At 71.0% G+C, this 113,484-nt stretch carries 104 protein-coding genes, 1 pseudogene and 2 riboswitches (2 of these 107 only partly in view); of the genes and pseudogenes, 51 read left to right on the forward strand and 54 right to left on the reverse strand.

Annotated elements, in window-relative coordinates; all coding sequences use genetic code 11:
• The 3 genes in view from SH922_RS10135 to rsmH are tightly spaced (at most 52 nt apart) and all read right to left on the reverse strand, a layout consistent with a single transcriptional unit that may run on beyond the window.
• On the reverse strand, nt 1-1,436 hold the 5' portion of the coding sequence (locus SH922_RS10135) for a peptidoglycan D,D-transpeptidase FtsI family protein (RefSeq protein ID WP_393057099.1). 565 nt of this gene lie to the left of the window's left edge; only the first 1,436 of its 2,001 coding nucleotides appear in the window; its start codon is at nt 1,434-1,436; its stop codon lies off the left edge, out of view.
• 4 nt (nt 1,437-1,440) lie between these two features.
• The gene (locus SH922_RS10140; RefSeq protein WP_393057101.1) at nt 1,441-2,013 is read right to left on the reverse strand and encodes a septum formation initiator; all 573 of its coding nucleotides are present in this window, start codon (nt 2,011-2,013) and stop codon (nt 1,441-1,443) included.
• A 52-nt stretch (nt 2,014-2,065) separates the two neighbouring features.
• A complete protein-coding gene (rsmH, locus tag SH922_RS10145) occupies nt 2,066-3,031 on the reverse strand; it encodes a 16S rRNA (cytosine(1402)-N(4))-methyltransferase RsmH (RefSeq protein ID WP_393057103.1) in 966 nt (321 codons plus the stop codon).
• Between the two features lie 380 nt (nt 3,032-3,411).
• Here rsmH and SH922_RS10150 point away from each other — a divergent pair, with 380 nt between their 5' ends.
• From SH922_RS10150 to SH922_RS10165, 4 genes are all read left to right on the forward strand, one after another.
• A complete protein-coding gene (locus SH922_RS10150; protein WP_393057105.1) occupies nt 3,412-3,975 on the forward strand; it encodes a beta-class carbonic anhydrase in 564 nt (187 codons plus the stop codon).
• A gap of 319 nt (nt 3,976-4,294) precedes the next feature.
• Nucleotides 4,295-5,344, forward strand: coding sequence for an AAA family ATPase (locus SH922_RS10155; RefSeq protein ID WP_393057107.1), 1,050 nt, complete (start codon nt 4,295-4,297; stop codon nt 5,342-5,344).
• A complete protein-coding gene (locus tag SH922_RS10160; RefSeq protein ID WP_393057109.1) occupies nt 5,344-6,726 on the forward strand; it encodes a DUF58 domain-containing protein in 1,383 nt (460 codons plus the stop codon). Before SH922_RS10155 ends, SH922_RS10160 begins: the two co-directional genes overlap by 1 nt.
• Before the next feature lie 10 nt (nt 6,727-6,736).
• Nucleotides 6,737-9,148, forward strand: coding sequence for a DUF3488 and DUF4129 domain-containing transglutaminase family protein (locus tag SH922_RS10165; RefSeq protein ID WP_393057111.1), 2,412 nt, complete (start codon nt 6,737-6,739; stop codon nt 9,146-9,148).
• Nucleotides 9,149-9,476: 328 nt separating this feature from the next.
• On the opposite strand, the gene SH922_RS10170 is transcribed toward SH922_RS10165, so the two are convergent.
• From SH922_RS10170 to SH922_RS10180, 3 genes are all read right to left on the reverse strand, one after another.
• The gene (locus SH922_RS10170; protein WP_350998553.1) at nt 9,477-9,875 is read right to left on the reverse strand and encodes a DUF3040 domain-containing protein; all 399 of its coding nucleotides are present in this window, start codon (nt 9,873-9,875) and stop codon (nt 9,477-9,479) included.
• 285 nt (nt 9,876-10,160) lie between these two features.
• Complete coding sequence (locus tag SH922_RS10175; RefSeq protein WP_393057114.1) at nt 10,161-10,919, reverse strand: class I SAM-dependent methyltransferase; 759 nt, start codon at nt 10,917-10,919, stop codon at nt 10,161-10,163.
• Between the two features lie 100 nt (nt 10,920-11,019).
• On the reverse strand, nt 11,020-11,547 hold the full coding sequence (locus tag SH922_RS10180; RefSeq protein ID WP_362555161.1) for an SAV_6107 family HEPN domain-containing protein: 528 nt from the start codon (nt 11,545-11,547) through the stop codon (nt 11,020-11,022).
• Nucleotides 11,548-11,725: 178 nt separating this feature from the next.
• Here SH922_RS10180 and SH922_RS10185 point away from each other — a divergent pair, with 178 nt between their 5' ends.
• From SH922_RS10185 to SH922_RS10205, 5 genes are all read left to right on the forward strand, one after another.
• On the forward strand, nt 11,726-12,526 hold the full coding sequence (locus SH922_RS10185; protein ID WP_393063516.1) for an ATP-binding cassette domain-containing protein: 801 nt from the start codon (nt 11,726-11,728) through the stop codon (nt 12,524-12,526).
• Entirely contained in the window at nt 12,498-14,585 is a 2,088-nt protein-coding gene (locus SH922_RS10190; protein ID WP_393057117.1) for a YhgE/Pip family protein, read from the forward strand. Before SH922_RS10185 ends, SH922_RS10190 begins: the two co-directional genes overlap by 29 nt.
• 29 nt (nt 14,586-14,614) lie before the next feature.
• The gene (locus SH922_RS10195) at nt 14,615-15,226 is read left to right on the forward strand and encodes a TetR/AcrR family transcriptional regulator (RefSeq protein WP_393057119.1); all 612 of its coding nucleotides are present in this window, start codon (nt 14,615-14,617) and stop codon (nt 15,224-15,226) included.
• A 360-nt stretch (nt 15,227-15,586) separates the two neighbouring features.
• Nucleotides 15,587-16,204, forward strand: a complete 618-nt coding sequence (locus SH922_RS10200) for a DUF4126 domain-containing protein (RefSeq protein ID WP_393057121.1) — start codon at nt 15,587-15,589, stop codon at nt 16,202-16,204.
• A gap of 51 nt (nt 16,205-16,255) precedes the next feature.
• On the forward strand, nt 16,256-17,773 hold the full coding sequence (locus SH922_RS10205; protein WP_393057123.1) for a phytoene desaturase family protein: 1,518 nt from the start codon (nt 16,256-16,258) through the stop codon (nt 17,771-17,773).
• A 70-nt stretch (nt 17,774-17,843) separates the two neighbouring features.
• Here the strand turns inward: SH922_RS10205 and SH922_RS10210 are convergent, their stop codons facing one another.
• The 5 genes from SH922_RS10210 to SH922_RS10230 form a co-directional block, all read right to left on the reverse strand.
• Nucleotides 17,844-18,767 (reverse strand): hypothetical protein, encoded by a 924-nt coding sequence (locus tag SH922_RS10210; protein ID WP_393057125.1) that lies wholly within the window; start codon nt 18,765-18,767, stop codon nt 17,844-17,846.
• Nucleotides 18,768-18,817: 50 nt separating this feature from the next.
• On the reverse strand, nt 18,818-19,735 hold the full coding sequence (metF, locus tag SH922_RS10215; RefSeq protein WP_393057127.1) for a methylenetetrahydrofolate reductase [NAD(P)H]: 918 nt from the start codon (nt 19,733-19,735) through the stop codon (nt 18,818-18,820).
• Between the two features lie 123 nt (nt 19,736-19,858).
• A complete protein-coding gene (thiE, locus tag SH922_RS10220; protein ID WP_393057129.1) occupies nt 19,859-20,512 on the reverse strand; it encodes a thiamine phosphate synthase in 654 nt (217 codons plus the stop codon).
• 98 nt (nt 20,513-20,610) lie between these two features.
• A complete protein-coding gene (locus SH922_RS10225; RefSeq protein ID WP_393057131.1) occupies nt 20,611-20,976 on the reverse strand; it encodes an Rv2175c family DNA-binding protein in 366 nt (121 codons plus the stop codon).
• A 69-nt stretch (nt 20,977-21,045) separates the two neighbouring features.
• On the reverse strand, nt 21,046-22,227 hold the full coding sequence (locus SH922_RS10230) for an NAD(P)/FAD-dependent oxidoreductase (RefSeq protein ID WP_393063517.1): 1,182 nt from the start codon (nt 22,225-22,227) through the stop codon (nt 21,046-21,048).
• Nucleotides 22,228-22,438: 211 nt separating this feature from the next.
• Nucleotides 22,439-22,551: riboswitch (TPP riboswitch) on the forward strand.
• On the opposite strand from SH922_RS10230, the gene thiO reads away from it, so the two are divergent.
• The 6 genes from thiO to SH922_RS10260 all read left to right on the forward strand — a co-directional run bounded on the left by thiO (nt 22,549) and on the right by SH922_RS10260 (nt 28,349).
• On the forward strand, nt 22,549-23,730 hold the full coding sequence (gene thiO, locus SH922_RS10235) for a glycine oxidase ThiO (protein WP_393057133.1): 1,182 nt from the start codon (nt 22,549-22,551) through the stop codon (nt 23,728-23,730). Its footprint overlaps the riboswitch before it by 3 nt.
• Entirely contained in the window at nt 23,727-23,957 is a 231-nt protein-coding gene (thiS, locus tag SH922_RS10240) for a sulfur carrier protein ThiS (protein WP_393057135.1), read from the forward strand. Before thiO ends, thiS begins: the two co-directional genes overlap by 4 nt.
• Before the next feature lie 2 nt (nt 23,958-23,959).
• Nucleotides 23,960-24,754, forward strand: coding sequence for a thiazole synthase (locus SH922_RS10245; RefSeq protein ID WP_393057137.1), 795 nt, complete (start codon nt 23,960-23,962; stop codon nt 24,752-24,754).
• 183 nt (nt 24,755-24,937) lie between these two features.
• Nucleotides 24,938-26,857, forward strand: a complete 1,920-nt coding sequence (pknB, locus tag SH922_RS10250) for a Stk1 family PASTA domain-containing Ser/Thr kinase (protein WP_393057139.1) — start codon at nt 24,938-24,940, stop codon at nt 26,855-26,857.
• 6 nt (nt 26,858-26,863) lie between these two features.
• On the forward strand, nt 26,864-27,721 hold the full coding sequence (locus SH922_RS10255) for a deoxyribonuclease IV (RefSeq protein ID WP_393057141.1): 858 nt from the start codon (nt 26,864-26,866) through the stop codon (nt 27,719-27,721).
• An 88-nt stretch (nt 27,722-27,809) separates the two neighbouring features.
• Nucleotides 27,810-28,349: a DUF4396 domain-containing protein gene (locus SH922_RS10260; RefSeq protein WP_393057143.1), complete on the forward strand. Its 540-nt coding sequence runs from the start codon at nt 27,810-27,812 to the stop codon at nt 28,347-28,349.
• A gap of 30 nt (nt 28,350-28,379) precedes the next feature.
• On the opposite strand, the gene SH922_RS10265 is transcribed toward SH922_RS10260, so the two are convergent.
• Nucleotides 28,380-29,012 (reverse strand): sulfite oxidase-like oxidoreductase, encoded by a 633-nt coding sequence (locus tag SH922_RS10265; protein WP_393057145.1) that lies wholly within the window; start codon nt 29,010-29,012, stop codon nt 28,380-28,382.
• 154 nt (nt 29,013-29,166) lie between these two features.
• On the opposite strand from SH922_RS10265, the gene bfr reads away from it, so the two are divergent.
• Nucleotides 29,167-29,646, forward strand: a complete 480-nt coding sequence (bfr, locus tag SH922_RS10270; protein ID WP_136328351.1) for a bacterioferritin — start codon at nt 29,167-29,169, stop codon at nt 29,644-29,646.
• A gap of 34 nt (nt 29,647-29,680) precedes the next feature.
• Here the strand turns inward: bfr and SH922_RS10275 are convergent, their stop codons facing one another.
• Nucleotides 29,681-29,986: a bacterioferritin-associated ferredoxin gene (locus SH922_RS10275; protein ID WP_393057148.1), complete on the reverse strand. Its 306-nt coding sequence runs from the start codon at nt 29,984-29,986 to the stop codon at nt 29,681-29,683.
• 169 nt (nt 29,987-30,155) lie between these two features.
• The gene (locus tag SH922_RS10280) at nt 30,156-31,502 is read right to left on the reverse strand and encodes a class II 3-deoxy-7-phosphoheptulonate synthase (RefSeq protein ID WP_393057150.1); all 1,347 of its coding nucleotides are present in this window, start codon (nt 31,500-31,502) and stop codon (nt 30,156-30,158) included.
• Between the two features lie 166 nt (nt 31,503-31,668).
• Here SH922_RS10280 and SH922_RS10285 point away from each other — a divergent pair, with 166 nt between their 5' ends.
• The gene (locus SH922_RS10285) at nt 31,669-31,725 is read left to right on the forward strand and encodes a trp operon leader peptide (protein WP_073735655.1); all 57 of its coding nucleotides are present in this window, start codon (nt 31,669-31,671) and stop codon (nt 31,723-31,725) included.
• Nucleotides 31,726-31,824: 99 nt separating this feature from the next.
• Complete coding sequence (locus SH922_RS10290) at nt 31,825-33,717, forward strand: anthranilate synthase family protein (protein WP_393057152.1); 1,893 nt, start codon at nt 31,825-31,827, stop codon at nt 33,715-33,717.
• Between the two features lie 24 nt (nt 33,718-33,741).
• Here SH922_RS10290 and SH922_RS10295 read toward each other — a convergent pair whose 3' ends face one another.
• The 5 genes from SH922_RS10295 to SH922_RS10315 all read right to left on the reverse strand — a co-directional run bounded on the left by SH922_RS10295 (nt 33,742) and on the right by SH922_RS10315 (nt 38,711).
• Nucleotides 33,742-34,743, reverse strand: a complete 1,002-nt coding sequence (locus tag SH922_RS10295; protein WP_393057154.1) for a 2-hydroxyacid dehydrogenase — start codon at nt 34,741-34,743, stop codon at nt 33,742-33,744.
• 122 nt (nt 34,744-34,865) lie between these two features.
• A complete protein-coding gene (locus SH922_RS10300) occupies nt 34,866-35,894 on the reverse strand; it encodes a 6-phosphofructokinase (RefSeq protein ID WP_393057156.1) in 1,029 nt (342 codons plus the stop codon).
• A gap of 111 nt (nt 35,895-36,005) precedes the next feature.
• Nucleotides 36,006-36,701 carry a response regulator gene (locus tag SH922_RS10305; protein WP_393057158.1) on the reverse strand — a complete coding sequence of 232 codons (696 nt, stop codon included), beginning with the start codon at nt 36,699-36,701 and terminating at the stop codon, nt 36,006-36,008.
• Nucleotides 36,698-37,921, reverse strand: a complete 1,224-nt coding sequence (gene macS / locus SH922_RS10310; RefSeq protein WP_393057160.1) for a MacS family sensor histidine kinase — start codon at nt 37,919-37,921, stop codon at nt 36,698-36,700. Before macS ends, SH922_RS10305 begins: the two co-directional genes overlap by 4 nt.
• Nucleotides 37,922-37,961: 40 nt before the next feature.
• Entirely contained in the window at nt 37,962-38,711 is a 750-nt protein-coding gene (locus SH922_RS10315) for a lysophospholipid acyltransferase family protein (protein WP_393063518.1), read from the reverse strand.
• A gap of 212 nt (nt 38,712-38,923) precedes the next feature.
• On the opposite strand from SH922_RS10315, the gene SH922_RS10320 reads away from it, so the two are divergent.
• Nucleotides 38,924-39,703 (forward strand): alpha/beta hydrolase, encoded by a 780-nt coding sequence (locus SH922_RS10320; RefSeq protein WP_393057162.1) that lies wholly within the window; start codon nt 38,924-38,926, stop codon nt 39,701-39,703.
• Entirely contained in the window at nt 39,696-40,367 is a 672-nt protein-coding gene (locus SH922_RS10325) for a hypothetical protein (protein ID WP_393057164.1), read from the forward strand. The genes SH922_RS10320 and SH922_RS10325 overlap by 8 nt, the downstream gene beginning before the upstream one ends.
• A gap of 12 nt (nt 40,368-40,379) precedes the next feature.
• Here the strand turns inward: SH922_RS10325 and SH922_RS10330 are convergent, their stop codons facing one another.
• The 6 genes from SH922_RS10330 to SH922_RS10355 all read right to left on the reverse strand — a co-directional run bounded on the left by SH922_RS10330 (nt 40,380) and on the right by SH922_RS10355 (nt 45,359).
• Nucleotides 40,380-41,138, reverse strand: a complete 759-nt coding sequence (locus SH922_RS10330; RefSeq protein WP_393057166.1) for an endonuclease/exonuclease/phosphatase family protein — start codon at nt 41,136-41,138, stop codon at nt 40,380-40,382.
• A gap of 77 nt (nt 41,139-41,215) precedes the next feature.
• Nucleotides 41,216-42,157, reverse strand: coding sequence for an ROK family glucokinase (locus SH922_RS10335; RefSeq protein WP_356323761.1), 942 nt, complete (start codon nt 42,155-42,157; stop codon nt 41,216-41,218).
• 73 nt (nt 42,158-42,230) lie between these two features.
• Nucleotides 42,231-42,689 (reverse strand): DUF5304 domain-containing protein, encoded by a 459-nt coding sequence (locus SH922_RS10340; RefSeq protein ID WP_393057169.1) that lies wholly within the window; start codon nt 42,687-42,689, stop codon nt 42,231-42,233.
• An 83-nt stretch (nt 42,690-42,772) separates the two neighbouring features.
• Nucleotides 42,773-43,987, reverse strand: coding sequence for an ArsA family ATPase (locus SH922_RS10345; RefSeq protein ID WP_393057171.1), 1,215 nt, complete (start codon nt 43,985-43,987; stop codon nt 42,773-42,775).
• A gap of 4 nt (nt 43,988-43,991) precedes the next feature.
• On the reverse strand, nt 43,992-44,441 hold the full coding sequence (locus tag SH922_RS10350) for an SRPBCC family protein (RefSeq protein WP_148017697.1): 450 nt from the start codon (nt 44,439-44,441) through the stop codon (nt 43,992-43,994).
• 111 nt (nt 44,442-44,552) lie between these two features.
• Nucleotides 44,553-45,359 carry a metallophosphoesterase gene (locus SH922_RS10355; RefSeq protein ID WP_393057174.1) on the reverse strand — a complete coding sequence of 269 codons (807 nt, stop codon included), beginning with the start codon at nt 45,357-45,359 and terminating at the stop codon, nt 44,553-44,555.
• 280 nt (nt 45,360-45,639) lie between these two features.
• On the opposite strand from SH922_RS10355, the gene SH922_RS10360 reads away from it, so the two are divergent.
• Nucleotides 45,640-47,436, forward strand: a complete 1,797-nt coding sequence (locus SH922_RS10360) for an AMP-dependent synthetase/ligase (RefSeq protein ID WP_393057176.1) — start codon at nt 45,640-45,642, stop codon at nt 47,434-47,436.
• A 55-nt stretch (nt 47,437-47,491) separates the two neighbouring features.
• On the opposite strand, the gene SH922_RS10365 is transcribed toward SH922_RS10360, so the two are convergent.
• Nucleotides 47,492-48,634, reverse strand: coding sequence for a glycosyltransferase family 4 protein (locus SH922_RS10365; protein ID WP_393057178.1), 1,143 nt, complete (start codon nt 48,632-48,634; stop codon nt 47,492-47,494).
• A gap of 134 nt (nt 48,635-48,768) precedes the next feature.
• Between SH922_RS10365 and SH922_RS10370 the strand changes: the two genes are divergently transcribed.
• The gene (locus tag SH922_RS10370) at nt 48,769-50,058 is read left to right on the forward strand and encodes a glycosyltransferase 87 family protein (protein WP_393057180.1); all 1,290 of its coding nucleotides are present in this window, start codon (nt 48,769-48,771) and stop codon (nt 50,056-50,058) included.
• Here the strand turns inward: SH922_RS10370 and SH922_RS10375 are convergent.
• The 5 genes from SH922_RS10375 to SH922_RS10395 form a co-directional block, all read right to left on the reverse strand.
• Nucleotides 50,015-51,268, reverse strand: coding sequence for a hypothetical protein (locus tag SH922_RS10375; RefSeq protein ID WP_393057182.1), 1,254 nt, complete (start codon nt 51,266-51,268; stop codon nt 50,015-50,017). The two genes, SH922_RS10370 and SH922_RS10375, sit on opposite strands and share 44 nt — an antisense overlap.
• A 29-nt stretch (nt 51,269-51,297) precedes the next feature.
• Entirely contained in the window at nt 51,298-52,317 is a 1,020-nt protein-coding gene (locus tag SH922_RS10380; RefSeq protein WP_393057184.1) for an NlpC/P60 family protein, read from the reverse strand.
• 237 nt (nt 52,318-52,554) lie between these two features.
• Entirely contained in the window at nt 52,555-53,580 is a 1,026-nt protein-coding gene (locus SH922_RS10385; RefSeq protein WP_393057186.1) for an NlpC/P60 family protein, read from the reverse strand.
• Nucleotides 53,581-53,866: 286 nt separating this feature from the next.
• The gene (locus tag SH922_RS10390) at nt 53,867-55,231 is read right to left on the reverse strand and encodes an NYN domain-containing protein (protein ID WP_393057188.1); all 1,365 of its coding nucleotides are present in this window, start codon (nt 55,229-55,231) and stop codon (nt 53,867-53,869) included.
• 34 nt (nt 55,232-55,265) lie between these two features.
• Nucleotides 55,266-55,508, reverse strand: coding sequence for a hypothetical protein (locus SH922_RS10395; protein WP_014156692.1), 243 nt, complete (start codon nt 55,506-55,508; stop codon nt 55,266-55,268).
• 160 nt (nt 55,509-55,668) lie between these two features.
• Here SH922_RS10395 and SH922_RS10400 point away from each other — a divergent pair, with 160 nt between their 5' ends.
• Together SH922_RS10400 and SH922_RS10405 are read left to right on the forward strand one after the other, a co-directional pair.
• On the forward strand, nt 55,669-56,418 hold the full coding sequence (locus SH922_RS10400) for a rhomboid family intramembrane serine protease (protein ID WP_393057190.1): 750 nt from the start codon (nt 55,669-55,671) through the stop codon (nt 56,416-56,418).
• A complete protein-coding gene (locus SH922_RS10405; RefSeq protein WP_136328375.1) occupies nt 56,415-56,696 on the forward strand; it encodes an Lrp/AsnC family transcriptional regulator in 282 nt (93 codons plus the stop codon). Before SH922_RS10400 ends, SH922_RS10405 begins: the two co-directional genes overlap by 4 nt.
• Before the next feature lie 125 nt (nt 56,697-56,821).
• Here SH922_RS10405 and SH922_RS10410 read toward each other — a convergent pair whose 3' ends face one another.
• From SH922_RS10410 to SH922_RS10435, 6 genes are all read right to left on the reverse strand, one after another.
• Complete coding sequence (locus SH922_RS10410) at nt 56,822-58,201, reverse strand: aminotransferase class V-fold PLP-dependent enzyme (protein WP_393057193.1); 1,380 nt, start codon at nt 58,199-58,201, stop codon at nt 56,822-56,824.
• A gap of 174 nt (nt 58,202-58,375) precedes the next feature.
• Nucleotides 58,376-58,493: riboswitch (SAM riboswitch) on the reverse strand.
• 90 nt (nt 58,494-58,583) lie between these two features.
• Nucleotides 58,584-59,648, reverse strand: a complete 1,065-nt coding sequence (gene trpD, locus SH922_RS10415; RefSeq protein WP_393057195.1) for an anthranilate phosphoribosyltransferase — start codon at nt 59,646-59,648, stop codon at nt 58,584-58,586.
• A 122-nt stretch (nt 59,649-59,770) separates the two neighbouring features.
• Nucleotides 59,771-61,396, reverse strand: coding sequence for a cytochrome bc complex cytochrome b subunit (locus SH922_RS10420; RefSeq protein WP_393057197.1), 1,626 nt, complete (start codon nt 61,394-61,396; stop codon nt 59,771-59,773).
• Complete coding sequence (locus SH922_RS10425) at nt 61,393-62,445, reverse strand: Rieske 2Fe-2S domain-containing protein (RefSeq protein WP_393057200.1); 1,053 nt, start codon at nt 62,443-62,445, stop codon at nt 61,393-61,395. Before SH922_RS10425 ends, SH922_RS10420 begins: the two co-directional genes overlap by 4 nt.
• Nucleotides 62,442-63,251 (reverse strand): c-type cytochrome, encoded by an 810-nt coding sequence (locus SH922_RS10430; RefSeq protein ID WP_393057202.1) that lies wholly within the window; start codon nt 63,249-63,251, stop codon nt 62,442-62,444. Before SH922_RS10430 ends, SH922_RS10425 begins: the two co-directional genes overlap by 4 nt.
• 58 nt (nt 63,252-63,309) lie before the next feature.
• A complete protein-coding gene (locus SH922_RS10435) occupies nt 63,310-63,930 on the reverse strand; it encodes a heme-copper oxidase subunit III (RefSeq protein ID WP_385287837.1) in 621 nt (206 codons plus the stop codon).
• A 202-nt stretch (nt 63,931-64,132) separates the two neighbouring features.
• Here SH922_RS10435 and SH922_RS10440 point away from each other — a divergent pair, with 202 nt between their 5' ends.
• Complete coding sequence (locus SH922_RS10440) at nt 64,133-64,534, forward strand: hypothetical protein (protein WP_326735763.1); 402 nt, start codon at nt 64,133-64,135, stop codon at nt 64,532-64,534.
• Nucleotides 64,535-64,581: 47 nt separating this feature from the next.
• Here the strand turns inward: SH922_RS10440 and SH922_RS10445 are convergent, their stop codons facing one another.
• The 4 genes from SH922_RS10445 to coxB all read right to left on the reverse strand — a co-directional run bounded on the left by SH922_RS10445 (nt 64,582) and on the right by coxB (nt 69,057).
• Nucleotides 64,582-65,838, reverse strand: coding sequence for an Ig-like domain-containing protein (locus SH922_RS10445; protein WP_393057205.1), 1,257 nt, complete (start codon nt 65,836-65,838; stop codon nt 64,582-64,584).
• A gap of 122 nt (nt 65,839-65,960) precedes the next feature.
• Nucleotides 65,961-66,359, reverse strand: coding sequence for a cytochrome c oxidase subunit 4 (locus SH922_RS10450; protein WP_326735765.1), 399 nt, complete (start codon nt 66,357-66,359; stop codon nt 65,961-65,963).
• A complete protein-coding gene (ctaD, locus tag SH922_RS10455) occupies nt 66,356-68,092 on the reverse strand; it encodes a cytochrome c oxidase subunit I (RefSeq protein WP_362555765.1) in 1,737 nt (578 codons plus the stop codon). Before ctaD ends, SH922_RS10450 begins: the two co-directional genes overlap by 4 nt.
• A complete protein-coding gene (gene coxB, locus SH922_RS10460) occupies nt 68,089-69,057 on the reverse strand; it encodes a cytochrome c oxidase subunit II (RefSeq protein ID WP_393057208.1) in 969 nt (322 codons plus the stop codon). Before coxB ends, ctaD begins: the two co-directional genes overlap by 4 nt.
• 270 nt (nt 69,058-69,327) lie before the next feature.
• Between coxB and SH922_RS10465 the strand changes: the two genes are divergently transcribed.
• Entirely contained in the window at nt 69,328-70,710 is a 1,383-nt protein-coding gene (locus tag SH922_RS10465) for a cysteine desulfurase/sulfurtransferase TusA family protein (protein WP_393057210.1), read from the forward strand.
• Nucleotides 70,711-70,720: 10 nt separating this feature from the next.
• Here SH922_RS10465 and SH922_RS10470 read toward each other — a convergent pair whose 3' ends face one another.
• Nucleotides 70,721-71,695, reverse strand: coding sequence for a carbohydrate kinase family protein (locus tag SH922_RS10470; protein ID WP_393057212.1), 975 nt, complete (start codon nt 71,693-71,695; stop codon nt 70,721-70,723).
• Between the two features lie 156 nt (nt 71,696-71,851).
• Here SH922_RS10470 and SH922_RS10475 point away from each other — a divergent pair, with 156 nt between their 5' ends.
• Complete coding sequence (locus SH922_RS10475; RefSeq protein WP_393057214.1) at nt 71,852-72,049, forward strand: hypothetical protein; 198 nt, start codon at nt 71,852-71,854, stop codon at nt 72,047-72,049.
• A 133-nt stretch (nt 72,050-72,182) separates the two neighbouring features.
• On the forward strand, nt 72,183-73,655 hold the full coding sequence (locus tag SH922_RS10480; protein ID WP_393057216.1) for a hypothetical protein: 1,473 nt from the start codon (nt 72,183-72,185) through the stop codon (nt 73,653-73,655).
• 96 nt (nt 73,656-73,751) lie between these two features.
• On the opposite strand, the gene SH922_RS10485 is transcribed toward SH922_RS10480, so the two are convergent.
• The gene (locus SH922_RS10485; protein ID WP_030970782.1) at nt 73,752-74,108 is read right to left on the reverse strand and encodes an iron-sulfur cluster assembly accessory protein; all 357 of its coding nucleotides are present in this window, start codon (nt 74,106-74,108) and stop codon (nt 73,752-73,754) included.
• 224 nt (nt 74,109-74,332) lie between these two features.
• Here SH922_RS10485 and nadA point away from each other — a divergent pair, with 224 nt between their 5' ends.
• Complete coding sequence (gene nadA / locus SH922_RS10490) at nt 74,333-75,529, forward strand: quinolinate synthase NadA (RefSeq protein ID WP_393057219.1); 1,197 nt, start codon at nt 74,333-74,335, stop codon at nt 75,527-75,529.
• Nucleotides 75,530-75,594: 65 nt separating this feature from the next.
• Here nadA and SH922_RS10495 read toward each other — a convergent pair whose 3' ends face one another.
• The 5 genes from SH922_RS10495 to SH922_RS10515 form a co-directional block, all read right to left on the reverse strand.
• Nucleotides 75,595-78,750: an efflux RND transporter permease subunit gene (locus tag SH922_RS10495; protein WP_393057221.1), complete on the reverse strand. Its 3,156-nt coding sequence runs from the start codon at nt 78,748-78,750 to the stop codon at nt 75,595-75,597.
• A gap of 322 nt (nt 78,751-79,072) precedes the next feature.
• On the reverse strand, nt 79,073-79,768 hold the full coding sequence (locus SH922_RS10500; protein WP_393057223.1) for a response regulator: 696 nt from the start codon (nt 79,766-79,768) through the stop codon (nt 79,073-79,075).
• A complete protein-coding gene (locus tag SH922_RS10505) occupies nt 79,765-81,036 on the reverse strand; it encodes a sensor histidine kinase (RefSeq protein WP_393057225.1) in 1,272 nt (423 codons plus the stop codon). Before SH922_RS10505 ends, SH922_RS10500 begins: the two co-directional genes overlap by 4 nt.
• Before the next feature lie 161 nt (nt 81,037-81,197).
• Nucleotides 81,198-81,476 (reverse strand): hypothetical protein, encoded by a 279-nt coding sequence (locus SH922_RS10510; protein ID WP_393057227.1) that lies wholly within the window; start codon nt 81,474-81,476, stop codon nt 81,198-81,200.
• Between the two features lie 9 nt (nt 81,477-81,485).
• Nucleotides 81,486-82,265 (reverse strand): PspA/IM30 family protein, encoded by a 780-nt coding sequence (locus SH922_RS10515; RefSeq protein ID WP_330826684.1) that lies wholly within the window; start codon nt 82,263-82,265, stop codon nt 81,486-81,488.
• A 317-nt stretch (nt 82,266-82,582) separates the two neighbouring features.
• On the opposite strand from SH922_RS10515, the gene SH922_RS10520 reads away from it, so the two are divergent.
• The 3 genes from SH922_RS10520 (at nt 82,583) to SH922_RS10530 (ending at nt 85,190) form a co-directional block, all read left to right on the forward strand.
• Entirely contained in the window at nt 82,583-83,182 is a 600-nt protein-coding gene (locus SH922_RS10520) for a DUF3043 domain-containing protein (protein WP_393057230.1), read from the forward strand.
• An 83-nt stretch (nt 83,183-83,265) separates the two neighbouring features.
• Complete coding sequence (locus tag SH922_RS10525; protein WP_393057232.1) at nt 83,266-84,024, forward strand: class I SAM-dependent methyltransferase; 759 nt, start codon at nt 83,266-83,268, stop codon at nt 84,022-84,024.
• 74 nt (nt 84,025-84,098) lie between these two features.
• Nucleotides 84,099-85,190, forward strand: coding sequence for a S1C family serine protease (locus SH922_RS10530; protein ID WP_393057234.1), 1,092 nt, complete (start codon nt 84,099-84,101; stop codon nt 85,188-85,190).
• Between the two features lie 63 nt (nt 85,191-85,253).
• Here the strand turns inward: SH922_RS10530 and SH922_RS10535 are convergent, their stop codons facing one another.
• The gene (locus SH922_RS10535) at nt 85,254-85,463 is read right to left on the reverse strand and encodes a hypothetical protein (RefSeq protein WP_356323161.1); all 210 of its coding nucleotides are present in this window, start codon (nt 85,461-85,463) and stop codon (nt 85,254-85,256) included.
• A 127-nt stretch (nt 85,464-85,590) separates the two neighbouring features.
• Between SH922_RS10535 and SH922_RS10540 the strand changes: the two genes are divergently transcribed.
• The 5 genes and pseudogenes from SH922_RS10540 to SH922_RS10560 all read left to right on the forward strand — a co-directional run.
• Nucleotides 85,591-86,793, forward strand: coding sequence for a bifunctional adenosylcobinamide kinase/adenosylcobinamide-phosphate guanylyltransferase (locus SH922_RS10540; RefSeq protein WP_393057237.1), 1,203 nt, complete (start codon nt 85,591-85,593; stop codon nt 86,791-86,793).
• A 60-nt stretch (nt 86,794-86,853) separates the two neighbouring features.
• Nucleotides 86,854-87,693, forward strand: a complete 840-nt coding sequence (locus tag SH922_RS10545; RefSeq protein WP_393057239.1) for a class I SAM-dependent methyltransferase — start codon at nt 86,854-86,856, stop codon at nt 87,691-87,693.
• Between the two features lie 95 nt (nt 87,694-87,788).
• Nucleotides 87,789-88,904 carry a nicotinate-nucleotide--dimethylbenzimidazole phosphoribosyltransferase gene (gene cobT / locus SH922_RS10550; protein WP_393057241.1) on the forward strand — a complete coding sequence of 372 codons (1,116 nt, stop codon included), beginning with the start codon at nt 87,789-87,791 and terminating at the stop codon, nt 88,902-88,904.
• 94 nt (nt 88,905-88,998) lie between these two features.
• The gene (locus tag SH922_RS10555) at nt 88,999-90,804 is read left to right on the forward strand and encodes a phosphatidylglycerol lysyltransferase domain-containing protein (protein WP_393057243.1); all 1,806 of its coding nucleotides are present in this window, start codon (nt 88,999-89,001) and stop codon (nt 90,802-90,804) included.
• Nucleotides 90,801-91,526, forward strand: a pseudogene (locus tag SH922_RS10560) (hypothetical protein); the annotation flags it as partial. The gene SH922_RS10555 and the pseudogene SH922_RS10560, both read left to right, overlap by 4 nt.
• Here the strand turns inward: SH922_RS10560 and SH922_RS10565 are convergent.
• Nucleotides 91,472-92,233: a hypothetical protein gene (locus SH922_RS10565; protein ID WP_393057245.1), complete on the reverse strand. Its 762-nt coding sequence runs from the start codon at nt 92,231-92,233 to the stop codon at nt 91,472-91,474. The pseudogene SH922_RS10560 and the gene SH922_RS10565 overlap by 55 nt on opposite strands.
• Before the next feature lie 88 nt (nt 92,234-92,321).
• Here SH922_RS10565 and SH922_RS10570 point away from each other — a divergent pair, with 88 nt between their 5' ends.
• Nucleotides 92,322-93,101, forward strand: coding sequence for an adenosylcobinamide-GDP ribazoletransferase (locus tag SH922_RS10570; protein WP_393057247.1), 780 nt, complete (start codon nt 92,322-92,324; stop codon nt 93,099-93,101).
• 19 nt (nt 93,102-93,120) lie between these two features.
• Here the strand turns inward: SH922_RS10570 and SH922_RS10575 are convergent, their stop codons facing one another.
• On the reverse strand, nt 93,121-93,978 hold the full coding sequence (locus SH922_RS10575) for an endo alpha-1,4 polygalactosaminidase (protein ID WP_393057249.1): 858 nt from the start codon (nt 93,976-93,978) through the stop codon (nt 93,121-93,123).
• Between the two features lie 242 nt (nt 93,979-94,220).
• Here SH922_RS10575 and SH922_RS10580 point away from each other — a divergent pair, with 242 nt between their 5' ends.
• The 7 genes from SH922_RS10580 (at nt 94,221) to SH922_RS10610 (ending at nt 104,750) form a co-directional block, all read left to right on the forward strand.
• Nucleotides 94,221-95,774 carry a leucyl aminopeptidase gene (locus tag SH922_RS10580; protein WP_393057251.1) on the forward strand — a complete coding sequence of 518 codons (1,554 nt, stop codon included), beginning with the start codon at nt 94,221-94,223 and terminating at the stop codon, nt 95,772-95,774.
• Between the two features lie 329 nt (nt 95,775-96,103).
• Entirely contained in the window at nt 96,104-97,492 is a 1,389-nt protein-coding gene (gene lpdA / locus SH922_RS10585) for a dihydrolipoyl dehydrogenase (protein ID WP_393057253.1), read from the forward strand.
• A gap of 61 nt (nt 97,493-97,553) precedes the next feature.
• Nucleotides 97,554-99,338, forward strand: coding sequence for a 2-oxoglutarate dehydrogenase, E2 component, dihydrolipoamide succinyltransferase (sucB, locus tag SH922_RS10590; RefSeq protein WP_393057255.1), 1,785 nt, complete (start codon nt 97,554-97,556; stop codon nt 99,336-99,338).
• A gap of 147 nt (nt 99,339-99,485) precedes the next feature.
• Nucleotides 99,486-100,109 (forward strand): GntR family transcriptional regulator, encoded by a 624-nt coding sequence (locus SH922_RS10595; protein WP_148017657.1) that lies wholly within the window; start codon nt 99,486-99,488, stop codon nt 100,107-100,109.
• 268 nt (nt 100,110-100,377) lie between these two features.
• Entirely contained in the window at nt 100,378-103,047 is a 2,670-nt protein-coding gene (aceE, locus tag SH922_RS10600; RefSeq protein WP_393057258.1) for a pyruvate dehydrogenase (acetyl-transferring), homodimeric type, read from the forward strand.
• A gap of 143 nt (nt 103,048-103,190) precedes the next feature.
• Nucleotides 103,191-104,168, forward strand: a complete 978-nt coding sequence (locus SH922_RS10605; RefSeq protein WP_393057260.1) for a helix-turn-helix transcriptional regulator — start codon at nt 103,191-103,193, stop codon at nt 104,166-104,168.
• Nucleotides 104,169-104,228: 60 nt separating this feature from the next.
• Nucleotides 104,229-104,750 carry a DUF4240 domain-containing protein gene (locus SH922_RS10610; protein ID WP_393057262.1) on the forward strand — a complete coding sequence of 174 codons (522 nt, stop codon included), beginning with the start codon at nt 104,229-104,231 and terminating at the stop codon, nt 104,748-104,750.
• A gap of 16 nt (nt 104,751-104,766) precedes the next feature.
• Here SH922_RS10610 and SH922_RS10615 read toward each other — a convergent pair whose 3' ends face one another.
• Complete coding sequence (locus SH922_RS10615) at nt 104,767-105,294, reverse strand: GNAT family N-acetyltransferase (protein WP_393057264.1); 528 nt, start codon at nt 105,292-105,294, stop codon at nt 104,767-104,769.
• Between the two features lie 55 nt (nt 105,295-105,349).
• Here SH922_RS10615 and SH922_RS10620 point away from each other — a divergent pair, with 55 nt between their 5' ends.
• Nucleotides 105,350-106,249 (forward strand): TIGR01777 family oxidoreductase, encoded by a 900-nt coding sequence (locus SH922_RS10620; RefSeq protein ID WP_393057266.1) that lies wholly within the window; start codon nt 105,350-105,352, stop codon nt 106,247-106,249.
• A 191-nt stretch (nt 106,250-106,440) separates the two neighbouring features.
• Entirely contained in the window at nt 106,441-107,790 is a 1,350-nt protein-coding gene (locus SH922_RS10625; protein WP_393057268.1) for an NAD(P)/FAD-dependent oxidoreductase, read from the forward strand.
• Between the two features lie 39 nt (nt 107,791-107,829).
• On the opposite strand, the gene SH922_RS10630 is transcribed toward SH922_RS10625, so the two are convergent.
• Nucleotides 107,830-109,515, reverse strand: coding sequence for a regulator (locus tag SH922_RS10630; protein ID WP_393057270.1), 1,686 nt, complete (start codon nt 109,513-109,515; stop codon nt 107,830-107,832).
• 318 nt (nt 109,516-109,833) lie between these two features.
• Between SH922_RS10630 and lipB the strand changes: the two genes are divergently transcribed.
• The 4 genes from lipB (at nt 109,834) to SH922_RS10650 (ending at nt 113,053) form a co-directional block, all read left to right on the forward strand.
• Nucleotides 109,834-110,655, forward strand: coding sequence for a lipoyl(octanoyl) transferase LipB (gene lipB, locus SH922_RS10635; RefSeq protein WP_393057272.1), 822 nt, complete (start codon nt 109,834-109,836; stop codon nt 110,653-110,655).
• A gap of 132 nt (nt 110,656-110,787) precedes the next feature.
• Nucleotides 110,788-111,753 (forward strand): lipoyl synthase, encoded by a 966-nt coding sequence (gene lipA / locus SH922_RS10640; protein ID WP_393057274.1) that lies wholly within the window; start codon nt 110,788-110,790, stop codon nt 111,751-111,753.
• Nucleotides 111,754-112,122: 369 nt separating this feature from the next.
• Nucleotides 112,123-112,323, forward strand: coding sequence for a hypothetical protein (locus SH922_RS10645; RefSeq protein WP_136330099.1), 201 nt, complete (start codon nt 112,123-112,125; stop codon nt 112,321-112,323).
• Between the two features lie 19 nt (nt 112,324-112,342).
• Complete coding sequence (locus SH922_RS10650; protein WP_393057277.1) at nt 112,343-113,053, forward strand: DUF4191 domain-containing protein; 711 nt, start codon at nt 112,343-112,345, stop codon at nt 113,051-113,053.
• 115 nt (nt 113,054-113,168) lie between these two features.
• Here SH922_RS10650 and SH922_RS10655 read toward each other — a convergent pair whose 3' ends face one another.
• Nucleotides 113,169-113,484: the 3' portion of an RDD family protein gene (locus SH922_RS10655; protein WP_393057279.1), read on the reverse strand. The gene runs 152 nt beyond the window's last position; the window shows 316 of its 468 coding nt (coding positions 153-468); its start codon lies beyond the right edge, outside the window; the stop codon is at nt 113,169-113,171.

The following is a 113,484-nucleotide window of genomic DNA, read 5'->3' on the forward strand; positions in this document are numbered from 1 at the left end:
TGCGGCTTGGCGAGGATGCCTGCGGTCTCACCCGGGTAGCCGAGTCCGGTCGGTGAGCCGATGCCGAACTTGCGCAGATAGGAGTAGAGCACCTTGTTGGACTCGGCCTGGGTCTTCCCCAGTTGTCCGGTGGCCAGGATGGTGCCGATGTTGCTGGACTTGGCGAGTACGCCGTTGAGCGTGAGGTACCAGGTGGGGTGGTCGATGTCGTCCTTGAAGAGCCGGTCGCCCCGGTGCAGCCGGTTGGGAACGGTGACGTGGGTACCGGGAGTGGCGACGCCCTCCTCCAGTACGGCGGCCATGGACATGACCTTGCTGGTCGAGCCGGGCTCGTACACGTCCTGCAGGGCCGCGTTGCCCAGTGATGCGGCGTCGGCCTGCGAGAGGTCGTTCGGGTCGAAGCCCGGCGCGTTGGCCATGGCGAGGACCTCGCCGGTGCGGGTGTTCTGCACGACGACGTAGCCACGGTCGGCCTTGGACTTCTTCACCTGGTCGGAGATGGCCTTCTGGGCCGCCCACTGGATGTCACGGTCGATGGTCAGCTCGATGTCGGATCCGGCGACGGCAGGGACCTCCTTGGTGCCCGCGGTGGGCACCCGGCGGCCGCCGGACTGGGCGTACTTGATCGTGCCGTCCTCGCCCGCGAGCTCCTTGTCCAGCTGCGATTCGAGGCCGCCGGCACCCTTGCCCTCGGCGTTGACGTAACCCAGTATCCCGGCGGCGAGGCCGCCGTTGGGGTAGACGCGCTTGGTGGTCGACTCCTGGAAGACACCGGCCAGCACATTGGCCCCGGAGCCGCCGGCCGCCTTGTCCTTCGCGGCCTTCTCGGCGAAGACGGACTTGAGGTCCTTGATCTGTGTCCAGACCTGCGGGGTCTGCCTGCGGGCCAGCACCGTGTACCGGCTCTTGGGCTTGGACAGCTTCTTCGTCAGTTCGGCCGCGTCGACGCCGAGGATGGGCGCGAGCAGCGCGGCGGCCTGCTGGGGCGCGTCGGGTGCCTTGCTGTCGGCCGGCGTGAACATCTTGGGGTCGGCGGTGATGTCGTACGCGTCGACGCTGGTGGCCAGCGCGATGCCGCCCCGGTCGGTGATCTCGCCGCGCTCGGCGGCGACGGTGTAGCTGAGGTAGCGGTTCTGCTCGGCCTTGGCGGCGTACGCGTTGGCGTCCACGGCCTGCACCTGGAGGAGCCGGACCACGAACGCGATCATGACGAGAGTCAGGGCCAGGCTGACCAGCCGCAGCCGCGGCCGCGGGCTGCCGAGGCGCAGCGGGCGGCCGGAGCGGCTGCGCGGGGTCCGTCCGCGCGGCGCGGCGGACGGGGGCCGTCGTCGCGGCTCGGGGCGGGCGGCGGGCCGGGGGCGGCCGGCGCGGCCCGCCGCGTTACGCGGGCGCGCGGGGCCGGGTACCCGGCGGCGCGGTGGTTCCTGGGAGGGCACTGCGTCACCTGCCGGGGCTCGTGGGGGACGGTTCTGCCGGGGTACGCGCGTTCGCGGAGGCGTTCGGCTTCGCCGGGGCGGCGCCGGTCGCGGATGTGCCGGGCTTGGCCGCGGCGGTGGGCGAAGGGGTGGAGCGGGGCGAGGCCGACGTGGCCGCGGGCGGCGGCTCGGGGACGTCGGGCTTCTTCGGCGCCGCGGTGGTCGGCGGGGCGCCGGCGGCCGAGGGTACGCCGCGGACCTTGCCGTTCGGGCCGAGGAAGGCGGGGCTGCCGCCGGGGACCATGCCCAGTTCTCGTGCGCGCCGGGCCAGGGCGTCGGGTTCGGAGGCGCTGTCGACGTCGCGCTGGAGGGCCTGCTGATCGTCGGTGAGGTCGGTGGTGCGCTTCTTCAGTTCGCTCAGCCGGAACGATCCTTCGTTGAGCGCGGAGTTCAGCAGCAGCAGGGTGATCAGGCCGCCGCCCAGGAGCAGGACGACCAGCAGGACGAAGGGGGTCCGGGCCGCGTTGCTCGGCCCTGACGGCATCAGCCGGCTGAGCCGCGCGGCGCGCCCTTTCAGCTGGCCGGCCGGTTTGCTCACCGCGCCACTCCGTCCCCGGGCCGGGTCCGCGATGTCTCCGGGCGCCCGCCGCTCATCGCTCCTCCTCGCGGATCCGCTGGGCTCCGCGCAGCCGGGCGGGGGCGGCGCGCCGGTTCTCGGCGACCTCCTCCTCGGTGGGCAGCTCGGCGCCGCGGGTCAGCAGCTTGAGCCGCGGCTGGTAGCGCTCGGGGACGACCGGGAGTCCGGGCGGCGCGGTGTTGGCGGCACCCGCCGCGAACACCTGCTTGACCAGGCGGTCCTCCAGCGAGTGGTAGGACAGGACGGCGATGCGCCCGCCGACGGCGAGGCTCTGCACCGCGGCCGGGATCGCCCGCTCCAGCACGGTGAGCTCGCCGTTGACCTCGATGCGCAGCGCCTGGAAGGTGCGCTTGGCGGGGTTGCCGCCGGTGCGCTTGGCGGCTTGCGGCAGCGAGTCACGGATGAGCTCGACGAGCCGGGCGCTGTTGGTGAAGGGCTCCTTCTCCCGTTCGCGCACGACGGCGGAGACGATCCGCTTGGCCTGCTTCTCCTCGCCGTACGCGCGCAGGATCCTGACCAGCTCGCCCGGCGGGTAGGTGTTGAGCACCTCGGCCGCGCCGATGCCGGTCGTCTGGTCCATGCGCATGTCGAGCGGGGCGTCCTGGGCGTACGCGAATCCGCGGTCGGCCTCGTCCAGTTGCATGGAGGAGACGCCGAGGTCGAACAGAACACCCTGGACCTTGGGGACGCCGAGCCGGGCGAGCACCTCGGGCAGTTCGTCGTAGACGGCGTGCACCAGTGTGGCGCGGTCGCCGTACGGGGCGAGCCGCTCGCCGGAGAGCCGCAGCGCCTCCTTGTCCCGGTCCAGCGCGATCAGCCGGGCGGTGGGGAAGGCGGCGAGCAGGGCCTCACTGTGTCCGCCCAGGCCCAGGGTGCAGTCGACGACCACGGGTGGCTGCGGGCTCGGTGCCTCCAGAGCCGGGGCCAACAGGTCCAGGCACCGCTGGAGCATCACCGGGACGTGTCGGGTCTGGCTCATGCGCCCTCTCAGGCTCAGGTCCCGGGGCGCTGCACGTACGGCCTGGTCCCCGCCCGCTCGCGAAGGGGAGGTCCGCCGGCGCCGGGGAAGGGGCGTCAGCCGACCGGCGAGCGGGAGAGGGCCGGGCCGTACGTACGCCGCGCACACGGGGAATACATCGGAATGTGCAGGGTGTCGGTAACTTCCCGTCACTTTAGTCCACCCTGCCATTCGATCGATTCCCGATCAATCAACCTGACAGCGCGTCGGCCCTCGCTTTGTTCACCCGACCGGGTGACCGAGTGTGAGGCTTGTGGGGTACCTCACAACAAGCGTCGTTGACGTTCTTTGTCCGCTTCGACACCACGCCGGTGCGGCCGGTGCGGGCTAACGTCTTGTTCATGTCGACTTCTGCGCACTCCCCTGCCGAGCCCTCCGCTCCCGTCGCGGGCCAGGCCCGCACCGGCGGCACCGTGACCGACCACCTGGTCGAGGCGAACGTTCAGTACGCCTCCGAGTTCAGCGATCCCGGAATGGACGCGAAGCCGGTGCTGCGCGTCGCCGTGGTCGCCTGCATGGACGCCCGGCTCGACCTGCACAAGGCGCTCGGCCTGGCACTCGGCGACTGCCACACGATCCGCAACGCGGGCGGCGTGGTCACCGACGACGTGATCCGCTCGCTGTCGATCAGCCAGCGGGCCCTCGGCACGCGCAGCGTGATACTGATCCACCACACGAACTGCGGCATGGAGTCGATCACCGAGGAGTTCCGCCAGGAACTGGAGATGGAGGTCGGCCAGCGGCCGGCCTGGGCGGTGGAGGCCTACAGCGACGCGGACCAGGACGTACGGCAGTCGATGCAGCGGGTCCGCACCTCGCCGTTCCTGCTCCACACCGACGACGTGCGCGGTTTCGTCTTCGACGTGACCACCGGTCTGCTGCGCGAGATCATTCCGGCTTCCTGACAACTGACGGCCTGCTCCGCCGCCCCTCGCGCACCAGACCGTAAGGGCCGAGGTCCTTCCGGTTTCCTGGTACGAGGGGGCCGGACGGGCGTCTTCGGTAGCGAAAATCCCACTCAACCCGACATATCGTCCCCAGTTATCCACAGGCGAGTGACACGAAGCGGTAACGGCAACAAGAATACGGGTGTGACACCCCGTCGGACCTCGTCCGACGCGGTGTCCGTGTTTCGGGGTGGGCCGGGCCGCACAAGGGCACCGGTCCGTGACTGGGGAATCCCGCTGCTCCTGGTGAGCGTGGGGCAGGGCCGAGGAGGGCCGGGTGACGACCTATGACGATCGAGCGAGCCTCACAGATCTGACCACCACAGTGGAGCGGGTGCGCAGGTCGGTGGAAGGTGTGATCGAGGGCAAACCCGAGGTCGTACGCCTTTCGCTGACCGTGCTGCTCGCGGAGGGCCATCTCCTGATCGAGGACGTGCCCGGAGTGGGCAAGACCATGCTGGCCAAGGCGCTGGCCCGGTCCATCGACTGCTCGGTGCGGCGCATCCAGTTCACACCGGATCTGCTGCCCTCGGACATCACCGGTGTGTCCATCTTCGATCAGCAGCGCCGCGACTTCGAGTTCAAACCGGGCGCGATCTTCGCTCAGATCGTGATCGGCGACGAGATCAACCGCGCCTCGCCCAAGACCCAGTCCGCGCTCCTGGAGTCCATGGAGGAGCGTCAGGTCACCATCGACGGCCACACCTACGAGCTGCCCGACCCCTTCATGGTCGTCGCCACGCAGAACCCGGTGGAGATGGAGGGCACGTATCCCCTGCCCGAGGCCCAGCGCGACCGGTTCATGGCCAGGGTGTCGATCGGCTATCCCAGCGCCGAGGCCGAGCTCCAGATGCTCGACGTGCACGGCGGCGTCTCGCCGCTCGACGACCTCCAGCCGGTGGCGCACGCCCACGACATCGTCAAGCTGATCGAAGCGGTGCGCACGGTCCACGTCGCCGAGGCCGTCCGGCGGTACGCGGTGCAGCTCGTCGGGGCCACCCGCAGTCACCCCGATCTCAGGCTCGGCGCCTCACCGCGCGCCACCCTGCACCTGCTGCGTGCCGCCAAGGCCTCCGCCGCGTTGAGCGGCCGCGACTACTGCCTGCCGGACGATGTGCAGGCCCTGGCCGCCGCAGTGCTCGCCCACCGTCTGCTGCCCACGGCACAGGCCCAGCTGAACCGCCGCACCGCCGAACAGGTGGTGCTGGAGATCCTTCAGCAGACCCCCGTGCCCACGGCGTCGGGCGGGGCGGCCGTCCCGGCGCCCCAGCACGAGCCGGGCACTGGGTACGGCGGCCGGCAGCAGCCCGGCGCACGGCGGCTCTGATGGCCGCCGGGGGGCCGACCGCGATGGACGACAGCGACGACAAGGGCGGTCTGCGGGCCGCCCTGGGCGGTCTGACCACGCGCGGCCGGTCCTTCCTGGCGGCCGGTGTCGCCGCCGCGGTCTGCGCCTACGTGCTGGGCCAGGGGGATCTGCTGCGGGTCGGCCTGCTGCTCGCCGTGCTGCCGCTGGTCTGCGTGACGGTGCTCTTCCGGACCCGCTACCGGGTCGCCGGCACCCGTCGGCTCTCGCCGTCCCGGGTACCCGCGGGCACCGAGGCGCGGGTACATCTGCGGATGGACAACGTCTCGCGGCTGCCCACCGGTCTGCTCATGCTCCAGGACCGGGTGCCGTACGTGCTCGGGCCGCGGCCCCGGTTCGTCCTGGACCGGGTGGAGGCGGGCGGCCGGCGCGAGGTGTCCTACCGGGTGCGGTCGGACCTGCGCGGGCGCTACCCGCTCGGGCCGCTGCAGCTGCGGCTGAGTGATCCGTTCGGAATGTGCGAGCTGACGCGTTCGTTCAGCGCGTACGACACGCTCGTCGTCATCCCGCGGACCGAGCCGCTGCCTCCCGTGCGGCTGGCGGGCGAGGCCACCGGCTACGGCGAGGGGCGGCAGCGCTCGCTCGCCCTGGCGGGCGAGGACGACGTCATCCCGCGCGGCTACCGGCACGGCGACGATCTGCGCCGCGTCCACTGGCGCTCCACCGCTCGCTACGGCGAGCTGATGGTGCGTCGCGAGGAGCAGCCGCAGCGGGCCAGGTGCACAGTGCTCCTGGACACGCGGCAGATCGCCTACCAGGGGACGGGGCCCGACTCGGCGTTCGAGTGGGCGGTTTCCGGCGCCGCGTCCGCGCTGGTGCACATGCTGGAGCGGGGCTTCGCGGTCCGGCTGCTGACGGACGACGGCATGGCGGTGCCGGGCGAGGGTGAGAACGGCTTCACCGCCACCCAGGACTCGGCGGAATCGGCCGGACTGATGATGGACGCCCTCGCCGTGGTCGACCACTCCGACGAGGACGGCCTCTCCCGCGCGTACGACGTACTGCGCGGTGGCAACGAGGGCCTGCTGATCGCCTTCCTCGGTGAGCTGGACGAGGAACAGGCTGCGGTGGCGGCACGGATGCGGCAGCGCAGTGGCGGGGCCGTCGCGTTCGTCCTGGACAGCGCCGCCTGGGTGCACGGCGAGTCGTCCGCCTCCGATGCGGCCTGTGAGCAGCGGCTCCGGCTGCTGCGCGAATCGGGGTGGACGGCGGTGCCGGTCCGGCCCGGCATGGATCTCACCCGGCTCTGGGTGCAGGTGAGCCATCACGGTTCGCTCACCCAGTCCGCCGCGGTGGGCGGCACAACGGGCGGTACGACGGGTTTCTCCGGTGGTTGGTCATGAGGGGACAGTCATGAGCGGTCGTGGTCGGCTGGCGCTGTGCGCCTTTGCGGCGACGCTGATGGCGGCTTGCTCGATGCTGCCGCTGGTCGACCCGGCCACCTGGATCCTGCAGGCCTCGTTCCTGCTGGCCGTCCAGTGCGGCGTGGGTGCGCTCGGCCGGCGGGTGCCGCTGCCGCGGCTGCTGACCGTCGCCGTGCAGGCGATCGTCATGGTGGTGCTGCTGACCGTGGCGTTCGCCCGGGAGGAGGCGCTGGCGGGCTTCGTGCCCGGCCCGCAGTCCATACAGGGGCTCGCGGATCTGCTGACGGCGGGTGCGGACGACGTCGGGCGGTACGCGATCCCGGCACCGAGCACAGCGGGCATCCGGCTGATGCTGGTGGGCGGCGTACTGCTGATCGGGCTCGCGGTGGACGCGCTTGCGGTCACGTTCCGCAGCGCCGCACCGGCCGGGCTGCCCCTGCTGGCCCTCTACTCCGTCGCCGCAGGTCTCTCCAACGGCAGCGCGGACTGGCTCTGGTTCCTGCTGGCAGCCTGCGGCTATCTGCTCCTCCTGCTGGCCGAGGGACGTGACCGGCTTTCCCAGTGGGGGCGGGTCTTCGCCGGGGCGGCCAAACCCCGGGGCGGTCCTTCCTCCGGCATCGGCGCCTCGGGCAACGGGGCGCTCGCCCCGGTGCGCACCGGGCGGCGCATCGGAGCGCTCGCACTGGGAATCGCGCTGGTCGTGCCCGCGGCCCTGCCCGCGCTCGACGGCGGACTGCTGGGCGGCACGGGGGGCGGCAACGGCAAGGGGCGCGGTGGCGGCACCATCTCCGCGGTGAACCCGCTCGTCTCGCTGCAGAACAACCTCAACCAGCCGGAGAACCGGGAGGTGATGTCGTACCGCACCAACGCCACGAGTACGCAGGACTTCTACCTCCGCATCCTGGCCCTGGACCAGTTCAACGGAAACGAGTGGCGGGCCTCCACCCGCCGGCTGAAGGACGTACCGAAGCGGCTCCCGAACCCGGCGGGTCTGTCGCCGGACGTCGCCGTGACGGAGATCAGCACGAACATCTCCGCGTCCCGTTCGTACCAGCAGACCTACCTGCCGCTCCCCTACCCGGCGACCGAGGTGAGGGTGGGCGGGCGCTGGCGCTACGAGCCCGAGGGACGCACCCTCGTCGGGGACGACGGGGAGACCACCGGCGGTGCGCAGTACGAGGTCTCCAGCCTGGTCGTGCAGCCGACCGCCCGCCAGCTCGCGGGCGCGGGCACGGTCCCGGCAGCCCTGCGCCGCGAGTACACCCAGGTGCCCGACTCGCTGCCCGAGATGGTCAGGAAAACGGCCGCCGAGGTGACGGCGGGGTCCACCAACGCATACGAGCAGGCGGTGAAGCTGCAGAACTACTTCGCCTCGGAGGGCGGCTTCACGTACGACACCTCGGTGAACTCGGGTACCGGCAGCGCGGCGATCGGCCGCTTCCTGAGGGACAGACGGGGCTTTTGCGTCCACTTCTCGTTCACCATGGCCGCGATGGCACGGACGCTGGGGATCCCGGCCCGGGTCGCCGTGGGCTTCACGCCCGGTACCGCACAGTCGGACGGTTCGGTGTCGGTCGGTCTGCGCGACGCGCATGCCTGGCCGGAGCTGTATTTCGAGGGCGTCGGGTGGACCCGCTTCGAGCCGACGCCGACGCGCGGTTCCACGCCGTCGTACACCGTGCCGGACACTCCCTCCGGTGACGCCGACGATCCGGCCCGGCCCGAGGCGGATGACTCGGCAGCGGCGCCGGTCACACCGTCCGCCTCGGACAGCTGCCCGGCGCAGGAGCGCCGACAGGCCGCGTGCGGCAGTTCGGCGCTCCCGGGGGCTGTGACGCCCACGGACACGGGGACGCCCGCGGGCACCGTGCTCGGACTGGTCCTGGTGGCCCTGCTCGTCCTGCTGCTCCCGTTGCTGCCCATGTTCTGGCGCATCCGGGTCCGGGCCCGGCGGCTGGGCTCCTCCACCGGGCGCACCCCGGCGGACGCGACCACGAGAACGCTGGCGGCCTGGCAGGAGATCACCGACACCGCGTGGGACCACGGCATCGAACCGGACGAGTCCCAGACCCCGCGCAAGGCCGCGGCCCGGGTGGTACGGATGGGCCGGCTGGACACGGAGGCGGCCGCGGCGGTGCACCGGGTGGCGGGCGCGGTGGAGCAGGTCCTCTACGCGCCGGCTCCGCGGCCGGGGTCGGGGCTCGCGGAGGATGCGCAGGCGGTACGGGCGGGCCTGCGGGACTCCGCCGACCGGTTCACCCGGTTCCGCGCGGTCGTGGCACCGCGATCGGCCGTACGGGTGGTGTGGGAGGTCTCGGAGCGTCGGGCGGCCCTGACCGGCCGGTGGCGGGCACCGCAGCGACCGGCGTGGTTGCGGCGCCCGTCCCGCCAGCAGGGCTGACGCCTCGCCGCCCCGGGCCGGCCCTCGGCCCGGCCCGGGGCACCACTCATAGCCCTCGGCAGCGCCCGGGCACTCAGGCCATAGCCACCCCGGCGCCCCCGGGCCGGCCGCATGACACCCCCGCACCGACCGACGGGCCCGGGCAGGCTCGGGGCCGGGCAGGCCGACTCAGGCCGGGCAGGCTCAGGGCTGCGCAGGCTCAGGGCTGCGCAGGCCGACGCAGGGCTACGCAGGCCGGGCAGACGCAGGCGCACCTCTGTCCACGCGCACGCATGAGGGGCGGTCGCAGAAATGCGACCGCCCCTCACCCATAAGTGTTTCTGAGCGCTTACTGGCCCTGTTCATCGCGGCGGCGCTGCCACCGTTGTTCGATCCGGTTCATCACGGACCGGCGCTGTTTGGGCTGTCGGCGTTCGCCCGCACCACCCGCGCGGACTGCCTGTTGCTCGCCCGGCTTCGGCGCTTTGCGCCAACCGGTGACCGCGAGCACCGCGCAGCCCAGCATGACGAGGAATCCCACCACGCTGATCCAGATCTGCTGGGCGACCATTCCGGCCATGAGGAGCGCGATTCCCACCAGGAAGCCAGCAACTGCCTGGTAGACCCGTCGCCGGGTGTATGTACGCAGCCCACTTCCCTCGAGCGCTGTCGCGAACTTGGGATCTTCGGCGTACAGCGCTCGCTCCATTTGCTCGAGCATTCGCTGCTCGTGCTCCGAGAGCGGCACGGAGTCCTCCTCGTCGTCGGCCGCGGGGGGCGGCCGGTATGCGGCCCTTCCAGGATAGGCAGGGAATCGCCCCCGTGAAACCCGCCCTCATTGCCAATCAGCCAGTCCGGGCCGCCACGACGGCTCAGCTGCTGAGGCGTTGATTCCCCAACCTCCGATCCGTCATGCCGGATGGTGTCCCCCGATCATACGGGGCCAATGCCCTGATCGGGGCTGCTGGGGCGTACTCCGTCTGCAGCTGCGTTGCTGATCAGCCGCGCTGCCGTCGCAACCCGGCCGGTGGCTTCAGGCCCGCCTGGTGCCCAGGACGTGCAACTGGGTCGCCACCGAGTGGAACGCCGGCAGCTCGGCGGCCGCGGTCTCCAGCTTGAGCAGGGCCTCCATCGCTCCGGGCTCGGTGTCCACCAGGACTCCCGGCACCAGGTCCGCGAAGACGCGGACGCCGTGGACCGCGCCGACCTCGACATCCGCACCCTCGACCAGCTCGATGAGCTGCTCCGCCGTGTACCGCCGCGGCACCGGGTCACCCTCGCCCCAGCGGCCGGCCGGGTCGTCGAGCGCGTGCCGGGCCTCGGTGAAGTGACCGGCGAGGGCCCGGGCCAGGACCGCGCCGCCGAGCCCGGCGGCGAGCAGGCTGAGCGCGCCCGCCGGACGGAGCGCCTCGACCGCGTGCCGTACGCCCTCGGCGGGGTCGTCCACGTACTCCAGGACGCCGTGGCAGAGCACCGCGTCGTAGCCACCGCGCCCGACCACGTCGAACAGGCCGAGGATGTCTCCCTGGACCCCGTGGACCCGCTCGGCGACCCCGGCCTCGGCGGCACGGCGCTCCAGCGCGAACAACGCGTTGGGGCTGGGATCGACGACGGTGACCCGGTGACCCAGACGCGCGACGGGCACGGCGAAGTTGCCCGTACCGCCGCCGGTGTCCAGTACGTCCAGGACGTCCCTGCCGGTCGCCTTGACCTGGCGGTCGAGAGCGTCCTTGAGGATCTCCCAGACCACGGCGGTACGGAGGGAGGCACGGGGGCGCAGCTGGTCCGACACGGCAGTTGTCTCCTCGGCACGGTGCCGCCGCTGACGGCGGAGCGTGAACGGCGCAGGTAGTGGGTCCCGTCCACCCTATTGCCTTGCGCCGCCGTCGCCGTCATCCCGCATCGGACCGTTCCCCGCGGGGCTGCGGGAGGACCGGCTGGAGGGCCAGCAGCCGCTCCACCAGGCGAAGGAACATCGCCGCGTCGCGCAGCAGGTCGTCCGCGTCCCGCCGCCCGGCCGCACCCGGTATGCCTGCTTCCGCCCGGGCCCGGCGACGGGCGCCGGAGGCGAACAGCGCGCTCCACTCGGTGAGCTCGGGGGCGATTTCCGGCAGGACCTCCCAGGCGCTGCGGATCCTCTCCCGGCGCCGCCGGGAGGTCTCGGGGCGTCCGCGGACCGCGAGCACCGCGGCGGCGGTGCGCAGCGCGGCGAGGTGGGCGGTGGCATAGCGCTCGTTCGGTACGTCGAGAACAGCTGCCTCTTCGAGGCCGGCGCGGGCCTGGGCGAGGAGATCGAGAGCGGCGGGCGGCGCCGTGGTGCGCCGGAGTACGGGGTGGACGTCGTGTGCCGGACCGGTCGGTGAGGGGGCAGGGCCGTCTGCGCGGCGTCGCGGAGCGGCTGCTGCGGACGAGTGGGCCATGACAGAACCTCCTGTCTCGTAACGGCTTCGTGGCCGTCTGTATCCATCGTGACGGCCACCACTGACAATCGAGCCGAATTCACCTCTGACCTGGTCTTTTGCCTCGATCGCAAGTTCCGGCTACCTTTTTGAACTGACTGGTCAGTGCAAAAGATGACGGGGAGGGTCAGTGGACAGCCTGGACAGCCCGCACGGGGCAGCTGTCACAGCCGACGGTCTCGGCCTCAAGGGGCCGCGCGGATGGGCATTCCGGGGCGTGACGTTCAGCGCCGCCCCCGGGTCCCTGATCGCGGTCGAGGGCCCATCCGGTTCGGGCCGCACCTGCCTGCTGCTCGCTCTCACCGGCCGGATGCGCCCCACCGACGGCGAGGCCGCGACCGGCGGTCTGCGCCTGCCGCGCAGGGCCTCCGACGTACGCCGTATCGCGGCACTGGGCCCGGTGCCCGGGGTCAGCGAACTCGACCCGGCGTTCACGGTCGCCGAGCACCTGCGTGAGCGCGCCCTGCTGCAGCGCCGCTTCGACGGCTCCCTGCGCGCCCTGCTGCGGCCGCGCCGCGAGCGCGTCGCCGCGGCCCGGGCCCGGATCGACGCCGCACTGAAGGCGGCCGGACTGGACCTCGCCACCCTGCCCAAGGCCGAGCGGACCTCCGTACGGGATCTGGAGCGGCTGGAGGCACTGCGGCTCTCCGTCGCCCTCGCGCTGATCGGCCGGCCGCGGCTGCTCGCGGTGGACGACACCGACCTCAAGCTCTCCGACACGGAGCGCGCCCAAGCCTGGGAGCTGCTGCGCTCGCTCGCCGCCGACGGCACGACCGTGCTGGCGGTGTGCAGCCAGGCTCCCGAGGACGCCGTCACCGTGCGCACTGGCGCCACCGGGGCGACGGACCCCACGGACATCACCGGGGAGCCCGCGTCGCCGGCCGCCCCGGCACACGACGAAGGGACGGCCGATGCGTTCGCCGAGACTGGCCGCGCTTGAGCTCCGGCGCTTCGGCAGGGGGAAGCTGCCGCGCGCCGCACTGGCCGCGCTCCTGCTGCTGCCGTTGCTCTACGGCGCCCTGTACCTGTGGTCCTTCTGGGACCCGTACGGGCGCCTGGACCGCATCCCCGTCGCGCTGGTCAACGACGACAAGGGCGCCACCGCCGAGGGCAAGCGCCTCGCGGCCGGGGACGAGATCACCGGCAAGCTGCTCGACTCCAAGGTCTTCGAGTGGCACGAGGTGAGCGCCGCCGAGGCGGACAAGGGCGTCGAGGACGGTACGTACTACCTCTCTCTGACCATGCCCTCGGACTTCAGCAGGCGCATCGCCTCCAGCGCCGGCGACTCCCCCGAGACGGGCGCGCTCCAGGTGCGCACCAACGACGCGAACAACTACATCGTCGGCCAGATCTCCCGGACGGTCTTCTCCGAGGTCCGCACCGCCGCGTCGACCAACGCCTCCCGGAACTTCCTCGACCGGATCTTCATCAACTTCTCCGATCTCCACGACGCGACGGCGAAGGCGGCCAGGGGCGCCGCCGACCTCGAGGGCGGGATCGGCAAGGCGAAGAAGGGATCGAAGGACCTCGCGGACGGGCTGAAGGACGCGAAGGCCGGCAGCAGCCGGCTGGCCACCGGCATCGTCCAGCTGAACAAGGGCGCGGGCGATCTTGAAACCGGCTCGCGTCAGGTCGCGGACGGCACCCAGCTGCTCGCCGACAAGGTCAACGGGGTGGCCGCCGACGTCCGCCCGTTCCTGAAGGACAACGGCAAGGCGATCGGCGACACGGCCCGGCTCGTCGCCGACTCCTCGCAGACCGTACGGGACAACCTCGACCTGCTGGTGAAGGCGGCGCCCACCGCCGCCACCGCCGCCCACACGGCCTCCGACGACCTCGCCGAGGTCCACCGCACCCGGTGCGTGGAGCAGCCGCTCCCCGATCCCACCGTCTGCGCGCCGCTGAAGCGGGCCGTGACGGCGGCGGCCGATGTCGCCGCCGTGGCCGACGACGTGAACGTCCTGGTCAAGAACCAGAACGGGGACCTCAAGGAGCTGCGCACCCAGCTCACCACCCTGCAGCAGCAGGCGAACGCACTCGCCGAACGCTCCCCGCACCTGGACGAGGACCTGGAGAGCGCCGTCAAGAAGGTCAACGCGCTCAACACCGGTGCCCACAAGGTCGCCAAGGGTGCGGACCAGCTGCACACCGGCCTGGCCACCGCCAAGTCGGGTTCCGCCGAGCTGAACACGGGGGTCGGCGACCTCAAGAAGGGGGCGACGAGCCTGGACAGCGGCATGATCCGGCTCGGCGACGGTTCGGCCACGCTCGCCAAGGGGCTCGACGACGGGGTCGGCAAGATCCCCGACTACGACAAGAAGGACCGCGACGCCCGTACGGGGGTCATGGCCGACCCCGTACAGCTGGCCTCCCAGTCGCTGCACGCGGCCCCGAACTACGGCACCGGCTTCGCCCCCTACTTCATCCCGCTCTCCCTCTGGGTCGGCGCGATGGTGGCGTACATGCTGATCCAGCCGCTCAACCGGCGTGCCCTGGCCGCCGGGGCACCGGCCTGGCGGATCGCCTTCGCGGGCTGGCTGCCGGTGGCCGCGATCGGTCTGCTCCAGGTGGCCGCGCTGATGTCCGTACTGCACTGGGGGCTCGGCCTCCAGATGGCCCACGCCGCGGGAACGATCGGTTTCCTGGCCCTGGTCACCTGCTGCTTCGGGGCGATCGTGCAGTGGTTGAACGCCCGCTTCGGGGCGGCGGGCCGCATCCTCGTCCTCGCGGTGCTGATGCTCCAGCTGACCTCGGCCGGCGGCACGTACCCCGTACAGACGAGTCCGGGCTTCTTCAACGCGATCCATCCGTACCTGCCGATGAGCTACATCGTCGACGGCCTGCGCCGCCTGATCACGGGCGGCGGACTCGGCCCGGTCTGGCAGGGCTGTGCGGTGCTCCTGGCATTCACAGCCGGGGCGCTCGCGCTGACCGCCGTCTCCGCGCGCCGCAAGCAGGTGTGGACGCTCGACCGGCTGCATCCGGAGCTGAGTCTGTGAGCGCTCCAGGACCTGTGAGAATCAGGAGCATGGAAAGCAGTAGCGCCACACGCCGCCAGGCCACCCGGCAGAAGCTCTACGAAGCGGCCGTGACCCTCATCGCCGAGAAGGGCTTCTCGGCCACCACGGTGGACGAGATCGCCGAGCGCGCCGGGGTCGCCAAGGGCACGGTGTACTACAACTTCAAGAGCAAGACCGAGCTCTTCGAGGAGCTGCTGCGCCACGGTGTCGGGCTGCTCACCTCCTCGCTGCGTACGGCGGCGGAGGAGACCGACGAGCGCGGTGGCAGCCGGGTCCAGGCGCTGGACGCCATGATCCGGGCCGGTCTGGTCTTCATCGACCGCTATCCGGCCTTCACCCAGCTGTACGTGGCCGAACTGTGGCGCACCAACCGCGCCTGGCAGGCCACCCTGCTGGTGGTGCGTCAGGAGGCCGTCGCCGTGGTCGAGGGTGTTCTGAGGGAGGGTGTCGAGGGCGGCGAGCTCAGCGAGGAGATCGACATCCCGCTGACGGCGGCCGCGCTGGTCGGCATGGTGCTGGTGGCGGCGCTGGACTGGCAGGCGTTCCAGCCGGAGCGGTCGATCGACGACGTGCACTCGGCGCTGTCCCTGCTGCTGCACGGGCGGGTCAGCGGGCGCTGACCCCGGATCCGTCCCTCCCCCGGACACACGAAGGCGCCGGTCCGACGGGCTCGATCCCCCGAGCCTCGCCTGACCGGCGCCTTCCGTGCTGCCGGAGGACCTTCCCCCGTGACCCCCGTGTTCCCCCGTGGTCCCGAGTCCTCCGCCGTGCACCCCCGTTCGGAAAGGAGTGCCGCACCCGTTCCGCCGCCCCGTGCCGGCGGTACCGGCGCAGCGCCCCTTCCGTGGTCCCCACTCTGCCGTCTTCGCAGGTCGCACCCCATCCGCGTCCCTACTCATCTCACCCCCTAGGTACGGGTACTCAGACGTGCGCACCCGCGCCCTCCCTCTCCGGTACGCCGCCTGGTTACGATCGCCCCCGTGTCCGTACTCCCCCTGGTGTTCACAAGTGGCTGGGCGAGCGGGATCAACGCCTACGCGGTGGTCCTCCTGCTCGGCATCTTCGGCGCGACCGGCGTGACCGACGAGGTTCCCGCCTCGCTGCAGCGCACCGATGTCCTGATCGTGGCCGGTGTGCTGTTCCTGTGCGAGGCGGTGGCGGACAAGATCCCGTACGTGGACTCGGTCTGGGACGCCGCGCACACGGTCATCAGGCCGCTCGCCGGGGCGGTCGTGGCGGCGCTGCTGGCGGGCGAGAGCGGTTCGCTGCCGGAGCTCGCCGCGGGGGCCATCGGTGGTTCCACCGCGCTGATGAGCCATCTGGTGAAGGCGGGCACCAGAATGGCGGTCAACACCTCCCCCGAGCCGTTCAGCAATATCGCCGTGAGCACGGCCGAGGACCTGGGCGTCGCCGGAGTCGTCACCTTCGCCATATTCCATCCGTGGATCGCGGCTTCCATCGCCGCGGCGCTGCTGGTGCTCGGCCTGGTGATACTGGTCTTCCTGGCCTCCCGGATCCGCCGGTTCCTGCGCCGCAGAGCCCAACGGCGCGAGGAGAAACGGCTGGCCGGCTCCGCTTCCCACTGGCCTGACGGCTGAGCTCTCAGCCGACGCCGCCCCCCATTTTCCGGATGCTCTAAAGTCGCAGCCATGGCACGTATTGCGGTGATCGGCGCCGGGTTGGGCGCGATGTCGGCGGCGGCCCGGCTCGCCGTGGCAGGCCACCGGGTGACGGTGTACGAGCGTTCGGAGTCGTTCGGCGGCTCGCTCGGCCGCCATACCCTGGACGGCTTCACGTTCGACACCGGACCCGGCCTGCTTCATCTGCCCGCCGTCTACCGCGACCTGTTCGTGAAGACCGGCAAGGAACCGCTGGAGCGGTGCGTCACCCTGACCCAGGTCGACCCGGCGAGCCGCCATGTCTTCGCGGACGGCACCGATGTGTCCCTGCCGAACGCCTCGCGGGCCGGCGTCGTCGGAGCCCTGGACGCCGCGCTCGGGGGCGGCGCGGGCGGGAGCTGGGGTGCGTTCCTCGACCGGGCCGGGGACGCGTGGGACCGGTCCCGGCGGCCCCTGCTGGAGGAGCCGCTGCGCCCCGACTGGCAGGTGCTGACCCGCGATCCGTATCCGGCGACCGCCCGGCGGCGGCTGCTGCGCCCCGCTCGTCAGGCCGGCACGGTGACGGAGATCGGCTCCTGGGAGCTGGCGGATCCCCGGCTGGCCGCCCTGCTGGACGGGTACGCGCTGTCGTACGGCCTCGATCCGCTGCACGCCCCGGCGAGCACGGCCCTGCTGCCGTACATGGAGGAGACGTTCGGCAGTTGGTACGTCTCCGGCGGCATGCGCGCGCTGGCGCAGGCGGTGTACGAGCGGTGTCTGGCCCGGAAGGTGGAGTTCGTCTTCGGCGCCGAGGTGGCCCGGGTCCTGGAGAAGGACGGCCGGGCGGCGGGCGTGGAGCTGGCGGACGGGACGGTCGCGGAGGCGGCTCACGTGGTGCTGGGAGCCCGGCCGCACCCGGATCTGATGCCCGTTCAGGAGCTCTGGCAGGACGGCGACGTGACGGTACAGCCCCGGCCGGAGGGCTCCGCCCCGACGGGCCGGTTCCTGGTACTGCTGTCGCTGCGCGGCGCCCGGCCCGCGGATGCCGCGCACCGGACGCTGGTGCATCCGGCGGACGGGGCGGCCGAACGCGAGGCGGTGTTCGGCGGCCGTCTCGCCGCGCACCCCACGGTGACGGTGCTGCGCCCCGACGATCCCTCCACCCGCCCCGACGAGGCGCACGAGGCCGTCACGCTCACGGCGACGGTCGCCCCGCACGGCCCGGTGGACTGGACGGACGAGGCGCTGCGGGCGCGGTTCGCGGACACCCTGATCGACACCGCGGGCGCGGCCGTGCCGGGTCTGCGGGACCGGGTGCTCCGCATGGAGGTGCGGACACCCGCGGAGTCCGCGGCCGAGACGGGCGCGCCGGGCGGTGCGGTTCCTGCGCCCGCACTGGCGGGCGCAGGGGGCGGCTACCTCCACGCGGGCAATCGCACCCGGCTGCCGGGGCTGTTCCTGGCGGGCGGCTGGTCGCACCCGGGCGGCGGTCCGGCGCACGCGGGGATGTCCGGGGCGCTGGTCGCAGGGCTCGTGGTCGAGGGGGACGGGTTCCGCGGGTCGCAGTGAGGGCTGCGGGCGGGACCGGGGCGGCGCTTCACCCCCGGTCGCCGGAAGGGCGCCTCGTCAGGCCCAGGAATCAGTAGCGGTACTGCTCGTTGTAGCCCGTGTCGTAGCCGTTCGGGTACGGCGCCGGCTGGGCGGGCTGCTCGGGAGGCATCGGCGGGTACTGCTCACCCTCGCGCTGCTGCGGCACCCAGACACCTCCCGGCGGGGTCTCCGAGGCGTACGGCTGGGCATACGGGTCGGCGAACTGCTGGCCGCCACCGTAGCTGTCGTAGGTCCCGTCGCTCCCGTAGTTCCCGTACGCCCCGTACTGCGGGGTGCTCGCGGTGGTGCCGATGTACGGGTCGGAGTACGCGGCGTACTGCTGCTGGTCCGTGCCGTAGTCGTACTGCCCGGCTCCCGCGTAGGTGTCCTGGCCGGCTCCCGCATAGGGGGGCTCCTGGCCCTGCGCCGGGTACGCGGAGTAGTCGGTGTACGCGGCGTACTGCGGCTGTCCCTGCGGCTGCTGGTGCTCCTGGTACGGGTCCTGCTGGTGCTCCTGCTGCGGGCGGTGATCGGTGTAGACGCCGTACTGCCCGGTGTCGTCGGGCAGCGGCTCCGGCGCGTAGACCGCGGCCGCATCGGCCTGCGGTTCGGCCTCCGGCCGGGCCGGCGACTCACCGTCGTGCTCCATCTCCAGGTCCGAGACCTGGAGGGTGGGCTCGCGGTCGGTGCCGCCGCGGCGGCGCCGGCTCTCCCCGGGGCTGCCCCCTATGGCCCAGCCGGTCGAGAAGCCACGGCGGAAGGAGAGCGTGACGTACGTCTGGCCCGTCGCGAAGGCGATCGCGCCGACGGCGATGACGAACACGGACGGCATCAGGACACCTATGACGACACCGACGAAGCCGGTGAAGGCGAGCAGGCGCCAGCGCAGGCGTGCCTTGTACTGCAGCAGCACCTCGCCGAGCAGCCACAGCGCAACGATGCCGAACGCGATGTAGAGGACCGTCCAGCCCATGCCCGCCCCCTTCTACGGCCACCGCCCCGGGTCGCGGCGGGTACGGCCGGTCACGACTGCTTGTGCAGTCCGAGATTCTCGTAGATTTCGAGCGTCGCCGTCGAGTTGTTCAACGTGATGAAGTGCAGCCCGGGGACACCCTCGGAAAGCAGCTTCGCGCAGAACTGCGTTGCGAAGTCGATGCCAATGGAGCGTACAGCGGCGGGATCGTCCTTGGCGGCGAGGATGCGTTCTTTCAGGGATGCGGGCAGCGTCGCGTTGCTGAGCTGCGCGAATCGCTCCAATTGCCCGACGCTCGTGAGGGGCATCACCTCGGGGATGATCGGGGTTTCGCAACCCGCAGCGACCACCCGGTCACGCATCCGCAGATAACTCTCCGGATCGAAGAACATTTGCGTGATCGCGTAATCCGCACCGGCGCGGCACTTGTCCACGAAATGCCGGATGTCGGTGTCCCAGTCCGCCGAGCGCGGGTGCCGTTCGGGGAATGCCGCGACGCCGACACAGAAATCGCCGGATTCCTTGATCAGCCGGACGAGGTCCGCCGCGTACCGCACGCCCTGCGGGTGCTCGACCCACGGGCCCATCGGGTCGCCCGGCGGGTCTCCGCGCACGGCGAGGATGTTCCGGATGCCGGCGTCCGCGTACTGACCGACCATGTTGCGCAGCTCGGCGATGGAATGGTTGACCGCCGTGAGGTGCGCGACCGGCGTGAGCGTGGACTCGGCGGCGATGTCCTGGGTCGCCTTCACCGTGCCGGACCGGGTGGATCCGCCGGCTCCGTACGTCACGGAGACGAAACTCGGTCCCACCGCCTCGACCCGGCGCAGCGCGTTCCAGAGGTTCCGCTCGCCCTTCTCGGTCTTGGGCGCCCAGAACTCGAAGGAGTACGAGGTCTTGCCGGTAGCCAGCATCTCACGCACGGTGCGCGCGTGATCTGTCCTGGTCGAAGGTGTGCCAAGGGCCATACCGGCAGGTTAACCAGGGCGCGGCGGGCTCCCAACCGAACTGGGGCGATTTGCCTCGATTACCCGGTTCTTTGTCCACACTTCGGACACCCGTGTCTCAAACCGGCCCCTTCGGGTCCGGGATCACCCGTCGGCGCGGTCGCGGATCCTGCCCGCCAGTTCGGCGGCGGCGGCAGCCGGATCGGATGCCTCCGTGACGGCCCGCACGACGACGACCCGGCGCGCTCCGGCGTCCAGCACCTCGTCGAGGTTGCCCGCGTCGATCCCGCCGATGGCGAACCACGGGCGGGCGGGGGCGAGCGAGGCGGCGTAGCGGACGAGATCCAGGCCGGGGGCGTGCCGGCCCGGCTTGGTCGGCGTGGGCCAGCAGGGGCCGGTGCAGAAGTAGTCCACGCCGGGTTCGGCGACGGCCGCGTCGACCTCGGACTCGGCATGGGTGGAGCGGCCGATGACCACGTCCCCGCCGATGATCGCGCGTGCGGCCGGGACCGGCAGGTCGCCCTGGCCCAGGTGCAGCACGTCGGAACCGATGGCGTGGGCGACGTCGGCCCGGTCGTTGACCGCGAGGAGCTTGCCGTGGCGCTTGCAAGCGTCGGCGAAGACCGCGAGGTGTTCGAGTTCCTCGGCCGCCTCCATGCCCTTGTCGCGCAGCTGGATGATGTCCACGCCACTGGAGAGAACCGCGTCGAGGAACGCGGGAAGGTCACCCTGGCGCCGGCGGGCGTCCGTGCACAGGTAGAGCCGGGCATCGGACAGCAGCGCGCGAGGCGTGGACATGGTGCGGTTCCCCCCGGGGAAGGCGATGACGGTGGTTCGGTGGTACGCGCGGGATGCGGGCCGCACCGTGCGGCCCGCATCCCCCGTGCGGCTGTCGGTCAGACGGCGAGCGCCTGGGCGCGGCGCTTCACCTCCGTGCCGCGATTCTCACTCAGCGCCTGCGCGGGCGTGCCCGGCAGGCTCGGGTCGGGCGTGAAGAGCCATTCCAGCATCTCCGCGTCGGAGTAGCCGTCGTCCCTCAGGAGCGTCAGGGTCCCCGAAAGGCCCTTGACCACCTTGTCGCCGTCAATGAAGGCGGCAGGCACCTGGAGCGCCCGGTTCTCACCGCGTCGTACGGCAATGAGCTGGCCGTCCCTGACCATCTGGCGCACGCGCGTCACCTGGACATCGAACATTTCGGCGATGTCGGGAAGGTGGAGCCAGGCAGGGACGAGAGCATCGATCTTTGCGTCAATCTCGGTCACGGGGACAAGCGTGCCATCCCGGACCGACAGTCGGTACCCGGGCCGCCCGTACGGGGGCCGGATACGCCGTCAGAGCGTGGCCGACTTCAGGGGTGCGGAGGGGTCGGCGACCCGCTCCGGGTCGAGCTCCGCCCCCGATTCGACGAGTTTGCGCCCCTGCGCCAGATCGCGCGGACGGCCGACCGCCAGTACGGCGACGAGCGCTCCGGCGCGCAGCCAGCACACCGTCCACGTGGGTTCGGCCGGATCGCCGCGCCACACCAGGGTGTCGGCCCCCGTGTGGTGGCCCGCGTACTGGACGAAGCGGCCGAACTGCTCGGACCAGAAGTAGGGCACAGGGTCGTAGACCGGGGGCTGCCCGTCGCCCTCCGGAGTGGCGGCGGTGACGGCGGCGGCGACGGTCCGGGGCCCCTGGAGGGCGTTGTCCCAGTGGTGGACGAGCAGCCGCTCGCCGTACCGGGCCGAAGGGAACGAGGCGCAGTCCCCGACCGCGTACACATCGGGGAGCGAGGTGCGCAGTGACGCGTCCGCGGTCACCGACCCGTCCGGGCCGAGCTCGATCCCCGATCCGGCCAGCCAGCCGGTCGCGGGCCGGGCGCCGATGCCGACGACGACCGCGTCCGCCGGGATCGCACGGCCGTCCGCCAGGACCACGCGGCCGGCTTCGATGCGGTCGACCCTGGCACCGGTGAGGAGTCCGGCGCCGCTCTCGGCGTACCAGCCGGTCATGGGGGCCGCCACCTCGGCGGGCAGGGCGCCGGCGAGCGGGTGCTCGGCGGCCTCGACGACGGTGACCGCACAGCCGGCCGCGCGGGCCGCGGTGGCGAACTCGGCGCCGATCCAGCCCGCACCGACGACCACGACGTCGTGCTGCTGTTCGAGGACCGGCCGCAGCCGGGCGGCGTCGTCCAGCGTGCGCAGGAGGTGGACGCCCGGGACGCCCTCGGTGCCGGGCAGCATCAGGGGCTCGGCACCGGTGGCGACGACCAGGACGTCGTACGGGACGGGCCCGTCCGGAGTGTCCAGTTCGTGGTCGCCCGCGCGCAGCGCGGTCACGTCGAGGCCGAGCCGCAGGGTGAGGTCCAGCGCCTCGAAGTCGATGTCGAAGGCCGAGTCCTCGGCCTTGCCGAGAAGGACCGCCTTCGACAGCGGGGGCCGGTCGTACGGCTGGTGCGGTTCGGCGCCGATCAGCGTGACGGGGCCGGTGAAGCCCTGTTCGCGCAGGGCCACCGCGGTCTGTACGCCCGCCATGCCCGCTCCGGCGATCACGACGCGGCGGCTCTGCCGCGGCTCTGTCTGCTGTTGTCCGGTCTGCTCGTCCACCCGACCACCTTAAGCACCCTGACGGGCCGTCAGGAAGATGCTTCCCGGCTCACCGCTGCCGGACCACCGTGCGCGTGCCCCGCTCACGGCACCGGCTCCCCTTGCCGGGGGCGCGGGGCAGAGGTTTAGGGTAGCCGTGCAGATTACTCGCGGGAGTCCGGTCGTACCGGGCTGAGAGGGAGGCTGGACGGCCTTCGACCGTACGAACCTGATCCGGGTCATGCCGGCGAAGGGAGGGGCTGGACGCCCATGCGCACGCACCGTACGAACGGGTCCGACGTCCTCGTCATCGGGGGCGGCATCATCGGCCTGGTGACCGCCTGGCGGGCCGCGCAGCGCGGCCTGACCACCGCGGTCGTCGATCCCGAACCGGGCGGCGGCGCAGCCCAGGTCGCGGCGGGGATGCTGGCAGCCGTCACCGAACTCCACTACGGCGAGGCGATGCTGCTCGGCCTCAACGTCGCCTCCGCCGCGCGCTATCCGGCGTTCGCGGCCGAGCTGGAGGCGGCGAGCGGACAGGACATCGGATTTCGCACCTGCGGCACCCTGGCCGTCGCGCTCGATGCCGACGACCGCGCCCAGATGCGGGAACTCCACGCCCTGCACCGTCGCTCGGGCCTGAAGTCGGAGTGGCTCACCGGCCGGGAGTGCCGCCGCCTCGAGCCGATGCTCGCACCGGGCATACGCGGCGGGCTGCGGGTCGACGGCGACCACCAGGTCGACCCGCGACGGCTGGCCGCCGCACTGCTGACGGCGTGCGAACGGGCGGGGGTCGTCCTCCACCGCCAACGGGCCGAGCGGCTCTCGGTCACGGCCGACCGGGCCACCGGAGTCGTACTGGCCGACGGTACGCAGCCGGCGGCCGATCAGGTCGTGCTCGCCGCGGGCAGCCTCAGCGGCCGGCTCGCGGGGGTGCCGGAGCACATCCTGCCCCCGGTCCGCCCGGTGAAGGGCCAGGTGCTGCGGCTGACCGTGCCCACCACGTACGCCCCCTTCCTCTCCCGCACCGTGCGGGCCGTGGTCCGGGGCAGCCACGTCTACCTCGTGCCGCGTGATAACGGGGAGCTGGTCATCGGCGCCACCAGCGAGGAGATGGGCTGGGACACCACGGTCACGGCGGGCGGTGTGTACGAGCTGCTGCGCGACGCGCACGAACTGGTGCCGGGCGTCACCGAGCTGCCGCTCACCGAGACCCGCGCCGGCCTGCGCCCCGCCTCCCCCGACAACGCCCCACTGCTCGGCCGCACCGCACTGCCCGGCCTCCATCTCGCCACCGGTCACCACCGCAACGGGGTGCTGCTCACCCCCGTCACCGGGGACGCCATGGCGCAGCTGCTGGCGGACGGCGATCTGCCCGAGGTGGCCCGCCCCTTCTCCCCCGGCCGCTTCTCGCCCGCCGCCGCCCCCGCACCTCAGGAGCAGCCCGCATGACCACGCCCACTCCCCCTTCCGTTCCGGTCTCCGTCTCCGTGAACGGCGAGACCGTCGCCATCGCGCCGGGCACCACCCTGGATGCCCTGGTCGCCTCGCTGACCAGCGCGTCCTCGGGCGTCGCGGCCGCCCTGAACGAGACCGTCGTGCCGCGCGGCCAGTGGCCCGCTGCCGCGCTCACCGACGGCGACCGGGTCGAGGTCCTCACCGCGGTCCAGGGCGGCTGACCATGTCCGACGACCTCTTCGCCCTCGGGGACACCTCTTTCGGCTCCCGGCTGATCATGGGGACGGGCGGGGCACCCAGCCTGGACGTGCTGGAGCGGTCCCTGACCGCCTCGGGCACCGAGCTGACGACCGTGGCGATGCGCCGGCTCGACCCGACCGTGCAGGGCTCCGTGCTCTCCGTGCTGGAGAAGCTCTCCATCCGCGTGCTGCCGAACACGGCGGGCTGCTTCACGGCGGGCGAGGCCGTGCTCACCGCCCGGCTCGCTCGCGAGGCGCTCGGCACCGACTGGGTCAAGCTGGAGGTGGTGGCGGACGAGCGCACCCTGCTGCCCGACCCCATCGAACTGCTGGACGCCGCGGAGACGCTGGTGGACGACGGCTTCACCGTCCTGCCGTACACGAACGACGACCCGGTGCTGGCCCGGAAACTGGAGGATGTCGGGTGCGCGGCGATCATGCCGCTCGGCTCCCCCATCGGCTCCGGTCTGGGCATCCGGAACCCGCACAACTTCCAGCTGATCGTCGAGCAGGCGCAGGTCCCGGTGATCCTGGACGCGGGCGCCGGCACGGCGTCGGACGCGGCGCTCGCCATGGAGCTGGGATGTGCGGCCGTGATGCTGGCGTCGGCGGTGACCCGGGCCCAGGAACCCGAGCTGATGGCCGCCGCGATGCGCCACGCGGTGGAGGGCGGGCGGCTCGCGTACCGCGCGGGGCGGATCCCTCGCCGCCACTTCGCCGAGGCGTCGTCACCGACGGCGGGGCGGGCGGTGCTGGATCCGGAGCGCCCGGCGTTCTGAGCCCGGGGGCCCGGCCGGTGCGTGAGGCGGATCTCATGTCCCGGCCCCGGCACGTTCCGGCCCCGGGGCACGGCCGTTCCGTGGCTGCGGATCGCATGTCCCTGTCACGGCTCGGCTGCAGTTGGGCCCCGGGATCGCCCCGGCCCGTCGGCCGTGTCCGCGGTGGCTCGTAGACTCGCCTGCGTGGATACGACCCTCCAGGACCCTCTCGTCGGGCAGCTGCTCGACGGCCGCTACCGCGTCGATGCCCGCATCGCCGTGGGCGGCATGGCCACGGTCTACCGGGCCATGGACACCCGGCTCGACCGGGTGCTCGCCCTCAAGGTGATGCATCCGGCGCTCGCGACCGACGCCTCCTTCGTCGAGCGCTTCATCCGCGAGGCCAAGTCGGTGGCCCGGCTCGCGCACCCCAACGTGGTCGCGGTGTTCGACCAGGGCGCCCACGGGCAGTACGTCTACCTCGCGATGGAGTACGTCGCGGGGTGCACGCTGCGCGACGTACTGCGCGAGCGGGGCGCCCTGCAGCCGCGCGCCGCGCTGGACATCCTGGAACCGGTGCTCGCCGCGCTGGGCGCCGCACACCGGGCGGGCTTCGTCCACCGGGACATGAAGCCGGAGAACGTGCTGATAGGCGACGACGGCCGGGTCAAGGTCGCCGACTTCGGCCTGGTCCGGGCCGTGGGATCGGTCACGAACACCACCGGGAGCATCCTGGGAACGGTCTCGTACCTCGCCCCCGAGCAGATCGAGCACGGCACCGCGGACACCCGCGCCGATGTGTACGCGTGCGGTGTCGTGCTGTACGAGATGCTCACGGGCACCAAGCCGCGAACCGGGGAATCCCCCGCCCAGGTCATCTACCAGCACCTCAACGAGGACGTCCCGGCTCCCTCGGCCGTCGTCCCGGGTCTCGCGGCCGAGCTCGACGAGCTGGTGGCGAGCGCCACCGCCCGTGACCCCGAGATCCGGCCGTTCGACGCCGTGGCGCTGCTCGCCGAGTCCCGCCGGGCGCGGTCCGGCCTCACCGACGCACAGCTGGACGCCGTGCCGCCGCAGGCCCTGGCCGAGGTGCACGACGACGCCGAGGACCGCACGAGCGTGATCCCCCGGGTGCTGCCGCCGGGCCAGGGCACCGCCCACCACACCAGCCGGCTCGAGATGCCCCCGCAACTGCCCCCGCAGCCGCCGGGCCGTCGCGCGGGGCTCCGCGGGACGCCGCGGCGCGGTGTCATCGCGGCGGTCCTCGCCGTGCTCCTGGTCCTGGGGGTCGGCGGTGGCGTCTGGTACATCAACTCCGGACAGTTCACCCGGGTCCCCCCGCTGCTCGGCCAGAGCGAGAAGGCGGCCAAGGAGCGGCTCTCGAAGGCCGATCTCGAACTCAAGGGCGTGCGGCGGGCCTACAGCGACACCGTCGACCGCGGCAAGGTGATCAGCAGTGACCCCAAGTCGGGCGCCCGCATCCGGGGCAACGGCTCGGTGGCACTGGTCGTCTCGCGCGGGCCCGAGATCGTGACGGTGCCCGATGTCCAGGGCCTCAGGCTCTCCGAGGCCAGACGTCAGCTCGAGAAGAAGGGCCTCGTGCCCGGCATGACCACCAAGGAGTTCAGCGACGACGTGGCCGCCGGCGAGGTGGTGCGTACGGAACCCGAGGCGGGTGCCGAGCGCCACCCGGACTCCGCGGTCGCGATCGTCGTCTCCAAGGGCAGCCCGGTCGACGTCCCCGATGTCACCGGCCTCTCCGTCGAGGACGCCACCGCCGCGCTGGACGACGAGGGGCTGAAGGCCAAGGTGCTTCCGGACCGGGTGAACTCCCCCGAGGACGCCGGCGACATCACCGAACAGTCCCCTGCCGAGGGCGAGGAGGCCGCCGAGGGCGACACCATCACGCTGACGGTCTCCAAGGGCCCGCAGATGATCGACGTACCGGACGTCACCGGCAAGGACGTCGACGACGCCCGCAGCGAGCTGGAGGACGCGGGCTTCGAGGTGAAGGTCGACCGTCCGTTCCTCTCCTTCAGCGACACCATCGCGAGCCAGTCCGTCGACGGCGGCGACCAGGCCCCCGAGGGCAGCACCATCACCATCAAGACCAAGGGACTCTAGATCCGTATGCGCAACCCTGTCGGCGGCCACATCCCGGTGGCCGGCGGCCTCGCCAAGGTCGGCCTGCCCTACGCCCGCGAGATGGGTGCGGAGGCCGTCCAGGTCTTCGTGGCCAATCCGCGCGGCTGGGCGACCCCCGCCGGGAACCCGGTGCAGGACGAGTTGTTCCGCACCGAGTGCGCCGCCGAGTCACTGTCGGCGTACGTCCACGCCCCGTACCTGATCAACTTCGGCTCACACACCCCGGCGACCGTGGAGAAGTCCGTGGAGTCCCTGCGCCACTCCCTGCGCCGGGCCCGCGAGATCGGCGCCCTGGGCGTCGTGGTGCACACCGGTTCGGCGACCAACGGCCGGCCGCGCGAGGAGGCGCTGGCGCAGGTGCGTACCCACATGCGCCCGCTGCTGGACGAGCTGACCCACGACGACGACCCGTTCCTGCTGCTGGAGTCGACCGCCGGCCAGGGCTACTCGCTCTGCTCACGGACCTGGGACTTCGGCCCGTACTTCGACGCGCTCGATGCTCATCCGAAGCTCGGTATCTGCCTCGACACGTGCCACATCTTCGCGGCGGGTCACGACCTGGCCGGTCCTGCGGGCATGAAGGAGACGCTGGACCTGCTCGTGGAGACGGTCGGCGAGGGCCGGCTGAAGCTGATCCACGCCAATGACTCCAAGGACGTGGCCGGGGCGCACAAGGACCGGCACGAGAACATCGGGTCCGGTCACATCGGCGAGGAGCCGTTCCGCGAGCTGTTCTCCCACCCGGCCACCGAGGGCGTTCCGCTGGTCATCGAGACACCCGGAGGCAGGGAGGGCCATGCGGCGGACGTCGCCCGGCTGAAGGAGCTGCGCGGCGGGATCTGACCGGGTGGAAACCTGTTGAGGAATACCCTAGGGGGGTATACGGTTCTTGCTGTCGGCAGGAACCGCTCCTCGGCATTGGGGGAACACCATGCAGGACCACACGCAGCATGCCGGTCACCCCGACCACAGCGCCCACGCCGGCCACCTGGACCCCACCGGTCATACCGACCACTCCAGTCACGGCTCCGGCGGCGTCAGCTGGGCAATGGCGGCCCGGGCGACCCTCCACTGCCTCACCGGATGCGCCATCGGCGAGATCCTCGGCATGGCGATCGGCACCGCGCTCGGCTGGGGCAACGTCCCGACCATGATCCTCGCGATCGTCCTGGCGTTCTTCTTCGGCTACACGCTGACGCTGCGGTCCGTCCTGAAGGCGGGCGTCGACTTCAGGACGGCGTTCCGGGTCGCCCTCGCGGCCGACACACTCTCGATCGCGGTGATGGAACTGATCGACAACGGGGTGATCGTCCTGTGGCCGGGCGCCATGGACGCGATGCTCTCGGACGTCCTGTTCTGGGGGGCGCTCGCGATCTCGCTCGCCGTGGCCTTCGTCGTCACCACACCGGTGAACAAGTGGATGATCGGGCGCGGCAAGGGGCATGCGGTGGTGCACCGGTACCACCACTGAGGCGGTACGGGAGGGGGCCGTGCGGCCGGATCAGAGCTCGGGGCCGTCCCCGGGCTCCTCCTGGTAGGAGTAGCGCTGTTCCTTCCAGGGATCGCCGATGTTGTGATAGCCGCGTTCCTCCCAGAAGCCGCGGCGGTCGGCGCTCATGTACTCGATGCCCCGGACCCACTTGGGGCCCTTCCAGGCATACAGGTGCGGCACGACGAGCCGGAGCGGGAAGCCGTGTTCGGCGGTGAGCAGTTCGCCGCCCTTGTGGGTGGCGAACAGGGCCCGGTCGGAGGTGAAGTCGTCGAGCCGGAGGTTCGAGCTGAAGCCGTACTCGGCCCAGACCATCACGTGGGTGACCTGCGGCGCGGGCGGCGCGAGTGCCACGACGTCACGGGCGAGCACTCCGCCCCACTCGGCGCCGAGCATGCTGAACTTGGTCACGCAGTGCAGATCGGCGACGACCGAGGAGAACGGCAGCGCCGAGAACTCCTGATGGTTCCAGCAGTGCTTCTCGCCGTCGGCCGTGGCACCGAAGACCCGGAACTCCCAGCGGTCGGGCTTGAACTTGGGCACCGGCCCGTAGTGGGTAACCGGCCAGCCACGCTGCAGTCGCTGTCCCGGCGGAAGCTCGGACTGCTCTGATGCGTGGTGTTCCCGGCTTTCCGGCTGACCCATGTCTCCATGGTGACAGACAGGCAGGGGTGGTCATGACCAGGGCAGAGGCGTTTCGGGCAACTCGTACTAAGCATGCACTTACTGGACGCTCACCGGGTGCGATGCGAAGATGCGGCCAACTTGCCCAGTTCACCGGTTGGAAGGAGCCTCTGCGATGCAGGGCGACCCCGAGGTCCTCGAGTTCCTGAACGAACAGCTGACCGCCGAATTGACTGCCATCAACCAGTATTTCCTGCATGCAAAGATGCAGGACAACTTCGGCTGGACGAAGCTCGCGAAGTACACGCGGTCCGAGTCCTTCGACGAGATGAAGCACGCCGAGATCCTGACCGACCGCATCCTCTTCCTCGATGGACTGCCGAACTATCAGCGGCTCTTCCACGTACGCGTGGGCCAGACCGTCACCGAGATGTTCCAGGCGGACCGCCAGGTCGAGGTGGAGGCGATCGACCGCCTCAAGCGCGGCATCGAACTGATGCGCAACAAGGGCGACATCACGTCCGCAAATATCTTTGAGTCGATCCTGGCGGACGAGGAGCACCACATCGACTATCTCGACACCCAGCTGGAACTGGTCGAGAAGCTCGGTGAGCCGCTCTACATCGCCCAGCTGATCGAGCAGCCGGAGAGCTGACCGTCGCGAAGCCGCGGATACGGGCTGCCGGGAGTCAGGCGGCGTCGGGAAGAGGCACCGGCGTGGAAATGGGGCCGACGCCGGGGGCGATGCCCTGATCGGCATCGGGAGCGGCGCCGGCCGTGACGCGGTCCGCGGCGCCCGGTGCCGGCTTCTGGTCGAGCAGCTCACGCCGCGGACAGGAGCCGCGGCCGAGCATCGCCTGGATGGTGCGGACGCAGCCGCCGCAGTCGGTCCCCGCCTTGCAGGCGGAGGCTATCTGGCGGGGCGTACAGGCGCCGGCTTCCGCATGCTTCTTGACCTGCTGCTCCGTAACGCCGAAGCACGAGCAGACGTACATGCGGTTCACCTCCCGGCGGGATGGATCGTGGTCGCCGCCCCGATAATCGGTGAGGCTAACCTAACCTTACCCGTCACTCAAGGCCGGTAAAAGCCCCGGAACGCCCTGTGGGGCACGGATCACATCGATCCGTGCCCCACAGTCGTACGTGCGCTGCATTCGGTGACGACTACTGGTCCCGGTACATCTCGGCGACCAGGAACGCGAGGTCCAGCGACTGGCTGCGGTTGAGCCGCGGGTCACAGGCCGTCTCGTAACGCTGGTGGAGGTCGTCCACGAAGATCTCGTGGCCGCCGCCGACGCACTCGGTGACGTCGTCACCGGTGAGCTCGACGTGGATACCGCCCGGGTGCGTGCCGAGGCCCTTGTGCACCTCGAAGAAGCCCTTGACCTCGTCCAGGACGTCGTCGAAGCGGCGGGTCTTGTGGCCCGACGCGGCCTCGAAGGTGTTGCCGTGCATCGGGTCGGTCACCCAGGCCACGGTCGCGCCCGAGGCGGTGACCTTCTCGACCAGCTCCGGGAGCTTGTCGCGGACCTTGTCGGCGCCCATCCGGACGACGAAGGTCAGCCGGCCGGGCTCGCGCTCGGGGTCGAGGCGCTCGACGTAGCCGAGGGCCTCGTCGACGGTGGACGTCGGACCGAGCTTGATGCCGATGGGGTTGCGGATCTTCGAAGCGAACTCGATGTGCGCACCGTCCATCTGGCGGGTGCGCTCACCGATCCACACCATGTGGGCCGAGGTGTCGTACAGCTGACCGGTCCGCGAGTCGACGCGGGTCAGCGCCGACTCGTAGTCCAGCAACAGGGCCTCGTGCGAGGAGTAGAACTCGACGGCCTTGAACTCCGCCGGGTCCGTACCGCACGCCTTCATGAAGTTCAGCGCGTTGTCGATCTCGCGGGCCAGGGCCTCGTAGCGCTGGCCGGACGGGGACGACTTCACGAAGTCCTGGTTCCAGGCGTGCACCTGGCGCAGGTCGGCGTAGCCACCGGTGGTGAAGGCGCGGACGAGGTTCAGCGTGGAAGCGGATGCGTGGTACATCTGCTTCAGCCGGTCCGGGTCCGGGATGCGCTCGGCCTCGGTGAAGGCGAAGCCGTTGACGGAGTCGCCGCGGTAGGTCGGCAGGGTCACGCCGTCGCGGGTCTCGGTCGGCTTGGAGCGCGGCTTGGAGTACTGACCGGCGATCCGGCCCACCTTGACGACGGGCACGGAGGCCGCGTAGGTGAGGACGGCACTCATCTGGAGCAGCGTCTTCAGCTTGGCGCGGATGTGCTCGGCAGACACGGCGTCGAAGGCCTCGGCGCAGTCACCACCCTGCAGCAGGAACGCCTCGCCCTTGGCGACGGCTCCCATGCGGGCGCGCAGCTGGTCGCACTCGCCGGCAAAGACGAGCGGCGGATACGACGCGAGGTCCGCGAGTACATCGCGCAGCGCCTCGGAGTCGGGGTACTCGGGCTGCTGCGCCGCGGGAAGGTCTCGCCAGGTGTTGCCACCGGCGACGGAGGTATTGGCGTTCACGGTCACGGCTCCCACATTACGGGGTCGCGTCGAGTGGTTTTCCGGGTGCTCAACGGATGAGACGGACACGCGGCCCGGCCAGTGACGGGGACCACAACGGGTTCCGCCTGCCCCGGTCGCGAGAAACGGGCCCCTCCGTGTCCCGGCCATGGGTTAAGGTTCGGGCATGTTCGCGCACTCGACCCGTAACTGGTGGTGGACCGCTCATCCAGCGGCCCACTGATCGCGCGTACACACCGACGCAGAGGCCGCCCGAGGGGCGGCCTTTCTCATGTCCAGGGGCCGTTCCTCCCAGCTGATACCAGTGGAAGGAACACCGCAGATGGCACCGCACACCGCACCGCACACGATCGTCCAGAGACTCCTTGGCGACGACTGCCCGCCCTTCGCCCTGCTGCGCAGGCGCACCCCCGGCCACGACCACGACACCGTCGAGGTGCTGATCGGCCAGGTGCGGGAGGCCGACAGGCTCGCGGACATCCCCGTCGGCGAACAGCCCGCCCTCGCCCTGGTGCCGTTCCGGCAGATCGCCGAGCGTGGTTTCGACGTCCGCGACGACGGCACGCCGTTGGCCGTGCTGGTCGCGGACGAGACGTACGAACTGCCCCTCGACGAGACACTGGACGCGCTGCCCGCCCACGCGGTGCGGGTCGAGGACGGTGCGTTCGACGTGTCCGACGAGGAGTACGCGGGGACGGTGCGGCGGGTCATCGAGGACGAGATCGGCCGGGGCGAGGGCGCGAACTTCGTCATCCGGCGGACCTTCCGGGGCGAGATCCCGGGGTTCGGCCGGGCGGACGCGCTGGCGCTCTTCCGACGGCTGCTGGCCGGTGAGCGGGGGGCGTACTGGACGTTCGTCGTCCATACCGGGGACAGGACGCTGGTCGGCGCCAGCCCCGAGGTGCATGTGCGGATGTCCGGCGGGACGGTCGTGATGAATCCGATCAGCGGCACCTACCGCTACCCCGCCGAGGGGCCGACCGCCGAGAACCTGCTGGCCTTCCTCGGCGACCGCAAGGAGACCGAGGAGCTCTCCATGGTGGTCGACGAGGAGCTCAAGATGATGTGCACCGTGGGCGACATGGGAGGGGTGGTGATCGGGCCACGGCTCAAGGAGATGGCCCATCTCGCGCACACGGAGTACGAGTTGCGCGGCCGCTCCTCGCTGGATGTGCGCGAGGTGCTGAAGGAGACCATGTTCGCGGCGACGGTCACCGGCTCCCCCGTGCAGAACGCCTGCCGGGTCATCGAGCGGTACGAGTCCGGCGGGCGCGGCTACTACGCGGGCGCGCTGGCCCTCTTGCGGCAGGCTCCCGACGGGACGCAGACGCTGGACTCGCCGATCCTGATCCGGACCGCCGACATCTCGGCCCGGGGCGAGCTGCGGGTGCCGGTCGGGGCGACCCTGGTGCGCCACTCCGATCCGGAGAGCGAGGTCGCCGAGACCCACGCGAAGGCGGCAGGTGTGCTGACCGCGCTCGGGGTACGGCCGGGCCGGCCGCAGGCCGAGGGGGCGCGTCCCCGGCTGGCCGACGACCCCCGGGTGCGGGCTGCTCTGGATGCCAGGCGGGAGGGGCTGGCGCCGTTCTGGCTGCGGATGCAGGAGCGCACCGACACGCTGTCCGGTCATGCGCTGGTGGTCGACGGCGAGGACACGTTCACCTCGATGCTGGGGCACCTGCTCCGCGCCTCGGGCCTCGATGTGTCGGTGCGCCGCTACGACGAGCCGGGGCTGCGCGAGGTCGTACGGGCGCACGAGGGGCCGGTCGTGCTGGGCCCCGGGCCGGGGGACCCGGGCGACGCGGCCGACCCGAAGATGCGGCTGCTGCGCTCCCTCGCCGCGGAGCTCGTACGGGATCACCGGCACGGGCTGCTCGGGGTGTGTCTGGGCCATGAGCTGATCGCGGCCGAGCTGGGGCTGGACATCGTCCGCAAGACGGTTCCGTACCAGGGCGCGCAGACCCGGATCGATCTGTTCGGCCGCCCGGAGACCGTGGGCTTCTACAACAGCTTCACCGCGCGCTGCGACGCCGCGGTGGCCACCGAGCTGGCGGCGCACGGCATCGAGGCGAGCCTGGACCCGGCGACCGGGGAGCTGCACGCACTGCGTGGGGACGGCTTCGCCTCGGTGCAGTTCCATCCGGAGTCGGTGCTGACGCTGCGCGGGGCGACGATCGTGGGCGAGCTCCTGGCAGGGCTTCCGGTACGCGGCTGAGATCCCGCCGCCCGGGCCCTCCCGTCAGGACCCGGGCGGCGGGACCAGCACGTTGTCGCTGCGGCGGCCGGCCAGGTAGTCGTCGACGTTCTGGACCGTGGCGGCGATGATCTGGCCCAGGGCGTCCTCGGTGTAGTACGCCTGGTGCGAGGTGACGAGGACGTTCGGGAAGGTGACGAGCCGGGCCAGGGTGTCGTCGTCGACCCCTTCCAGGGACTTGTCGAGGAAGAAGAGCCCGGCCTCCGCCTCGTACACGTCGAGTCCGACCCCCAGGAACCGGCCTGCCCGCAACTCCCCGACCAGGGCTGACGTGTCGACGAGTCCGCCACGGCTGGAGTTGATCAGGATCGCGTCGTCCTTCATGTGTGCCAGCGCGTCCTTGCCGATGATGTGGTGGGTCGAGGGCAGCAGCGGGACGTGCAGGCTGATCAGGTCGGACTCGGCGAGGAGCTGCTCCTTGTCGACATACCGCATGCCCAGCTCGACGCAGGCCGGGTTCTCGGCGACGTCCCAGCCGAGCAGATTCATGCCGAAGCCATGGGCGATACGGGTGAAGGCCTCGCCGATCTTGCCCGTGCCGATGATGCCGGCCGTGCGGCCGTGCATGTCCCGGCCGAGAAGGCCGTCGAGGCGGAAGTCGAAGTCCCGGGTGCGGGTCGTGGCGCGGACGATGCGGCGGTTGACCGCCATGGCAAGGGTCCAGGCGAATTCGGCGACCGAGTAGGGCGAGTACCAGGAGACCCGGGCGACCCGCAGGGCGAGGCGCTCGGCCACGTCCAGATCGATGTTGTTGAAGCCGGTGGAGCGCTGGGCGATCATCTGGGTGCCGCCGGCCGCGAGGGTCTGGAGGACGCGGCTGCCCAGGTCGGCGTTGACGCTGGTGGAGACGATCTCGTAGCCCGCCGCGATGGGTGCGGTGTCCGGGGTCAGGAAGACGTCCAGACACCGGACCTCGTGCTTGCCGGCGAAGGCCTTCTCGATCAGCGGCTTCTCGTCGGACTGCACACCGAATGCCAGGATTTCCACGACGTCTCCCGTGACTGATGCGGGCGGGGTGCGGGGCCGGCTCCCGCACCGGCGCGGGCGGCCCCCGCAGGACCGGTCATCGCGAATATAAGGCCGCGGGGCCCGGCGCGCCGCTCGGCCCCTCAGCCGAAGAAGACCCCCACCTCCGCGTAGAGCGCCGGGTCGACCGTCTTGAGGCGGGCGGTGGCCTCCGCGATCGGCACCCGCACGATGTCCGTGCCGCGCAGGGCGACCATCTTCCCGAAGTCGCCGTCTCGCACCGCGTCGATGGCGTGCAGCCCGAAGCGGGTGGCGAGCCAGCGGTCGAAGGCACTGGGCGTGCCGCCGCGCTGGACATGGCCGAGGACGGTGGTCCTGGCCTCCTTGCCGGTGCGGCTCTCGATCTCCTTGGCCAGCCATTCGCCGACGCCGGAAAGGCGGACATGGCCGAAGGAGTCGTGCGACCCGTCCTTGAGGACCATCTCGCCCTGCACGGGCATGGCCCCTTCGGCTACCACCACGATCGGCGCGTAGCTCGCCCGGAACCGGGAGGTCACCCAGGCACAGACCTGGTCGATGTCGAAGCGCTGTTCCGGGATGAGGATGACGTTGGCGCCGCCGGCCAGCCCCGAGTGGAGCGCGATCCAGCCGGCGTGGCGGCCCATCACCTCGACGACGAGGACCCGCATATGGGACTCGGCCGTGGTGTGCAGCCGGTCGATGGCCTCGGTCGCGATGGAGACGGCGGTGTCGAAGCCGAAGGTGTAGTCGGTACCGGACAGGTCGTTGTCGATGGTCTTCGGTACGCCGACGCAGGGGACGCCGTACGTGTCGGACAGGGTGGCCGCCACGCCGAGGGTGTCCTCGCCGCCGATCGTGACGAGCGCCTCGACCTCGTGCTTGGCGAGGTTGTCCCTGATCCGGCGGACGCCGTGCTCGGCGTTGAGCGGATTGGTGCGCGACGACCCGAGGATGGTGCCACCGCGCGGCAGGATGCCCCGCACCGCCGAGATGGAGAGCGGAACCGTCACTCCCTCCAGCGCTCCGCGCCAGCCGTCCCTGAAACCGATGAAGTCGTATCCGTACTCCTGCACGCCCTTGCGGACGATGGCGCGGATGACCGCGTTGAGCCCGGGGCAGTCGCCGCCCCCGGTCAGTACTCCGACCCTCATGGAAGCATCCCTTCGCCGAAGTGAGCTCACTCAGCTCCACGCTAAGGGTGATCCAGGTCACAACGGGATGGGTCGGACGGTCAATTCCCGCTCAATGCACGGGAATTGATCTCATGCGTCATCGAGGCCGCGCTCGATGGCGTACCTCACCAGCTCCACCCTGTTGTGCAACTGGAGCTTGCCCAGGGTGTTCTGGACATGGTTCTGGACGGTGCGGTGCGAGATGACCAGCCGCTCGGCGATCTGCTTGTACGAGAGTCCCTTGGCCACCAGCCGCAGCACCTCGGTCTCCCGGTCGGTGAGCTCCGGGGCCTTCGGCTCGTTCGACGCGGCGGGTGCGGGTTCGGAGGCCAGCCTGCGGTACTCGCCGAGCACGAGTCCGGCAAGGCCGGGGGTGAAGACCGGGTCGCCGACCGCGGTGGAGCGGACCGCGTCGGTCAGCTCCTGGGTGCTCGCCGACTTCAGCAGATAGCCGGTGGCGCCGGACTTGACCGCTTCCAGTACGTCGGCGTGCTCGCCGCTCGCGGAGAGCACCAGGACCCGCAGTCCGGGCTGCGAGCCGACGAGCTCCTTGCAGACCTGGACGCCCGGCATCCCGGGCAGGTTGAGGTCGAGGACCAGGACGTCGGGGGTGACGGCCCCGGCCCGGCGGACGGCCTGCGGGCCGTCGCCCGCGGTCGCCACCACGTCGAAGCCGGCCTCGGCGAGGTCGCGGGCGACGGCGTCGCGCCACATCGGGTGGTCGTCGACGACCATCACCCTGATGGGCTGCTGCTGCCCGCCGCCCTCTTCGGTTGCTGCGCTCATCGGACTGAACCCGCCTTCCCCCGTGCCATCTTCGGAACCTTCAATTCGACCTCGGTGCCCTGACCGGGCACCGAGATCAACTCTGCCGTACCGCCCAGGTCGCGCAGCCGCCCGCGGATCGACAGGGCGACTCCGAGGCGCCCCTCGCCCTCGGCCTGGGCGAGCCGCCCCTCCGGGATGCCGGGCCCGTCGTCCCGGACCGTGACGATCACCTCGTCCGGCCAGTCCTCGACCAGGATCCAGGCCTGGGCGCTCTCCCCCGCGTGCACCCGGACATTGTCCAGGGCCGCGCTGACGGCCGCCGCCAGTTCCCCGGCCGCCGCGGGCGGGAGCAGCACCGGTGCGCCGGGCTCCGCGAAGGTCACCCGGGATCCGGCGTGCGGGGCGAGCAGGGCCCGCAGGTCGGTGTCGCCCGGGTCCTCGGTCTCGTCGTCCGTCTCGACGGTGCGTACCACGGCGCCCTCGGCCGCGTCCTCGGACACCCGGGTGGGGGGTACCAGTCCGCTGGAGACCAGGGTGCGCAGGGCGACCTCCTGTTCCCCGGCCATCCGGCCCAGCTCGGCGGCCTCGCCGCCGATCGCCGTACCCCGGCGCTGCACCATGGCGAGGACCTGGAGCACGCTGTCGTGGATGTCGCGGGCGAGGCGTTCCCGCTCCCGGGTGGCCGCCTCGATCTCCAGGGCGCGGGCGAGGGTGCGCTCACTGGCGCGGGCGACCTCGACGACGTACCCGATGGCGATGGAGGCGACCCAGACCAGCAGGACGTTGTGGAGGGTGTCGCGGCTGGGTTCGGCACGCTCGATCAGGTTGGCGACGGCGACGAAGGTGGAGGCGAAGGCCGCCCAGCGCCAGCCGCCCTTGATCGCGAAGGCCAGGACGGAACCGGCGGTCCAGATGGACGGCAGGGTCGGGCCGTCGACATGCTGGGCCTGGAAGTCGGCGAGCGGGGTGATGAGGATGCCGATGAGCGCGAGCGTGAGGTCGGCGCCCAGGAAGCGCTTGGTGCAGGCCACGGCGCCCGAGACCTTCGGCAGGGTGGCGAGCGTCCAGACGGCCATGACCGCCAGGAAGACGGCGGCCACCCACGGCCGGTCGTACTTCTCGCGTCCGAAGACGGCGAGCAGGATCGCGTAGAGCATCGTCAGGATGCGATACGCGGTCAGGGCACGCCAAAGCGGCTGCTCGACCGACATCCTCACGACCCGCACACGTTTGGCCATCTTGTTCTCCCCCACCCCCGGACCCGCCGCGCACTCGGGCTCAGGCGCTGCCGCGGTCCGTGTCCTGCTCGTCCCGGCCGCCGGACGCGGCCTTCTTGGCGGCCTCCGCCCGCTGCTTCGCCTCGTCCGCGATCTGCCGCTTGGCGGCGGTCGCGTAGATGTCTACGTACTCCTGGCCGGAGAGCTTCATGATCTCGTACATGACCTCATCGGTGACCGAGCGCAGGATGAAGCGGTCGCCCTCCATGCCGTGGTAGCGGCTGAAGTCGAGCGGCTTGCCGATCCTGATCCCCGGTCGCATCAGCTTGGGCACCACCTGGCCGGGCGGCTGGATCTTCTCCGTGTCGATCATCGCGACGGGGATGACCGGCGCACCGGTGGCGAGGGCCACCCGGGCGAGGCCGCCGGGCTTGCCGCGGTAGAGGCGGCCGTCGGGCGACCGGGTGCCCTCCGGGTAGATGCCGAACAGCCCGCCGCTCTCGATGACCTCGATACCGGCCTTGATCGCCGCCTCACCGGCCCCGCGGGCGCCCGAGCGGTCCACCGGAAGCTGTCCGACCCCCTTGAAGAAGGCGGCGGTGAGCTTTCCCTTGACCCCGGGTGCGGTGAAGTACTCGGCCTTCGCGATGAAGGTGACCTTGCGGTCCAGAACGGCGGGCAGGAAGAAGGAGTCGGAGAACGACAGATGGTTGCTGGCGAGGATCGCGGGGCCCCGTGCGGGAATGTTCTCCAGGCCCTCCACCCACGGCCTGAAGGCGAGCTTCAGAGACCCGCCGATGGAGAACTTCATAGCGCCGTAGATCAACTCGAGTGCCTCCTGTGTGCTGTCCGACAGACCTTAACCCGTGCCGCGCCCCACGCTCCTGCCCGGCACGGGCAGGGTGTCCGCAGCCCGGGCCGGTGACGGCCCTGGTCGGTGTCGGTCCGGTCGCGTACGGTGAAGTAATCCTTCTGCACTCCCCCTTTCGCTCCCCTTTCGAGCCTCACGAACAGGAGACCCCGGTGCCGGTCCTTCCTGGAGCCGAGCCGTTCCGCCACGAGGGCGGAGAGGTCGGCGTCCTCCTCTGTCACGGATTCACCGGCTCCCCGCAGTCGCTGCGCCCCTGGGCCGACTATCTGGCGGAGCGCGGGCTCACGGTCGCGCTGCCGCTGCTGCCCGGGCACGGCACCCGATGGGAAGACATGCAGGTGACCGGCTGGCAGGACTGGTACGCGGAGGTGGACCGGGAGCTGCGGGCGCTGCTAAAGCGGTGCGAGCAGGTCTTCGTGTTCGGTCTCTCCATGGGCGGCGCGCTGTCGCTACGGCTCGCGGCGAAGCACGGCGACGCCGTCCGGGGTCTCGTCCTGGTCAACCCGGCCAACAAGGTGCACGGCCTGTCGGCGTACGCGCTGCCGGTCGCCCGTCATCTGGTGCGGACGACGAAGGGGCTGGCGAGCGACATCGCGCTGGAGGGTTCCCACGAGGTGGGCTACGACCGGGTGCCACTGCACGCGGCGCACTCGGTGCGGAAGTTCTTCCGGCTGGTCGACGCCGAGCTTCCGCAGGTGACCCAGCCGATCCTGCTGCTGCACAGCCCGCAGGACCATGTGGTGCCGCCCGCCGACACCGCCCGGATCCTGAGCCGGGTGTCCTCGACGGATGTCGAGGAGATCCTCCTGGAACAGAGCTACCACGTCGCGACGTTGGACCACGATGCGGAGCGGATCTTCGACGAGAGCTACTCGTTCATCGGCCGCCTCGCTCCGAGCGTCGGAAAGAAGGGGAGCAGGTCCGGTGGCTGAGCACGACGCGGAGCGCACAGGCAGCGAGGAGGAGCGCGAGCCGCTCCCCGCCGGGGGGACGCCCGTGCCCGACGAGGGCGGCGGCGCTCCGGCGCCGGAGGCCCCGTCCGCGCCCACGGGGGCGGAGGGCGAACGCCCGGTCGACGAGGACGCCGTCTGGAAGGCGATCATCGAGGGGTACGGGGAGGAGCCGCCGGACCCGCCGGGTGCCAGGCCCTTCCGGTCCATCGAGGACCTCGCGCTTCCGGAGGAGGACTCAGTCGCTCCGGACCCGGACAAGGGCCTCGGGAAGAGCCGGCCCAAGCCGCCGGAGAAGCCACTCGGCAGCTCGGTGGTCTTCGCCCCGGGTGTCGGCGGCCCGCGGGACTACGAGCCGGCGGAGCCCGTCGAGGGCCACAGCGACGACGACAGCGGCGAGGGGCACTTCGTGCCGCCGGAGCCGCCGCCGCTGCCGGAGGCCGACGTCACGTCGAAGTTCGCCTGGCTCGCGGTGGTCGGCGGCCCGATCCTCCTGCTGCTGGCGGTGCTGCTCCAGTGGGAGATGACCTGGTGGCTGACCACGGTCGGTGTCGGCGGTTTCCTGGGCGGTTTCGTGACGCTGGTGGCGCGGATGGACCACGACGACGAGGACGGTGACGACCCCGGCCGCGGCGCGGTGGTCTGAGAAACCGTCGGGCTACGAGGCCGCTGCGGGCACCCGCAGCGCGGCCAGTACCGGCAGGTGGTCGGTCGCCGCCAGCAGGTCGGCCTCGGAGATCCCGGGCAGTCCGGTCGGGACCCCGCAGCCGAGCACCTCGATGCCGTCGGTCGCGAAGACGGCGTCGAGCCGCTTGTGCGGGTCGTGCGGCGGGAAGGTGTGCTCGCCACCCCGGGGCCGTACCGCCCAGCAGTCCTGGAACCGCCCGGCGAGCAGCCGGAAGGCCCGCCCGCTAGGTACGTCGTTGAGGTCGCCGGCCACGACCACGTGGTCCACGCCCATCGCGTCCACCGTCTCCAGCAGCCTCTCCGCCTGGGCGAGGCGTTCTGGGCGCTCCAGGCTCAGATGGCAGCTCAGCACGCCGATCCGGGTGCCCGCGATCCGGACCACTGCGGTGGCGAAGCCCCTGCGGTGCAGTCCCGGGGTGAGCGGCAGCAGGACGTCCTCGGTGCGCTCCACCGTGGCGCGCAGCGAGCAGAGCAGCAGCGGTCCGGCCGCGGTGGCCCCGCCGCCGAGGATGACCAGATCACTGCGGGCGGCGAGCCTGGCGGCATGCTTGCGCCAGCGGAAGAAGCGCGGCGCCTCCTGGACGAGGACCAGGTCGGGTGCGCAGGCCTGGATGACGCGGGCCAGCGCCGCGCGGTCGTCGCGCATCGACCGGATGTTGTAGCTGAGCACTCTGACGACGGCCGAGCCGTCCTGCTCGGTACGGGAGTCGGGCAGCGACATCATGGCCATGCGGTTCACGATACGGCGGACGCCCGCCGCTCCCCGAGGGGCACGACGGGCGTCCGGTGTGTCCGTGTCCGGTCGGATCAGCCCTGCCGGGCCAGGTCCGCCGCGCCCACGAGCCCGGCCTTGCCGCCCAGTTGGGCCGCGAGCACCTGGGCGTGCGGGCGCCACTCGCCGCCGATCAGCCAGCGCCGGAACGACTTGCGGATCGGGTCGAGGACCAGTTCGCCCTCGTCCGAGACGCCACCGCCGACGATGAAGGCGGACGGGTCGAAGAGCGAGGCGAGGTCGGCCAGTCCGGCGCCGGCCCAGCGGGCCAGCTCGCGGAACGAGTCGACGGCCACCGGGCAGCCCTGCCGGGCGGCCTCGCTGATGTGCTTGCCCTCGATGCCCTCGACCGTGCCGTCTCCGAGCGCCAGCAGGATCGTGGCGTTCTCCGGGGTGGCGTTGGCGCGCTGCTTCGCGTACCGCACGAGGGCGCGGCCGGAGGCGTACTGCTCCCAGCAGCCCTGGCTGCCGCAGCCGCAGAGCAGCCCGTCCGGGACGACCCGGATGTGGCCGAACTCGGCGGCCACGCCGAAGCGTCCGCGGCGCAGCTTGTTGCCGATGATGATGCCGCCGCCGAGGCCCGTGCCCAGCGTGATGCAGATGACGTCCTCGTGGCCCTGGCCGGCGCCGAAGCGGTACTCGCCCCAGGCCGCCGCGTTGGCGTCGTTCTCGACGACCACGGGGAGGCCGACGCGCTGCTCGACCTTGTCCTTAAGCGGCTCGTGCCGCCAGTTGATGTTCGGCGCGAACAGCACCGTGGCACGCTTGTCGTCGACGTATCCGGCCGCGCCGATGCCGACCGCCTCGACGGGATGCCCCTCGCTCGCGCCGGACACCGCCGCCGCGATCGCGTCCACGATGCCTTCAGCCGTCGGCGGGGTCGGCACCTTGAAGGTCGAGAGGATGTGGCCCTCTTCGTCGACCACTCCAGCTGCGATCTTCGTGCCGCCGATATCGACGCCGATGGTGAGTCCCATGAATCCCTCAGTTTCGGTCGAGCCCCGCTGAGGCAACCGTACCCGAGGACGGGCCCCGCCCTGTCGGCGCCGGTCAGTCCAGGTCGATGTGTTCGCCGGTGCCGGGCCCCTCATCACGGGGGTCGGTGGGGTCTTCCGCCTTCGTTTCCGTGCCTGCGGGGTCCCCGGCGCCCTGGGTCCAGCGGCGTTCCTGGCCCTCGACCGCAGAGCGGTATGCGGCGAGCAGTTCACTGCCGGCCGCCGCGATGTGATCGAAAACGTCCGGATTGCGTTCGATGACGGGCTCGACGGCGGACTTCGCCTGCTTGATGACCTGCTGCACGGCCCCCTGGGCCGCCACGCCGAACAGCGGCGTTTGAAGGGATCCGAGCTTGTCGGCCACGGCGTCGACCAGCTTGCGCAGCTCCTCGGCGGCGGAGCCGGGCGGCGGGCCGTACTCGGCGCGGCGGCGGGCCTTCTCGGCGGCGAGGTCCTCGGCGCAGGCCTGCGCCCACGCGTCGTCGTCGGCGGGACGATCGGTGGCTTCGCTCATGGCGGACTCCTGCGACGTTGTTGGCCGGCGGCCCGGCATACGGGACGCCTACCGACGACGTTACCCGAACGGTGGTACGCCGTTCAGCTCGTCCTCGGCCACAGGGCGGGGTCCGGCGTGAAGCGGACCCGCAGCACCCCGTCCGTGAGGGCCGCGCCCGAGACGGTGCAGCGGCGCAGCGCGGACTCCAGGGGCACGATGCGGTGGAAGGGGCCGACGGTGAGGAGCAGCTCATTGCCGCGCCGGACCAGGTGGAGGTCCTTCTTGACGGCGCCGGGAAGGCGCAGGCACCAGACGAGTATGCCGTCGGCGCCGTCCTGCCCTTCGGGGGCTCCGGCCTCCTCGATCCACCAGGGGTCCTCGGCGCGGCCGCCGTCCCGGCCGTCCGGGGTCAGGGCGGGCTCGTCGTCCACGAGGCCGGTGAGGTCGTCGGGGCCCTGCGGGTCGCGGCCGAGGTGGGGCACCTGAAGCGGCGGGGCCTCGGCGGGCCGTTCCTCGTGCCAGTGGTGGAGGCACTTCTCCTGCTGCGCGGCGAGCGCGGCGAACCAGGGGTCGGACGAGTGCCGCGGCAGCACTCGGTTGGCCACCAGGGCGTCGACCCGCAGCCCGTGCAGGGCGAGCCCGGTACGGGCGGTGCGCAGCGCGTCCTCGGCGGCAGGACCCGGTTCGGCGACCAGCCGGAGCGTGGTCGCGCGGTCCTCGATCAGCGCCTGGACCCCTGCCAGCTCGGCGTCGCGCCGGGCGGCGGCCTCGTACAGCCACTGCGCGGGCATGGGCACCCCGGCGAGCTGGGCGAGCATCGGGCGCAGGGCGCGGGCGGCCTGGCGTTCCTGGGGCAGCAGCCGACGCAGGTAGCGGCGCAGCTGTTCGGGCAGGGCCAGCACGGCGAGGGCTTCGCGCAGCGGCGGCAGGTCGACGACGAGGAGGTCGTAGCCGGCGCGGGACCAGTCGCCCTGTGCGGCGCGGCGCAGGGAGTGCAGCAGGGCGAGTTCGGCGCTGCCGGGGAGTTCGGTGAGTTCCTCACCGTCCATGCGGTTGCCGCCGAGCAGGTCGAGCACGCCGGACAACTGGTCCTGGAGGGTGAGGAGTTCGCTGCGGAAGTGCGCACCCGAGTCGATCCGGACGGACCACAGCGCGTCGGTCACCTGGGTGGGTTCGGTGTCCGTCGGGAAGCCGGGTATGGCGTCGGCGGAGATCAGCAGGGTGCGGTGGCCGCCGCGGGCGCCGGCCAGTGCGGTGGCCGCCGCGACGGTGGTACGGCCGGCTCCGCCGAGGCCGGTGACCAGGACCGTACGCACCGGATCAGGCCTTCGGGACGGACTCGACACGCTTCTTGAGACCGGCCAGGGCGCGGTCGATGATGACCTTCTCGGCCTTGCGCTTGATCATGCCGAGCATCGGGATCTTGACGTCGACGGTCAGCCGGTAGGTGACCTCGGTACGGTCGCCGTCCCCGAGCGGGGCCAGGGCGTAGGAGCCGTCGATGGCGCGCAGCATCTGGGACTTGACCAGGGTCCAGCTGACCTCGTAGTCGCCGATCCAGGTGTACGCGAGGGTGTGGTCGTCCTTGATCGCGCCGGCGTCCAGGACCAGACGGACCTTCTCGGCACGGCCGCGGTCGTCGGTGCCGAGCACCTCGGCCTCCTTGACCTCGCCGGTCCATTCCGGATAGCGGTCGAAGTCGGCGATCACACCCATGACGTCGGCCGGTGCCGCCTCGATCGTGATGCTCGAGCTGGTGTGTTCAGCCATCGCTGTGGCCCTCCAGTGCGGTGTACCGGTCGGTCGGCAGAGGCCTGCCGCCAGAAGGCTATCGCGTGAGGGCGGCGCCTCGTCCCAGGCCCCGGGCGAGCGGGGTCGTGGTCACCACTCCAGCGCCCAGGGCCGGCCGGTCGAGGCGAAGTGGCCGACGTTCACGCACTCGGTGGTGCCGATCCGCATCCGGCGGGCCAGCGGCTGGTGGACGTGGCCGAACACGGAGTAGCGGGGGCGGGTGCGGCGGATGGCGTCGAGCAGGGCCCGGCTGCCGCGCTCGAAGCGGCGCGCCACGGTGTCGTACGTCAACTCCGGGACCTCGGGCGGGATGTGCGTGCAGAGCACGTCGACCGGGCCGACCGCCTCGATCTTGGCCGCGTACTCCTCGTCGCTGATCTCGTACGGGGTGCGCATCGGGGTCTGCAGTCCGCCGCCGACGAAGCCGAAGACGCGGCCGCCGATCTCGACCCGGTCGCCGTCCAGGACGGTGGTGCCGGGGCCCGCGTACTCGGGCCACAGGCCGGGAATGTCGACGTTGCCGTAGGTGGCGTACGTCGGGGTGGGCAGCGCGGCGAACATCTCGGCGTACTGCTTGCGGACGGCGGAGACGATCGCGGCGTTGCGGTCCATCCCCGCCCACAGCTCCCGGCCGAAGTCCCGCGCCTCCTCGAAGCGGCGTTCGGTGCGCAGGGCGACGATCCGGTGGGCGTTCTCGACGCCGAAGAGGTCGGGGAAGATGCCGCGCGAGTGGTCCGCGTAGTCGAGGAAGAGCACCAGGTCACCCAGGCAGATGAGGGCGTCGGCCCCGTCCCCGGCGCGGGCCAGCGCCTCGGTGTTCCCGTGCACGTCACTGACCACGTGGACGCGGGTGCGCGGTCCGGCGGAGGCGTCCCGGGTGTTCGGTCCTGCTCGCATGACGATCACCCTAGGACTCCGGCGCCCACGTGGGTAGGGGCGGTCGGACCTGCGGTTACCTCCGGGTGTTCAACGAGGTGCACTACTGTGCGGATGAGGACCACCGATATGTGTGACGCATAAGACATCTGGCCTGAACCCCCTATCCGGAACCGAGTACCGGTGGGTAACGTCCGGGCAGTCCAGTCGTGCTCACCCCACTGAGCACCCGCCAATCTTGGACCGCAGCCGGTGCGTCACACAGAGCCGTGGCACCGGAGCCCGATGAGGAGCAGCAGTCTTGCGCGAGTTCAGCCTTCCGGCCCTGTACGAGGTCCCCTCGGACGGCAACCTGACGGATCTCATCCGCCGCAATGCCGCTCAGCATGCCGATGTCGCGGTGATGAGCCGCAAAGTTGCGGGCGTCTGGACGGACGTCACCGCCACACAGTTCCTGGCCGAGGTCAGAGCCGCCGCCAAGGGGCTGATCGCCGCCGGTGTCGAGCCCGGTGACCGGGTCGCCCTGATGTCCCGCACCCGCTACGAGTGGGTGCAGCTGGACTTCGCGATCTGGAGTGCGGGCGCCGTCACCGTGCCGGTGTACGAGACCAGCTCCCCCGAGCAGGTCCAGTGGATCCTCGGCGACTCGGGCGCGGTCGCGGTCCTGGTGGAGAGCGACGCGCACGCGCAGGCCGTGGCCTCGGTGCGCGACCGGCTGCCGGAACTGCGCCATGTGTGGCAGATCGACAAGGGCGCGGTCGACACACTGACGGCATCGGGTGCGGAGGTCTCCGAGGAGACCGTCGATCTGCGCAGCGTGAGCGCCAAGGCCGACGATCCGGCCACCATCGTCTACACCTCGGGCACCACCGGCCGCCCCAAGGGCTGTGTGCTGACGCACCGCAGCTTCTTCGCGGAGTGCGGCAACGTGGTGGAGCGCCTGAAGCCGCTGTTCCGTACCGGCGAGTGCTCCGTGCTGCTCTTCCTGCCCGCCGCGCACGTCTTCGGCCGGCTGGTCGAGGTCGCCTCCGTGATGGCGCCGATCAAGCTCGGCTGCGTACCGGACATCAAGAACCTGACCGATGAGCTGGCCTCGTTCCGGCCGACCCTGATCCTCGGGGTGCCGCGGGTCTTCGAGAAGGTCTACAACTCGGCCCGGGCCAAGGCGCAGGCCGACGGCAAGGGCAAGATCTTCGACAAGGCGGCGAACACGGCGATCGCCTACAGCCGCGCGCTGGGCACGCCGCAGGGTCCGTCCGTGGGCCTGAAGTTCAAGCACAAGGTCTTCGACCGGCTGGTCTACAGCAAGCTGCGGGCCGTGCTCGGCGGACGCGGCGAGTACGCGATCTCCGGCGGCGCGCCGCTCGGCGAGCGGCTCGGCCACTTCTACCGCGGTATCGGCTTCACCGTCCTGGAGGGCTACGGCCTGACGGAGTCGTGCGCGGCCACCGCCTTCAACCCGTGGGACCGTCAGAAGATCGGAACGGTCGGACAGCCGCTGCCCGGCTCCGTCGTGCGGATCGCCGACGACGGCGAGGTGCTGCTGCACGGCGAGCACCTGTTCTCCGGCTACTGGAACAACGAGGCGGCGACGGCCGAGGCGCTGGCCGACGGCTGGTTCCACACCGGCGACATCGGCACGCTCGACGAGGACGGCTATCTCGCGATCACCGGCCGCAAGAAGGAGATCATCGTCACGGCCGGCGGCAAGAACGTCGCTCCCGCCGTCATCGAGGACCGCATCCGCGGGCACGCCCTGGTGGCGGAGTGCATGGTGGTCGGCGACGGACGCCCGTTCGTGGGCGCCCTGGTGACGCTGGATGAGGAGTTCCTGGGCCGCTGGGCCGAGGAGCACGGCAAGCCCGTCGGCTCGACCGCAGTGTCGCTGCGCGAGGACCCGGAGCTGCTGGCCGAGGTGCAGCGCGCGATCGACGACGGCAACGCCGCGGTGTCCAAGGCCGAGTCCGTACGGAAGTTCCGCATCCTGGCCGCCCAGTTCACCGAGGAGGCGGGTCACATCACGCCGTCGCTGAAGCTGAAGCGGAACGTGGTGGCGAAGGACTTCGCCGACGAGGTCGAGTCGATCTACCGCGCCTGACGCCGTGCAACCGGAAGGGGCCCGTCCTGCGGGCCCCTTCCGCGTACCCGGTCACTCAGAGCAGCTCCCTGAGCCGCTCCGCCAGCAGGTCCCAGCGCCACTTCTCCTCGACCCAGGCCCTGCCCCGCTCCCCCATCCGCTGCCGCAGCTCCGCGTCGCCGAGCAGTGCGACGATCCGCTCCGCCGACTCCTCGGCCGAGCCGCCGCGCACCACCCACCCGGTCACACCGTCGAGCACGGCGTCCGGGGCTCCGCCCGAGTCGCCCGCCACCACCGGCAGCCCGGTCGCGGACGCCTCCAGGTAGACGATGCCGAGGCCCTCCACGTCGAGGCCGCCGCGCCGGGTGCGGCACGGCATCGCGAAGACGTCGCCGGCCCCGTAGTGCGCGGGCAGTTCCTCCCACGGCACCGGACCGGTGAACCGCACCGAGTCCTGCACCCCGGTCTCCGCCGCCAGCTTCCTCAGTTCCCCGGCGTACGGCCCGCCGCCGACGATCAGCAGGACCGCGTCGGGCACCTGGGCCAGGATCGCCGGCATCGCGAGGATCAGGGTGTCCTGGCCCTTGCGGGGCACCAGCCGGGACACGCAGACGACGACCGGCCGGTCGGTGAGCCCGAGCCGGGCCCTGACGCGGTCGCCGCCGGAGTCCGGGTGGAAGGTCTTCTCGTCGACGCCGGGGGGGAGCTGGACCATGCGGCCGGCAGCCGCCGGGGTGAGTGCGGCGGCGATCCGGGAGCGGGTGTACTCGCCGAGGTAGGTGATCGTGTCCGTGCCCTCGCCGATCCTCCGCAGCAGCTTCCGGGAGGCGGGCAGTTGGGCCCAGCCGGCCTCGTGCCCGTGGGTGGTGGCGACCAGCCGCCGGGCGCCGGCCCGGCGCAGCGCCGGTGCCATCAGGCCGAGCGGGGCGGCGGCCCCGAACCAGACCGACGAACAGCCGTGGGTGCGCAGCAGTTCCACGGCGCGCCGGGTCACCCGCGGGGTCGGCAGCAGCATCGTCGTACGGTCGCGGACCACGGTGAAGGGCTGCTCGGCGTCGAAGGCGGCGGTGGCCGCCGCACCCTCGGCGCCCCGCTTCCAGGTGGAGGCGTAGACGACGACCTGTTCCGGGTCCAGGCGGAGCGCCATGTTGTGCAGGAACGCCTGGATGCCACCGGGGCGGGGCGGGAAGTCATTGGTCACGATCAGGGTCTTGTCCATCGCCGCCGACAGTACCGGGCGGCCCCGGGCCATCGCCGTCGGCGGTACCGACCGGCCCCGCCTGATGGCTCCCGCACAGCGGGGGCGGGCATCATGGCTCCTCGTACGACGGACGGAACAGGTGAGGGCGGGTCATGACGGGTTCGAGCGGCACACGGCCGGCAGCCTTGGCGGTGTGGGCGCTGACCAGGGCCCTGCTTCTGCTCTGCGTCATCAAGGTGATCACGCTGCCGGGCCCGGACGTGACGAGCGACGTCTCGGTGATCTACCACGGCTGGTACGACGTGCTGCGGTCGGGCAGCTATCCGAAGTCCGACGTCACCTGGCAGTACCCGCCGGTCGCTGCGCTCGCGATCCTCTCCCCCGCTCTGCTGCCCTTCCTGGACTACGCCTCGGCCTTCTTCGTCCTGGCGTTCCTGTGCGACGCGCTGGTGCTGGGCCTGCTGCTGTACGCGGGCCGCACCGCCGCCCGGCGGACCGCCGGGGCCTGGGTGTGGGTGGCGGGGGTGCCGCTGCTCGGGACGACCGCGTACGCCCGGTACGACGTGATGGTGACGGCCGTCGCCGTTGCGGCGCTGCTGGCGGGGGTCCGGCATCCGCGGGTGCTGGGGGCGCTGGCGGCGTTCGGGGCGCTGCTGAAGGTATGGCCGGCGCTGCTGCTCGCCGGCACGGCCCCGGGGCGGCGTACCCGCCTGGCGTGGACGACGGCGGCCGGAGTGGCGCTCGGGCTGCTGGTGCTGTGCACCGCGGCGGCGCCCGGGGCACTGGCGTTCCTGGGCTTCCAGCGGGACCGGGGCACCGAGGTCGAGTCGCTGGGGGCGCTGGTCTTCCATGTGGCGCGGCAGTTCGGCTGGCAGGGCCGGGTGGAGCTGCACTACGGCTCGCTGGAGTTCCTGGGACCGCACGTACCGCTGGTGAGCACCCTCTCCCTGGGGCTGAGCCTGGTGGCGTTCGGCTGGCTGCTGGTGTGGCGGCTGCGCGCGCGCACGTTCGGAGTGAGTACGACGGCGGACGCGGCGTTCACCGCGGTGCTGCTGTTCACCACCACGAGCCGGGTGATCAGCCCGCAGTACATGCTGTGGCTGGTCGGTCTGGCCGCGGTGTGCCTGGTCTTCAGGGAGAGCCGGATGGCCTGGCCGGCCGCACTGGTGCTGGTGGCGACGGGCGTCACGCAGCTGGAGTTCCCGCTCGGCTTCATCCATGTGGTGACCAGCGACGCGACGGGCGTGACGCTCATGTTCGTCCGCAACGGGCTGCTGGTCGCCGCGTCCCTGCTCGCGTGCGCGCGGCTGTGGCGGGACACGGTGCGTGACCCGGCCGCGGACGGGTCACCGTCCGGTGGTGTGCCTGCGGCGGGTGACGGGCCCGCCACGCCCCCGCTCAGCCGAGCCGGCTCTCCAGATAGGCGCGCCAGCGCGCCGTGAAGTCCTGCGGGGTCGTGCCTAGCACCTCGTGCAGAGCCTGCTCCACCGCCCCGTCCCGCCCTGAGTGGCCCCCGACGGCCCCGTAGAAGGCGTACAGCTTCTCCTCGCCCCAGTGGTCGGCGATGAGCTCGCAGGCCAGCCAGCCGCCCTCGTACGCCCTCGCCAGCCGGTTCGCGTCGCCGGCGAAGCCGAAGTCCTCGTCCGTGGGTAGCGTCGCGGGCACGTCGCCGCTGCGGACGGCGTCGCCCATTTCGGGGGCGATCTCGGCGGCGGTGCGCTCCTGGTCCCGGTAGGCGGCCCAGTCCGCGAAGCCTTCGGAGAGCCAGGCCGGGGTGGCCGCGGAGGTGTCGGTGCGGGTGGCCACATGGGTGGTCTCGTGGGTGAGGACGACGCGCTGCCCGAAGGAACCGAGCATGGCGTACGCCTCCGGGTTGACGATCACCCGGTCGGCGGGCGCCTTCCCCGAGCCGCCGGTCTCGCCGGTCGTCACGGCCGCTATGCCCCGGTAGTTGTCGGCGGGCGATCCGAGCAGCTCCGCCATGTCCGTCACGGTGCCGGGTACCAGCACCACCACGCGCCCCGCCCAGTGCTCCGGCCAGGCGGCGGAGACGTCGGGCACCGCCCGGTCCTCGGTGGCGGCGATCTCCTTCAACTCGTCCCGGGTCCGGCCCACTCCCAGCACGAGGCTGTAGGCACCGCGCACCACCTCGACGTCGCCCTGCTCCCAGAGCTGCCTGCCCCCGCCGTCGGCGGCCCGGTCGGCGGTGAGGTACCAGCGGCCGTCGTCCGGGTCCCGCTCCAGGTCGATCACCCGGTCGACGGAGACCGGCGCGCTGTCGTAGCCCTCGATCCGGTATCCGAGCCGCACATGGGCGGTGGCCCGGCCGGCCCCGTGCGCGGAGAGGTCCGTCACCCGGTAGGTCCAGGTGCCGAGCGGTACGTCCGCGAGGTGGCCGAACTCCTTGCGCTGTGCGCTGCGCAGCGCGGTGGCGTCCGGGTCCACCACGGCGACGTAGGCCTCCTCGTCGTGGTGCAGCACGGCGGCGGCGCGGCGGTCCAGCGTGGCGCGGATGTCGCGGGCGGTGGTGTCGGGGGCCTTGTCGGCCGGGGCCGCGCAGCCGGCCGCACACAGCAGCGCGGCGAGCACGGCGCCCGCCGCGCGCCGTCGTCCGCCGCGTGCCCGCCCCGCGGTACGCCCTTGATCAGCCACATGACCGAGGGTAAGGGCTGCCGGGGAGGTCAGACGCGGGTGACCGAGGAGACGGGCATCATGCCGACGGGGTCGTAGCGGACCGGGGCGCCCGGGTACGGGGCGTGGATCACCTGGCCGTTTCCCACGTACATCCCGATGTGGCTGGCGTCCGCGCGGTAGGTGACGAGGTCGCCGGGGCGGGCCTCTCCGAGCGGCACCATGCGGCCGGCGTACCGCTGGGCCTGCGAGGTCCGCGGCAGGCTCACCCCGGCCTGGGCGTACGCCCACTGCATCAGCCCGGAACAGTCGAATCCGGAGGGTCCGTTCGCGCCCCAGACGTACGGGAGGCCCAGCACTCGCCGGACGGCCATGACGGCAGCCGCCGCCCGGGCCGAACCCGCGGGCAGACCGGCCACCGGCCCGGCGGCCCCGTCGTCGCGGCCGGTGCGCGAGGCCCGCTCGGCACCGGGCAGCTCCTTCAGCAGCTCCCTGGCCCGGCGGAGCTTGCGCTCGACGGTGCGCTTGTGGCGGCTGACGGCCGCCCGGTTGCGCTCCAGGCCGGCGAGCGAGCGGGCGGCCTCCGCACGGGTCTGGGCGAGCGCCTGCTGGGCCTTGCGGAGCCCGGCCAGGGCGGTGGCGCGGCGGTCGTTCACCCGGTCCAGGGTGGCGGCCCGGTCGAGATAGCTGTCGGGGTCGGAGGAGAGCAGCAGGGCGAGCGAGGGATCGATGCCGCCGGCCCGGTACTGCTCGCGGGCCGCCGAACCGATCTCCGTACGCATCCGGTTGATGCGCTCCTGGCCCCGGGCCGCCCGGTCCTGGGCCCGGCCCACCTCGCCGCGCAGCCGTTCGACGTTCTCGCCGGCCGCGTTGTAGTGCTCGGTCGCCTGCTCGGCCTCGGTGAGGAGGCGGTCGACCCGGGCCCCGGTGGTCTGCGGTGTGTCCTGCGGCTCGGCGTTCGCCGTGGCCCCGCCGAGCGCCGCTGCGGCGGTCGCCGCCGCAGCCGACATCACGGTCACCCGGGCGCTCCGGCTCATGCCGGGTTGTGTGGAACGGCGATGGGACACCACAGGACGCCGCACTCCCTTCCGCTGTACGCAGACGTGCGCAGCCCCTGCCACCCGGGGCGGGCGGACCGACGCACGGGAGCTGCACAGCAGACAGACAGTAGTCGCGCGATCACGGAGCGGACAAAGGCCGCGCCGGTCGGAAGGGAGGCACACACAGTGACGCCCCGCCGGTGACCTGTGGTCTCCGGCGGGGCGGCTGTCAGTACGGGGCGCGGGAATTCGCCCGTTCGGGCGTGGTCAGATGCGCACCGCTGCGTAGAAGCTGCCGATGGTGCTCATCGACTCGTAGCGGACGAACGTGCCCGAGCGCGGGGCGTGCAGCACGGTTCCGTTGCCCGCATAGAGACCCACGTGCTGGTTGCCGTTGAAGAAGACCAGGTCGCCCGGCTTCAGCTGGCTCATCCCGATCCGCGTGCCCTGGTTGATCTGGGTGTACGTGGTGCGGGTGATGTTGGCACCGGCCTGGGCGTAGGCCCACATGGTCAGGCCCGAGCAGTCGAAGGAGCCGGGGCCGGTCTGAGCCGGGGAGTACGGCATGCCGATCCGGGTCGCCGCGGCCTGGAGCGCGGCGGCACCCAGACCCGAGGCGGGGGCCTCGTTGCCGAGGTCGACGCGGTCACTGGCGGCGCGGCTGGCGCGCTGGTCGTCCGCGCGCATCTTGTCGCGCTCGGCCTGGGTGAGCGTGTTCAGCAGCTGACGCGCCTCGGCGAGCTTGGCCTGCTGCTTCTTCTTCTTCTCGCCGAGCGTCTTGCGGACGTCCGCGAGGTCGCTCAGCTTGTCCTGGGCCTCCTTGCGCTCCTGCGCGAGGGACCGCTGCTTCTCCTGGATCTTCGCCAGCGACTCGGCCTGCTTGGCCGTCAGCTGGTCGAGTGCGGAGGCCTGGTCCAGGAAGCTGTCCGGGTCCGAGGCGAGGAAGAGCTGGACGGAGGGGTCGATGCCTCCGGAGCGGTACTGCGCGGCGGCGAGGGAACCGAGGCCGGAGCGGAGGTTGTTGAGCTCCTGCTGACCGCGGGCCACCTTGTCCTGGATCGCGTCGATCTGCTTCTGGAGCTTGTCCTGCTTCTCCTTGGCCAGACTGTGCTGCTCGGTGGCCTTCTCCGCCTCTTCGTAGAGCTTGTCGACCTTCTCCTTGACCTCGCTCTTGGTCGGCTTCGGGTCGGCATGGGCCGCCTGGGAGGTCAGGGCAACGGCCGCGGCGGCAGTCACGCCGAGCACGGTCACGCGGGTGCGGCTCGGTTGCTTGGGACGACGGTGGGACCCCACGAAGGCGAGCTCCTTCTTCCTCGAGCCGCCTACCGGGTTCTGGGGGAGATGAGATCCCCCAGCTCCGTGCACGTCACGGCCTCGGCGGTTCCTTCACTGCCACCCCGGATGGGTGATCAACCGTGCGAAGGTTCGAGGCCCGACCTTAGTGACCATCTTGTGATCAGTTCAAATCCTCACAGGAAAAATCTCGTCACAGGAGGTACTTCTTTACTCACATCACACAGGGCGTAGCGGCGACTTGACGGTCCGTTCCCTGATTTCCGGCAAGTCGCAACAAGACGCACTAGACGCGCGAAAGCCGCTTCAGGAGCAAGAGGGACGCAACGGGCCTGGCCCCCGCCTTCGCCACCCCGTCGGCCACCTCGCGGTCGGTGGAGACCACCACGACGGGCCGCCCGGGCGGTTCGGCGCGCGCCAGTTGACGAATGACCTCGTCCGCCGTGACACCCGGCTTGCTGAACAGCACCCGCACCCCGCGCGGCGGCGCGAGCAGCACCGGAGCGGCCAGCTCGGCCCCGTCGAAGACGCAGGTCATCTCGGCGCCCGTCTGGGCCGCGAGCACCGACAGACCGCCCAGCAGCCGGAGCCGCTGCTTCTCCAGCGGCATCTGCGGATAGCCGGTCTTGGTGACGTTGTAGCCGTCCACGATCAGATGGGCCTGCGGCAGCGCGAGCAGTTGGTCCAGCAGCGCCGGATCGGTCTCCGAAAGAGCCCTGGCGGCAATGTCCTTGGGCGACATCCGTCCGGGCTCGACCGCGTCCACACTGTCCGCGGGACGCATCGAGGAGGGCGGCAGCGCCAGTTCGCGCCGCAGCCCGCCGGCCGCTTCGAGCACCGTGTCGAGCAGCAGCCGCAACCGCATGTCCTCGACCGAGCGCCCTTCCCTGGCGGCCCTGCGGCCGGCCTCGACGGACGCCTCCGCCTCGCTGAGCCTCGTCCGCAGCCTCCGGGTCTCGCTCTCGGCCGCGGACACCTGGGCTGCCGCCTCGGCTCGCAGAGCATCGCTCTCGGCCCTGCCGCGGCGCAGCGCCGCCTCGCCGCGCTTCACCTCGTTGGCCGCGCTGCGCAGCTTGCGCTGGAGCGAGTCGGCCTCCTTGCGGGCGGCGTCCAGTTCGGCGCGGAGCCGATCGGTCTCGCTCTTCGTCTGGGCGCGGGCCCGGGCGAGTTCCTCGCGCAGCCGCTCCAGTTCGAGCCGGACCTCCTCGTCGGCCCGCTCGGCGTCGGCCCGCTCGGCCTCCTCGCCGGCGGCGGCGACCAGCTTGACCCAGCCGGCCGGGCGCAGCACATAGGCGGCGGCGGCCACGTCGACGGGATCCGCGGCGGCGGGCGGAGACCCCGCCACCAGCGCGGCGGTCAGCTCCGGCTGGGTCTCCTTCAGCCGTTCGCCGATGCGGCGGCGGAAGGGCGCGTCGCCCTCCAGCGCGGCCGCCATCGCGTTCCCCGCGAACTTGGCGCGCCGGGTCGGTGTGAAGCGGGCGTACTGTCGGAGCTGGGCCGGGAGTTCGGTGACCGTGAGACCGCCGAACGCGTCCGCGACGAGCGCGACGACCCGACGCCGCACGCCTTCGGGCAGCGGGCGGTCGAGCGCCTCCACGGCGTCGCCGGCCGCATCGGCCGACGTGGCGCCGCCAGCGGGCTGCTCCACCATCCGTCACCTCATTTTTTATGTCCGCGCGGCCCCGTCAGGAGTCGGCACCCGGCCTGTCGACTAGTTCGATCTGGTCCACCGCGTTGCACCAACGACAGCGCACCGACTCGATGGTCTCACTGACCACCTCGCGTTCCTCGACGCTGGACTCACCGGCCAGGTCGAGGTGGACGTATTCGACGACCTTGGACGAACGCGTCACGTCGAACCTCGTCAGGTTTCCGCAGAGCGTGCAGCGCCAGCGGGTCCCGTCGGTCGGCTGGGGAACCGTCGTCATCGTTGCGTCCTCTTTCGTCGAGCCTTGAGCTGCCGGACAAGGATCTCGCGGTGCGCCGTCGAACTGCGGATGTCCTCTCGTAACCCTACGGCCTCGGCGCTTCCCCTCGGCACGGCGAGGCGGTCTGTCCCGTTCCCTCCGCTTGCGTCATGCTCTGTTCATGATCGATCGGCGGGCTGCGGCCGGCAGACTCCTGCGGGCGGCCACCTCGGGCGGGCCGCCGGTGACGTACGCCCTCATCGCCCTGTGCTGCGTGGTCTTCGTGATCAGCCCGCTCTCGGGGTTCAACCCGGTCTACGGCACCGCGGACGCCCTGCTCGCCGCCCAGGCCGGGTACTTCGAGCGCTGGGGCGTCATCCCGAGCGAACTGTGGGACGGCTCGGCACACGCCGTCCTCACCCCGCTCACCGCACTGTTCGTACACGGCAGCTGGCTGCATCTGCTCGGCAACATGCTGTTCCTTTACGTGTTCGGAGCCATGGCCGAGGAGCGCATGGGCCACACCGAATTCGCGTTCTTCTACCTCGGCTGCGGCTACCTCGCCCTGCTCGCCTACGCGGCCGCGCACTCCACCTCCGACCAGACGCTCGTCGGCGCGTCGGGGGCGATCTCGGCGGTCCTGGGGGCCTTCCTCTACCTCTTCCCCCGGGCCCGGGTCACCAGCCTGTTCCCGTTCCTGCTGTTCCTGCCGCTGCGCTTCCCCGCCTGGATCGTGCTGGTCTTCTGGTTCGTCCTGCAGTGGCTGGCGGCCGAGGGCGCCGGCAGCGGGCCCGGGGTGGCCTACCTCGCCCACGTGGCCGGCTTCGCCACCGGCTTCCTCTACGCCTGGGGGCGCTACGGACGCGGCCGGCCGCAAGGCCCTAGAGTGAAGCCTCCAGCCACGGCCACCGAGGGAGAAAGCCAGCCGTGATCACCGCGATCGTGCTCATCAAAACCAGCGTGGACCGGATTCCCGAGATCGCCGAGGCCATCGCCGCGCTGGACAGCGTCAGCGAGGTCTTCTCGGTCACCGGTACGTACGACCTGATCGCCATGGTCCGGGTTTCCAAGCACGACGACCTCGCCGATGTCATCCCCGGCCGGATCAGCAAGATCCCCGGTGTCGAGGGAACCGACACCCACGTGGCGTTCCGTACGTACTCGCAGCACGACCTGGAGGCGGCCTTCGCCATCGGTCTGGACGCGTAGGGCCTCTCGTTCGGACCATGCCGGGCTCGCGGGCTGGTCCGGACGGGACACCCTGGTCGCCTCAGCACTTTCGGCCGGGTACGGACAACTGTCCGTACCCGGCCGAAAGTGCTGAGGGGGTCTGCTCAGACCTGCGCGGCCGTGCCCCGGTCCGGGACGCAGCGGCCGTCCTCGGTCCGGTACTTCCACTGGGCGCCCTGACTCACGAGTTCCTTGACCGCCCGCAGGAAGCGCTCGATGTGCTCGTCCGGCGTACCGGCGCCGAAGCTGACCCGGATCGCGTTGAGGGACTTCTGGCCCGGCTCCGCCTCCGGCGCGCCGCACTCGCCGACGTCCTGCGGGTCGCTGCCGAGCAGGGTGCGCACGAGGGGGTGGGCGCAGAACAGTCCGTCACGCACCCCGATGCCGTACTCGGCGGAGAGCGCCGCGGCGAAGTGCGAGCTGTTCCAGCCCTCCACCACGAAGGAGATGACGCCGACCCGCGGGGCGTCGTCGCCGAACAGCGAGAGCACCTTGACCTCGGGGACCTCGGCGAGTCCGGCGCGGACCGCGGTGACGAGCTGCTGCTCCCGGGCGACCAGGCTGTCGAAGCCGGCCTCGGTGAGCGCCTTGCAGGCGGAGGCGATGGAGTAGACGCCGATGACGTTGGGCGAGCCGGCCTCGTGGCGGGCGGCGGTGGTGTGCCATTCGACGTCCACACCGCCGTCGGCGCGCCGGGCGACCTGGCGGGAGGCGCCGCCGCCGGCCAGGTAGGGCTCGGCGTCGCGCAGCCAGTCGGAGCGGCCGGCGAGGACCCCGGAGCCGAACGGTGCGTACAGCTTGTGCCCGGAGAAGGCGACCCAGTCGACGTCCAGCTCGGCGATGTCGACGGGGTGGTGCGGGGCGAGCTGGGCGGCGTCCAGCACGATCCGGGCACCGTGGGCGTGCGCGGCGGCGGCGAGCTCCTTGACCGGCCACAGCTCGCCGGTGACGTTGGAGGCGCCGGTGACGCAGACCAGCGCGGGGCCGTAGGGGTCGCGGTCGGCGAGGGCCCGCTCCAGCGTCGCGACGGCCTCGCCCGGGGTGCGCGGGGCGTTCAGGTACGTCACGCGGGCATCGCGCCAGGGCAGCAGCGAGGCGTGGTGCTCGGTCTCGAAGACGAACACCTGGCAGTCGGCGGGCAGGACAGCGGCGAGCAGGTTGAGCGAGTCGGTGGTGGACCGGGTGAAGATCACCTGGTCGTCGGCGCGGCAGCCGAGGAACTCCGCGACCGTCTCGCGGCTGCTCTCGAAGAGGTCCGTGGAGAGCTGCGAGAGGTAGCCGGCACCACGGTGGACGCTGCCGTAGTACGGCGCGTACGCGGCCACGTCGTCCCACACCCGCTGCAGGGCCGGGGCACTGGCGGCGTAGTCCAGTGCGGCGTAGGTGACCTCCCCGCCGGTGACCAGCGGAACCGTCACATCCTTGCCCAGAACCGGCAGCGGCGCACAAATCGACTGGTCGGTGGCGGCGGTGAAGACAGACATGACGAACTCCCGTAACAGGCAGGCGAATTCCGCGTGCCTGCGGATACGCGGCAGCACGGAGGGAAGAAAGAAGGGTGTGCGGAGGAGGGCCGGAAAGCCCTATCGCATTCGCTTGCTCACAAGAGGCTCCCTGAGGACCAGGACCCCACGGGTGGACATCTGACGATGTCGAGGGGTCCGCGCTTGCCGCAGACCTCGCTGCCTGCGGCCTGGTCTTCACCCGGGGCACCCCGCCACGGACGGAGGGTTGCCGGACAGCGGGCCGGGGCCGTAGTCGCTGTCACTCATGACCTGCGCAGCATCTTGCCATACGCGCGGAAACGCGCAAGGCGCAGTCCATGATCTGGACTGCGCCCTGCCTCACATTCCGTACGCCGTCCTGTCAGGCGTTGCTGGCCACGACCCATCTCTCCAGCGCCCGGCCTGCCGCACCCGAGTCGATGGACTCGGCGGCCTTCGCCATCCCCGCGGTGAGCTGCTCGGTGAGCGTGCCCTCCCCCGGGTCCAGCGCGACGAGCGCCGCCGCCGAGTTGAGCAGGACGGCGTCCCGGACGGGGCCTGTCTCCCCGGCGAGCAGCCGGCGGGCCACGTCGGCGTTGTACGAGGCGTCGGCACCCCGCAGCGCCTCCACCGGCACCAGGTCGATGCCGACGTCGCGCGGGTCGAAGCCCTCTTCGCGCACGACACCGTTCCTGGCGATCCAGACGCGGGAGGTCGCGGTGGTGGTCAGCTCGTCCAGGCCGTCGTCGCCGCGGAAGACCAGGGCGGAGTTGCCGCGCTCGGCGAGGACGCCCGCGACGATGGGCGCCATACGCAGGTCGGCGACGCCGATGGCCTGAGAGCGCACCTTGGCCGGGTTGGTGAGCGGGCCGAGGATGTTGAAGGTGGTCGGCGCGCCGAGCTCCGAGCGGGCCTTCGCCGCGTACCTCAGGGCGGGGTGGAACTTGACGGCGAAGCAGAAGGTGATGCCCGCTTCCTCCGCCACCTCCACGACCCGCTGCGGGGGCAGCTCCAGATTGACGCCGAGCTTCCCCAGGACGTCGGAGGAACCGCTGGCCGACGACGAGGCGCGGTTGCCGTGCTTGACGACCTTGGCGCCGGTCCCCGCCACGACGATCGCCGACATGGTGGAGATGTTGACCGTCTTGGCCATGTCGCCGCCGGTGCCCACGATGTCGACCGTACGGCCCGGCACGTGGATGGTCGTGGCGTGCTCGTACATCGCACGGACCAGGCCGGAGACCTCCGTGACTGTCTCGCCCTTGGCCCGCAGCGCCACCGCGAAGCCGGCGATCTGCACATCGGTCGCCTCACCGCTCATGATGCGGTCCATCGCCCACGCGGTGTCGTCGGCGGTCAGGTCCTGGCCGCGCAGCAGGGGCGTCAGCACGCCGGGCCAGGAACGAGCCGCCACGCTGTCGCCGCCGACCGGGGTCACAACGTTCATGGTCCACTCCTGGGTCCACAGCCGATAAAAGGAACGTGACCACCCTATCGAGCCCCGGGGACAGCGAAGAGCCCCGTCCATGCGATGGACGGGGCTCCTGCTGTGGCGATCAGTTCAGGTGATCAGTGGTGGCCGTGGCCGCTGGTGATCTCCTTGTACTCCTCGGCGGTGGGCTTGGCGATCTGGTTGTTCTCGCCGTAGAAGCCCTTGCTGAGCTTGGCCCGCAGCTTCGTCACCAAGGACACCTTGCGCTCGACACCGTTCTCGTCGACCGTCGGGCCGATCTCGACCGGCTTGTACTGCTCGTGCGCGGTGAGCGTGTGCAGCTGCGCGGGTGCCAGCGGCTCGTGGACCTCGACGAACTCACCGTGCGGCAGGCGCTTGATGAGACCGGACTCGCGCCCGTGCAGCACCTTCTCCTTGTCCCGGCGCTGAAGGCCGAGGCAGATCCGCTTGGTTGCGACGAACGCGAGGACCGGAGCGACGAAGAACGCGATCCGCACGAACCAGGTGATGGAGTTGATCGACAGGTGGAAGTGCGTGGCCCAGAGGTCGTTGCCACCACCCATGAGCAGCACCATGTACCAGGTGATCCAGGCGACGCCGAAGGCGGTGCGGGTCGGGGCGTTGCGCGGACGGTCCAGGATGTGGTGCTCGCGCTTGTCCCCGGTGACCCAGGACTCGATGAACGGGTAGACCGCGATCGCGGCCAGGACCAGCGGGAAGATCACCAGCGGAATGAACACACCCAGGACCAGGGTGTGGCCCCAGAGGTTGATCTCCCAGCCCGGCATGACACGGATCAGGCCCTCGGAGAAGCCCATGTACCAGTCGGGCTGGGCGCCGGTGGACACCTGGTCCGGCCGGTACGGGCCGATGGCCCAGATCGGGTTGATCGAGGCGATGCCCGCGATGGCGGCGATGACACCGAAGACCAGGAAGAAGAAGCCTCCGGCCTTCGCCATGTACACCGGCAGCAGCGGCATGCCGACGACGTTCTTGTTGGTGCGGCCGGGACCCGCGAACTGCGTGTGCTTGTGGTAGAAGACCAGGATCAGGTGGGCCACCAGCAGGCCGAGCATGATGCCCGGGAGCAGCAGGATGTGCACCGAGTAGAACCTGGCGACGAAGTCACCGCCCGGGAACTCCCCGCCGAAGAGGAACATCGACAGGTACGTACCGACGATCGGCACGGACAGGATCGCGCCCTCCATGAAGCGGACACCGGTGCCGGAGAGCAGGTCGTCGGGGAGCGAGTAGCCGGTGAAACCGGTGAACATGCCCAGGACGAACAGCAGGAAGCCGAACAGCCAGTTGATCTCACGGGGCTTGCGGAAGGCACCCGTGAAGAAGACGCGCATCATGTGCACGAACATGCCGGCCAGGAAGATCAGCGCGGCCCAGTGGTGGATCTGCCGGACCAGCAGACCGCCACGGACGTCGAAGCTGATGTTCAGGGTCGAGGCGTAGGCCTCGGACATCCGGATGCCCTGCATGGGCTCGTACGGGCCGTGGTACACGACCTCGTTCATGCTCGGGTGGAAGAACAGCGTCAGGTACACACCCGTGAGGATGATGATGATGAAGCTGTAGAGGCAGATCTCACCGAGCATGAAGGACCAGTGGTCCGGGAAGATCTTGCGCATGTTGGCCTTGGCCAGGGAGTAGATCCCGAGCCGGCCGTCCGCCCAGTCGGCCACCTTCTCACCGGCGGGCGCCTTGCGCTTCGTATCGGTCGCAGTAGTCATCCGCGCTCCCAGAATGCAGGACCGACGGGCTCTTCGAAGTCACCGAGCGCCTCGAGGTTGCCCTCGCTGTTCACGCCGATCCGCAGCTGCGGAAGAGCGTGACCGGCCGGACCGAAGATGACGCGGGCGCCGTCGGAGAGGTCGAAGGTGGACTGGTGGCACGGGCAGAGCACGTGGTGCGTCTGCTGCTCGTACAGGCTGATCGGGCAGCCGACGTGGGTGCAGATCTTCGAGAAGGCCACGATTCCCTCGTGGGCCCACTCGCGCTCGCGCTTGTCCTTGATGTTGTCCGGCTCGATGCGGACGATCATCAGGGCTGCCTTGGCGATCTGCTTCTGGAAGTCGTGCGCGTCCTCCTCCAGGCCCTCGGGCATGGCGAAGGTCAGCGAACCGACGACGACGTCCTCGGGACGCAGCGGCTCCATCGTGTTCATGTTGACGAGCTGCTTGCCCTTGGCCCACAGGGTCGAGCGAAGCTTCTTCTCCGGAAGCGGACCGAGGTCACGCAGCAGCATCACACCGGCGAGCGGCACCAGGGCCAGCGCACCGAACATGGTGTTGCGGATCAGCTTGCGCCGGCCGAACGCGGACTCCTCGGCACCTGCCGCGAAGTCGGCGAGAACCTTCGCCTTGACCTCGGGCTCGGCCGCGATCGCGTGACGTTCGTCCGCGACCTCCACGTCCGACATCAGGGTGCGCGCCCAGTGGACGGCGCCCGCGCCGATCGCGAAGAGCGCCACGCCCAGGGTCAGCCCCAGGGAGAAGTTGAGCGCGCTCACATGACCGAACGGGAAGATGTAGACGATCTTGTCGACCGGGAAGATGACGTAGGAGGCGATGAAGCCGACCGTCGCCAGCATGGACAGCGTGAACATGAACGCGACCGCGCGCTCGGACCGGTTGGCGGCCCGTTCGTCGATGTCCTGGATGCGCGGCCTGTGGGCCGGCAGCCCCGGGTCGGCGAACGGATCGCCGGCACCCTCTACCGCGCCGTGCGCGGCGTCCTGCTCTGCGGGCAGGTTCTCTTCTGGAATCTCTTGGCTACTCATGACTTCTTGGCCTTAGCGGTGTGGGCCGCGACCCAGACGGCAACTGCGATCAGTGCGCCGAGCCCGAAGATCCAGCCGAAGAGACCCTCGCTGACCGGACCGAGACCGCCCAGCTTGAGGCCACCCGGGCTCTCGGCCTGCGAACTGTTCACGGTCTGGACGTACGCGATGATGTCCTTCTTCTGCTGCTCGGGCATCGTCGAGTCGGGGAAGGACGGCATGCTCTGCGGGCCGGTCTGCATGGCCTCGTAGATGTGCTTCGGGTCCACGCCTTCGAGGTTGGGGGCGTACTTGCCGTTTGTCAGGGCACCGCCCTCACCGGTGAAGTTGTGGCACTGGGCGCAGTTGGTACGGAACAGGTCGCCACCCTTGGCGACGTCCGCGCCCTCAGGGCTGACCTGGCTCTTGGTCGGGACGATCGGACCGGCGCCGAGCGACGCGACGTATGCCGCGAGCTGGTCGATCTCGGCCTGGGTGTAGATGACCTTCTTCTTCGGCACCTGGGCGCCCGGCTGCTGTGCCGGCATACGGCCCGTGCCGACCTGGAAGTCGACGGCGGCGGAGCCCACGCCGACAAGCTGGGGCCCGTCGGTGGTGCCCTGACCGCCGGTTCCGTGGCAGCTGGCGCAACCGACGGAGTACAGCTTCTTGCCCTCGTCGATGGCGAGGGACTGGGCGGTGTCGTCGGCCTGCGCCTTACTCGCGGGCGCAAACGCGGCGTACAGCCCCCCAGTAGCCGCAAGCGCGAGGAGTAGTACGACGACCGCCGCCAACGGATGGCGTCGTCGTGCGGAGAGCTTTTTCACGGATTACCCCGGTGTCAGGATCTTCTGCGTCGATGATGTGGTTCGGGTACGAGCCCGGTTACTTGATCATGTAGATCGTGGCGAACAGGCCGATCCACACAACATCGACGAAGTGCCAGTAATAGGACACGACGATGGCTGCGGTCGCCTGCTCATGGGTGAACCTCTTGGCTGCGTATGTCCTGCCCAGAACGAGCAGGAAGGCGATCAGACCGCCTGTCACGTGCAGACCGTGGAAGCCGGTGGTCAGGTAGAACACCGAGCCGTACGGATCCGAGGACAGCGAGAGGCCGTCCTTCTTCACCAGCTCCGTGTACTCGAAGACCTGGCCTCCGATGAAGATCGAACCCATCACGAAAGTGATCACGAACCAGGTACGGAGCTTCTTCACATCGCCCCGCTCCGCGGCGAAGACGCCGAGCTGGCAGGTGAGTGAGGAGAGCACCAGGATCGTGGTGTTCGTCGCCGAGAACGGGAAGTTCAGGGCGGACGCCATTTCCTTCCAGTGATCTGGTCCGGTCACCGATCGCAGGGTGAAGTACATCGCGAAGAGGGCCGCGAAGAACATCAGCTCGGAACTCAACCAGATGATGGTTCCGACGCTGGTGAGGTTCGGCCGATTGACCGACGGGTGCGCGTGCCCGGTTTCTACTGTCGTTGCTGTCGCCACGACCGACATTATGTCGGTCGCTTATCCCGCCCTCACTCCGGGGGGTGCCGTTCGGTGTGTCAGAGGGGTGTGTCCTCCCCGAACGGCCCATGGAACCGCTGTCCGAAGCGATGCTGACAGGCAGTCGGGCGGAGTACGATCCGCGCATCGGGCAGCCCTCACGCACCGAGGGCCCCGACAGCCCCGAAGACACGGATGTCACGGAGGAACCATGCAGCCGACCGCCACGGTCCTGGTCTACAGCGACAACGCACACACCCGTGAGCAGGTGAGGCTGGCAGCCGGGCGCAGGCCTGCTGCGGACGTACCGCAGGTCGAGTTCCTGGAGTGCGCCACCCTGCCCGCCGTCCTGGACGCGCTGGACCACGGAGGCGTCGACGTCTGCGTGTTGGACGGCGAGACGGCCCCCGCGGGCGGCATGGGCGTCTGCCGGCAGATCAAGGACGAGATCTTCCGCTGCCCGCCGGTGCTGCTGCTGATCGGGCGCCCCCAGGACGCCTGGCTGGCCACCTGGAGCCGCGCGGACGCCGCGGTGACCCTTCCGGTCGAGCCGGTCGAGTTCGCGGACGCCCTGGCCGCCCTGCTGCGCAGCAGGCTCTCCGTAGGGGCCTGAGACCCCGCCTTCCTGTTGTGGCCCCGAGGGGCGGCGCACCCCGGCCGTCAGACCCCGGGGCGCAGCCGCGCCGCCCGGACCGTGTCGACGCGGTCCGGCGTGGCGTCGTTGTTCAGTGCGCTGCCCTTCTGCCACTTGGCCCAGGACAGGTTCCAGTCGCCGTAGCCGTTGTCGAACGGCGTCATGGTCTCGCCCTCACTGCCGACGACCGTGACGATGTCACCCTCGCGGACGGTGTTGAAGAACCACTCGGCCTCACTGGTGCTCATGCCGGTGCAGCCGTGGCTGACGTTCGCGGACCCCTGTGATCCGGTGGACCACGGGGCCGCGTGCACGTACTCGCCGCTCCAGGTGACCCGCGTCGCGTAGTAGACCGGCAGGTCGTACGAGTCCTCCGAGCCCTCGGCGATGCCGATGGACTCCCCGCGCATACGTACGTAGTACTCCTTGCCCAGCACGACCTTGACGCCGTTGCGGGTGGAGAAGCCGGGCTTGCCCGTGGTCACCGGAATGGTGTTGATCACTTCTCCGTTGCGCTTGACCGTCATGGAGTGCTCCGAGGCGTCGGTGATGGCCTCGATGCGGTCTCCGGTAGTGATCTTCAACGCCTTCGCAGGGGCGCCGTACAGCGCGTTGGTCACCTTGATGCCCGTCAGGTTGCTGCTGACCTCGACGGTGGCCCTCGCCGGCCAGTAGTCCTGCGGCCGGTAGTGCAGCGTCTTGTCGTCGACCCAGTACCAGGAACCGGTCACAGCGGGCGTGGAGCGCACCTTCAGGGCGCGTTCCACGGTGGCGCGGGCTGCTTTGTCGGCGACCGGGGCGCTGAGTACCGCTGTGACGGGCTGTCCGACGCCGTAGGTGCCCGCCTGCGGGCCGAAGGTGACCTTCAGGAGCTTCTTGGCCGCGGCGGTCTCGAAGGAGAGCGTACGGCTGCCAGGGGCGCCGTCGTCGTCCTCCATGCTGACCTTGACGGTGTAACGGGTCCCTGCGGCGAGCGGGGCCGTGGAGTGCCAGCGGTGGCCGTCGGCGTCGAGTTCGCCCGCCAGATGGCGTCCTTCGGTGTCCACGGCCGTCACATCGGTGATGCGGCCGTCGTCACCGTCGACGCTGACTTCGAGGGGCTTGTCCGGATCGGCCTTCTCGCCGCCGTCGGGGGCGTTGGAGGAGATCTCGTCCGCCGCGTCGTACGGCTGTGCCGAGAGCGGATGGTCGTCGGACTCCCCACAGGCGGCCGCCCCTGCGACCAGGGTCGCGGCCAGCAGAGCGCAGCTCATGACAGGACGGATTCGAGGCGTCTGGTTCATGAACCCACGCTAAGAAGATTCATCCGTTTCAGCGCGCCGGATGACTGCAAACGGGGGGCCCGCACTTCTCGTGGAAGTGCGGGCCCCCCGTCAGGTGGAGCGGTGTCACGGGTGGAGCGGTGTCACTGGGTGCGGTTCTCACCGCGGTAGTACTCGAAGACCCAGCCGAACAGACCGATCAGGATGACCGGGGCCGAGAAGTAGAGCAGCCACCAGCCGAAGACGACTCCCATGAAGGCGAGAATGCCGCCGACCGCCAGCGAGAGCGGCTGCCAGCTGTGCGGGGAGAAGAACCCCACCTCGCCGGCCTCGTCCGCCACATCGGCTTCCTTGTTGTCCTGCGCCAGTGCGTCGACCCGCCGGGCCGTGAAGGCCAGGTAGAAGCCGATCATGACGCTCAGCCCGAAGGCCAGGACGAGTGCGGTGGTGCCGACCGGCTCCTTGGACCACACGCCGTACGTGATGGCCATGACGAGGATGAACAGCGCCAGACCGAGGAACATCTTGCCCTGGACCTTCACTTGCCCGCCTCCTTGCCACCGGCGAGGGCCTTGTCACCCTCGGAGAGGTGATCCAGCTGCTCGAGCGCCGTGATCTCGGGGTGGTGCAGGTCGAACGCCGGGGATTCGGAACGGATCCGGGGCAGCGTGAGGAAGTTGTGCCGCGGCGGCGGGCAGGAAGTCGCCCACTCCAGCGAACGGCCGTAACCCCACGGGTCGTCGACCTCGACCTTCTTGCCGTACTTGGCGGTCTTCCACACGTTGTAGAAGAACGGCAGGATCGACAGGCCGAGCAGGAACGAGGAGATCGTCGAGATCGTGTTCAGCGCGGTGAAACCGTCCGCGGCCAGGTAGTCCGCGTAACGACGCGGCATGCCCTCGGCGCCCAGCCAGTGCTGCACCAGGAATGTGCCGTGGAAGCCGATGAACAGCGTCCAGAACGTGATCTTGCCGAGCCGCTCGTCCAGCATCTTGCCGGTGAACTTCGGCCACCAGAAGTGGAATCCGGAGAACATCGCGAACACCACGGTGCCGAAGACGACGTAGTGGAAGTGCGCGACCACGAAGTACGAGTCCGAGACGTGGAAGTCCATCGGCGGCGAGGCCAGGATGACGCCGGTCAGACCACCGAAGGTGAAGGTGATCAGGAAGCCGACCGCCCAGAGCATCGGTGTCTCGAAGGACAGCGAGCCCTTCCACATCGTGCCGATCCAGTTGAAGAACTTCACCCCGGTGGGCACCGCGATGAGGAACGTCATGAAGGAGAAGAACGGCAGCAGCACGCCGCCGGTGACGTACATGTGGTGCGCCCACACGGTCACCGAGAGACCGGCGATCGAGATCGTCGCGGCCACGAGGCCGATGTAACCGAACATCGGCTTGCGGCTGAATACGGGGATCACTTCGGAAATGATCCCGAAGAAGGGCAAGGCGATGATGTACACCTCTGGATGTCCGAAGAACCAGAAGAGGTGTTGCCAGAGCAATGCGCCGCCGTTTGACGCGTCGAAGATATGCGCACCGAACTTACGGTCCGCCTCAAGCGCGAAGAGCGCCGCCGCCAGCACCGGGAAGGCCAGCAGGACCAGGACACCGGTCAGCAGGACGTTCCAGACGAAGATCGGCATGCGGAACATCGTCATGCCGGGCGCGCGCATGCAGATGATCGTGGTGATGAAGTTGACCGAGCCGAGGATCGTGCCGAAGCCGGAGAAGGCCAGACCCATGATCCACATGTCGGCGCCGACGCCCGGCGAGCGGACCGCGTCCGACAGCGGGGAGTAGGCGAACCAGCCGAAGTCGGCCGCACCCTGCGGGGTGAGGAAGCCGGCCACCGCGAGGATCGAGCCGAAGAGGTACAGCCAGTACGCGAACATGTTCAGCCGCGGGAACGCCACGTCGGGCGCGCCGATCTGCAGCGGCATGATCCAGTTCGCGAATCCGGCGAACAGCGGCGTCGCGAACATCAGCAGCATGATCGTGCCGTGCATCGTGAACGCCTGGTTGAACTGCTCGTTCGACATGATCTGCGTGCCCGGACGGGCCAGCTCGGCGCGCATGAAGAGCGCCATCAGTCCGCCGATGCAGAAGAACGCGAACGACGTGACCAGGTACATCGTGCCGATCGTCTTGTGGTCAGTGGTGGTCAGCCACTTGATGACGACGTTTCCCGGCTGCTTGCGCCGGACCGGCAGCTCGTCCTCGTACGAGTCGTCTGCTGCCGCGGCACCCTGAGGTTCATTGAGGATGCTCACAGTTTGTTCGTCTCCGCATTCCTGGCCGGGTCGGTCTGCTCGATGCCGGCCGGCAAGTAGCCCGTCTGGCCCTTCTTCGCGAGCTCCTTGAGGTGCGCCTGGTAGCGCTCCGGGGAGACGACCTTGACGTTGAAGAGCATCCGGGAGTGGTCGACGCCGCAGAGTTCGGCGCACTTGCCCATGAAGGTGCCCTCCATGTTGGGAGTCACTTCGAAGGCGTTGGTGTGGCCCGGAATGACGTCCTGCTTCATGAGGAACGGCACCACCCAGAAGGAGTGGATGACGTCACGCGAAGTCAGGATGAAGCGGACCTTCTCACCCTTGGGCAGCCACAGGGTCGGGCCGGGGTTGCCGGTCTGCGGGTTCCGGTCTCCCGGGATACCGGCGTCGTAGACGCCGTCCGCACCCTTGGGGAACTGGTCGCGGAACCTGTCCGGAATGGCGTCGAGCTCCTTGGGGACCTCGTTGCCCGTGGCGGCGGAGCCGTCCACGTTCTCGATGTAGTTGAAGCCCCAGCTCCACTGGTAGCCGACCACGTTGATGGTGTGGGCCGGCTTCGCAGAGAGCGAAAGGAGCTTCGTCTCGTCGCGCGCGGTGAAGTAGAACAACACCGAGACGATGATCAGAGGAACCACGGTGTACAGCGCCTCGATGGGCATGTTGTACCGGGTCTGCGGAGGTACCTCCACCTTGGTGCGGCTGCGCCGGTGGAAGATGACGCTCCAGATGATCAGTCCCCAGACAAGGACACCCGTGGCGAGCGCTGCCGCCCACGAGCCCTGCCAGAGGGAAAGGATCCGAGGAGCCTCTTCCGTTACCGGGGTGGGCATACCGAGGCGGGGGAAATCCTGCCAGTTGTATGAACAACCGGAGGCCGTCGCCAGGACCAGGCCCGCAGTCAGCACCTGCGGCAGCTTCCGCCGCATCGGGCGCCGCGACAAGCGGTCGGAGCCGTTGGGACTCACGTAGCGCCTTCCCGAGAGTCTCGCCCGCACGGTCGGCGCGCCCGTCTCGCTGGTCGGTCGCCGGCCCTGACGCGGGCAGGGGTTTGGATGTTTATGCGGACCAAACCCTACTGGACGCTATTTGGGGTCGCGCGGGGAGGGTGCCCAACGCGCCGCCCGACTCCCCGAAGGGGTGGAATCCGGGGCTCCGGGCGCCATCTGACGCCCCCTCTCCCCACCGTCCGGACAGCCGGTCCCCGGCCGCGCCCGGGACCGGGCTAGCGTGGCCGGGTGCCCTACTTCGACGCCGCGTCCGCCGCCCCCCTCCATCCCGTCGCCCGCCAGGCGCTGCTTGCCGCGCTGGACGAGGGCTGGGCCGACCCGGCCCGCCTCCACCGGGAGGGACGGCGCGCCCGGCTGCTGCTGGACGCGGCCCGGGAAGCGGCCGCCGAGGCCGTCGGCTGCCGTCCCGACGAGCTGACGTTCACCTCGTCGGGCACGCGGGCGGTCCATTCCGGAATTTCCGGAGCCCTCGCGGGGCGTCGGCGTGTCGGCCGCCATCTGGTGGTGTCGGCGGTCGAGCACTCGTCGGTGCTCCATTCGGCCGCCACCCACGAGAGCGGGGGCGGATCGTTCACCGAGGTACCGGTGGACGGCACGGGCGCGGTGAGCGCGCAGGCCTACGCGAGCGCGCTGCGCGAGGACACCGCGCTGGCCTGCCTGCAGTCCGCCAACCACGAGGTGGGTACCGAGCAGCCGGTGGCCGAGGTGGCCGAGCTCTGCCGGGCCGCGGGGGTGCCACTGCTGGTGGACGCCGCCCAGTCACTGGGGTGGGGGCCCGTGCCGGCCGGCTGGTCGCTGCTCACGGCGAGCGCCCACAAGTGGGGCGGCCCAGCCGGGGTCGGGCTCCTCGCGGTGCGCAAGGGGGTGCGGTTCGCGGCCCAAGGCCCCACGGACGAACGGGAGTCGGGGCGGGCAGCCGGATTCGAGGACATCCCGGCGATCGTGGCCGCGGCGGCGTCCCTGCGGGCGGTGCGGGCGGAGGCGGCCGCGGAGTCGCTGCGGCTGCGGGCCCTGGTCGACCGGATCCGGGCCCGGGTGCCGGAGCTGGTGCCCGATGTGGAGGTGGTCGGCGATCCGGTGCGACGGCTGCCGCATCTGGTCACCTTCTCCTGTCTCTATGTCGACGGAGAGACCCTGCTCCATGAGCTGGACCGGTCCGGCTTCTCCGTATCGTCCGGTTCGTCCTGTACGAGCAGCACCCTGACACCGAGCCACGTGCTCAAGGCGATGGGAGTGCTCTCGGAGGGCAATGTCCGGGTGTCGCTGCCGACGGGCACGCCCGACGAGGACGTCGACCGCTTCCTGGAGGTGCTGCCCCCGGCGGTGGCGGGCGTGCGGGAGAAGCTGGGTGCCCCCGCCGCGGCCACCCCCTCCCCCGTCGCGGCGCCCTCACTGGTCGTCGACGCGCTGGGCAGGCGCTGCCCGATTCCGGTGATCGAGCTCGCAAAGGTGATCGGGGAGGTACCGGTGGGCGGGACGGTGACGGTCCTGTCCGACGATGAGGCGGCACGCCTCGACATCCCGGCCTGGTGTGCGATGCGCGAGCAGGAGTACGTGGGTGAGGAGCCGGCGGACCGGGGCTCGGCCTATGTGGTCCGCCGGCTCTCCTGACCAGAGGTGCTCAGGCGAGGTGCGTGCGCACCTCGGCCGCGGCCTCGTGGCCGTACGCCTTGGTGAAGCGGTCCATGAAGTGGGTGCGGCGCATGGTGTACTCCTGGGTGCCGACCGTCTCGATGACCAGGGTGGCGAGCATGCAGCCGACCTGGGCGGCCCGCTCCAGGCCCACGCCCCAGGCGAGACCGGAGAGGAATCCGGCCCGGAAGGCGTCGCCCACACCGGTCGGGTCGGCCTTGATCTCCTCCTCGGGGCAGCCGACCTCGATCGGCTCCTCGCCGACGCGCTCGATCCGCACGCCCCGGGCGCCGAGGGTGGTGACCCGGTGGCCGACCTTGGCGAGGATCTCTGCGTCGGTCCAGCCGGTCTTGGACTCGATGAGCCCCTTCTCGTACTCGTTGGAGAAGAGGTACGTGGCACCGTCGAGCAGGATGCGGATCTCCTCGCCGTCCATCCGCGCGATCTGCTGCGAGAAGTCCGCGGCGAACGGAATCCCGCGGGAGCGGCACTCCTCGGTGTGGCGGAGCATCCCCTCGGGGTCGTCGGCACCGATGGATACGAGGTCGAGGCCACCCACACGGTCGGCGACGGCCTTCAGCTCGATCAGCCGGGCCTCGCTCATGGCACCCGTGTAGAAGGAGCCGATCTGGTTGTGGTCGGAGTCCGTCGTACAGACGAAGCGGGCGGTGTGCAGGACCTCGGAGATCCGCACCGATCCGGTGTCGACGCCGTGCCGGTCGAGCCAGGCCCGGTACTCGTCGAAGTCGGAGCCCGCGGCCCCGACCAGGATCGGGCGGGTGCCGAGCAGACCCATGCCGAAGCAGATGTTCGCGGCGACACCTCCCCGGCGCACGTCCAGGTTGTCGACCAGGAAGGAGAGCGAGACCGTGTGCAGCTGATCGGCGACCAGTTGGTCGGCGAATCGGCCGGGGAAGGTCATGAGGTGGTCAGTGGCGATGGAGCCGGTGACTGCGATACGCACGGGGAGACTGCTCCTACGGAGGTCGAGGGAAACGATGTCTGCGTTCCCGGGGCGGCGTGACAGTTAACGCTACCGGTTCCCGCAATCAGGCGAAGGGGAAAAACTACCCGATAGTAGGGCTTTCCTCCTGAGCTCGGGGGTGCCTACGGTGCGGATATGTCGAACAACATCGCCTTGGGCGAGTCCGAGACCGGTCTGGCCGAGCTGCGCGGAGACTGCGCACGGATGGCTCCGCACTGGGTGGTACCCACAAAGATCGCTCCCGCCCCGGTGACGCCCTCCCTGATCCACGGCGTGACCGTGCCCCCCGCCTCGGCCCGGCTGATCGACGCGATGGCGGAGTACGGCGACTGAGACCGACCGGCTCCTCGTGGCCACGGCCGCCCCAGAGGGAACCGTGTGCGCCCGTGCCCCGTCCCAACGGTGCCCGCACCAGCGGGACGGGCCCTGTGCCGGGCCCTGACGCACGAGGCGAAGGAGCGAACCGGTGAGCACCGAGCGACCCGACAACGATGTGACCGGCCCCCGGCGGCGCTCGCCGCTCGCCGTGGCCTCGGTGGCGGCGGCCGTACTCCTGGCCGGTGGCGGCGGCGCCTACTGGGCCGCGACCGCGGCCGACGGCGGCAGCAAGGACAGCGCAGCCGACAGCTCCGGCAGCACTCCCCCACCCCTCTCCCTGGACGAGCGGGCCGGCGGACCGGCCACTCCCTCCCCCAGGCCCTCGGCCCCGACGCAGGGCATCGCGCCGGGCGAGCCCGATCCGCATGGCGGCCGGCTGGTCTACCGTGCGTCCGGCGCCCTGCCGGACGGCCCGGACAAGGCGGCCGTCCAGCGTGCGCACGGGACCGTCTCGGCGTCCGAGGTGGCCCGGCTGGCCAAGGCGCTGGGCGTGCAGGGCACCCCGCGGGCCGAGGGCACGTCCTGGAAGGTGGGCTCCGACGGGGACGGCTCGGGACCGGTGCTGCAGGTGACCAAACAGGCCCCCGGGACCTGGACGTTCGCCCGGTACGGCTCCGGCGGCACGGACAACTGCGAGAGCGAGACGGTCTGTTCGAGCAAGCGCGTGGCGCCGGGCGGATCGGGGACACCGGTGAGCGAGAAGGCCGCGAAGGCAGCCGCGGTGCCGGTGCTGAAGGCGGCCGGCCAGGACGACGCCGCCCTCGACGCCGGCCAGTTGATGGGCTCGGTCCGGGTGGTGAACGCCGACCCGGTGGTGGGCGGACTGCCGACGTACGGCTGGGCGACCGGGATCCAGGTCGGCCCCGAGGGTGATGTGGTCGGTGGCGGCGGGCAGTTGAAGGGCCTGGAGAAGGGTGCCGACTACCCGGTGATCGGCGCGGACGATGCGCTGAAGCAGCTGAACGCCGCACAGCCGCCGAGCGGCCGGAAGACCGGCGACTGCGCCACTCCCGCACCGCTGGAGGACGGCGAGAAGTCCTCCGGCACGAGCTGCGGAAAGCGGACCGGTGCGGAGCAGCCGGCCACGACGACGGTGACGGTCGACAAGGCGGTCTTCGGCCTGGCGGCCCGCTACGTGGACGGGGAGCAGCTGCTCGTGCCGTCCTGGATCTTCACGGTCAGGCCGGGCGCGGGCAGTGGTACGGGCGACACCGTCACCCAGGTCGCGGTGGATCCGGCGTACCTGACGAAGGACGCCCCCTCGGAGAAGACCCCGGACAGCGGCGGGACGAAGGAGTCCGGGCGCAAGATCCTGTCGTACAGCGCCGACGGGCGGACGCTCTCGGTGACGTTCTGGGGCGGCGTCTGCAGCAAGTACGCGGCGAGTGCGAGCGAGGACGGCTCCACGGTGCGGGTGTCCGTGACGGAGTCGACGCCGGACCCGGAGAAGGTCTGCATCATGATCGCCAAGGAGCTGACCCGTACGGTCACGCTGGACCAGCCGCTGGGAGAGCGGAACGTGGTCGACGCGGCGTCGGGCACCGTGGTGCCGCGCGGCTGACGCACCCGCTCACGCGTACGGCGGCGGCCCCGGGATCGGAATCCCGGGGCCGCCGCCGTACCGTCGCTGCCGCCTCTCGGCTGACCGCTTCGCGCTTTAGCTGAAGGAGTCGCCGCAGGCGCAGGAACCCGTGGCGTTCGGGTTGTCGATGGTGAAGCCCTGCTTCTCGATGGTGTCGACGAAGTCGACGGAGGCGCCGCCCAGGTACGGGGCGCTCATCCGGTCGGTGACGACCTTGACGCCGTCGAAGTCCTTCACGACATCGCCGTCCAGCGAACGCTCGTCGAAGAAGAGCTGGTAACGCAGGCCCGAGCAGCCGCCGGGCTGGACGGCGACGCGCAGTGCCAGGTCGTCGCGGCCTTCCTGCTCCAGCAGGCCCTTGACCTTGGCTGCGGCGGCGTCGGACAGGAGGATGCCGTCGCTCACGGTGGTGGTCTCGTCCGATACGGACATCTGCTTCTCTCCCGGGTTGTACGGAGACTGCTTGCCGACGTTGCAACCGTCGGGACCACGGATTCATTCCGGGCCGAGCGCTTGCCTGTTCCATTCATGCTCGCACACCGGCCACGCGGGCGGATGCGTCACATCGACGCTATCGGCATCGTCAAAGTGACGTGAAGCGGATATGATAGATAGCGTCAATTAGACGAAAAGGCTTCCCCCGCAGAGAAGAAAGGGTGCGTGACGTGACCACGGCCCACCCCGTCCAGGATCTCGATGTCCAGCCGACGCCCCTCGCCCTGCTCCTGCTCGGCCGCGACGCCGACCCCAGGAGCGAGCGCGGCGTCGAATGCCCCGGCGACCTGCCCTCCCCGTCCGACCCGGACCTGGTGGAGCGCGCCCGCGCGGCCAAGGAGAAGCTGGGTGAGAAGGTCTTCGTCCTCGGGCACCACTACCAGCGCGACGAGGTCATCCAGTTCGCGGATGTGACCGGCGACTCGTTCAAGCTCGCCCGGGACGCGGCGGCCCGGCCGGAGGCCGAGTACATCGTCTTCTGCGGCGTGCACTTCATGGCGGAGTCCGCGGACATCCTGACCACCGATGACCAGAAGGTCGTGCTGCCGGACCTGGCGGCGGGCTGCTCGATGGCCGACATGGCCACCGCCGAGCAGGTCGCCGAGTGCTGGGACGTACTGACCGAGGCCGGTGTCGCCGAGCAGGTCGTGCCCGTCTCGTACATGAACTCCTCCGCCGACATCAAGGCCTTCACCGGCCGCCACGGCGGCACGATCTGCACCTCGTCGAACGCGAAGCGGGCCCTGGAGTGGGCCTTCGAGCAGGGGGAGAAGGTCCTCTTCCTCCCGGACCAGCACCTGGGCCGCAACACCGCGGTGCGGGACATGGGGATGACGCTGGAGGACTGCGTCCTCTACAACCCGCACAAGCCCAACGGCGGCCTGACCGCCGAGGAGCTGCGCAACGCGAAGATGATCCTGTGGCGCGGGCACTGCTCGGTGCACGGGCGCTTCTCGGTGGAGTCCGTCAACGACGTGCGCGCACGCATACCCGGCGTCAATGTGCTGGTGCACCCGGAGTGCAAGCACGAGGTCGTCGCGGCCGCGGACTACGTCGGCTCGACGGAGTACATCATCAAGGCGCTGGAGGCGGCCCCGGCCGGCTCGAAGTGGGCGATCGGCACCGAGCTGAACCTGGTGCGCCGTCTGGCCAACCGTTTCGCCGCTGAGGACAAGGAGATCGTCTTCCTCGACAAGACGGTCTGCTTCTGCTCGACGATGAACCGGATCGACCTGCCGCACCTGGTGTGGACGCTGGAGTCGCTGGCCGAGGGGAACCTGGTCAACCGGATCGAGGTCGACCCGGAGACGGAGAAGTACGCGAAGCTGGCGCTGGAGCGGATGCTGGCTCTGCCGTAGCGGTTACGAGGAACGGCCTGTCCCACGCGTGAGCGTGGGACAGGCCGTTCCTCGTGTCAGGCGGGTCAGGCCTTCGCGGGCTCCGGCTCCTCGGAGGAGGTCTCCTCCGAGGCGGCCGGGACCGGGATGCCGGCCTTCCCGGCTCGCTTCGCGGCCTTCTTCTTCGCGCGGCGCTCCTTGAAGAGCTCCACCATCGCGTACAGCGTCGGCACCAGGAGCAGCGTCAGCAGCGTCGAGGTGACCAGACCGCCGATGACCACGACGGCCAGCGGCTGCGAGATGAAGCCGCCCTCGCCGGTGACGCCGAGCGCCATCGGGAGGAGGGCGAAGATCGTCGCCAGGGCCGTCATCAGGATCGGGCGGAGCCGGTGACGGCCGCCCTCGACGATCGCCTCGACGACGGCCATGCCCTGGGCGCGATACTGGTTGATCAGGTCGATCAGCACGATCGCGTTGGTCACCACGATGCCGATCAGCATCAGCATGCCGATCATCGCGGGGACGCCCATCGGGGTGCCGGTGACGATGAGCAGACCGATGGCGCCCGTCGCCGCGAACGGGATGGAGACCAGCAGGATCAGCGGCTGGACGAGAGACCGGAAGGTGGCGACCAGCAGCATGAAGACGATCGCGATGGCCGCCAGCATAGCCAGGCCCAGCTTCATGAACGCGTCGTCCTGGTCCTGGGAGACACCGCCGATGGTGGCGGTGGCGCCGTCAGGGAGATCCAGGGCGTTGATCTTCGTCTGGAGCGAGGCGCTGACCGCACCGGTGTTGTCACCGGTGGGCTTGGCCGTGATCGTCGCGGCCCGCTGGCCGTCGATCCGCGTCATGGAGACCGGTCCGGGGGCCAGCTTCACTTCGGCGATCGAGCCGAGCTTGACCGCTCCCAGCGGAAGGTTCTTCAGCTCCTCCATGGTGGCGGCCGGGTGGGCCGACTTGATGACGACGTCACGCTCGGTGTCGTCCATGATCGCCTTGCCGGCCGGGGTGCCCTGTACAGCGCCGGCGACGGCCGCGCCCAGCGTGGCCTGGCTGTAGCCGGCGTCGGCGGCCTTGGCGTTGGCCTTGACCGAGATGCGCGGGATGCTCTGCGCCAGGTCGCTCTGGACGTCGGTGACGTCCTTGAGCTCGGCCACCTCGGCCCGTACCTCTTCGGAGGCCTTCTTCAGGGTGTCCGCGTCGGCGGCCTTGACCACGACGCTCAGGTCCTGGCTGCCGAAGCCGTCGCCCGCGGCGATGGTGGTGTCCCCGATGCCGTCGAGCTTGCCGAGGGCATCGTCGATGCGCTCCTGGGTGGCGTCGTAGTCGGCCGAGTCCTTCAGGGTGACCTGGTAGGAGGCCTGGTTGGCGCCCGTGCCGCCGCCGAAGGCCGCCATGAAGCCGGACGAGCCGACGGTGACCTGGTAGTCCTTGACGCCCTCGTCACCGGCGAGGACCTTCTCGACCTTCTTGGCCGCCTCGTCGGCGGCCGCCAGGCTGGTGCCCGGGGTGAGCTCCTGCTTGATGGACAGGACTTCCTGCTCGCCCTGGTCGAAGAAGTTCGTCTTCAACAGCGGGACCATACCGAAGGTGCCGAACAGCACGGCGACGGCGATGACGATGCTGGTGATGCGGCGACGGGTGGCGAAGCGAAGCACCGGGACGTAGATCCGCTGGAGCTTGCTGCGGGCCTCCTTCTCCTCGGCCTCGCGGCGGGCCTTGTCCGGGTCCTCGGCACTGCCCTTGGGAGCGCGCAGGAACCAGTACGACAGGACAGGGACGACGGTCAGCGAGACCAGCAAGGAGGCCAGCAGGGCCGCCGTGACGGTCAGCGAGAACGAACCGAAGAGCTGGCCGACCATGCCGCCGACCAGGCCGATCGGCAGGAAGACGGCGACCGTGGTGAGGGTCGAGGCGGTGACCGCGCCGGCCACTTCCTTCACCGCGGTGGTGATCGCGGACTGGCGCTCCTCGCCGTAGCCGAGGTGGCGCTTGATGTTCTCCAGGACGACGATCGAGTCGTCGACGACCCGGCCGATCGCAATGGTCAGCGCGCCCAGGGTGAGCATGTTGAGCGACAGGTCACGGGTCCAGAGCACGATCAGCGCGAGGACCACGGAGAGCGGGATGGAGACCGCGGTGACCAGGGTCGAACGGAGCGAGGCCAGGAAGACCAGGATCACGATGACTGCGAAGAGCAGGCCGAGCGCACCCTCGGTGGTCAGACCCGAGATCGCCTTCGAGACGGCGGGGCCCTGGTCGGAGACCACCGTCAGCTCGGCGCCGGCGCCGAGGTCCTTGCGCAGGTCCGGGAGCTTGTCCTTGACGGCGTCCGAGATGGCGACGGCGCTGCCGTCCTTGTCCATCGTCGCCATGACGGCGAGGCTCGGCTTGCCGTTCGTACGGGTGATGGAGACGGCGGTGGACGGCTCCTGCTTCACCGTCGCGATGTCACCGACCCGGACCGGCTTTCCGGGCTTGCCCGTCGCCGGCTTCTGCCCGGTGACCCGCAGGTCCTCGAACTGCTGCAGAGTGGTGAAAGTGCCGCCTACCTGGACGGTGCGGCTCTTGCCCGCCTCGGAGAAGGAACCCGCAGGGACGGTCGCGCCGCCGGCCTTGAGCGCTTCGGCGAGCGAGGTCGCGTTCAGTCCGGCCGCCGCGAGCTTCTTGTCGTCGGGGGTGATGGAGACCTGGAGGTCCTGCACACCGTCGACGTTGACCTGGCCGACGCCGTCGATGTCCTCCAGCGCGGGGACGACGGTGCGGTCCAGCTGATCGGCGAGCGCCTGCTGGTCCTTGTCGGAGGTGACGGCCAGGACGACGGTCGGGATGTCGTCGGTCGAGCCGGCGATGACCTGCGGGTCCACATCGTCGGGCAGCTGGATGCGGGCGCGGTTCACCGCCTGCTGGATGTCCGCGACGAGCTGCTTGGTGCCCTCGTCGCCGAAGTCGAACGTCGCCATGATGACGGCGTTGCCCTCGCTGGCGGTCGACGTGACGCCGGTGACGCCGTCGACGGCCTTGATCGAATTCTCGAGCGGTTCGACGACCTGCTTCTCGACCACATCAGGGGACGCGCCCTGGTAGGGGGCGAGCACCGACACCATCGGGAGTTCGATGGTGGGCAGCAGCTGCTGCTTGAGCTGCGGGATCGCGATGGCTCCGAACACGAGCGCGACGATCGAGATCAGCCCGATCAGGGCCCTTTGCGCGAGGCTGAATCTGGACAGCCAGGACATGGGTGGGTCTCTCTTCTGTGGCTTACGCGGCAGGTGGGCGGGTGACTCGGGGACAGACCCGGCCCGGGCCGACCGTCACCTGGGGGGGGTGGAAGAAGGAGCGGGGCTGGGTGCGTGCAGCTGCAAGGCGGAGGACTGAGCCATGGCGGAGCCATGGTGATTGACGACAACGCCGCAGATGTGCGCACCCAGCCCCGCGACGCCGCCCCCAGGTGACGGTCGGCCCTTATACGATCGCCCACTCTCAGGACCGAAATCGTCGGCCCCAGGTCCCTTTCTTATGCCGCGCATACCGCAGGTGGAGTACGCCGCGGCTGCACCCTCACTCCACCCGAGGGCGCACCAGGCCCGATTCATACGCAATTACGACCAGTTGGGCCCGGTCCCGCGCCCCCAGCTTCGCCATCGCCCTGTTCACATGGGTCTTCACGGTGAGCGGGCTGACCACCAGCCGCTCGGCGATCTCGTCGTTGGACAGCCCGCCCGCGACGAGGACCAGCACCTCGCGCTCCCGCGTGGTCAGGGCCTCCAGCCGCGCGGAGTACTCGGCGGCGCCCGGTCCTCCGTCGGCCGAACTGCCGCCCTGTGCGAGGAACGTGGCGATCAGCCCTTTGGTCGCGGCGGGCGACAACAGCGCATCGCCGGCCGCGGCGATCCGGATGGCGTTGAGGAGTTCCTCCGGTTCGGCCCCTTTCCCGAGGAAGCCCGAGGCGCCGGCCCGCAGTGACTGCACCACGTACTCGTCCACCTCGAAGGTGGTGAGCATGACCACGCGCACGTCCGCGAGTTCCGGATCGGCGCTGATCATCCGGGTCGCGGTGAGCCCGTCCGTACCGGGCATCCGGATGTCCATCAGCACCACGTCGGCGCGCGTCGACCGGGCCAGATCCACGGCCTGCGCCCCGTCCGCGGCCTCGCCGACCACCTGCATGTCCGGCTCCGAGTCGACCAGTACGCGGAACGCGCTGCGCAGCAGCGCCTGGTCATCGACGAGCAGGACCTTGATGGCCGATGTCATGCGTTCTCCCCCGTCCGGCCCGCCGCGCCCGGCTGATCCGGCTCCTGCGCACGGGCCTTGAGGGGCAGGATCGCATGAACCCTGAATCCGCCTCCGTAACGGGGTCCGGCGGTGAGGGTGCCGCCCAGAGCGGTGACCCGTTCCCGCATGCCGAGGAGGCCGTGGCCGCCGCCGACGACGTCGCCGCCTGCGCGGCCGGCCGTTCCGCACCCGTTGTCCAGCACCATGACCTCGGCCGTGGCCCCGACCCGTACGACACTGACCTCGGCCTTCGCCCCGGAACCGGCGTGCTTGCGCACATTGGTCAGCGCCTCCTGGATCACCCGGTACGCGGCCAGGTCGACTGCGGCGGGCAGCGGTGGGCCCTCCTTCGCCGCGCAGGCCACCTCGACGGGCAGCCCGGCCCGTCGCACGGTCTCCACGAGCTCGTCGAGGACGGCGAGGCCGGGGGCGGGTTCGGTCGGCGCCGTCGGATCGCCGGACTGACGCAGCAGTCCCACGGTGGCCCGCAGCTCGTTGAGCGCGGAGCGGCTCGCCTCCCGGACGTGGGCGAGCGCCTCCTTCGCCTGGTCGGGGCGCCGGTCCATGACATGGGCCGCGACGCCGGCCTGCACGTTGACCAGGGCGATGTGGTGGGCGACGACATCGTGCAGATCACGGGCGATCCGCAGCCGTTCCTCCGCCACCCGGCGCCGGGCCTCCTCCTCGCGGGTCCGCTCGGCCCGTTCGGCACGCTCCCTGATCGCGTCGACGAACGCACGCCGGGAGCGGACCGCGTCCCCCGCCGCGCCCGCCATGCCGGTCCAGGCGAAGATCCCGAGATTCTCCTGGCTGTACCAGGGGGCCGAGCCGAAGAGCATCGCGGCCGCGGTGAGCGCGGCCATGGTGAGCAGTCCGACCCGCCACGTCGTCGGCCGGTCGGTGCGGGCGGCCACGGTGTAGAGCGCGATGACCGTGCTCATCACCACGGGGGCGGGCGGATCCGCCGTCAACAGCTCGACCACGGCCAGCGCACCGGTGGCGGCGAGCACGGCCATCGGCCTGCGGCGCCGCCAGACCAGGGTGAGGGCGCCCAACGCCATCAGGAACACGCTGCCGGCGGCGGGCGTGCGCGTGCCGAAGGTGGGCGCGTTGTGCGCGTTCGGATCGGCGAACGATCCGATGAACATGGCCACGAACACGGCCAGGGCGAGCGCGCCGTCCAGCGCGAGGGGATGGTCGCGCAGCCAGTTCCGGATGCGCAGAACCCCGGTTCCGAGGGTGGTCACGTCAAGCTACGTTACGGCGTGTCGTGAAGGAATCGGTCCGCGCGACCGGAGGAACCGGTACGAAGGGCGAGCGCGCGGGACCCGGCGCACACGCAAACGTGCCCCCTGACCGGCGGACCGGTCACGGGGCACGGGAGTGCGGGTGCTGGAACTGCTGGTTGTCAGCCGGGGATCAGACCGTCGTCGCTGAGCATGGCGCGGACCTCTTCGAGGGTCGCGTCGGGCGACGGCAGGATCAGTTCGGACGGCTCCAGGGAGTCGTCCGGCAAGGGTGTGCCGAGTTCGCGCACCCTTGCGAGGAGCGCGTGGAGCGTGGAGCGGAAGCCGGGGCCGTCGCCACTCTCCATTTCGGCGAGCAGTTCGTTGTCGAGCTTGTTGAGCTCGGCGAGATGACTGTCGGCCAGGGCTGCCTGGCCCTCCCCCATGATCCGTACGATCATGACGCTGCCTTAATTCTTGTCGAACTTGTGCGGGGACCGGTCCTGCTGCTGCGCGGCATCCTGCGGGCCGCCCTCGATGGCCTGCTTCGAGGTGGAGCCGCCGGCCAGTTCGGCCTTCATGCGCTGCAGCTCCAGCTCCACATCTGTACCACCGGAGATCCGGTCCAGCTCGGCGGTGAGGTCGTCCTTGGCCGTGCCGGTCGGGTCGTCCAGGGCGCCGGAGGCCAGCAGCTCGTCGATCGCGCCCGCGCGCGCCTGCATCTGCTGGGTCTTGTCCTCGGCCCGCTGGATGGCCAGGCCGACGTCGCCCATCTCCTCGGAGATGCCGGAGAAGGCCTCTCCGATCCGGGTCTGCGCCTGTGCCGCCGTGTAGGTGGCCTTGATCGTCTCCTTCTTGGTACGGAAGGCGTCGACCTTGGCCTGCAGCCGCTGGGCCGCGAGAGTGAGCTTCTCCTCCTCACCCTGCAGCGTGGTGTGCTGCGTCTCCAGGTCGGTGACCTGCTGCTGAAGAGCCGCTCGGCGGGACAGCGCCTCGCGGGCCAGGTCCTCGCGGCCGAGCGCGAGCGCCTTGCGGCCCTGGTCCTCCAGCTTGGACGTCTGGCCCTGCAGCTGGTTCAGCTGCAGCTCCAGGCGCTTGCGCGACGTCGCCACATCGGCGACACCGCGGCGCACCTTCTGAAGCAGCTCCAGCTGCTTCTGGTACGAGTAATCGAGGGTCTCGCGCGGATCCTCGGCCCGGTCAAGGGCCTTGTTTGCCTTCGCGCGGAAGATCATCCCCATACGCTTCATGACACCGCTCATGGGCTTCGCGCGCCCCCTTCTGACTTAACCGGTCTCCAGCACTCCAACAGAACCCACAGTACGGGCCCTGCCTCTATTACCGCACTGTTCGAGCAACGATGGGCTCCTCCCCAAGGACGACTGCACCCGGTGACCACTCCCGCCCAGGGAGTAGGTGAGGGTCGGGGAAACCGGTGGTGAGGGTCGGGAAACCGGTGGTGACGCCCGTATCGTCCCGCTCGGACACCAGCAAGGACGCAGGCCGTTGCCGGATCGTTCCCGGCCGGCCTGGGGTCGCGGCGATCCACCCCGTACCCTTGGGTCTTGTGTTCCGTAGCCGCTCCAAGGAAGAGAAGGCCCCCACCGACAAGGTGACGGCGGACCTCTCCAAGACGTCCCGCGACCCGCAGGCCCCCAAAGGTCGCCCCACCCCCAAGCGCAGCGACTCCCAGTCGCAGCGCCGTCGTGCCTCCAGTGGTGCGCCGCTCGACCGCAAGGAGGCCGCGAAGCGCCAGCGCGAAGCTCGCCGCGTCGACATGGCCAAGCAGCGTGAAGCGCTCGCCAGTGGTGACGAGCGCTATCTGCCGGCCCGTGACAAGGGCCCGGTGCGCCGCTTCGTCCGCGACTTCGTGGACTCGCGCTTCTGCATCGCGGAGTACTTCCTGCCGCTCGCCGTGGTCATTCTGATTCTCAGCGTGATCCAGGTGCAGGGCATCCAGAACATCTCGCTGCTGCTGTGGCTCGGCGTGATCGTGCTGATCGTCATCGACTCGATCGGGCTCACGTTCCGTCTGCGCAAGCAGCTGAACGAGCGCTTCCCCGATACGCCCAAGCGGGGCGCGGTGGCCTACGGGCTGATGCGTACGCTCCAGATGCGTCGACTCAGGCTGCCGAAGCCGCAGGTCAAGCGCGGAGAGCGGCCCTGAGTACGGGTCTTCCCGGTTCGGCCGGCGGGGTGTCCGCAGGCCGGCCGGGCGATGCGGTCTCGGGTTTCGCGGGGGCCTCACCGATGTGGCTGAAGGGGCTCGGCGGACTGCGCAACACCGTGCGTCAGGAGCTGGTCGCCCGACAGCTGGACGAGCAGATAGCGGGCCGTTTCCCGGTCGGGCAGCGGTTGCGGATCCTTGACGTCGGCATGGGCCAGGGAACGCAGGCCCTGCGTCTCGCCCGGGCCGGTCACACCGTCACCGGTCTCGAATCCGATGCCGAGATGCTGCGGGTCGCCCGCGAGGCGCTCGGTGGTGAACCGGCGGGAATCCGTGAGCGGGTCCGCTTCATCGAGGGCAACGGCCAGGACACCGGGATCCACTTCCTGCCGGGCAGCTTCGATGTCGTGCTCTGTCACGGCGTGCTGATGTATGTCCAGGAACCCGACGCCATGGTGGCCGGTCTGGCCAGGATGCTGGCGCCGGGCGGCCTGCTGTCCCTCCTGGTACGGAACGCCGACGCGCTGGCGATGCGGCCCGGGCTCGCCGGGGACTGGGACGCGGCACTGGCCGCGTTCGACACGGACCGGTACACCAACCGCCTCGGGCTCTCCGTCCGCGCGGACCGGCTCGACGCCCTCACCGCCACGCTCGCCGGGATCGCGGCGCCGCTGCACGCCTGGTACGGGGTGCGGATCTTCACGGACAACGTGGGCAACGACGTGGAACTGCCGTCCGCCGCGGAGCTGGAGCGGGTGCTGGCCGCGGAGGACCGGGCGGGGCGGACGGATCCGTACCGCGGGGTGGCCGCGTTGCTGCACCTGTGCGGGGTGCGGGGCTAGGGCCTCTCGGGCGGCTCGACCCGGGCGGATGCGCTCGACAGGCCGCCAATAGGGTTAAAGGCAATAATCCGGACATGGATGCCTTTCACCCCCGCAGCCGTGTGCGCCGGCTGCTGATGCCCCTGTCCGCAGGTGTCTGTGCGATCGCGCTGGTGAGCGGTTGCTCCGACTCGAATTCCAACGCCTCGAACGCCACCGCGACGAAGTCCGGATCGGCCCAGCCGGGATCGGCCTCGAAGGCCACCGGTGATCTGCAGGACGATTACCAAGCCGTCATCAACAACGTGCTTCCGTCGGTGGTGCAGATCGACGCCTCCGACAGTCTGGGCTCCGGCATCGTCTACGACGACAAGGGCCACATCGTCACCAACGCCCACGTCGTCGGTGACGAGAAGACCTTCAAGGTCACCGTGGCCACCGGCGAGAAGGTGCTGAGCGCCTCGCTGGTCGCCGCCTATCCCGAGCAGGATCTGGCCGTCATCAAACTGGACGACGTCCCGGACGGGCTGAAGGCCGCGAAGTTCGGCGACTCGGAGAAGGTCGAGGTGGGCCAGATCGTGCTGGCGATGGGCTCACCGCTGGGGCTGTCCAGCAGCGTCACCCAGGGCATCGTCTCGGCACTCGGCCGCACCGTGAGCGAGAGCCGCGCGGGCGGCGGCACGGGCGCGACCATCGCGAACATGGTGCAGACCTCGGCTGCGATCAACCCGGGCAACAGCGGCGGCGCGCTGGTGAATCTGGACAGCGAAGTGATCGGCATCCCGACGCTGGCTGCGACCGACCCCCAGATGGGTGACAGTGCGGCGCCGGGGATCGGCTTCGCGATCCCGGTCTCGATGGTGAAGACGGTCGCCGACCAGATCATCAACAACGGCAAGGTCACCGACTCCGGCCGGGCGGCACTGAACATCACCGGCCGCACGGTCGTCAACGACAGTTACCAGCCGGCGGGAGTCGCGATCGTCAGCGTGACGAAGGGCGGCGCGGCCCAGAAGGCGGGGCTGCGGGTCGGCGACATCATCACCGAGGTGGGCGACGCGTCCGTCACCACGATCACGTCGCTGTCGGAGGCACTGGCCTCCGACAAGCCGGGCGAGAAGGTCACCGTGACGTATCTGCGCAGCAACGCGGAGAAGACGGCCGAGGTCACACTCGGCGAGATCTGAGGCTGCGGAACACCAGTGGCCCCTCCCGGCGAACCGGCCGGGAGGGGCCACTCGCGCTCCCGCTCAGCTCTGCTCGGCCTGGAGGCTCATCGGGCCGTAGATCTTCGTCGTGTCATCGAAGAGCGTCACCTGGTCCGCCCCGCCGTCGAGGAGTTCCTTCCAGTACTCACCGATCCAGGACTCGGCGTCGCCCTGTGTCGTGAATTCCTCCGGCTGCAGCGCCGGCTCCGTCTCCGTACCGTCGGACTTCTCGAACCGCCACGTCCACGCCATGTCCGCCTCCTGGGTCACTTTGTTCCGTCCGCAGCCTAGTGGTTACGACCAGGGCGGGAAGGGGCCCTCGCACGCCCGGTCACCCCCACGTCGCGCACCCGGCGCGGGGACGCGGGAGGATCGGGGCGTGGAACTGACTCTGCTCGGCACCGGAGCCCCCGACGGGCTGCCGCGGCCCGACTGCCCCTGCGCCGCCTGCGCCAGCGCCCGCGGGGCGCGGGCGCGGGCCGCGACCGCCCTGCTGATCGACGACGCGCTGCTGCTCGATCTCACCCCCGGGGCGGTGTTCGCCGCCGCCCGCGCGGGGCATTCGCTCACCGGCGTACGGCAGGTGCTGCTCACCCATCCGCACGACGGCCCCGCCGTCGAACTGCCCGCCGGGCTGCCCCGGGCGGGCCGGGTGCCGGACGGGCGGGTGCTGACACTGATCAGCGGACACCGGGTGCGGGCCGTGCCGATGGACGCGCCCGGCACGGGGTACGAGGTCACGTCGCCGGACGGCGAGCGGCTGCTCTATCTGCCGCCGGGCGCCGCACCGGCCGGTCTCGCCGACCGGATGGCGGAGCCGTACGACATGGTCGTCGGTGACGTCGTGGGGCGGCCCGACGCCGTGGCCAGGCTGCGGGCCGTCGAGGCGATCGGGCCGGCCACCGAGGTGATCGCCGTCCATCTGGACCATGACGCACCGCCCGGCCCCGAACTCGACCGCCGGCTGGCCGCGGGCGGGGCCCGGGCCGTGCCGGACGGCACGACGCTGACGGTCGGCGCGTACCACGCCGAGCCGGAGGTGCCCCGGCGCACCCTCGTCACCGGCGGCGCGCGGTCGGGGAAGTCGGTCGAGGCCGAGCGGCGGCTGGAGACGTATCCCGAGGTCGTGTACGTGGCGACCGGTGGCAGCCGGGAGGGCGACACGGAGTGGGCGGCCCGGATCGGACTGCACCGGGAGCGCAGACCGGCGGCCTGGCGCACCGAGGAGACCTGCGAGCTGGTGGAGCTGCTGGCCTCGGACGGGCCGCCGCTGCTGATCGACTGCCTGTCGCTCTGGCTGACGGACGCGATGGACCGGGTGGACGCCTGGAACGACGCGGCGTGGGCAGGCGGTGGTGAGAGCACGCTGCGGAAGCGGACGGCCGAACTCGTGGCCGCGGTCCGCGGGACGCGGCGCACCGTCGTCGCGGTGACCAACGAGACCGGGTCCGGCGTGGTGCCCGCGACCGCCGCCGGGCGGCGTTTCCGGGACGAGCTGGGCCGGCTGAACGCCGCGGTCGCCGACGAGTGCGAACAGGTGCTGCTGGTGGTGGCCGGACAGGCGCTGACACTGCGCGGCTGACGGGCCCGCTCACCGGCGCAACGAAACGGAACAGGACGGAAGAGAACGGGAGGAGCGGACATGGCGCGTGTGCGGCCGATGCTGGACGGGGTTCCGGAGACCCTGCTGTGGACGTTGTACAACCGGGCGTACGAGGCGGGCCGGCCCTATCCGGTGCTGGACGACCCGATGGCACTCCAGCTGCTGGCGGATCTGGACTATCCCTTCGAGGAGCGGTTCGGGATTCCCAACCCGTTCAACTCACAGGCGCAGGGCCTGCGCTCACGCTGCTTCGACGTGGCCGTGCAGGAGTATCTCGCCGACCGTCCCCGGGCCACCGTGGTCGCGCTCGGCGACGGCCTGGAGACCGGCTTCTGGCGGGTCGACAACGGCCGGCTGGACTGGCTGAGCGTGGAGCTGCCCGACGTCGCCACGCTCCGCCACACCCTGCTGCCCCCGTCGGACCGGCTGCGGACACTGTCCGGATCGGCGACGGATCTCTCCTGGCTGGACGAGATCGAGGACCCGGAAGGCCGGGGTGTGGTCGTCACGACGCAGGGGCTGCTGATGTATCTGCGGCCCGCCGAGGTGCGCGCGATCCTGGCTGCCTGCGCCGAGCGGCTGCCGGGCGGGATCCTCGTCCTGGACTCGATGGCGCGGTGGCTCGCGAAGGGCACGGTGGCGGGCACTTCGAAGGTCGGTGACATGACGATCCCGCCGATGCGCTGGGCGATGAACCCGGGCGAGCGCGGGAAGCTGCGCAGCGCGCATCCGGGGATCACCGAGGTGCAGGCTCTGCACCTGCCACGCGGGCGCGGTGCCATGGGTGAGCTGATCCGGGTCCAGAACCTGCTGCCCGGGCTGCGGACGCTCACGCCCGCGATCACCCAACTGCGGTTCGGGGACCGGACGCCGCACTGAGGGGGGCCGGAAATCACGGCAGGTACTGTTCCGCAAGGGGCCCGCCGCCGGGCTCCCCGGCCCACACCACGTATCGACCCGCGAGGCAGACCCCCGTGAATCTGGACGACTTCTCCGACCTGATCGAACGCCCCGACGGGGGTGTACGGCGAGATGCCGAGGAACGCCGGGAGCGGTTCATCGTGCCGCCGGGCGCCCTCGGCCGCCTCGACGAGCTGGGCGAATGGCTCTCGGCCGCCCAGCAGGCCGTGCCGGTGCGGGCGATCGAGCAGCCGCGCGTGGTGCTCTTCGCCGGTGATCACGGGGTGGCGGAGCTGAAGGTGTCCGGCCGTGCGGCCGGGACCGCGCACGAGCTGGTGCGGGCCACGCTGGAGGGTTCGACGCCGCTCGCCGTGCTGGCCCGCCGGTTCTCCGTACCGGTACGGATCGTCGACGCCGGTCTGGACTGCGAGCCGGAACTGCTGCCGGAGGCGGTCGTACGGACCCGGGTGCGGCGCGGCAGCGGCCGGATTGACGTCGAGAACGCCATGACGGTCGAGGAGGCCGAGCAGGCGGTGCGTCTCGGCATGGCGATCGCCGACGAGGAGGCCGACTCGGGCACCGATCTGGTGGTGCTCGGTGATCTGAGCGTCGGCGGTACGACGGCCGCGGCCACCTTGATCGCGGCGCTGTGCGGCACCGACGCCTCGGTGGTCACCGGGCGCGGCGGTGCGGGGATCGACGACCTGGCCTGGATGCGCAAGTGTGCGGCGATCCGTGACGCGCTCCGCCGGGCCCGGCCGGTACTGGGCGACCAGCTGGAGCTGCTGGCCACGGTGGGCGGCGCGGACCTGGCGGCGATGACCGGCTTCCTGCTGCAGTGCGCGGTGCGCCGGCTTCCGGTGATCCTGGACGGTGTGGTCTGCGCGGCCGCGGCGCTGGTCGGTCAGCGGGCCGCGTTCCGGGCTCCGGACTGGTGGCTGGCGGGCCAGTTGAGCGGTGAGCCGGCGCAGGCGAAGGCGCTGGACCGGATGGCGCTCAACCCGCTGCTGGACCACGGCGTCATCGTCGGTGAAGGAAGCGGGGCATTGCTCGCACTTCCGTTCGTTCAGGCCGCGGCCGCACTGGCGGCGGAGCTGCCCGAGCGCGCACCGGAACCCGACGAGGACGACGCGAAGGACGACGACGGCCAGACGCCGGCCGACGAAGGGACCGACCCGGCCGGGGAGTGACGGGCGCCAGCTGACCCATCGGACTGCGGCCGTCCGGACCCGGCCGCAGCGCGGCCTCTTTCTTGAAGTGCGATGCCCCATATGATCGCTTTTCATGGGAGAGGTCCGATTGGCCAGCGAGGAATCCGGGCGGACTGCCGTCCGGCCGCAGAGCACCGAACGGTCACGACGCGGCGCGGCCTTCGCCATCTGGTACCTGCGCGTCGTGTCGTTCATCAATTTCCTGAGCGCCGTCTGGGTCACCTTCGGCCAGGACCTGCGACGCCACAACACCGAGAACTACTTCACGCCCTACCTGCTCACCGCGGGCTTCTCCTCCGGAGTCGTCGCGCTGTTCCTCGCGGTCACGATGCGGCGGCGCAAACGGGCCGCGTGGATCGTCAACATGGTGCTGAGCGGGCTCACACTGCTGCTCTTCGCCGCGGTGATCGGTTTCCCGGAGATCCGCCGGTACCCGCAGAACTGGATCTCGCTCGCGCTGACCGCCGCCTTCGTCCTCGCGCTCGCCCTCGGCCGGCGGGAGTTCTACGCGAAGGGCGACCGGTCCAACCCGAAGCTGGCCGTACTGGTCGCGGCCGGCGGGCTGCTGGTCACCTCGCTGATCGCCGCCGGTCTGGTCACGCTCACCAACACCGCGCACGACGAACAGCGTTCGACGTTCCTGGACCGCTGGCACTACGGGGCACTGCGCCTGGTCTCCGTCGCCGCCGACGACTCCCGCTTCCCCGGGATCACGACGCCGGGGTGGGTGAACGTCGCCATCAACGTCCTGTCCACGCTGCTGCTCATCGCCGTCGTGTACGCGGCCTTCCGTGCCCGCCGCGCAGTCGATCCGATCAGCCCCGGGGACGAGGCGGCGCTGCGCGCCCTGCTCGACAAGCACGGCGAGCGGGACTCGCTCGGCTACTTCGCGCTGCGCCGCGAGAAGAGCGTCACCTGGTCCCCGACCGGGAAGGCCGCCGTCGCCTACCGGGTGGTCGGCGGGGTCTCACTGGCCTCCGGCGACCCGATCGGCGACCCGGAGGCCTGGCCCGGGGCGATCGCCCCCTGGCTTGCCGAGGCCCGTGAGCACGGCTGGATCCCCGCGGTGATGGGGGTGAGCGAGGAGGGCGGCACGATCTACGCCCGGCACGGCCTCGACGCCCTGGAACTGGGCGACGAAGCGATCGTGGAGACGGCCGAGTTCACCCTGGAGGGGCGGGCGATGCGGACCGTCCGCCAGGCGTACAACCGGGTCAAACGGGCCGGTTACGAGGTGACGGCGCGCCGGCACGCGGACATCCCCGAGGCCGAGATGGCCGAACTGGTGCGCCGGGCAGACGACTGGCGCGACGGCGCGACCGAACGCGGCTTCTCGATGGCGCTGGGCCGGCTCGGCGACCCGGCCGACGGTCAGTGCGTGATGCTCGAATGCCGTGACGCGACCCCTTCCGAGGACGGCGGGGCCGGTGAGCTGCGCGCCGTACTGAGCTTCGTCCCCTGGGGCCCGAACGGCCTCTCGCTGGATCTGATGCGCCGTGACCGGGACGCCGAGAACGGCCTGATGGAGTTCATGGTCATCGAACTCCTGCAACGGGCCGAGAAGATCGGTGTCACCCAGGTGTCGCTGAACTTCGCGATGTTCCGCTCCGTCTTCGAGCGCGGATCGCGGCTCGGCGCGGGACCGGTCCTCAGACTGTGGCGTTCGCTGCTCAGCTTCTTCTCACGGTGGTGGCAGATCGAGTCGCTCTACCGCGCCAACGCCAAGTACCGGCCGATCTGGGAACCGCGCTACCTGCTCTTCGAGAAGAGCGCGGACCTGCCGCGCATCGCCATCGCCGCGGGCCGCGCCGAAGGGTTCCTGGAGGCGCCCGGACTGCCCAAGTGGCTGCACCGCTCCAAGCTCGGACCGCGTGGATGACCCCGCTGCACACGCTCGGCCGGGCGGCACGCCGGGAATGGGGTCCGCTGTGGACGACCGTACGCACGGCACTCGTCACCGAGCGGCTGCGGGCCGTCCCGATGACCCTGGCCGCGGTCTGTCTGACGGGGCTGCTCCAGGTGGTGCAGAACCGCTCCTGGGGTTACGGGCCGGTGCAGGCGTTCGGGGCCGTACGGGCGGAGGATCCGCTCGGGGCCGCTCTGCTGCGTACCCCGCTGTCGCTGTTCGTCCCCGCGCTCGACCTGCCGGTGTGGGGTGCGCTGGCGCAGGTGCTGCTGGTGTTCGGGATCGCCGAGATCTGCCTGGGCCGGTGGCGGACGCTGCTGATCGCGTACGTCGCGACGCTGGCCGGCACGCTGTACGCGCGGATCGGTGTCGCCGTGGGCCCCGACGGGTTCCTGGGTCTGCCGGGCACCGACGCGCAGGTCGTCGACACCGGCCCCTCGGCGGCGGTGGTCGCCCTGGCGGTCTGCGTCTGCTGCGCCTACCGGGCCCGGTTCACCGGGGCGCTGGTGATCGCGGCGATGGTGGTGGAGATCCTGGTGAAGGACAACCTGGCGGGCAAGGAGCACCTTGCGGCCATCGCGGTGGCCCTGGTGCTGTGCGCGCTCCCGTCCCTGCGCGGGCGGCGCCGGTCCCGCCGCGGTCAGGGTTTGGGTGAGGGGGCGGGGACGCGGTCGGGTGCGCCGCCGATGAGGTCCTGGAACTTCCGCCGCGGTCCGGCCCAGCGGACGTCGTGGTGGTACGCGCGCAGCACCGACCGGGAGCGGGCCCGGTGCCGGTTGCGGTAGAACCGCTTGGCCCACATCGAGGCCGGCCGGGCCAGCCGGACCGCCCCGACCAACGCGACGAACGGGACCAGGGTGCCGACCACCGCCATCCGCGCCTTGCCCTTGAACAGCGCGATCAGCACGAAGCAGAAGTTGACGACGAGGGTGAGGACGACGCCGAGCCGGCCCTGCTGCTGATCGTCGCTCAGGTCGTTCACGCCGAGCGGGGAGAAGCCGCCGAGCACCAGCAGGACGAGGGCGGCGGTGAGGACCACGACCTCCACGCTCTGGCGGCCCTGCTCGGTCCAGTACACGTCGTCCATGTGCAGGATCAGCGCGAACTCGTCCAGCACCAGCCCCGCGCCGACGCCGAAGACGACCGCACAGGCCCCGGCCGTGAAGCCGTGCTTCCCGCTGGCGACCGCGCCGAACCCGCCGACCACGCTCAGCACCACGCCCGGCACCACGTGGTGGACATGGACCCCGCCCGGTGTGATGTTGCGGAACGGCCCCTTGCCGGCCCGGATCATGCGGGTGATGACCCGGGTGATGGCGAACGTCAGCACGAAGGCGGCCAGTGCCAGGAGCAGGGGGAGCTTCCCCGGCTCGACGACGTTCCGATCGAACCAGTGACCCATCCCACCCACTCCCGATAAGCCGATTGGGCACCACTCTGTGCCGTTTTGGACAATCTAGCGGTCGCGCCCACCGATTAGCCTGCGCGCCGTGACCTCCCTGAACAGCCACGGCCTTCGTTTCGCCTTCGGCACCCTCACCGTGCTCCCCGTCCGCGTCACCCGCTGGGATCGCGAGACCGCGCGGGCCGGAATGCTGTGCGCCCCGCTCACCGGCCTCGTCGTCGGCGTCCTCGCGGCGGTGCCCGGCAGCCTGTTCCTGCTGTTCGGCTCGGGTCCGCTGCTCGCCGCGGTCGCCTCCGCCGCGGTGCCGGCGGCCCTCACCCGGGGGCTGCACCTCGACGGCCTCGCGGACACCGCCGACGGTCTGGGCAGCGGCAAGCCGGCCGACGACGCGCTGCGGATCATGAAGCAGTCGGACATTGGGCCGTTCGGTGTGATCACCCTGCTGTTCGTGCTGCTCGCCCAGGTGGCGGTCCTTCAGCAGCTGTACGCGCAGGGCTGGGCGCAGGGTGCGGTGGCGGCCGCCGCGTCGGGTGCCGTCGCCCGGCTCGCGCTCACGCTGGCCTCCCGCCGCGGCGTCCCGGCGGCCCGCCCGGACGGGCTGGGCGCGGCGGTCGCGGGCACGGTCCCGGCCGCCGGCGCGGTGGCGGCCGCAGCCCTGACGGTGGCGGTCTGCGCGGGCGCCGGCGCGCTGCTCGGCGGATACGGGGCGCTGCGGTACGCCCTCGCCGCCCTGGCCTCTCTGACGGTGGCCCAGTTGCTGCTGCGGCACTGCGTGCGGCGCTTCGGCGGGGTGACCGGGGATGTGTTCGGGGCACTGGCGGAGACGGCGGCGACGGTGACGCTGGTGGGACTGGCCCTCGGCTGAGCTCCCGCCCGGCGTTCCGTCAGACCCCCGCCGCCGGGCACCGCACACGCCAGACGCCGAGCTCGTACTTCTTGAGCAGCGAGCTCAGCCCCAGCTGCCGGGACTGTGCGCAGAACCGCGCCACGGGCAGCTCGTACTCCACGTGGAAGACCGCCTTGCCCGCCTTCACGAACGGGGAGAGCTCCTCGCACTCCTCGTACTGGGCGCACTGTTCGTTGACCGCGAAGTCGAAGTCGCCCACCAGCTCGGGGATCTGGGGCAGGTCGTTCTTCAGGCCGACGGCGAGGTGGTGGCGGTGCGCGACGCGGGCGATGAGCCGGTTGTAGCGCAATTGGTCGGCGGCGGTCAGCGGGAAGCCGCTCGGATTGCGGTAGCCGTCCATGTTGTCGGGCTCGACCGCGTCGAAGCCCTTCTTCGCGCACATGGAGATCCGGCTCTCCATCAACGGTTCCAGGACGTCGGTGCGCCGGATGTCGAGCCAGCGCTCCCCCTTCCAGCCGTTGCCCTTGCCGAGGACCGCCGTGGGGAACTTCGCCGCGTCCGGGCGGAACTCCTCCCAGGCACCCGTGGACAGGTAGCAGATGACCTTGCGCCCCTTGCGGTGCAGCTCCGCCACCTGCGCCGCGTCGTGGTCGAAGCCGTCGATGTCGTACACCGGGGCGTCCACGGTCGTGTCCAGCCGGCCGGAGAGCTGCCACTGCCAGTCGGTGCCCGGCTCGGGCTGCCAGCGCGCCGCGGCGGACCGTCCGGAGGGGGCGGACGACTGCGCGGATCCGGGTGCCGAGGTGCAGCCGGCCAGCATCACCAACAGAATCAGTACGGTGACGGGCAGCGCCGCCGTCCGGCCGGTCGCCCGTGCGGCCATCCGGTCGTCCATCGTTCCCCCAGGGTCTGTCCGCCAACACCGTTTCGTTCGCGGTCCGTTCCGCCGGGAAGATCATCCCGGCGTGACAACCGTACGACTGCTCCGGCGCACTGACGGCCCGCCGCCGTAATCGGGCAGCAAAGGCGCGCGTAGGCTCATTCCCGGCACATCGCGGCGGCGTCTACGATGCGCCGGGCACGGTCGGCCCACCCCTCGACCGACAAAGAACTCAACGGAAGCGAGATTTCACCACCGTGACTGCTCTCACTCTCAGCACTGCCGGTGCGGCGACGCTGCGCGCCGACGCGCTCGTCGTCGGCGTCGCCAAGGGCGCCGGTTCCAAGTCCGGTGACCTGGTCCTCGCACCGGGCTCCGAGGCCGTCGACAAGGCGTTCGGCGGGAAGCTCGCCGCCGTCCTGGCGACCCTGGGCGCCTCGGGTGCCGAGGGCGAACTGACCAAGCTGCCCGCGCCCGACGGCCTGAAGGTCCCGGTCGTCATCGCGGCCGGGCTCGGCCCGGTCCCCGAGAAGGACGGCGCGTACGACGCCGAGGCGCTGCGCCGCGCCGCGGGCAGTACCGCCCGCTCGCTCAGCGGCTCGAAGAAGGCCGGCTTCGCCCTGCCCATCGGCTCCGTCGAGGACGCCGAGGCCATCGCGGAGGGCGCGCTGCTGGGCGCGTACGCCTTCACCGCCTACCAGGGCGGCGAGAACAAGCTCGCCCCCAAGGGCGCCAAGGCCAACGGCCCGAAGCTGCCGCTCGGCGAGATCGCCCTGCTGGGCGCCAAGCCGCGCGACAAGGCCTTCAAGGCCGCCGCCGAGCGCGCCGTCGCGGTCGCCGAGGAGATCAACCGCGCCCGCGACCTGATCAACACCCCGCCGAACGACCTGTACCCCGAGTCCTTCGCCGCCGTGGCCACCGCCGCGGGCAAGGAGCACGGCATCAAGGTGCAGGTGCTCGACGAGAAGGCTCTCGTCAAGGGCGGATACGGCGGCCTGCTGGGCGTCGGCCAGGGCTCGACCCACGGCCCGCGCCTGGTGAAGCTCGCCTACACGCACCCGAAGGCGGAGAAGACCCTGGCCCTTGTGGGCAAGGGCATCACCTACGACTCGGGCGGCATCTCGCTGAAGCCGGCCGGCCACAACGAGACGATGAAGTGCGACATGAGCGGCGCCGCCGCCGTGTTCGCGGCCGTCGTCTCGGCCGCCCGTCTGGGCCTGCGGGTCAACGTCACCGGCTGGCTCGCACTCGCCGAGAACATGCCGTCGGGCAACGCCACCCGCCCCGGTGACGTGCTGCACATGTACAGCGGCAAGACCGTCGAGGTCCTCAACACGGACGCCGAGGGCCGGCTCGTCCTCGCCGACGCGCTGACCCGCGCCTCCGAGGAGAACCCGGACGCGATCGTCGACGTGGCGACCCTGACCGGCGCGATGGTGCTGGCCCTGGGCAACCGCACCTTCGGCATCATGGCGAACGACGACGCCTTCCGTACCTCGATCCACGAGATCGCCGAAGAGGTCGGCGAGGCCTCCTGGCCGATGCCGCTCCCGGCCGACCTGCGCAAGGGCATGGACTCCCCGACCGCCGACATCGCCAACATGGGCGAGCGGATGGGCGGCGGCCTGGTGGCCGGTCTGTTCCTGCAGGAGTTCGTGGGCGAGGGCATCGCCTGGGCGCACCTGGACATCGCGGGCCCGGCGTTCCACGAGGGCGCCCCGTACGGCTACACACCGAAGGGCGGCACCGGATCCGCGGTCCGCACCCTGGTGAAGCTGGCGGAGCGCACCGCGGCCGGAGACCTCGGCTGAGCGGCAGGCTCTGATGTACGGCCCCGGGCATACGTCCGGGGCCGTACGTGTTGCATCCACGGCACCGCCGCAGGGGCCGGGCGAGGTTTCGCTCTCGACGAAATCCGTACGTCCCTACGCAGCGGTAACCCACTGGGACGGACGATCATCCGTCTCAGACACGGGCCCCGCGTCCCGCCCACCGTCAACAAGTGCGAAGATGGGTTCTCGGCAGGACAGGGCCCCCACCACAGGGCCGAATGACAAAAGCGGCCGAACACCAGCCGACCGGCCGGTCACACCCCGATGACGGGGCCCGGCATCCGGCGCACATGCATGGAGGACGTGACGTGGCGAACGACGCCAGCACCGTTTTCGACCTAGTGATCCTCGGCGGTGGTAGCGGCGGTTATGCCGCGGCCCTGCGCGGAGCGCAGCTGGGCCTGGACGTCGCTCTGATCGAGAAGGGCAAGGTCGGCGGCACCTGCCTGCACAACGGCTGCATTCCCACGAAGGCCCTGCTGCACGCCGGCGAGATCGCCGACCAGGCACGCGAGGCCGGCCAGTTCGGCGTCAAGGCCACCTTCGAGGGCATCGACATCGAGGCCGTCCACAAGTACAAGGACGATGTGATCTCAGGCCTGTACAAGGGTCTGCAGGGTCTCATCGCTTCCCGCAAGGTGCACTACATCGAGGGTGAGGGACGTCTCTCCTCCGCCACCTCGGTGGATGTGAACGGCCAGCGCATCGAGGGCCGCCACGTGCTCCTGGCGACCGGCTCCGTGCCGAAGTCGCTCCCGGGTCTGGAGATCGACGGCAACCGCATCATCTCCTCGGACCACGCGCTGAAGCTGGACCGCGTGCCGAAGTCCGCCATCGTCCTGGGCGGCGGCGTCATCGGCGTCGAGTTCGCCTCGGCGTGGACGTCCTTCGGCACCGACGTCACGATCATCGAGGGCCTGAAGCACCTCGTGCCGGTCGAGGACGAGAACAGCTCGAAGCTTCTTGAGCGCGCGTTCCGCAAGCGCGGCATCAAGTTCAACCTCGGTACGTTCTTCCAGGGCGCCGAGTACACGCAGGACGGCGTCCGCGTGACCCTCGCCGACGGCAAGACCTTCGAGGCGGAGGTGCTGCTGGTCGCGATCGGCCGCGGCCCGGTCTCGCAGGGTCTCGGCTACGAGGAGGCCGGCGTCGCGATGGACCGCGGCTACGTCCTCGTCGACGAGTACATGCAGACGAACGTTCCGACGATCTCGGCCGTGGGCGACCTGGCCCCGACCCTCCAGCTCGCCCACGTCGGCTTCGCCGAGGGCATCCTGGTGGCGGAGCGCCTGGCCGGTCTCAAGACCGTTCCGATCGACTACGACGGTGTGCCCCGGGTGACGTACTGCCACCCCGAGGTCGCCTCCGTCGGTATCACCGAGGCCAAGGCCAAGGAGCTCTACGGCGCGGACAAGGTCGTCGCGCTGAAGTACAACCTCGCGGGCAACGGCAAGAGCAAGATCCTCAAGACCGCGGGCGAGATCAAGCTCGTCCAGGTCAAGGACGGTGCCGTGGTCGGCGTCCACATGGTCGGTGACCGTATGGGCGAGCAGGTCGGCGAAGCCCAGCTGATCTACAACTGGGAGGCGCTGCCGGCAGAGGTCGCGCAGCTCATCCACGCCCACCCGACCCAGAGCGAGGCGCTCGGCGAGGCCCACCTGGCCCTGGCCGGCAAGCCCCTGCACTCCCACGACTGATTCAGTCGACCGGGCGCGACGACCGACCACTTCCGCATTTTCGTTAGGAGCAACTGAAACCATGTCGGTTTCCGTAACCCTTCCGGCGCTCGGCGAGAGCGTCACCGAGGGCACTGTCACCCGCTGGCTGAAGGCCGAGGGCGAGCGCGTCGAGGCCGACGAGCCGCTGCTCGAGGTGTCGACCGACAAGGTCGACACCGAGATCCCGGCCCCCGCCTCCGGCATCCTGGCCTCCATCAAGGTCGCCGAGGACGAGACCGTCGAGGTCGGCGCCGAGCTGGCCGTCATCGACGACGGCACGGGCGCCCCCGCGGCCGCTGCGGCGCCGGCCGCCGAGCCCGAGGCCGCCCCGGCCCCGGCGCCGGCCGCCGAGGCCCCCGCAGCCGCTCCGGCCCCCGCGGCCGAGGCTCCGGCCGCCGCCCCCGCCGGTGGTGCCTCCGGCACCGACGTCACCCTTCCGGCGCTCGGCGAGAGCGTCACCGAGGGCACCGTCACCCGCTGGCTGAAGGAGGTCGGCGAGGAGGTCACTGAGGACGAGCCCCTCCTCGAGGTCTCCACGGACAAGGTCGACACCGAGATCCCGGCCCCGGTTTCCGGTGTGCTGCTGGAGATCGTCGTCGCCGAGGACGAGACCGCCGAGGTCGGCGCCAAGCTCGCCGTCATCGGTGCTCCCGGTGCCGCCCCGGCCGCCGCTCCGGCTGCTGCCGCTCCGGCTCCGGCCGCCGCTCCGGCTCCGGCCGCTGCCCCGGCCCCCGCTGCGGCTCCGGTCGCCCCCGCACCGGCCGCCCCGGCGCCGGCTCCGGTGGCTCCCGCCGCGCCGGTCGCAGCTCCGGCCCCGGCCGCCCCGGCGCCCGCCGCCGCCCCGGCTCCGGTCACCCCGGTGGCCCCGGCCGCTCCGGCCGCGACCTCCGGTGACGACGGCGCGTACGTCACGCCGCTGGTCCGCAAGCTCGCCGCCGAGAACGGCGTCGACCTGGGCGCGGTCAAGGGCACCGGTGTCGGTGGCCGTATCCGCAAGCAGGACGTCGTCGCCGCCGCGGAGGCCGCCAAGGCCGCCGCTGCCGCTCCGGCTCCGGCCGCCGCCGCTCCGGCCGCCGCCAAGGCGCCGAAGCTCGAGGTGTCCCCGCTGCGCGGTCAGACGGTCAAGATGACCCGCATGCGCAAGGTCATCGGCGAGAACATGATGAAGGCGCTGCACTCGCAGGCCCAGCTGACGTCGGTCGTCGAGGTCGACGTCACCAAGCTGATGAAGCTGCGCAACAAGGCCAAGGACGGCTTCGCGGCCCGTGAGGGCGTCAAGCTCTCCCCGATGCCGTTCTACGTCAAGGCCGCCGCCCAGGCGCTGAAGGCCCACCCGGTCGTCAACGCCCGGATCAACGAGGACGAAGGCACGATCACGTACTTCGATTCGGAGAACATCGGCATCGCCGTGGACGCCGAGAAGGGCCTGATGACCCCGGTCATCAAGGGCGCGGGCGACCTCAACATCGCCGGCATCTCGAAGAAGACCGCCGAGCTGGCCGGCAAGGCCCGTGGTGGCGGCCTGACGCCGGACGACATGTCCGGTGCCACCTTCACCATCAGCAACACCGGCTCGCGCGGTGCGCTGTTCGACACCGTCATCGTGCCGCCGAACCAGGCAGCCATCCTGGGCATCGGCGCCACCGTCAAGCGTCCCGCGGTCATCGAGACCGAGGAGGGCACCGTCATCGGTGTCCGCGACATGACGTACCTCTCTCTCTCCTACGACCACCGTCTGGTGGACGGCGCGGACGCCGCCCGCTACCTGACCGCGGTCAAGGCGATCCTGGAGGCCGGTGAGTTCGAGGTCGAGCTCGGCCTCTGAGCACCGCAGTTGTAACAAGCCTCACCAGCGGCGCCCCCGTCCGGAACACTCCCGGGCGGGGGCGCCGCCGTATTGTCTAGACACCACCGGTCGCTCCGGCCGCCGAGTTGGTGCAGGCAGCACCGGTTTGCCCCGAAGGAGCCCCTCATGACCCCGCCCGTCGTCCACTCGCTGCGCGAACAGATCCGCGAGCACATCGTGGACGGGATCGTCAGCGGGCGCTGGAAGCCGGGTGAGCGGATCGTGGAGCGGCGCATCGCCACCGAGCTGGAGGTCAGCCAGACGCCCGTGCGCGAGGCGCTGCGCGAGCTGGAGACGCTCCGGCTGATCGAGTCGGCGCCCAACAAGGGCGTCCGGGTCCGCAACCTCACCGCGGCCGATCTGGAGGAGAGCTACCCGGTACGGGCCGGCCTGGAGCAGATCGCCGCCGAGCTCGCGGCCCCGGGGCTCGGCGAGGACTGCTCGCTGCTCGCCCCGCATGTGACGGCCCTGTACGAGGCGGACCGGCTGGCCGACGGCGAGGCGCAGGTGCGCCACACGGTCGGCTTCCACCGGGAGATGGTCCGGGCGGCCGGCAACGCCGTTCTGCTGCACACCTGGGAGGGGCTGGGCATCGAGGTGTTCACGGCGCTCTCGATCCGCTGGCTGGGCACGGTGCAGAAGTCGTACGCCGAGGAGCACGAGGCACTCATCGAGGCGTTCCTGCGGAAGGACCCGGACATCGGAGTGCTGGTCAAGGCCCATGTACTCGGCTGCGCGCCGCGCGCCTGAGGCCGGCGCGCGGCGCGGTGCGCATGTGTCGTGAGGGGCGCTCGCCTGTGCAGGCGAGCGCCCCTTTTGTCTGATAGATCCCGTCACTCCGTGCCCCATTTCGCGGCACCCCATGCCACTTTCTTCATATCGAGAAGTTTTGCCTTTCATCCTTTGATCGATCATCGATCGGAGCCTTACAGTTCACTCCGCGGGCCCACCGGCCCCATCGCCCTGTCCTGCCAGTCAGGGACTTCTCCACCCCCCTCCTCACCGGAAGGCGGCGATCATGACCGACCCCGTAGGAAAGCTTCCGAGCGAGCTCGACCAGCTCCCGGACCGCGACCCGGAGGAGACCGCTGAATGGGCGGCCTCCCTGGATGCCGTCACCAAGGCCGCGGGCCCGCACCGTGCCGCGTATCTGATGCGCCGCTCGCTCCAGCACGCCGAGGGCGCCGGTCTCGCGCTGCCCAAGCTGCTGGAGACCGATTACGTCAACTCCATCCCCACCGCCGCGGAGCCCGCCTTCGACGGCGACCTGGAGATGGAGTCCAGGATCACCGCGTGGAACCGCTGGAACGCGGCCGCGATGGTGACCCGTGGCTCCCGCTTCGGCGTCGGCGGCCACATCGCCACCTTCGCCTCGGCGGCCTGGCTGTACGAGACCGGCTTCAACCACTTCTTCCGCGGCAAGGAGGGGGACGGCTCCGGCGACCAGCTCTACATCCAGGGCCACGCCTCCCCCGGCATCTACGCCCGCGCCTTCCTCGACGGCCGGCTCAGCGAGCAGCAGCTCGACAACTTCCGCCAGGAGGCGGGCGGCGACGGTCTGCCGTCCTACCCGCACCCGCGGCGGCTGCCCTGGCTGTGGGAGTTCCCCACCGTGTCGATGGGCCTCGGCCCGCTCTCGGCGATCTACCAGGCGCGCTTCAACCGCTACCTGGCCAACCGCAACATCAAGGACACGTCGAACTCGCACGTCTGGGCCTTCCTGGGCGACGGCGAGATGGACGAGCCCGAGTCGACCGCCGCCCTCGCCCTCGCGGCGCGTGAGCAGCTCGACAACCTGACCTTCGTCATCAACTGCAACCTGCAGCGCCTCGACGGTCCGGTCCGCGCCAACTTCCGCGTGGTGCAGGAACTTGAGGGCGCCTTCCGCGGCGCCGGCTGGAACGTCGTCAAGACGCTCTGGGGCACCGCCTGGGACGAGCTCTTCCAGCTCGACACCACGGGTGCGCTGGTGCGCCGGCTCCGCGAGGTCCCGGACGCCCAGTTCCAGACGTACGCCACCCGCGACGTCGCCTACATCCGCCAGCACTTCTTCGGCACCGAGCCCGCGCTCGCCGAACTGGCGAAGCTGCTCACCGACGCGAAGATCGCCGAGTGCTTCCACACCTCGCGCGGCGGCCACGAGGCCCGCAAGGTGTACGCGGCGTACCGGGCGGCCCTGGCGCACAAGGGTGCGCCGACGGTGATCCTGGCGCAGACGGTGAAGGGCTACACGCTCGGCCCGGGCTTCGAGTCGCGCAACGCCAACCACCAGATGAAGAAGCTGGACGGCAAGCAGTTCCGCGCCATGCGCGATCTGCTGGACCTGCCGATCCCGGACTCGAAACTGGACGAGGGCCTGGTGCCCTACGGCCACCCGGGCGCCGACTCCCCCGAGGTCCGCTACCTCCAGGAGCGCCGTGCCGCCCTCGGCGGCCCCGCCCCGGCCCGCCGGGTGCACGCGGTGACGCTGCCCGCCCCCGAGGAGCGCGCGTTCGCCGCGCTGAAGAAGGGCTCCGGCAAGCAGGAGCTGGCCACCACGATGGCGTTCGTCCGCCTGGCCAAGGACCTGATGCGGGACAAGGAGACCGGCAAGCGCTGGGTTCCGATCGTCCCCGACGAGGCCCGCACCTTCGGCATGGAGGCGCTGTTCCCGTCGGCCGGCATCTACTCGCCGCTGGGCCAGACGTACGACCCGGTCGACCGCGACCAGCTGATGTACTACAAGGAAGCCAAGGACGGCCAGGTCCTCAACGAGGGCATCACCGAGGCCGGCGCCATGGCCGACTTCATCGCCGCCTCCACGTCGTACGCGACGCACGGCGAGCCGATGATCCCGTTCTACATCTTCTACTCGATGTTCGGCTGGCAGCGCACGGGCGACCAGTTCTGGCAGCTCGGCGACCAGCTCGGCCGCGGCTTCGTGGTCGGCGCCACGGCGGGCCGTACGACCCTGACGGGCGAGGGCCTCCAGCACGCGGACGGCCACTCGCACCTGATCGCGTCCACGAACCCGGCGTCGCTCAACTACGACCCCGCGTTCGCGTACGAGATCGCGGTGATCGTCCAGGACGGTCTGCGCCGGATGTACGGCCCCGAGGCCGAGAACGTCTTCTACTACCTGACGGTCTACAACGAGCCGAAGCCGCAGCCCGCGATGCCGGACGGCGTCGAGGAGGGCATCCTCAAGGGCCTCTACCGCTTCAAGGAGGGCACGCCCGCGACGGCGGACGCGCCGCGCCTGCAGCTGATGGCCTCCGGTACGGCGATCCACTGGGCCCTGGAGGCCCAGGAGCTGCTGGCCGCGGACTGGGGTGTCACGGCCGACGTCTGGTCCGCCACCTCGTGGGGCGAGCTGCGCCGCGACGCGCTGGAGTGCGACGAGGCGCTGCTCCGCGGTGAGCTGCGGGTGCCGTACGTGACCCAGGCGCTGGAAGGCGCACCGGGTCCGGTCCTCGCGGTCAGCGACTGGATGCGCCAGGTGCCGGACCAGATCAGCCAGTGGGTGGAGCAGGACTGGACCTCGCTCGGCACGGACGGCTTCGGCATCTCCGACACCCGTGACGCGGCCCGCCGCCACTTCGGCGTCGACGCCCAGTCGATCGCCGTCGCGGCCCTGGCCCAGCTGGCCCGCCGCGGCGAGGTGCCCGCGTCGGCGGTCAAGGAGGCCCGCGAGCGCTACGGGCTCTGACGGCGAAATCAAGCCCGTCCGGCGATTGAGGACGTCTTTCGAGCCCGGCCGGCGCTTGAGGCCACACCCAGCCCGTCCGGCGGAGGCGTTGTCCTCGATCGCCGGACGGGCTTGCCGGTCGGATCCACGGCCACAATGGCCGCATGCGTGCTGCCCGGCTCATCAAAATGGTCCTGCTTCTGCAGTCCCGCCCCGCCATGACCGCCGCCGAGCTCGCCCAGGAGCTGGAGGTGTCCGAGCGGACCATCACCCGCGACGCCCAGGCGCTGTCCGAGGCCGGGGTCCCGGTCTACGCGGACCGGGGACGGGCGGGCGGCTACCGCCTCGTCGGCGGGTACCGCACGCGGCTGACCGGTCTCGCCCGTGACGAGGCCGAGGCGCTCTTCCTCTCCGGCCTGCCCTCCGCGCTGCGCGAGATGGGCCTGGAGGACGCGGCGTCCGCCGCCCGGCTGAAGGTGTCGGCGGCCCTCCTCCCCTCCCTTCGGGACGCCTCCGCCAGCGCCTCCCAGCGCTTCCACCTGGACGCACCCGGCTGGTACCAGGAACCGGCCACCCCCGCGCTCCTGCCCGTCGTGGCCGAGGCCGTATGGGACGCCCGCACGGTCCACGCCCGCTACCGCCGGGCCGGCCGGGACGCCGAGGTGGAGCGCGAGCTGGCACCGTACGGGCTCGTCCTGAAGGCCGGGGTCTGGTACCTCTGCGCCCGGACGGGGGACGACTTCCGGGTGTACCGGATCGACCGCTTCACGGCGGTGGCCGTGTCGGACACCCGGTTCGTCCGGGACGAGAGCTTCGATCTGCCCGCCTTCTGGGACGAGCGGGCGGCCCAGTTCGCACGGTCGATCCTGCGGACCGAGGTGACGCTGCGGCTCTCGGAGACGGCCGTGCGCCGGCTGCCGCACGCCGTGGACCGCGGCGCCGCCCAGGACGCCCTGGCCGCGTCCGGCCCGCCCGGCCCCGACGGATGGATCACGGTCACCCTGCCGGTCGAGTCCCTGGACGTCGCGTACGGTCAGCTACTGGCCCTGGGACCGGAGTTGGAGGTCCTGGAGCCGGCCGCCCTGCGCAGCAGGTTCGCATCGGCGGCCGAGGCGCTTCACGCGCTCTATGTGAGGCCGTAAGGCTTCATTTCGGCGTCTGGGCGTGCATCGGCCGTCTCCGAGGCAGATGCTGGACCCGTGATGGACGAGACGGAATTCTGGGAGATCGTCGACAGCACCCGCGAGGCCGCCGACGGCGACCCCGAGGACCATGCCGACCTGCTCGTCGAACGGCTGGTGCAGCTCGATCCCGATTCCGTGCTGGACTTCGCCCGGCACTTCGAGGCCCGCTACAACCGGGCGTACCGCTGGGACCTGTGGGCCGCCGCCAGTGTGCTGCTCGGCGGGGCGAGCGACGACGCCTTCGACTACTTCCGCTGCTGGCTGATCGGCCAGGGCCGGGAGGTCTTCGAGGGCGCGGTGCACGATCCGGACAGCCTGGCCGAACTCCTCGACGACTTCGACGAGGAGCTGGACGGGGACGCCGAGGAACTGGGCTACGCCGCCGACGAGGCGTACGAGCAGCTCACCGGGGTGGTCGCGCCGGATCTCGGGCTGCCGCCCCAGACCGCCGAGCCGGAGGGCACCCCGCTCGGACTGGAGGACGACGCGGCCCTGGCGGCACGGCTGCCCGTGCTGTGGGAGCGCTTCGGCGCGGCGTGAGACGCGGGAAGCCCGGTCACGGGCTGAGCGGACGGCCCATCAGCACGTCGTCCACGTAACGCCCGCCCAGGAAGAACTCGCCGCGCAGCACGCCCTCGACGGTGAACCCCTCCGCCTCGTACAGCGCGCGGGCGGGTGCATTGTGGCCGAGGACCCGCAGGGTGAGGCGGTTCGCCCCATCGGCCCGTGCCGCCGCGCACGCGGTCCGTATCAGCGAGCGCCCGATGCCGCGGCCGCGCGCCCAGCCGGCCACGGCGAGGCCCTGTATCTGCCGGACATGCGCGTTGCAGGCCAGCGGGGTGGGCGGCACCACCCGGACGTAACCGGCCAGGACCGTCTCCCCCACCGGGTTCACGTCCTCGGCGACCAGGATGCCCTCCGGCCGGTGCCGGTCGTCGAAGAACGGCGCGTACGGCGGCTGCGGGCGCGGCTGCACGGCGTGCAGCGTCGACCAGGTGCTCCGGTCGAGCTCCCCGAGGGCGGGGCCGTCGTCGGGAACGGCGAGGCGGACGGACGGCGCGGTGAAGGTGGAGGGCTCAGCCATGGGCGCCACTGTGCCATGCCCCGTATCGCGTGAACCATGGGGCAGGATGGGTTCCATGCCGCACTCCCGTATCGCTGTCACCGGATCGACCGGACTCATCGGAGCGGCGCTGGTGCGCTCGCTGCGGACCGACGGGCACGAGGTGGTCCGGCTGGTCCGGCGCCCGGCCCGGTCGGGCGACGAGGTGGAGTGGGACCCAAAGCGGGGTTACGTGGACGTGGCCGGTCTTGTGGGCTGCGACGCCGTCGTCCATCTCGCCGGGGCCGGGGTCGGCGACCACCGCTGGACCGAGGCGTACAAGCGCGAGATCAGGGACAGCCGGGTGCTGGGCACGGGCGCGATCGCGGAGGCCGTCGCCTCGCTGGACGTTCCGCCGAAGGTGTTGCTGTCCGGGTCCGCGATCGGCTTCTACGGCGACACCGGGGACCGTGCGGTCGACGAGGGCGCACCGCCCGGCGACGGTTTCCTGCCGTCGGTGTGCGTGGAGTGGGAGGAAGCCACGGCCGCCGCGGAGGAGGCCGGGGTGCGGACCGTGCACGCGCGCACCGGGCTGGTCGTGGCCCGGGAGGGCGGCGCCTGGGGACGGCTCTTCCCGCTGTTCCGCGCGGGGCTCGGCGGCCGGCTCGGCAACGGGCGGCAGTACTGGAGCTTCATCGCGCTGCACGACCACATCGCGGCGCTGCGGCACGTTCTGGACACCCCGGAGCTGTCCGGGCCGGTGAATCTGACCGGGCCGGCCCCGGTCACCAACGGCGAGGTGACGGCGGCGATGGGACGGGTACTGCGTCGGCCCACCCTGTTCACCGCTCCCGCGCCGGCGCTGCGGATCGCCCTGGGCGACTTCGCCGAGGACGTGCTGGGCAGTCAGCGGGTGCTGCCGGGGCGGCTGCTGGACTCGGGATTCGCCTTCGCCTTCCCCGGGATCGACGCCGCCATCCGGGCGGCGCTGCGCTGATCCCGCACCCCAAGAACCGTCCTCCGTCGCCGAATTCAGACGGATGTGCGACCCCGTGCACCGGTGCCCCGGCTCGCGCGCGACTGCGCCCGATCCCGCCACCCTCCTAGCATCATGCCGAACTCGCGCATTCCGGTGGCCTGTTGAGGGCAAGAGCCTCCCACCAGTTGCGCCGACTCGGGGAGGGGCACGTGCTCAGCACGGCACACCACGCGGACGTCGTCATCATCGGGGCCGGGATCGCCGGCCTGTCAGCGGCCCACCGACTGACCAGTGCGGGAGTGAGCGTCAGCGTCCTGGAAGCCGGCCCCCGGGTCGGCGGCCGGATGATGACCGACGAGGTCGACGGGTTCCGGCTCGACCACATCGGACCACTTCTCAACACCTCGTATCCGGAGCTGCACGCGACGCCCGGACTCGACGGACTCGCCCTGCGGAACTTCGATCCCGGCGTACTCGTCCACAGCGAGGGCCGCCGGTACCGGACCGGGGAGATACGCAGCCCCCGGGGCTCACGCAGCGCGCGGGGCGCATTCAAGGCGGCGCGCGCCCTCGCAAGCGCCCCCCGGGCGCCCCTGGGCGGGAGCCTCACCGGCGCCATGGGCGGGGCGATCGACCAGGCCCGGCTCGGAGTGGCGCTGGCCCGGCTCGCGGCCACCCCACGGGCCCGCATCCTGGCCCGGCCCGAACGGGCCGCGCTCGACGCCCTGTCCGGCCGCGGCCTGTCCGCCCGGACGCTCAACGGCTTCGTGCGCCCCCTGCTCACGGCGCTGCTCAGCGACCCCGCACTCACCACGTCGAGCCGGTGCGCCGACCTCGCGCTGCGCGGCTACGCGAGCGGCAGGCTCTGCGTACCGTCGGGTGGTTCGGCCACACTGCCCGAACTGCTCGCGGCCACGCTGCCGCCCGGCACCGTACGGACCGGCGTGCACGTCACGGCAGCGGACATCACCTCGGTGCGCACCAAGGAACACGGCGAACTGGGCTGCCGCTCCCTGCTGCTGGCGACCGGCGCGAGCGCCGCGGCCGAGCTCCTCCCCGGTCTGCACGTGCCGTCCTTCCACCCCGTGACGGTGCTCCACCACACCGCCCCCGCTCCCCCGCCGACCGGCGCCTCGCTGCTCCTGGACGCCGACCGCTCGGGACCGGTCACGCACACCGCGGTGATGAGCGAGGTCGATCCGGCGCGCGCCCCGCACGGCCGCGTCCTGATCAGCTCGACGGTGCTCGGCACCCCGCCGGCCGATCTGGACCGCATGGTCCGTGCGCACCTCGCGGCGCTCTACGGGACACCCACCGACGACTGGGAACTGCTGGCCACCCATCACGATCCGGAGGCGGTGCCCTCGATGATGGCCCCGCACGACCCACAGCGCCCGGTCCGGCTGCTCGCGGGCCTGTACGTGTGCGGCGACCACCGCGACACCGGCACGGTCCAGGGGGCCCTGTCCTCCGGCCGTCGCGCGGCCGGGGCGATCCTCACCGACCTGGGGGTGAGCCCCGCCGGGGAGAACATCACGGTGCTGCCCGAGGCGGCGTAGAGCCGCTCGGGGGACGGGCCGCGCCCGGCGGGCGCGGCCTCATCCCAGCGCGGCCACCCGCTCGCGGTAGCCGCGGACCGCGGCGGCATCCCGGAAGGGTTCGAGGCGTCGCTCGAAGTCCCGTACGTACTCCGTGGCGCGCACCGACCGCATCTCGGCGGCCTGATGCGCGGCTTCCGCGCCCAGCCGGCAGGCCTGGTCGAGCTCGCCGAGCCCGAGCCGGGCGGAGGCCAGTACCACCCGGCAGAACAGCCGGCTGCGGGCGTACGCGGGGGCGCGCAGCTGGAGCGAGCGCTCCGCGTGCTGTGCGGCGGCCCGGTACTGCTGGAGGTCGCGGTGGCAGTGCCCGAGCTCGTCGGCGAGCTGGGCCTCGTCGAAGTAGCGCGCCCAGTGCGGCACCTCGTCGCCGGGGCGGGAGGCCTCCAGCGCGCGTTCCGCCCGCGCGAGCGACGCCACGCACGCCTTGGCCTCGCCGAGAACCCCGTGACCTCGTGCCTCGACCGCGTGCAGCAGGGCCAGCACGGCGTGGGGCGCGGAGGAGCCGACGCCCTGCTGGGCCACCCGCGCCAGCTGCACCGCCTCGCGCCCGTGCCCGAGGTAGACGGCCTGCCTGCTCATGGTGATCAGGACGAAGCTGCCGTAGGCCCGGTCACCGGCGGCCTGGGCCAGCCGGAGCGCCTGGACGAAGTAGCGCTGGGCGAGCCCGTGGGCCGCGATGTCGTACGAGGTCCAGCCGGCGAGCCGGGTCAGGTCGGCGGCGGCGGCGAAGAGCCGCCGCCCGGTGGCCTCCCCGTACGTACCGCGCAGCATCGGCTCCGTCTCGTGCTCCAGGTACCGGACGAGGGCCTGCCTGGCGTGGCCGCCGCCGTAGGCGTTGTCCAGGGTGCGGAAGAGCTCGGCGACCGAGCGCAGGGCGGCGACGTCGCCGCTGCCGACCTTCTGCCCGGAGCCCTGTTCGGTCTGCCGCTGCCGGGGAACGCCGGGGCCGAGGGGTGCCGGGGAGCCGCCGGGCGCGTGCGGTCCGGCGGGCCGGGACGGTGTGGGCCCGCGGAGCCCGTGCCGGACGCCGTGCCCGGGCGTGCCGCCCTGCTCGGGCACCCCGGGCACGGACCCGGCGCCGGGTCCCCCGAGGCCGCTCCCGCCGCTGTGCTGCCCGTTCGCCGTGCTGCCGTGCATCCCGTGCGGTCCGGGCGCCGTGCGCGGCCCGGAGTGCGCCTGGGCGGCCCCGTGCGCCCTGCCGGTGCCGCCCGCCACCGCTGCGGCTTCGCCGGCCCGTCCCACCCACTCGTCCGCCCGCCCGATCAGCCAGTCCCGGCTGGGGACGACCAGCCCCGCCGGGGTGAAGGCGATCTTCCGCAGCTCCACATGACTGCCGGAGTCCTTGCGCCACAGTCCGCTGACGATGTCGACCGCCTCGGCGGGGGTGGCCGCGAACTCCAGCCCGGCGTAGACGGGCGCGCAGGCGTCCAGGCCCAGGTCCTGCGCGGAGAGCCGGCGGCCGAGCCGCCGGGTGAAGACCTCGGCGATCAGTGCGGGTGTGGTGCCCCGCGGCTGCTGCCCGCGCAGCCAGCGGGTCACGGAGGTCTTGTCGTACCGCAGGTCGAGGCCGTGTTCGAGACCGAGCTGGTCCACCCGGCGGGCGAGGCCGGCGTTGGAGAACCCGGCCTCGGTGATGAGCGAGGCGAGTCGGCGGTTGGGAGTGCGCTGCGGGGGTCGTTCCGACATCAGCTGTACGGTCTCCTGCCTTCGGGGCCGGGCGGGCAGCAGTCCCTGGGGCCTGCTCTGGCATTTCCCCGCGGCGTCGCGGTGCTGGGCAGGCCCTGGGGAACGGCGCGAATTTAGCGGCCCCCGGGGCGGCCCCGGCCACTCTCGCTTCACATTCATCCGATCGTGTGAGGATTGAGGGCGGCGCTGACGGGAACCACCTGCCGGGCCCCCGCTCCGAAGCCGGTCGTACAGTGGCCGGAGGCGCGATTCGGTGCATGGTGACGTGATGACGGGACACCCCCGGCCCCCGGCACCGCAAGTAGAGAGGCTGCTGTCGTGACTGAGCTTCGGTTCGTCCGTCTGGGATTCGGCGAGGATGCCGTCGACTACCAGGAGGCCTGGCAGAAGCAGCGCGAGGTGCACGCGGCGCGGTTCGAGGACACCGTCCCCGACACCTGCCTGCTGCTGGAGCACCCGCCCGTCTACACGGCGGGCCGGCGCACGGCCGACAACGAGCGTCCCCTGGACGGCACCCCGGTCATCGACGTGGACCGCGGCGGCAAGATCACCTGGCACGGTCCGGGCCAGCTGGTCGGCTACCCGATCCAGAAGCTGCCGCGTCCGGTGGACGTCGTCGCACATGTCCGCCGCCTGGAGGACGCGCTGATCCGCACGGCGGCGGAGTTCGGCGTGGAGACCAGTCGGGTCGAGGGCCGCAGCGGGGTCTGGGTGCTCGGCGACCCGGTCGAGGAGCGCCCGGCGATCGGCGGGCTGTCCCTCGACTTCGACCCTCGGCTGCAGGACGAGGAGTTCGACGCCCGGCTGAACGGCCCCGAGTACGCCCCGTCCAACGCCGGCCAGCGCCGCGAGGACCGCAAGCTGGCCGCGATCGGCATCCGGGTCGCCAAGGGCGTCACGATGCACGGCTTCTCCTTCAACGTGAACCCGGACACCACCTGGTTCGACCGGATCGTGCCGTGCGGCATCCGGGACGCCGGCGTCACGTCGCTCAGTTACGAACTCGGCCGCGAGATCACGATCGCCGACGTGCTCCCGGTCGCCGAGAAGCACCTCCGGGACATCCTGGAGAACGCCGACCTCGCCCCGCGCACGATCGAGCGGGAGCACTCCGAGAGCCAAACCGTGGCCACGGCCTGACCCTCGGAGCACCCCTCCGGGAATAGGCCCTGCCGGCCACAGGTTGGGCAGACGTAAAGCCGTTTGAACTACGGGCGTACCCTGGTGTTCGCCGAAGAATCCAATGCAGCGAAAGCAAAGGGGAGTGCCGGAGTGTCCGCTGTCGCACCCGACGGGCGCAAGATGCTGCGCCTTGAGGTCCGGAACAGCCAGACCCCCATCGAGCGCAAGCCCGAGTGGATCAAAACCCGGGCGAAGATGGGCCCCGAGTACAACCAGCTGCAGAAGCTCGTGAAGAGCGAGGGTCTGCACACGGTGTGCCAGGAGGCAGGCTGCCCCAACATCTTCGAGTGCTGGGAGGACCGCGAGGCCACGTTCCTCATCGGTGGCGACCAGTGCACCCGGCGCTGTGACTTCTGCCAGATCGACACGGGCAAGCCGCAGGCGCTGGACCGGGACGAACCCCGCCGCGTCGGCGAGTCGGTCGTCACGATGGACCTGAACTACGCCACCATCACCGGCGTCGCGCGCGACGACCTGGAGGACGGCGGCGCCTGGCTGTACGCGGAGACCGTGCGCCAGATCCACGCGCTGACGGCGGAGCGGGAGGGCGGCCACACCAAGGTCGAGCTGCTGATCCCCGACTTCAACGCGGAGCCCGAGCAGCTCGCCGAGGTCTTCTCCTCGCGCCCCGAGGTGCTGGGGCACAACGTGGAGACCGTGCCGCGGATCTTCAAGCGGATCCGTCCCGGCTTCCGTTACGAGCGTTCCCTGGAGGTCATCACCCGCGCCCGCGAGGCCGGTCTGGTGACCAAGTCCAACCTGATCCTCGGCATGGGCGAGACCCGCGAGGAAGTCAGCCAGGCGCTCCGGGACCTGCACGACGCGGGCTGCGAGCTCATCACGATCACGCAGTACCTGCGGCCGACCCCGCGCCACCACCCGGTCGAGCGCTGGGTGAAGCCGCACGAGTTCGTGGAGCTCCAGGAGGAGGCCGACGCCATCGGCTACTCCGGCGTGATGTCCGGACCGCTGGTCCGCTCCTCGTACCGCGCGGGCCGGCTGTTCCAGCAGGCGATGGAGCGGCGCGGAGCGGTAACCGGGGCGCCGACCGCGTAGCGCAGCCCGTGTGAATCCGAGCACAAGAAGCTACTGAGCAGTAATGGCTGATTCGACGCGGCCCGTGCGCTCCTCGCAGGTCGGAGGCGCGTATGGGCCGCGTCGGCGTGCGCGGCGCCCACATCAAGGTTTCATTGGTGTTTGACCGACCGGTCATGCGCTGGTAACACCAAGCAGTGACCCTGGATACACGCAGCGCAGTGCCACCAGTGCCGTGACCGGCGATGTTCGCCCCGACAGGGCGAAGCTTGGCCGGGAGAGGCACCGGCGGCCACTGCCGCCCCCTGCGCCCCGTATCCAGTCCGCGCAGCACACTCCGCCCGCCGGGCACCGCCCGGTGAGCGCATCCGTTCAGAGGGGACTTCCACGATGCAGGCCGTGCCGGTACGCGCCACCGCCCTTCCGTCCGTCACCGATGCCCTCCGCGCCGTCGAGTCGCTGCTACTGAGCAGCGGCCAGCGCACCGCCCGCCGCAACGCCTGGACCGCGGTCCTCGAGGACCGCCGCCGGGCCAAGGACCGGGTCGAGTCCGAGTACGTACTGGAGGCCGTGGCCGACCACCGTTCCTAGGCCACGTAAACTTCATTGCATGGCGAGGAAGGCAGAATCCACTGAAGGCGCGGACAGCGCCGAGAACGCGGGGCGGCTCAAGCAGATCGCCCTGACCTACAAGATGACCAGGCGGACCGACTCCAAGATCGGTCTTGTCGTCGCGGGTGTGGGAATCGTCACCTTCGGTGTCCTCCTCGCGATCGGTTTCTTGATCGACCACCCGATCTACGTGGGCATCCTGGGCTTCGTGCTCGCCCTCCTCGCGATGGCGATCGTCTTCGGGCGGCGTGCCGAGCGGGCGGCCTTCGGGCAGATGGAGGGACAGCCGGGCGCAGCGGCGGCCGTGCTGGACCGTGTGGGCCGTGGCTGGACCACGACGCCGGCGGTCGCGATGAACCGCAGCCAGGACGTCGTCCACCGTGCCGTGGGCAAGGCGGGCATCGTGCTGGTGGCCGAGGGCAACCCGAACCGGGTGAAGGGCCTGCTGGCGGCCGAGAAGAAGAAGATGGCCCGCATCGTGGTCGACGTGCCCGTGCACGACATCATCGTCGGCAACGACGAGGGTCAGGTGCCGCTCAAGAAGGTGCGCACCAAGATGCTGAAGCTGCCGCGCGTCCTGACCGGCCCGCAGGTGACGGCCGCCAACGACCGGCTGCGCGCGATGGGCGACCTTATGAGCAACATGCCACTGCCGAAGGGCCCCATGCCGAAGGGCATGCGGATGCCGCGCGGCGGAAAGATGCGCTGAGCGGACTGAGGGAACGCAAGAAGAGGGCGGGTCACGAACCAAGGGGTTCGTGACCCGCCCTCTTTCGTCGGTGCGCCGCTCCCCCGATCAGATGCAGAAGATCAGATACGGAGGATCAGGTGCGGACCTGAACGGCGCGGGCCAACCGGTCGTGCAGTCCGCGCCCGTCACGGTCCCAGACGAGGGCGGGGATCACCAGGCACAGCAGCAGAGTGCGCACCAGCACCCGTCCGGCCCCCAGGCGCCCGCCGTCCTCGGCGACGACCTTGATGCCCAGCAGGCGCTTGCCGGGCGTGCAGCCGATGGTGCCGACGGTGAGCACACTCAGTACGAGGAAGATGCCGAGCGCCCAGTTACCCGTCGCCTGCTGGTCACCGCGAGCGAACAGCCCGTATGCGATCAGCATGCACAGGGCCCAGTCGACGAAGATC

The sequence above is a fragment of the Streptomyces sp. LN549 genome, assembly GCF_043203805.1.
Taxonomy (GTDB): Bacteria; Actinomycetota; Actinomycetes; order Streptomycetales; family Streptomycetaceae; genus Streptomyces.

What these genes read in the sequence shown, in the direction of transcription:
- SH922_RS10645 (WP_136330099.1), top strand. Translation starts at nt 112,123, where the DNA reads ATGCAGGCCGTGCCGGTACGCGCCACCGCCCTTCCGTCCGTCACCGAT.
- SH922_RS10485 (WP_030970782.1), bottom strand. Translation starts at nt 74,108, where the DNA reads ATGTCCGTATCGGACGAGACCACCACCGTGAGCGACGGCATCCTCCTG.
- SH922_RS10535 (WP_356323161.1), bottom strand. Translation starts at nt 85,463, where the DNA reads ATGGCGTGGACGTGGCGGTTCGAGAAGTCCGACGGTACGGAGACGGAG.
- SH922_RS10390 (WP_393057188.1), bottom strand. Translation starts at nt 55,231, where the DNA reads ATGGTGGAGCAGCCCGCTGGCGGCGCCACGTCGGCCGATGCGGCCGGC.
- SH922_RS10510 (WP_393057227.1), bottom strand. Translation starts at nt 81,476, where the DNA reads ATGATCGTACGGATCATGGGGGAGGGCCAGGCAGCCCTGGCCGACAGT.
- SH922_RS10315 (WP_393063518.1), bottom strand. Translation starts at nt 38,711, where the DNA reads ATGAAGTTCTCCATCGGCGGGTCTCTGAAGCTCGCCTTCAGGCCGTGG.
- SH922_RS10370 (WP_393057180.1), top strand. Translation starts at nt 48,769, where the DNA reads ATGACGGGTTCGAGCGGCACACGGCCGGCAGCCTTGGCGGTGTGGGCG.
- SH922_RS10300 (WP_393057156.1), bottom strand. Translation starts at nt 35,894, where the DNA reads ATGAGGGTCGGAGTACTGACCGGGGGCGGCGACTGCCCCGGGCTCAAC.
- SH922_RS10205 (WP_393057123.1), top strand. Translation starts at nt 16,256, where the DNA reads ATGGCACGTATTGCGGTGATCGGCGCCGGGTTGGGCGCGATGTCGGCG.
- SH922_RS10610 (WP_393057262.1), top strand. Translation starts at nt 104,229, where the DNA reads ATGGACGAGACGGAATTCTGGGAGATCGTCGACAGCACCCGCGAGGCC.
- SH922_RS10305 (WP_393057158.1), bottom strand. Translation starts at nt 36,701, where the DNA reads ATGAGCGCAGCAACCGAAGAGGGCGGCGGGCAGCAGCAGCCCATCAGG.
- SH922_RS10500 (WP_393057223.1), bottom strand. Translation starts at nt 79,768, where the DNA reads ATGACATCGGCCATCAAGGTCCTGCTCGTCGATGACCAGGCGCTGCTG.
- SH922_RS10525 (WP_393057232.1), top strand. Translation starts at nt 83,266, where the DNA reads ATGTGGCTGAAGGGGCTCGGCGGACTGCGCAACACCGTGCGTCAGGAG.
- SH922_RS10435 (WP_385287837.1), bottom strand. Translation starts at nt 63,930, where the DNA reads ATGTCGGTCGTGGCGACAGCAACGACAGTAGAAACCGGGCACGCGCAC.
- SH922_RS10340 (WP_393057169.1), bottom strand. Translation starts at nt 42,689, where the DNA reads ATGAGCGAAGCCACCGATCGTCCCGCCGACGACGACGCGTGGGCGCAG.
- thiE (WP_393057129.1), bottom strand. Translation starts at nt 20,512, where the DNA reads ATGTCCACGCCTCGCGCGCTGCTGTCCGATGCCCGGCTCTACCTGTGC.
- rsmH (WP_393057103.1), bottom strand. Translation starts at nt 3,031, where the DNA reads ATGAGCCAGACCCGACACGTCCCGGTGATGCTCCAGCGGTGCCTGGAC.
- SH922_RS10190 (WP_393057117.1), top strand. Translation starts at nt 12,498, where the DNA reads ATGCGTTCGCCGAGACTGGCCGCGCTTGAGCTCCGGCGCTTCGGCAGG.
- SH922_RS10575 (WP_393057249.1), bottom strand. Translation starts at nt 93,978, where the DNA reads ATGGACGACCGGATGGCCGCACGGGCGACCGGCCGGACGGCGGCGCTG.
- SH922_RS10150 (WP_393057105.1), top strand. Translation starts at nt 3,412, where the DNA reads ATGTCGACTTCTGCGCACTCCCCTGCCGAGCCCTCCGCTCCCGTCGCG.
- SH922_RS10595 (WP_148017657.1), top strand. Translation starts at nt 99,486, where the DNA reads ATGACCCCGCCCGTCGTCCACTCGCTGCGCGAACAGATCCGCGAGCAC.
- SH922_RS10410 (WP_393057193.1), bottom strand. Translation starts at nt 58,201, where the DNA reads ATGTCTGTCTTCACCGCCGCCACCGACCAGTCGATTTGTGCGCCGCTG.
- SH922_RS10210 (WP_393057125.1), bottom strand. Translation starts at nt 18,767, where the DNA reads ATGGGCTGGACGGTCCTCTACATCGCGTTCGGCATCGTTGCGCTGTGG.
- SH922_RS10440 (WP_326735763.1), top strand. Translation starts at nt 64,133, where the DNA reads ATGCAGCCGACCGCCACGGTCCTGGTCTACAGCGACAACGCACACACC.
- SH922_RS10230 (WP_393063517.1), bottom strand. Translation starts at nt 22,227, where the DNA reads ATGGCGGGCGTACAGACCGCGGTGGCCCTGCGCGAACAGGGCTTCACC.
- SH922_RS10165 (WP_393057111.1), top strand. Translation starts at nt 6,737, where the DNA reads ATGAGCGGTCGTGGTCGGCTGGCGCTGTGCGCCTTTGCGGCGACGCTG.
- SH922_RS10245 (WP_393057137.1), top strand. Translation starts at nt 23,960, where the DNA reads ATGTCCGACGACCTCTTCGCCCTCGGGGACACCTCTTTCGGCTCCCGG.
- SH922_RS10290 (WP_393057152.1), top strand. Translation starts at nt 31,825, where the DNA reads ATGGCACCGCACACCGCACCGCACACGATCGTCCAGAGACTCCTTGGC.
- SH922_RS10495 (WP_393057221.1), bottom strand. Translation starts at nt 78,750, where the DNA reads ATGTCCTGGCTGTCCAGATTCAGCCTCGCGCAAAGGGCCCTGATCGGG.
- SH922_RS10355 (WP_393057174.1), bottom strand. Translation starts at nt 45,359, where the DNA reads ATGCGAGCAGGACCGAACACCCGGGACGCCTCCGCCGGACCGCGCACC.
- SH922_RS10620 (WP_393057266.1), top strand. Translation starts at nt 105,350, where the DNA reads ATGCCGCACTCCCGTATCGCTGTCACCGGATCGACCGGACTCATCGGA.
- SH922_RS10565 (WP_393057245.1), bottom strand. Translation starts at nt 92,233, where the DNA reads ATGGGTCACTGGTTCGATCGGAACGTCGTCGAGCCGGGGAAGCTCCCC.
- SH922_RS10545 (WP_393057239.1), top strand. Translation starts at nt 86,854, where the DNA reads ATGGCGCGTGTGCGGCCGATGCTGGACGGGGTTCCGGAGACCCTGCTG.
- SH922_RS10265 (WP_393057145.1), bottom strand. Translation starts at nt 29,012, where the DNA reads ATGGGTCAGCCGGAAAGCCGGGAACACCACGCATCAGAGCAGTCCGAG.
- SH922_RS10630 (WP_393057270.1), bottom strand. Translation starts at nt 109,515, where the DNA reads ATGTCGGAACGACCCCCGCAGCGCACTCCCAACCGCCGACTCGCCTCG.
- thiO (WP_393057133.1), top strand. Translation starts at nt 22,549, where the DNA reads ATGCGCACGCACCGTACGAACGGGTCCGACGTCCTCGTCATCGGGGGC.
- SH922_RS10335 (WP_356323761.1), bottom strand. Translation starts at nt 42,157, where the DNA reads ATGGGACTCACCATCGGCGTCGATATCGGCGGCACGAAGATCGCAGCT.
- SH922_RS10255 (WP_393057141.1), top strand. Translation starts at nt 26,864, where the DNA reads ATGCGCAACCCTGTCGGCGGCCACATCCCGGTGGCCGGCGGCCTCGCC.
- SH922_RS10260 (WP_393057143.1), top strand. Translation starts at nt 27,810, where the DNA reads ATGCAGGACCACACGCAGCATGCCGGTCACCCCGACCACAGCGCCCAC.
- aceE (WP_393057258.1), top strand. Translation starts at nt 100,378, where the DNA reads ATGACCGACCCCGTAGGAAAGCTTCCGAGCGAGCTCGACCAGCTCCCG.
- SH922_RS10555 (WP_393057243.1), top strand. Translation starts at nt 88,999, where the DNA reads ATGGGAGAGGTCCGATTGGCCAGCGAGGAATCCGGGCGGACTGCCGTC.
- SH922_RS10275 (WP_393057148.1), bottom strand. Translation starts at nt 29,986, where the DNA reads ATGTACGTCTGCTCGTGCTTCGGCGTTACGGAGCAGCAGGTCAAGAAG.
- SH922_RS10530 (WP_393057234.1), top strand. Translation starts at nt 84,099, where the DNA reads ATGGATGCCTTTCACCCCCGCAGCCGTGTGCGCCGGCTGCTGATGCCC.
- SH922_RS10615 (WP_393057264.1), bottom strand. Translation starts at nt 105,294, where the DNA reads ATGGCTGAGCCCTCCACCTTCACCGCGCCGTCCGTCCGCCTCGCCGTT.
- SH922_RS10195 (WP_393057119.1), top strand. Translation starts at nt 14,615, where the DNA reads ATGGAAAGCAGTAGCGCCACACGCCGCCAGGCCACCCGGCAGAAGCTC.
- SH922_RS10350 (WP_148017697.1), bottom strand. Translation starts at nt 44,441, where the DNA reads ATGGCTGAACACACCAGCTCGAGCATCACGATCGAGGCGGCACCGGCC.
- SH922_RS10475 (WP_393057214.1), top strand. Translation starts at nt 71,852, where the DNA reads ATGTCGAACAACATCGCCTTGGGCGAGTCCGAGACCGGTCTGGCCGAG.
- thiS (WP_393057135.1), top strand. Translation starts at nt 23,727, where the DNA reads ATGACCACGCCCACTCCCCCTTCCGTTCCGGTCTCCGTCTCCGTGAAC.
- bfr (WP_136328351.1), top strand. Translation starts at nt 29,167, where the DNA reads ATGCAGGGCGACCCCGAGGTCCTCGAGTTCCTGAACGAACAGCTGACC.
- SH922_RS10395 (WP_014156692.1), bottom strand. Translation starts at nt 55,508, where the DNA reads ATGACGACGGTTCCCCAGCCGACCGACGGGACCCGCTGGCGCTGCACG.
- SH922_RS10425 (WP_393057200.1), bottom strand. Translation starts at nt 62,445, where the DNA reads ATGAGTAGCCAAGAGATTCCAGAAGAGAACCTGCCCGCAGAGCAGGAC.
- metF (WP_393057127.1), bottom strand. Translation starts at nt 19,735, where the DNA reads ATGGCCCTTGGCACACCTTCGACCAGGACAGATCACGCGCGCACCGTG.
- SH922_RS10605 (WP_393057260.1), top strand. Translation starts at nt 103,191, where the DNA reads ATGCGTGCTGCCCGGCTCATCAAAATGGTCCTGCTTCTGCAGTCCCGC.
- SH922_RS10180 (WP_362555161.1), bottom strand. Translation starts at nt 11,547, where the DNA reads ATGGCCCACTCGTCCGCAGCAGCCGCTCCGCGACGCCGCGCAGACGGC.
- macS (WP_393057160.1), bottom strand. Translation starts at nt 37,921, where the DNA reads ATGGCCAAACGTGTGCGGGTCGTGAGGATGTCGGTCGAGCAGCCGCTT.
- SH922_RS10330 (WP_393057166.1), bottom strand. Translation starts at nt 41,138, where the DNA reads ATGGCCATGATGTCGCTGCCCGACTCCCGTACCGAGCAGGACGGCTCG.
- SH922_RS10365 (WP_393057178.1), bottom strand. Translation starts at nt 48,634, where the DNA reads ATGGACAAGACCCTGATCGTGACCAATGACTTCCCGCCCCGCCCCGGT.
- sucB (WP_393057255.1), top strand. Translation starts at nt 97,554, where the DNA reads ATGTCGGTTTCCGTAACCCTTCCGGCGCTCGGCGAGAGCGTCACCGAG.
- SH922_RS10420 (WP_393057197.1), bottom strand. Translation starts at nt 61,396, where the DNA reads ATGACTACTGCGACCGATACGAAGCGCAAGGCGCCCGCCGGTGAGAAG.
- SH922_RS10650 (WP_393057277.1), top strand. Translation starts at nt 112,343, where the DNA reads ATGGCGAGGAAGGCAGAATCCACTGAAGGCGCGGACAGCGCCGAGAAC.
- SH922_RS10400 (WP_393057190.1), top strand. Translation starts at nt 55,669, where the DNA reads ATGATCGATCGGCGGGCTGCGGCCGGCAGACTCCTGCGGGCGGCCACC.
- trpD (WP_393057195.1), bottom strand. Translation starts at nt 59,648, where the DNA reads ATGAACGTTGTGACCCCGGTCGGCGGCGACAGCGTGGCGGCTCGTTCC.
- SH922_RS10445 (WP_393057205.1), bottom strand. Translation starts at nt 65,838, where the DNA reads ATGAACCAGACGCCTCGAATCCGTCCTGTCATGAGCTGCGCTCTGCTG.
- SH922_RS10515 (WP_330826684.1), bottom strand. Translation starts at nt 82,265, where the DNA reads ATGAAGCGTATGGGGATGATCTTCCGCGCGAAGGCAAACAAGGCCCTT.
- SH922_RS10160 (WP_393057109.1), top strand. Translation starts at nt 5,344, where the DNA reads ATGGCCGCCGGGGGGCCGACCGCGATGGACGACAGCGACGACAAGGGC.